Origin of the sequence: Aminobacter sp. MET-1 (assembly GCF_026521175.1) — a bacterium.
Lineage (GTDB): Bacteria > Pseudomonadota > Alphaproteobacteria > Rhizobiales > Rhizobiaceae > Aminobacter.
In genome coordinates, this window is sequence record NZ_JAMSHL010000005.1 from 168042 (window position 1) to 277587 (window position 109546).

Annotated in this window: 112 protein-coding genes and 1 tRNA gene (2 of these 113 only partly in view); 62 read left to right on the forward strand and 51 right to left on the reverse strand. The window is 63.5% G+C overall.

Features of this window, described 5'->3' with window-relative positions; all coding sequences use genetic code 11:
- The 4 genes from NDO48_RS09470 to NDO48_RS09485 all read right to left on the reverse strand — a co-directional run.
- Nucleotides 1-1206, reverse strand: partial view of a beta-ketoacyl-ACP synthase gene (locus NDO48_RS09470; RefSeq protein ID WP_018428326.1) — the 5' portion only. Its footprint begins 66 nt before the window's first position; the window shows 1206 of its 1272 coding nt (coding positions 1-1206); the start codon lies at nucleotides 1204-1206; the stop codon falls past the left edge of the window.
- An 18-nt stretch (nucleotides 1207-1224) separates the two neighbouring features.
- Nucleotides 1225-2412: a beta-ketoacyl-ACP synthase gene (locus NDO48_RS09475; protein WP_018428325.1), complete on the reverse strand. Its 1188-nt coding sequence runs from the start codon at nucleotides 2410-2412 to the stop codon at nucleotides 1225-1227.
- A 17-nt stretch (nucleotides 2413-2429) separates the two neighbouring features.
- The gene (locus NDO48_RS09480) at nucleotides 2430-2738 is read right to left on the reverse strand and encodes an acyl carrier protein (protein ID WP_018428324.1); all 309 of its coding nucleotides are present in this window, start codon (nucleotides 2736-2738) and stop codon (nucleotides 2430-2432) included.
- Between the two features lie 136 nt (nucleotides 2739-2874).
- Entirely contained in the window at nucleotides 2875-3420 is a 546-nt protein-coding gene (locus NDO48_RS09485; RefSeq protein ID WP_018428323.1) for a histidine phosphatase family protein, read from the reverse strand.
- A 161-nt stretch (nucleotides 3421-3581) separates the two neighbouring features.
- Between NDO48_RS09485 and NDO48_RS09490 the strand changes: the two genes are divergently transcribed.
- The 4 genes from NDO48_RS09490 to NDO48_RS09505 all read left to right on the forward strand — a co-directional run bounded on the left by NDO48_RS09490 (nucleotide 3582) and on the right by NDO48_RS09505 (nucleotide 8096).
- Nucleotides 3582-4532, forward strand: a complete 951-nt coding sequence (locus NDO48_RS09490; protein ID WP_026227268.1) for an AEC family transporter — start codon at nucleotides 3582-3584, stop codon at nucleotides 4530-4532.
- A gap of 181 nt (nucleotides 4533-4713) precedes the next feature.
- Nucleotides 4714-6171 carry an NAD-dependent succinate-semialdehyde dehydrogenase gene (locus NDO48_RS09495; protein ID WP_018428321.1) on the forward strand — a complete coding sequence of 486 codons (1458 nt, stop codon included), beginning with the start codon at nucleotides 4714-4716 and terminating at the stop codon, nucleotides 6169-6171.
- A 271-nt stretch (nucleotides 6172-6442) separates the two neighbouring features.
- Entirely contained in the window at nucleotides 6443-6883 is a 441-nt protein-coding gene (locus NDO48_RS09500; protein WP_026227267.1) for a FixH family protein, read from the forward strand.
- 4 nt (nucleotides 6884-6887) lie between these two features.
- Nucleotides 6888-8096 (forward strand): cytochrome-c peroxidase, encoded by a 1209-nt coding sequence (locus NDO48_RS09505; RefSeq protein WP_267321386.1) that lies wholly within the window; start codon nucleotides 6888-6890, stop codon nucleotides 8094-8096.
- On the opposite strand, the gene NDO48_RS09510 is transcribed toward NDO48_RS09505, so the two are convergent.
- On the reverse strand, nucleotides 8097-8549 hold the full coding sequence (locus NDO48_RS09510; protein ID WP_026227265.1) for an Lrp/AsnC ligand binding domain-containing protein: 453 nt from the start codon (nucleotides 8547-8549) through the stop codon (nucleotides 8097-8099).
- A gap of 168 nt (nucleotides 8550-8717) precedes the next feature.
- On the opposite strand from NDO48_RS09510, the gene putA reads away from it, so the two are divergent.
- Nucleotides 8718-12323, forward strand: coding sequence for a bifunctional proline dehydrogenase/L-glutamate gamma-semialdehyde dehydrogenase PutA (putA, locus tag NDO48_RS09515; RefSeq protein ID WP_018428317.1), 3606 nt, complete (start codon nucleotides 8718-8720; stop codon nucleotides 12321-12323).
- Between the two features lie 21 nt (nucleotides 12324-12344).
- Here the strand turns inward: putA and NDO48_RS09520 are convergent, their stop codons facing one another.
- Genes NDO48_RS09520 through NDO48_RS09545 form a run of 6 tightly spaced genes read right to left on the reverse strand, consistent with a single transcriptional unit; the run spans nucleotide 12345 to nucleotide 17200 of the window.
- A complete protein-coding gene (locus NDO48_RS09520) occupies nucleotides 12345-12716 on the reverse strand; it encodes a bleomycin resistance protein (protein ID WP_018428316.1) in 372 nt (123 codons plus the stop codon).
- A gap of 2 nt (nucleotides 12717-12718) precedes the next feature.
- Nucleotides 12719-13033 carry an antibiotic biosynthesis monooxygenase family protein gene (locus NDO48_RS09525; RefSeq protein ID WP_018428315.1) on the reverse strand — a complete coding sequence of 105 codons (315 nt, stop codon included), beginning with the start codon at nucleotides 13031-13033 and terminating at the stop codon, nucleotides 12719-12721.
- An 11-nt stretch (nucleotides 13034-13044) separates the two neighbouring features.
- Nucleotides 13045-13293, reverse strand: a complete 249-nt coding sequence (locus tag NDO48_RS09530) for a hypothetical protein (protein ID WP_267321387.1) — start codon at nucleotides 13291-13293, stop codon at nucleotides 13045-13047.
- A gap of 25 nt (nucleotides 13294-13318) precedes the next feature.
- On the reverse strand, nucleotides 13319-14599 hold the full coding sequence (locus NDO48_RS09535) for a TonB family protein (protein ID WP_157632738.1): 1281 nt from the start codon (nucleotides 14597-14599) through the stop codon (nucleotides 13319-13321).
- A gap of 10 nt (nucleotides 14600-14609) precedes the next feature.
- Entirely contained in the window at nucleotides 14610-15038 is a 429-nt protein-coding gene (locus NDO48_RS09540; RefSeq protein WP_018428312.1) for a hypothetical protein, read from the reverse strand.
- 2 nt (nucleotides 15039-15040) lie between these two features.
- Nucleotides 15041-17200, reverse strand: coding sequence for a TonB-dependent hemoglobin/transferrin/lactoferrin family receptor (locus NDO48_RS09545; RefSeq protein WP_267321388.1), 2160 nt, complete (start codon nucleotides 17198-17200; stop codon nucleotides 15041-15043).
- Nucleotides 17201-17406: 206 nt separating this feature from the next.
- Here NDO48_RS09545 and hemP point away from each other — a divergent pair, with 206 nt between their 5' ends.
- From hemP to NDO48_RS09570, 5 genes are read left to right on the forward strand one after another with little or no spacing between them, the layout of a single operon-like run.
- Entirely contained in the window at nucleotides 17407-17631 is a 225-nt protein-coding gene (gene hemP / locus NDO48_RS09550) for a hemin uptake protein HemP (RefSeq protein ID WP_026227262.1), read from the forward strand.
- Nucleotides 17632-17641: 10 nt separating this feature from the next.
- Nucleotides 17642-18697, forward strand: coding sequence for a hemin-degrading factor (locus tag NDO48_RS09555; protein ID WP_026227261.1), 1056 nt, complete (start codon nucleotides 17642-17644; stop codon nucleotides 18695-18697).
- A gap of 5 nt (nucleotides 18698-18702) precedes the next feature.
- Nucleotides 18703-19605, forward strand: coding sequence for an ABC transporter substrate-binding protein (locus tag NDO48_RS09560; RefSeq protein ID WP_018428308.1), 903 nt, complete (start codon nucleotides 18703-18705; stop codon nucleotides 19603-19605).
- Between the two features lie 10 nt (nucleotides 19606-19615).
- Nucleotides 19616-20725: a FecCD family ABC transporter permease gene (locus tag NDO48_RS09565; RefSeq protein WP_018428307.1), complete on the forward strand. Its 1110-nt coding sequence runs from the start codon at nucleotides 19616-19618 to the stop codon at nucleotides 20723-20725.
- 17 nt (nucleotides 20726-20742) lie between these two features.
- Nucleotides 20743-21534, forward strand: coding sequence for a heme ABC transporter ATP-binding protein (locus tag NDO48_RS09570; protein ID WP_018428306.1), 792 nt, complete (start codon nucleotides 20743-20745; stop codon nucleotides 21532-21534).
- Between the two features lie 34 nt (nucleotides 21535-21568).
- Here the strand turns inward: NDO48_RS09570 and rirA are convergent, their stop codons facing one another.
- Nucleotides 21569-22027, reverse strand: a complete 459-nt coding sequence (gene rirA / locus NDO48_RS09575) for an iron-responsive transcriptional regulator RirA (RefSeq protein ID WP_018428305.1) — start codon at nucleotides 22025-22027, stop codon at nucleotides 21569-21571.
- A 221-nt stretch (nucleotides 22028-22248) separates the two neighbouring features.
- On the opposite strand from rirA, the gene NDO48_RS09580 reads away from it, so the two are divergent.
- The 5 genes from NDO48_RS09580 (at nucleotide 22249) to NDO48_RS09600 (ending at nucleotide 27000) form a co-directional block, all read left to right on the forward strand.
- Nucleotides 22249-22815, forward strand: a complete 567-nt coding sequence (locus NDO48_RS09580) for a GNAT family N-acetyltransferase (RefSeq protein WP_018428304.1) — start codon at nucleotides 22249-22251, stop codon at nucleotides 22813-22815.
- 69 nt (nucleotides 22816-22884) lie between these two features.
- A complete protein-coding gene (locus tag NDO48_RS09585) occupies nucleotides 22885-24192 on the forward strand; it encodes a DUF445 domain-containing protein (protein WP_267321389.1) in 1308 nt (435 codons plus the stop codon).
- A 71-nt stretch (nucleotides 24193-24263) separates the two neighbouring features.
- Nucleotides 24264-24698, forward strand: coding sequence for a phasin family protein (locus NDO48_RS09590; RefSeq protein WP_018428302.1), 435 nt, complete (start codon nucleotides 24264-24266; stop codon nucleotides 24696-24698).
- Nucleotides 24699-24921: 223 nt separating this feature from the next.
- Nucleotides 24922-26430 carry an ATP-binding protein gene (locus NDO48_RS09595; protein ID WP_026227259.1) on the forward strand — a complete coding sequence of 503 codons (1509 nt, stop codon included), beginning with the start codon at nucleotides 24922-24924 and terminating at the stop codon, nucleotides 26428-26430.
- A gap of 78 nt (nucleotides 26431-26508) precedes the next feature.
- Nucleotides 26509-27000 carry a MaoC family dehydratase gene (locus tag NDO48_RS09600; protein WP_018428300.1) on the forward strand — a complete coding sequence of 164 codons (492 nt, stop codon included), beginning with the start codon at nucleotides 26509-26511 and terminating at the stop codon, nucleotides 26998-27000.
- Between the two features lie 20 nt (nucleotides 27001-27020).
- On the opposite strand, the gene NDO48_RS09605 is transcribed toward NDO48_RS09600, so the two are convergent.
- Entirely contained in the window at nucleotides 27021-27719 is a 699-nt protein-coding gene (locus tag NDO48_RS09605) for a fumarylacetoacetate hydrolase family protein (RefSeq protein WP_026227258.1), read from the reverse strand.
- Nucleotides 27720-27987: 268 nt separating this feature from the next.
- Here NDO48_RS09605 and NDO48_RS09610 point away from each other — a divergent pair, with 268 nt between their 5' ends.
- From NDO48_RS09610 to dusA, 7 genes are all read left to right on the forward strand, one after another.
- Complete coding sequence (locus NDO48_RS09610) at nucleotides 27988-28488, forward strand: (2Fe-2S)-binding protein (protein WP_026227257.1); 501 nt, start codon at nucleotides 27988-27990, stop codon at nucleotides 28486-28488.
- 122 nt (nucleotides 28489-28610) lie between these two features.
- A complete protein-coding gene (locus NDO48_RS09615) occupies nucleotides 28611-30962 on the forward strand; it encodes a xanthine dehydrogenase family protein molybdopterin-binding subunit (RefSeq protein WP_026227256.1) in 2352 nt (783 codons plus the stop codon).
- A gap of 124 nt (nucleotides 30963-31086) precedes the next feature.
- A complete protein-coding gene (locus NDO48_RS09620) occupies nucleotides 31087-31884 on the forward strand; it encodes an FAD binding domain-containing protein (RefSeq protein WP_018428296.1) in 798 nt (265 codons plus the stop codon).
- A 73-nt stretch (nucleotides 31885-31957) separates the two neighbouring features.
- Nucleotides 31958-32305, forward strand: a complete 348-nt coding sequence (locus NDO48_RS09625) for a VOC family protein (RefSeq protein ID WP_267321390.1) — start codon at nucleotides 31958-31960, stop codon at nucleotides 32303-32305.
- A 124-nt stretch (nucleotides 32306-32429) separates the two neighbouring features.
- A complete protein-coding gene (locus tag NDO48_RS09630) occupies nucleotides 32430-33572 on the forward strand; it encodes an alpha-hydroxy acid oxidase (protein ID WP_018428294.1) in 1143 nt (380 codons plus the stop codon).
- Between the two features lie 24 nt (nucleotides 33573-33596).
- Nucleotides 33597-34016, forward strand: coding sequence for a YbaN family protein (locus NDO48_RS09635; protein WP_018428293.1), 420 nt, complete (start codon nucleotides 33597-33599; stop codon nucleotides 34014-34016).
- Between the two features lie 121 nt (nucleotides 34017-34137).
- Nucleotides 34138-35142, forward strand: coding sequence for a tRNA dihydrouridine(20/20a) synthase DusA (gene dusA / locus NDO48_RS09640; protein ID WP_267321391.1), 1005 nt, complete (start codon nucleotides 34138-34140; stop codon nucleotides 35140-35142).
- Here the strand turns inward: dusA and NDO48_RS09645 are convergent.
- Complete coding sequence (locus NDO48_RS09645) at nucleotides 35139-35840, reverse strand: TIGR02281 family clan AA aspartic protease (RefSeq protein ID WP_267321392.1); 702 nt, start codon at nucleotides 35838-35840, stop codon at nucleotides 35139-35141. The genes dusA and NDO48_RS09645 overlap by 4 nt on opposite strands.
- Nucleotides 35841-35855: 15 nt before the next feature.
- Complete coding sequence (locus NDO48_RS09650; protein WP_018428290.1) at nucleotides 35856-36086, reverse strand: DUF1289 domain-containing protein; 231 nt, start codon at nucleotides 36084-36086, stop codon at nucleotides 35856-35858.
- A 199-nt stretch (nucleotides 36087-36285) separates the two neighbouring features.
- On the opposite strand from NDO48_RS09650, the gene NDO48_RS09655 reads away from it, so the two are divergent.
- The gene (locus tag NDO48_RS09655; RefSeq protein WP_018428289.1) at nucleotides 36286-37281 is read left to right on the forward strand and encodes a nicotinate-nucleotide--dimethylbenzimidazole phosphoribosyltransferase; all 996 of its coding nucleotides are present in this window, start codon (nucleotides 36286-36288) and stop codon (nucleotides 37279-37281) included.
- Here the strand turns inward: NDO48_RS09655 and NDO48_RS09660 are convergent.
- Complete coding sequence (locus tag NDO48_RS09660) at nucleotides 37278-38789, reverse strand: sensor histidine kinase (RefSeq protein ID WP_018428288.1); 1512 nt, start codon at nucleotides 38787-38789, stop codon at nucleotides 37278-37280. The two genes, NDO48_RS09655 and NDO48_RS09660, sit on opposite strands and share 4 nt — an antisense overlap.
- A gap of 76 nt (nucleotides 38790-38865) precedes the next feature.
- Between NDO48_RS09660 and NDO48_RS09665 the strand changes: the two genes are divergently transcribed.
- From NDO48_RS09665 to NDO48_RS09680, 4 genes are all read left to right on the forward strand, one after another.
- Complete coding sequence (locus NDO48_RS09665; protein WP_018428287.1) at nucleotides 38866-39483, forward strand: thermonuclease family protein; 618 nt, start codon at nucleotides 38866-38868, stop codon at nucleotides 39481-39483.
- 39 nt (nucleotides 39484-39522) lie between these two features.
- A complete protein-coding gene (locus tag NDO48_RS09670) occupies nucleotides 39523-40134 on the forward strand; it encodes a glutathione S-transferase (RefSeq protein ID WP_018428286.1) in 612 nt (203 codons plus the stop codon).
- An 8-nt stretch (nucleotides 40135-40142) separates the two neighbouring features.
- Nucleotides 40143-40769 carry a uracil-DNA glycosylase family protein gene (locus tag NDO48_RS09675; protein ID WP_081623557.1) on the forward strand — a complete coding sequence of 209 codons (627 nt, stop codon included), beginning with the start codon at nucleotides 40143-40145 and terminating at the stop codon, nucleotides 40767-40769.
- 92 nt (nucleotides 40770-40861) lie between these two features.
- Nucleotides 40862-41353 (forward strand): Lrp/AsnC family transcriptional regulator, encoded by a 492-nt coding sequence (locus NDO48_RS09680; protein WP_018428284.1) that lies wholly within the window; start codon nucleotides 40862-40864, stop codon nucleotides 41351-41353.
- Here NDO48_RS09680 and NDO48_RS09685 read toward each other — a convergent pair whose 3' ends face one another.
- The 11 genes from NDO48_RS09685 to NDO48_RS09735 all read right to left on the reverse strand — a co-directional run bounded on the left by NDO48_RS09685 (nucleotide 41354) and on the right by NDO48_RS09735 (nucleotide 49976).
- A complete protein-coding gene (locus NDO48_RS09685) occupies nucleotides 41354-42052 on the reverse strand; it encodes a DNA alkylation repair protein (RefSeq protein WP_267321393.1) in 699 nt (232 codons plus the stop codon). It abuts the gene before it with no gap.
- Between the two features lie 9 nt (nucleotides 42053-42061).
- Nucleotides 42062-42931, reverse strand: a complete 870-nt coding sequence (locus NDO48_RS09690; protein ID WP_018428282.1) for an NAD(P)-dependent oxidoreductase — start codon at nucleotides 42929-42931, stop codon at nucleotides 42062-42064.
- A 148-nt stretch (nucleotides 42932-43079) separates the two neighbouring features.
- The gene (locus NDO48_RS09695) at nucleotides 43080-43910 is read right to left on the reverse strand and encodes an ABC transporter permease (RefSeq protein ID WP_018428281.1); all 831 of its coding nucleotides are present in this window, start codon (nucleotides 43908-43910) and stop codon (nucleotides 43080-43082) included.
- Nucleotides 43907-44620: an ABC transporter permease gene (locus NDO48_RS09700; RefSeq protein ID WP_018428280.1), complete on the reverse strand. Its 714-nt coding sequence runs from the start codon at nucleotides 44618-44620 to the stop codon at nucleotides 43907-43909. The genes NDO48_RS09695 and NDO48_RS09700 overlap by 4 nt, the downstream gene beginning before the upstream one ends.
- 133 nt (nucleotides 44621-44753) lie before the next feature.
- A complete protein-coding gene (locus NDO48_RS09705) occupies nucleotides 44754-45533 on the reverse strand; it encodes an ABC transporter substrate-binding protein (RefSeq protein ID WP_026227254.1) in 780 nt (259 codons plus the stop codon).
- A gap of 164 nt (nucleotides 45534-45697) precedes the next feature.
- Entirely contained in the window at nucleotides 45698-46210 is a 513-nt protein-coding gene (mobB, locus tag NDO48_RS09710) for a molybdopterin-guanine dinucleotide biosynthesis protein B (protein ID WP_085941121.1), read from the reverse strand.
- On the reverse strand, nucleotides 46210-46833 hold the full coding sequence (mobA, locus tag NDO48_RS09715; RefSeq protein WP_157632736.1) for a molybdenum cofactor guanylyltransferase MobA: 624 nt from the start codon (nucleotides 46831-46833) through the stop codon (nucleotides 46210-46212). The genes mobB and mobA overlap by 1 nt, the downstream gene beginning before the upstream one ends.
- On the reverse strand, nucleotides 46830-47750 hold the full coding sequence (locus NDO48_RS09720; protein ID WP_026227253.1) for a DMT family transporter: 921 nt from the start codon (nucleotides 47748-47750) through the stop codon (nucleotides 46830-46832). The genes mobA and NDO48_RS09720 overlap by 4 nt, the downstream gene beginning before the upstream one ends.
- Nucleotides 47751-47840: 90 nt before the next feature.
- Entirely contained in the window at nucleotides 47841-48311 is a 471-nt protein-coding gene (locus NDO48_RS09725; protein ID WP_267321394.1) for a hypothetical protein, read from the reverse strand.
- Between the two features lie 56 nt (nucleotides 48312-48367).
- On the reverse strand, nucleotides 48368-49372 hold the full coding sequence (gene moaA / locus NDO48_RS09730) for a GTP 3',8-cyclase MoaA (RefSeq protein WP_018428274.1): 1005 nt from the start codon (nucleotides 49370-49372) through the stop codon (nucleotides 48368-48370).
- A gap of 181 nt (nucleotides 49373-49553) precedes the next feature.
- A complete protein-coding gene (locus NDO48_RS09735; protein ID WP_018428273.1) occupies nucleotides 49554-49976 on the reverse strand; it encodes a lysozyme inhibitor LprI family protein in 423 nt (140 codons plus the stop codon).
- 120 nt (nucleotides 49977-50096) lie between these two features.
- Here NDO48_RS09735 and NDO48_RS09740 point away from each other — a divergent pair, with 120 nt between their 5' ends.
- The 3 genes from NDO48_RS09740 (at nucleotide 50097) to NDO48_RS09750 (ending at nucleotide 52106) form a co-directional block, all read left to right on the forward strand.
- Nucleotides 50097-50450: a gamma-butyrobetaine hydroxylase-like domain-containing protein gene (locus tag NDO48_RS09740; protein WP_018428272.1), complete on the forward strand. Its 354-nt coding sequence runs from the start codon at nucleotides 50097-50099 to the stop codon at nucleotides 50448-50450.
- 62 nt (nucleotides 50451-50512) lie between these two features.
- Nucleotides 50513-51124, forward strand: coding sequence for a pyridoxamine 5'-phosphate oxidase family protein (locus NDO48_RS09745; RefSeq protein ID WP_018428271.1), 612 nt, complete (start codon nucleotides 50513-50515; stop codon nucleotides 51122-51124).
- A gap of 97 nt (nucleotides 51125-51221) precedes the next feature.
- On the forward strand, nucleotides 51222-52106 hold the full coding sequence (locus NDO48_RS09750) for a sulfite oxidase heme-binding subunit YedZ (RefSeq protein ID WP_018428270.1): 885 nt from the start codon (nucleotides 51222-51224) through the stop codon (nucleotides 52104-52106).
- 257 nt (nucleotides 52107-52363) lie between these two features.
- Here the strand turns inward: NDO48_RS09750 and NDO48_RS09755 are convergent, their stop codons facing one another.
- On the reverse strand, nucleotides 52364-52813 hold the full coding sequence (locus tag NDO48_RS09755) for a MarR family winged helix-turn-helix transcriptional regulator (RefSeq protein ID WP_018428268.1): 450 nt from the start codon (nucleotides 52811-52813) through the stop codon (nucleotides 52364-52366).
- 50 nt (nucleotides 52814-52863) lie between these two features.
- Between NDO48_RS09755 and NDO48_RS09760 the strand changes: the two genes are divergently transcribed.
- Entirely contained in the window at nucleotides 52864-53772 is a 909-nt protein-coding gene (locus NDO48_RS09760) for an alpha/beta hydrolase (protein WP_018428267.1), read from the forward strand.
- A gap of 7 nt (nucleotides 53773-53779) precedes the next feature.
- On the opposite strand, the gene NDO48_RS09765 is transcribed toward NDO48_RS09760, so the two are convergent.
- Complete coding sequence (locus NDO48_RS09765; RefSeq protein ID WP_026227251.1) at nucleotides 53780-54175, reverse strand: rhodanese-like domain-containing protein; 396 nt, start codon at nucleotides 54173-54175, stop codon at nucleotides 53780-53782.
- A 266-nt stretch (nucleotides 54176-54441) separates the two neighbouring features.
- Between NDO48_RS09765 and NDO48_RS09770 the strand changes: the two genes are divergently transcribed.
- On the forward strand, nucleotides 54442-56307 hold the full coding sequence (locus tag NDO48_RS09770; RefSeq protein ID WP_018428265.1) for a L,D-transpeptidase family protein: 1866 nt from the start codon (nucleotides 54442-54444) through the stop codon (nucleotides 56305-56307).
- 61 nt (nucleotides 56308-56368) lie between these two features.
- Here the strand turns inward: NDO48_RS09770 and NDO48_RS09775 are convergent, their stop codons facing one another.
- From NDO48_RS09775 to NDO48_RS09785, 3 genes are all read right to left on the reverse strand, one after another.
- The gene (locus NDO48_RS09775) at nucleotides 56369-57439 is read right to left on the reverse strand and encodes a glycosyltransferase 61 family protein (protein ID WP_081623479.1); all 1071 of its coding nucleotides are present in this window, start codon (nucleotides 57437-57439) and stop codon (nucleotides 56369-56371) included.
- 525 nt (nucleotides 57440-57964) lie between these two features.
- Nucleotides 57965-58039: transfer RNA gene (locus NDO48_RS09780), tRNA-Val, on the reverse strand.
- Nucleotides 58040-58106: 67 nt separating this feature from the next.
- The gene (locus NDO48_RS09785; RefSeq protein ID WP_018428194.1) at nucleotides 58107-58790 is read right to left on the reverse strand and encodes a phosphoglycolate phosphatase; all 684 of its coding nucleotides are present in this window, start codon (nucleotides 58788-58790) and stop codon (nucleotides 58107-58109) included.
- Nucleotides 58791-58933: 143 nt separating this feature from the next.
- On the opposite strand from NDO48_RS09785, the gene rpiA reads away from it, so the two are divergent.
- From rpiA to NDO48_RS09805, 4 genes are all read left to right on the forward strand, one after another.
- Complete coding sequence (gene rpiA, locus NDO48_RS09790; RefSeq protein WP_018428193.1) at nucleotides 58934-59632, forward strand: ribose-5-phosphate isomerase RpiA; 699 nt, start codon at nucleotides 58934-58936, stop codon at nucleotides 59630-59632.
- A gap of 18 nt (nucleotides 59633-59650) precedes the next feature.
- Nucleotides 59651-60214 (forward strand): DUF2059 domain-containing protein, encoded by a 564-nt coding sequence (locus NDO48_RS09795; RefSeq protein ID WP_018428192.1) that lies wholly within the window; start codon nucleotides 59651-59653, stop codon nucleotides 60212-60214.
- A gap of 193 nt (nucleotides 60215-60407) precedes the next feature.
- Entirely contained in the window at nucleotides 60408-61802 is a 1395-nt protein-coding gene (gor, locus tag NDO48_RS09800) for a glutathione-disulfide reductase (protein ID WP_267321395.1), read from the forward strand.
- Between the two features lie 157 nt (nucleotides 61803-61959).
- Nucleotides 61960-63333 carry a class II 3-deoxy-7-phosphoheptulonate synthase gene (locus NDO48_RS09805; protein ID WP_026227236.1) on the forward strand — a complete coding sequence of 458 codons (1374 nt, stop codon included), beginning with the start codon at nucleotides 61960-61962 and terminating at the stop codon, nucleotides 63331-63333.
- A 51-nt stretch (nucleotides 63334-63384) separates the two neighbouring features.
- Here the strand turns inward: NDO48_RS09805 and NDO48_RS09810 are convergent, their stop codons facing one another.
- From NDO48_RS09810 to NDO48_RS09820, 3 genes are all read right to left on the reverse strand, one after another.
- Nucleotides 63385-64155 carry an RES family NAD+ phosphorylase gene (locus tag NDO48_RS09810; protein WP_267321396.1) on the reverse strand — a complete coding sequence of 257 codons (771 nt, stop codon included), beginning with the start codon at nucleotides 64153-64155 and terminating at the stop codon, nucleotides 63385-63387.
- A complete protein-coding gene (locus NDO48_RS09815) occupies nucleotides 64115-64495 on the reverse strand; it encodes an MbcA/ParS/Xre antitoxin family protein (protein WP_026227235.1) in 381 nt (126 codons plus the stop codon). The genes NDO48_RS09810 and NDO48_RS09815 overlap by 41 nt, the downstream gene beginning before the upstream one ends.
- A gap of 83 nt (nucleotides 64496-64578) precedes the next feature.
- Nucleotides 64579-65649, reverse strand: a complete 1071-nt coding sequence (locus NDO48_RS09820) for a GGDEF domain-containing protein (protein WP_018428187.1) — start codon at nucleotides 65647-65649, stop codon at nucleotides 64579-64581.
- A gap of 370 nt (nucleotides 65650-66019) precedes the next feature.
- On the opposite strand from NDO48_RS09820, the gene NDO48_RS09825 reads away from it, so the two are divergent.
- The 4 genes from NDO48_RS09825 to NDO48_RS09840 all read left to right on the forward strand — a co-directional run bounded on the left by NDO48_RS09825 (nucleotide 66020) and on the right by NDO48_RS09840 (nucleotide 68346).
- The gene (locus tag NDO48_RS09825; protein WP_416377191.1) at nucleotides 66020-66400 is read left to right on the forward strand and encodes a GFA family protein; all 381 of its coding nucleotides are present in this window, start codon (nucleotides 66020-66022) and stop codon (nucleotides 66398-66400) included.
- Nucleotides 66401-66504: 104 nt separating this feature from the next.
- Nucleotides 66505-67302, forward strand: a complete 798-nt coding sequence (locus NDO48_RS09830; RefSeq protein ID WP_267321397.1) for a DODA-type extradiol aromatic ring-opening family dioxygenase — start codon at nucleotides 66505-66507, stop codon at nucleotides 67300-67302.
- A 50-nt stretch (nucleotides 67303-67352) separates the two neighbouring features.
- Entirely contained in the window at nucleotides 67353-67712 is a 360-nt protein-coding gene (locus NDO48_RS09835; protein ID WP_018428184.1) for a diacylglycerol kinase, read from the forward strand.
- Nucleotides 67713-67752: 40 nt separating this feature from the next.
- Nucleotides 67753-68346: a hemerythrin domain-containing protein gene (locus tag NDO48_RS09840; RefSeq protein ID WP_267321398.1), complete on the forward strand. Its 594-nt coding sequence runs from the start codon at nucleotides 67753-67755 to the stop codon at nucleotides 68344-68346.
- Here the strand turns inward: NDO48_RS09840 and NDO48_RS09845 are convergent.
- Both NDO48_RS09845 and NDO48_RS09850 read right to left on the reverse strand, forming a co-directional pair.
- Complete coding sequence (locus NDO48_RS09845) at nucleotides 68343-68924, reverse strand: DedA family protein (RefSeq protein WP_267321399.1); 582 nt, start codon at nucleotides 68922-68924, stop codon at nucleotides 68343-68345. The two genes, NDO48_RS09840 and NDO48_RS09845, sit on opposite strands and share 4 nt — an antisense overlap.
- On the reverse strand, nucleotides 68921-69484 hold the full coding sequence (locus NDO48_RS09850; RefSeq protein WP_267321400.1) for a DUF1003 domain-containing protein: 564 nt from the start codon (nucleotides 69482-69484) through the stop codon (nucleotides 68921-68923). Before NDO48_RS09850 ends, NDO48_RS09845 begins: the two co-directional genes overlap by 4 nt.
- Before the next feature lie 120 nt (nucleotides 69485-69604).
- On the opposite strand from NDO48_RS09850, the gene NDO48_RS09855 reads away from it, so the two are divergent.
- The 4 genes from NDO48_RS09855 to NDO48_RS09870 are packed head-to-tail and all read left to right on the forward strand — an operon-like array spanning nucleotide 69605 to nucleotide 73764.
- On the forward strand, nucleotides 69605-70318 hold the full coding sequence (locus NDO48_RS09855; RefSeq protein ID WP_267321401.1) for a DNA-3-methyladenine glycosylase I: 714 nt from the start codon (nucleotides 69605-69607) through the stop codon (nucleotides 70316-70318).
- A 53-nt stretch (nucleotides 70319-70371) separates the two neighbouring features.
- Nucleotides 70372-72051: an NAD+ synthase gene (locus NDO48_RS09860; RefSeq protein ID WP_267321402.1), complete on the forward strand. Its 1680-nt coding sequence runs from the start codon at nucleotides 70372-70374 to the stop codon at nucleotides 72049-72051.
- Nucleotides 72052-72095: 44 nt separating this feature from the next.
- Complete coding sequence (locus NDO48_RS09865; RefSeq protein ID WP_267321403.1) at nucleotides 72096-72515, forward strand: GNAT family N-acetyltransferase; 420 nt, start codon at nucleotides 72096-72098, stop codon at nucleotides 72513-72515.
- Nucleotides 72516-72522: 7 nt separating this feature from the next.
- Nucleotides 72523-73764, forward strand: coding sequence for an MFS transporter (locus tag NDO48_RS09870; RefSeq protein ID WP_267321404.1), 1242 nt, complete (start codon nucleotides 72523-72525; stop codon nucleotides 73762-73764).
- Nucleotides 73765-73767: 3 nt separating this feature from the next.
- Here the strand turns inward: NDO48_RS09870 and NDO48_RS09875 are convergent, their stop codons facing one another.
- From NDO48_RS09875 to NDO48_RS09885, 3 genes are read right to left on the reverse strand one after another with little or no spacing between them, the layout of a single operon-like run.
- The gene (locus tag NDO48_RS09875; RefSeq protein ID WP_018428176.1) at nucleotides 73768-74388 is read right to left on the reverse strand and encodes an ATP-dependent Clp protease proteolytic subunit; all 621 of its coding nucleotides are present in this window, start codon (nucleotides 74386-74388) and stop codon (nucleotides 73768-73770) included.
- A gap of 35 nt (nucleotides 74389-74423) precedes the next feature.
- Complete coding sequence (locus NDO48_RS09880; protein ID WP_267321405.1) at nucleotides 74424-74804, reverse strand: SRPBCC family protein; 381 nt, start codon at nucleotides 74802-74804, stop codon at nucleotides 74424-74426.
- Nucleotides 74801-75115, reverse strand: a complete 315-nt coding sequence (locus NDO48_RS09885; RefSeq protein WP_018428174.1) for an ArsR/SmtB family transcription factor — start codon at nucleotides 75113-75115, stop codon at nucleotides 74801-74803. Before NDO48_RS09885 ends, NDO48_RS09880 begins: the two co-directional genes overlap by 4 nt.
- A gap of 338 nt (nucleotides 75116-75453) precedes the next feature.
- On the opposite strand from NDO48_RS09885, the gene NDO48_RS09890 reads away from it, so the two are divergent.
- Nucleotides 75454-77256: an ABC transporter ATP-binding protein gene (locus NDO48_RS09890; protein ID WP_267321406.1), complete on the forward strand. Its 1803-nt coding sequence runs from the start codon at nucleotides 75454-75456 to the stop codon at nucleotides 77254-77256.
- 178 nt (nucleotides 77257-77434) lie between these two features.
- Nucleotides 77435-78808 carry a glutamate--tRNA ligase gene (gltX, locus tag NDO48_RS09895; RefSeq protein WP_267321407.1) on the forward strand — a complete coding sequence of 458 codons (1374 nt, stop codon included), beginning with the start codon at nucleotides 77435-77437 and terminating at the stop codon, nucleotides 78806-78808.
- Here the strand turns inward: gltX and NDO48_RS09900 are convergent.
- From NDO48_RS09900 to NDO48_RS09910, 3 genes are all read right to left on the reverse strand, one after another.
- Nucleotides 78726-79793 (reverse strand): DUF2865 domain-containing protein, encoded by a 1068-nt coding sequence (locus NDO48_RS09900; RefSeq protein WP_267321408.1) that lies wholly within the window; start codon nucleotides 79791-79793, stop codon nucleotides 78726-78728. The two genes, gltX and NDO48_RS09900, sit on opposite strands and share 83 nt — an antisense overlap.
- Before the next feature lie 65 nt (nucleotides 79794-79858).
- Entirely contained in the window at nucleotides 79859-82192 is a 2334-nt protein-coding gene (locus NDO48_RS09905; protein WP_018428170.1) for an NADP-dependent malic enzyme, read from the reverse strand.
- 239 nt (nucleotides 82193-82431) lie between these two features.
- Nucleotides 82432-83211, reverse strand: a complete 780-nt coding sequence (locus NDO48_RS09910; protein ID WP_267321409.1) for an SDR family oxidoreductase — start codon at nucleotides 83209-83211, stop codon at nucleotides 82432-82434.
- A gap of 118 nt (nucleotides 83212-83329) precedes the next feature.
- Between NDO48_RS09910 and NDO48_RS09915 the strand changes: the two genes are divergently transcribed.
- Both NDO48_RS09915 and NDO48_RS09920 read left to right on the forward strand, forming a co-directional pair.
- The gene (locus NDO48_RS09915; RefSeq protein WP_267321410.1) at nucleotides 83330-84151 is read left to right on the forward strand and encodes a UDP-2,3-diacylglucosamine diphosphatase; all 822 of its coding nucleotides are present in this window, start codon (nucleotides 83330-83332) and stop codon (nucleotides 84149-84151) included.
- 304 nt (nucleotides 84152-84455) lie between these two features.
- Complete coding sequence (locus NDO48_RS09920; protein WP_040456714.1) at nucleotides 84456-85679, forward strand: MFS transporter; 1224 nt, start codon at nucleotides 84456-84458, stop codon at nucleotides 85677-85679.
- Here NDO48_RS09920 and dgcA read toward each other — a convergent pair.
- The gene (gene dgcA, locus NDO48_RS09925; RefSeq protein ID WP_018428166.1) at nucleotides 85641-86624 is read right to left on the reverse strand and encodes an N-acetyl-D-Glu racemase DgcA; all 984 of its coding nucleotides are present in this window, start codon (nucleotides 86622-86624) and stop codon (nucleotides 85641-85643) included. The genes NDO48_RS09920 and dgcA overlap by 39 nt on opposite strands.
- 77 nt (nucleotides 86625-86701) lie before the next feature.
- Here dgcA and NDO48_RS09930 point away from each other — a divergent pair, with 77 nt between their 5' ends.
- From NDO48_RS09930 to NDO48_RS09945, 4 genes are all read left to right on the forward strand, one after another.
- Nucleotides 86702-87889 carry an ABC transporter permease gene (locus tag NDO48_RS09930; protein ID WP_018428165.1) on the forward strand — a complete coding sequence of 396 codons (1188 nt, stop codon included), beginning with the start codon at nucleotides 86702-86704 and terminating at the stop codon, nucleotides 87887-87889.
- A 1-nt stretch (nucleotide 87890) separates the two neighbouring features.
- The gene (locus NDO48_RS09935) at nucleotides 87891-88712 is read left to right on the forward strand and encodes an ABC transporter ATP-binding protein (RefSeq protein WP_018428164.1); all 822 of its coding nucleotides are present in this window, start codon (nucleotides 87891-87893) and stop codon (nucleotides 88710-88712) included.
- A gap of 14 nt (nucleotides 88713-88726) precedes the next feature.
- On the forward strand, nucleotides 88727-90100 hold the full coding sequence (locus NDO48_RS09940; RefSeq protein WP_018428163.1) for an MlaD family protein: 1374 nt from the start codon (nucleotides 88727-88729) through the stop codon (nucleotides 90098-90100).
- An 80-nt stretch (nucleotides 90101-90180) separates the two neighbouring features.
- The gene (locus NDO48_RS09945; protein WP_245262168.1) at nucleotides 90181-90777 is read left to right on the forward strand and encodes an ABC-type transport auxiliary lipoprotein family protein; all 597 of its coding nucleotides are present in this window, start codon (nucleotides 90181-90183) and stop codon (nucleotides 90775-90777) included.
- Nucleotides 90778-91152: 375 nt separating this feature from the next.
- Here NDO48_RS09945 and NDO48_RS09950 read toward each other — a convergent pair whose 3' ends face one another.
- Entirely contained in the window at nucleotides 91153-97695 is a 6543-nt protein-coding gene (locus tag NDO48_RS09950; protein ID WP_267321411.1) for a kinesin, read from the reverse strand.
- 279 nt (nucleotides 97696-97974) lie between these two features.
- Here NDO48_RS09950 and NDO48_RS09955 point away from each other — a divergent pair, with 279 nt between their 5' ends.
- The 3 genes from NDO48_RS09955 (at nucleotide 97975) to NDO48_RS09965 (ending at nucleotide 99867) form a co-directional block, all read left to right on the forward strand.
- Entirely contained in the window at nucleotides 97975-98349 is a 375-nt protein-coding gene (locus NDO48_RS09955) for an Hpt domain-containing protein (protein ID WP_018428160.1), read from the forward strand.
- A gap of 97 nt (nucleotides 98350-98446) precedes the next feature.
- On the forward strand, nucleotides 98447-98767 hold the full coding sequence (locus NDO48_RS09960; protein WP_018428159.1) for a 2Fe-2S iron-sulfur cluster-binding protein: 321 nt from the start codon (nucleotides 98447-98449) through the stop codon (nucleotides 98765-98767).
- Between the two features lie 71 nt (nucleotides 98768-98838).
- Entirely contained in the window at nucleotides 98839-99867 is a 1029-nt protein-coding gene (locus tag NDO48_RS09965) for an NAD(P)/FAD-dependent oxidoreductase (RefSeq protein WP_267321412.1), read from the forward strand.
- Nucleotides 99868-99885: 18 nt separating this feature from the next.
- On the opposite strand, the gene NDO48_RS09970 is transcribed toward NDO48_RS09965, so the two are convergent.
- On the reverse strand, nucleotides 99886-100500 hold the full coding sequence (locus NDO48_RS09970; RefSeq protein ID WP_018428157.1) for a DUF922 domain-containing Zn-dependent protease: 615 nt from the start codon (nucleotides 100498-100500) through the stop codon (nucleotides 99886-99888).
- A gap of 154 nt (nucleotides 100501-100654) precedes the next feature.
- Here NDO48_RS09970 and folP point away from each other — a divergent pair, with 154 nt between their 5' ends.
- The 3 genes from folP to folK are packed head-to-tail and all read left to right on the forward strand — an operon-like array spanning nucleotide 100655 to nucleotide 102377.
- Nucleotides 100655-101503, forward strand: a complete 849-nt coding sequence (folP, locus tag NDO48_RS09975; RefSeq protein ID WP_267321413.1) for a dihydropteroate synthase — start codon at nucleotides 100655-100657, stop codon at nucleotides 101501-101503.
- Between the two features lie 6 nt (nucleotides 101504-101509).
- A complete protein-coding gene (gene folB / locus NDO48_RS09980; protein WP_267321414.1) occupies nucleotides 101510-101869 on the forward strand; it encodes a dihydroneopterin aldolase in 360 nt (119 codons plus the stop codon).
- The gene (gene folK / locus NDO48_RS09985) at nucleotides 101853-102377 is read left to right on the forward strand and encodes a 2-amino-4-hydroxy-6-hydroxymethyldihydropteridine diphosphokinase (RefSeq protein ID WP_026227227.1); all 525 of its coding nucleotides are present in this window, start codon (nucleotides 101853-101855) and stop codon (nucleotides 102375-102377) included. The genes folB and folK overlap by 17 nt, the downstream gene beginning before the upstream one ends.
- Nucleotides 102378-102383: 6 nt before the next feature.
- Here folK and NDO48_RS09990 read toward each other — a convergent pair whose 3' ends face one another.
- Together NDO48_RS09990 and NDO48_RS09995 are read right to left on the reverse strand one after the other, a co-directional pair.
- A complete protein-coding gene (locus NDO48_RS09990) occupies nucleotides 102384-103037 on the reverse strand; it encodes a hypothetical protein (RefSeq protein WP_018428153.1) in 654 nt (217 codons plus the stop codon).
- Nucleotides 103034-103336 carry a DUF3572 family protein gene (locus NDO48_RS09995; protein WP_018428152.1) on the reverse strand — a complete coding sequence of 101 codons (303 nt, stop codon included), beginning with the start codon at nucleotides 103334-103336 and terminating at the stop codon, nucleotides 103034-103036. The genes NDO48_RS09990 and NDO48_RS09995 overlap by 4 nt, the downstream gene beginning before the upstream one ends.
- A 209-nt stretch (nucleotides 103337-103545) precedes the next feature.
- Between NDO48_RS09995 and NDO48_RS10000 the strand changes: the two genes are divergently transcribed.
- From NDO48_RS10000 to NDO48_RS10015, 4 genes are all read left to right on the forward strand, one after another.
- Nucleotides 103546-103917 (forward strand): response regulator, encoded by a 372-nt coding sequence (locus NDO48_RS10000; RefSeq protein WP_026227225.1) that lies wholly within the window; start codon nucleotides 103546-103548, stop codon nucleotides 103915-103917.
- Nucleotides 103918-103947: 30 nt separating this feature from the next.
- Nucleotides 103948-105321: a PleD family two-component system response regulator gene (locus NDO48_RS10005; RefSeq protein WP_018428150.1), complete on the forward strand. Its 1374-nt coding sequence runs from the start codon at nucleotides 103948-103950 to the stop codon at nucleotides 105319-105321.
- 365 nt (nucleotides 105322-105686) lie between these two features.
- Entirely contained in the window at nucleotides 105687-106415 is a 729-nt protein-coding gene (locus tag NDO48_RS10010) for an alpha/beta fold hydrolase (RefSeq protein WP_267321415.1), read from the forward strand.
- Between the two features lie 31 nt (nucleotides 106416-106446).
- Nucleotides 106447-107718: an alpha/beta hydrolase gene (locus tag NDO48_RS10015; RefSeq protein WP_018428148.1), complete on the forward strand. Its 1272-nt coding sequence runs from the start codon at nucleotides 106447-106449 to the stop codon at nucleotides 107716-107718.
- 63 nt (nucleotides 107719-107781) lie between these two features.
- Here the strand turns inward: NDO48_RS10015 and rpmG are convergent, their stop codons facing one another.
- From rpmG to NDO48_RS10030, 3 genes are all read right to left on the reverse strand, one after another.
- Complete coding sequence (rpmG, locus tag NDO48_RS10020; protein ID WP_018428147.1) at nucleotides 107782-107949, reverse strand: 50S ribosomal protein L33; 168 nt, start codon at nucleotides 107947-107949, stop codon at nucleotides 107782-107784.
- A 103-nt stretch (nucleotides 107950-108052) separates the two neighbouring features.
- Nucleotides 108053-109210, reverse strand: coding sequence for an MFS transporter (locus tag NDO48_RS10025; protein ID WP_198292899.1), 1158 nt, complete (start codon nucleotides 109208-109210; stop codon nucleotides 108053-108055).
- Between the two features lie 46 nt (nucleotides 109211-109256).
- Nucleotides 109257-109546, reverse strand: partial view of an NUDIX hydrolase gene (locus tag NDO48_RS10030; RefSeq protein ID WP_018428145.1) — the 3' end only. 451 nt of this gene lie beyond the right edge of the window; only the last 290 of its 741 coding nucleotides appear in the window; the start codon falls outside the window, past its right edge; its stop codon occupies nucleotides 109257-109259.

Below are 109546 nucleotides of genomic sequence, written 5' to 3' on the forward strand. Positions count from 1 at the left end.
CACGGTGCGAACCTCGGCCTTCCGCTTCACATTCGGCACCACGTCGAGCTCGATCGAGGGATCGGGATTGTCGTAGTTGATGGTCGGCGGAATGACGCCTTCGCGCATGGTCATGAGCGAGAAGGCGGCCTCGATGGCGCCAGCTGCCGACAGGGTGTGGCCGATCATCGACTTGTTCGACGACACCGGAATCTTGCGGATACGCTCGCCGAACACGGTCGAAAGCGACAGATGCTCCATCTTGTCGTTTTCGGGCGTCGAGGTGCCGTGGGCATTGACGTAGTCGATCTCGTCTTCGCTGAGGCCCGCATCGGCAAGCGCTGCCTTGACCGCACCGATGGCCGGCGAGCCGTCGGGCTTGGAGCGGGTGCGGTGGAAATCGTCGGCCTTTTCGCCGCAGCCCCTGAGGATGCCCAGCACTTCGGCACCGCGGGCAAGCGCGCTTTCGAGCGATTCCAGCACCAGCGCCGCAGAGCCTTCCGCCAGCACAAAGCCGTCGCGGTCCTTGGAGAAGGGCTTCGATGCCTTTTCGGGCACGTCATTGTTGGTCGAAAGGGCCGACAGCAGCGAGAAGCGGATCAACGCCTCGGCGGTTGCCGAGCCGTCGGCGCCGACCGACAGTGCGCGGTCGCATTCGCCGCGACGGATCGCCTCGACGCCGAGCTGGATGGCGGTGGCGCCCGAGGCGCAGGCCGTCGAGGTGGTGATCGGCAGGCCGCGCGTGCCGAAGCGGTCGGCGAGGCGATCGGCGATCGAGCCGAACTGCGACGTCTCGAACATATCGAGCGAGTTCTGGTTGCCCGCTACCTTGAGCAGGCGCTCCGAGGCCGAGCCTTCGTCGTCGCCGGCATAAAGCGCAAAGCGGTCGCGCCAGTCGAGCTCGACCGGCGGGGAGGCAAGGAACAGCGGGCCGTCGAAATCGCCGCCGGCAAAACCGGCTTCCTCGACGGCTTCGCGTGCTGCCGTCTCGGCCAGCTCGTAGGTCAGGGCGCTGGCGCCTTTGGTGCTCGACGGCAGGAAATCGACCATGCCGGAGATGCGGGTGTTGAGCAGCTCGGTGGGGAAGCGGGTGATCGGGTGGATGCCCGACTTGCCCGCGGTCAGCGCTGCCCAGTTGTCGGCCTTGCCGACACCAAGCGAGGTGACGACGCCGATACCGGTGACGGCGACCACTGGTCTGCCGAGATGATCCTTCAGATTGGCCATGTTCTGTCCTGACACCCTTCAGCGCGGCGCGGAGACGAGCGCCAAGCCTTCGAATTGGTGATAGCCGACGGCAGTTGCGAGAACATTGCGCGGCTTTCCGGCAAATTCCTTCTCGCCAGCCTCGAAAGCCGGGTAGCCCGCGCCGCGATCGACGGCGAGCGCGGCAAGGGCCACGGCAAAGGGAAACTGAGCTTCTTTCATGTGGCCGGTGAGCGACGAGAGCGCGCGTGCGGCAATGGGCTTGGCGCCGAGCACTGCTTTTTCGGTCGCGGTGGCGGCATGGGCGCCTGATGCACCCGAGATCGCCAGCAACTCACCGTCGGGCAGCTGCGCCCTGGTCAGCAGTTCGGCAAACCCGGCCTCCAGGCCACCGTCGCGGCGACGACGGGCGCGTCCCGAAACGACGGGACCGAGCTGCGCATAGATCTTCTGGCCGCGGGCTTCGGCATGCTCGCGCGATTCAAGCACCAGGAATGCGCCGCCGGAGCCGGAAACCACGCCGCCGCCTTCGGAGCCCTGGCGCTGCCACACGGGCTTCCATGGGCCACGATGAAGGTAGCCGGCCAGTTCGTAGCCGAGCAGCATGTCGGAGTGTTCGGTCTGGAAGGCACCACCAACCAGCACATGGGTCGACTGGCCGGAGCGGATGCGCGCTGCAGCCGTCTCGATGGCCGAGACGCCTGCGCCTTCCTCGCCCATGAAGGTGCGCGAGGAGCCGGTGACCTTGTGGACGATCGAGATGTTGCCGGCCAACAGGTTCGAAAGCTGGGCCAGGAACAGTGTGGGGCGCAGTTCGGTGGTCAGCTTCTCGTTCAGCAGGACGTCGCGGTCGCCGCGCGTCTCCGACGCGGCAAGCACGCCGGCGTCGACCGTTTCATCGCGTTCGCCGCCACCGGCAGCCACGACCATGTCCATGGTCGTGCTGAGCTCGTCATTGCCCTTGATGCCCGCGTCATCGAGCGCCATGCCGGCAGTGTAGGTGCCCAGCCGCTGCCAGGTCTCCATCTGCCGCTGGTCGCCGCGCTTGGCGATCTGCAGGCCCCAGTCGATTTCCGGGAGGGGATGGATCGAGTAGGGCGAGAAACGCTCCACGTCGATGACGGGCGCAGCGTCAGGGGCGCTGAGCTTCTGCCAGTGAGCCTCGCCGCCTTCGCCGAGCGAAGAGACGAGGCCGATGCCGGTGATGACGACGTCGCGATTGGCCATGGGCGGCTTCAGTGTTCTCAGGCGCTCTTGGCGGCGACGAGTGCGTCGATCTTGGCGCACAGGTTCTTCATGACGAAATATTCGTCGGTCGAAGCCTTGCCGTCATTGACTTCCTGCGTCCACTTCTCGAGCGGCACCTTGATGCCGAACTCCTTGTCGATCGCAAAGACGATGTCGAGGAAGTCGAGGCTATCGATGCCGAGGTCGTCGATGGTGTGGCTCTCGGGCGTGATGGTGTCGATGTCGATCTCACTCGTCTCGGCAATGATCTTGGCGACTTTCTCGAAGGTCGTGGACACGGCTTTTCCTTTGATGAGTGCGGTCATGAACCTGAAACAGATTCTGCGCGCATAGTGTTGAGGGGCTGTCTAATCGGTTTTTCCGGACAGGAAAAGGCCAAATTCTGCGCCTTGGTTGACGCATCCGGGCCCGTCCGCCGGGGAAGGTGCGGGGTTCGGAGCGTCAAAAGACGATGCGGCCAAGCACATGCAGCTTGTCTCCCTGAAGGCCGACGATCAGCGCCTCACCCTCGCGCGCGGCTGCGCCAGTCAGCGCCTGGATGTTCTCCAGATGAGTGACGAGCACGATGTTGTCGGAGCCCGAGAAGTTCTTGATGATGTCCATGACAGCAGCGACGTCGGCATGCTGGGTGGCGTCGGTGGGCTTGTCCAGTGCCGCCATCGGCTCGACGGACTGGTCATCGAAGGCGAGGCGGGCTGTCTCCAGCGTCCGGCAATAGCGGCTCGCCAGCACCTTTTCGACCGGTGCGGCGCGGGCGGCAAACAGCGCACCGATCTTGCGCGCCTGCTGGCGTCCACGGTCGGAAAGGTTGAGCTGGGTCGAGCATTTCTCGATGTCGAAGTTGGGAGGCTCGACGGTGCCCGTCGTCATGGCGTTGCGCAGGAGCACGACGTGGCCGCCATTGCGCAGCAGGGCCCAGCCGGCCTCGGTGGCTTGGGCAGGCACTGCAAAAGACAAAAGCAAAAGCGCAAAGGCAATTCTGAGCATGAAAGATCCTGGCCGGCGTTGCGGATATAGGGATGCCAAAGCCGATTGAAAGGCAAGGCGCGCAGAAAGTGCTTTCGCTATACTGGCTTAACCATCCAAGCTTGATCGGCGCGGCGACGGCGGCGATGCTCGTCCCGTTCGATTCCCGAGAAAAAGCGCAGATGTCCCCACTCGTTGAAACCGTGCTCTTCGTCTTCGGCCTGGTGGCACTGGGATATCTTGCCGGCGTCACCGGCTATCTCAGGGTTGAGGCCGGCGATGCGCTCTCGGAATTCGCCATCGGGGTGGCGCTGCCGCTGCTTCTGTTCCGCACCATGATCGGGGCGGATTTTCACGGTTCCGCGCCCTGGGCGCTGTGGGCCACTTATTTCGCTGCCGTCATCGTCACCTGGACGGCTGGCCATCTGGTGACGACGCGATTGTTCGGGCGCGACGGGCAGGCCGGGGTCGTCGGCGGCGTGTCGTCGGCGTTTTCCAATCTGGTCCTGCTCGGCATCCCCTTCATGCTCGGCGTTTTCGGCCAGCAGGGTTTCGAAGTGCTGTCGCTGATCATCTCGGTGCACCTGCCGACCATGATGATGGCCTCCATCATCCTGTTCCAGCTGTTCGGGCCGCGCCGCGACGAGCCGCTGCATCCCCTCGAAATCATCAGGGACTTCCTGCGCAAGGTGTTCACCAACCCGCTGATCCTCGGCATCCTGGCCGGACTGGCGTGGCGCGCGACCGGATTTCCGCTGCCGGGACTTGCCAGCAGATTCGTCGATGCACTGGCCAACATCGCCGGCCCGCTGGCCCTGTTTGCCATGGGGGTAGGGCTCAGGAAATTCGGCATCTCGGGCAACATCAAGCCGGCGCTGGCCCTGTCGGTGCTCAAGCTGATGCTGATGCCGGCAGTCGCATTGGGGTTTGCCTGGCTGTTCGGCCTGCCGCCCTTGCCGGCCAAAGTGGCCGTGGCCGCCGCCAGCCTGCCGTCGGGCGTCAATTCCTACCTGATCGCCATCCAGTTCGGCACCGGGCAGGCGCTGGCCTCGAACCAGATGACGATTGCAACCGGCTGCGCTGTGTTGACCACGGCTTTCTGGCTGACGGTCGCCACCATGGTGTTCGGCTGACGGCATTTGGTTGCGGCTGGACCAACGTATCTATGCCATAATCCGGTTGCTCGGCGGGCTCGCGGCACGCTACTAGTCTCTGACATGGCGTGCCGGACATCGACCGATCCGCGCGGACGCCGCTTCGACGAATTCCAAGATCAGTTCGCGTCCGTTAGACGCCACACAAGGAGGCCAATCCATGCTCCAGAAAGCCAGCCAGTTCATGAGGCAGGCCAATCTCATCAACGGCGAATGGGTGCAGGCTGATTCCGGCAAGACCGTCGACGTCATCAACCCCGCCACCGGCCTGAAGATCGGCACCGTACCGCGGTCCGGAGCCGCCGAGACCCGCCGCGCCATCGAAGCCGCGAGCGAAGCCTTCAAGACCTTCCGCAAGACCTCGGCGCTCGAACGCTCGAAGCTTCTGCGCAAGCTTCACGACGCCATCATGGACAATCAGGACTCGCTCGCCGAGCTTTTGACCATCGAGCAGGGCAAGTCGCTGACGGAAGCCAAGGGCGAGATCGGCTCGTCGGCAGCCTATGTGCTGTGGTTCGCCGAGGAAGCGCGCCGTACTTATGGCGACGTGGTTCCGTCGCCATGGGCCGATCGCCGTGTGCTTGTCACCAAGGAGCCGGTGGGCGTCATCGCGGCCATCACGCCGTGGAACTTTCCGTCTTCCATGCTGTCACGCAAGCTCGGACCGGCACTGGCGGCGGGTTGCACCGCCGTGGTCAAGCCTGCTTCGCAGACGCCTTATTCGGGCCTTGCCTGGGGCGCGCTGTGCGAGGAGGTCGGCTTCCCCAAGGGTGTGGTCAACGTCGTGACCGGTTCAGCCGGCGAAATCGGCGACGAGATCTGCGCCAACCCGCTGGTCAAGAAAATCACCTTCACCGGCTCTACCGAGGTCGGCAAGATGCTGATCGCCAAGTCGGCTTCGACCGTGAAGAAGGTGTCGATGGAACTCGGCGGCAATGCGCCGTTCCTGGTTTTCGACGACGCCGATATCGATCGCGCCGTTGAAGGCGCCATTACTGCGAAGTTCCGCAACTCCGGCCAGACCTGCGTCTGCACCAACCGCTTCTTCGCCCAGGCCGGCATCTACGACAAGTTCGTGGCCAAGCTGGCCGAGGCCTCGAACAAGCTCAAGGTCGGTTCCGGCCTGGATGCCGGGGTGCAGCAGGGCCCGCTGATCGACGAAAAGGCTGTCGAGAAGGTCGAGGAGTTCATCGCCGACGCAACCGCCAAGGGCGGCAAGGTGGTTGCCGGCGGCAAGCGCCACGCGCTTGGCGGTTCGTTCTTCGAGCCGACGGTCATTTCCGACGCCACGCCTGCCATGATGTTCATGAAGGAAGAGATCTTCGGCCCGGTCGCTCCGGTGTTCAAGTTCGAGACCGAAGAGGAGGCGATTGCGCTCGCCAACGACACGGAATTCGGCCTCGCGAGCTACTTCTACACCGGCAATCTCGGCCGCGCCTTCCGCGTGATGGAAGGACTGAAATACGGCATGGTCGGTGTCAACGAAGGCCTGATCACCACGCCTGAAGCGCCGTTCGGCGGCGTCAAGGAGTCGGGTCTTGGCCGCGAGGGCGGTCATCAGGGCATCGAGGACTATCTCGACACCAAATATGTCTGCATCGGCGGACTGGGGCTCTAGGGCGCGCCATCGCTGTGCCAAGGGCAGCGCGCGGTCCAAGCCGGACCGCGCGTTTTCTTTTGTCGTTGAATCCGAAAACTCGCGTAAGTTGCTGTAGTTGTTTGTTTTCGGCCGATCCAGTGAGGCGGCCTGGCTCATGGGCGTCGGTCACGTGTCACTGATCGAATAGCCAAGCTGGTGAGATCGGGCCATCTTGCGGATGCCGCGAATCCGATGCGGTCGGGAAGGCGTGCCGTCGGCAATACGTTGTCGGCAGGCGGGAGGAAGTGGAATGACTTCAGCGTGGCGCATGGTCGTCGGGGCGTTCGGGCTGGTTGCCCTCGCGGTTGGCTTTCTCGCTGTCGTCTACCTGACGGCGCCGGAGAAGCCGGGGCCTGACCTCGCGCGCGCCAAGAATTCGGCCAAGGGCCTATACGCCCTGTCTATTGCGCCCGAGGCCGGCGAGCCCAGGCAGGGCGACCTGCACAATTGGGTGCTGACGGTGAAAACACGGCAGGGCGCGCCGGTTGAAGGGGCAGCAATCACCATCGGCGGCGGCATGCCCGAGCATGCGCATGGTCTGCCGACCAGCCCCGAGGCGACGGCCTATCTGGGAGACGGGCGCTATCGCATCGAGGGCATGAAATTCTCGATGACTGGCTGGTGGCAGCTCAAGTTCGGTATCACGGCTCCGGCTGGCGCCGATGACGCCACCTTTAACCTGGTGTTATGAGGCCATGGCACGCGGCCCGCTTTCCAAACTGACAGCGGCCGCGGCGCTCGTGGCAATGCTGGCAGGCTGCAGCGATGCCGACTTCACAGATACCGAAAAACGCACGATCGCCTCGATGTCCTTGTCGGCGCTGGCACCGCTGCCGCCCGATCCGACCAACCGTTTCGCCGACGATCCGGGGGCTGCAGCGCTTGGAGCGACGCTGTTCTTCGACACCGGCATGAGCCGCGACGGCAATGTTGCCTGCGGCACCTGCCACAAGATCGACCGCCAGTTCCAGGACGATCTGCCGCGCGGCAAGGGCGTGGGCGAGACCAACAGGCGCACCATGCCGTTGGCGGGCGTGGCGCGCGATCCGTTCTTCTTCTGGGACGGCAGGCGCGACAGCCTGTGGTCGCAGGCGCTGACGCCGCTCGAGAATCCGCTCGAACATGCCGGCACACGCACGGCCTATGCGCACTACATCAAGCGCCGCTTCGGCGAGCGCTATGAGCGGATCTTCCGGCCGCTGCCCGACCTTTCAAACCTGCCGGCAAGTGCCGGACCGTTCGGGACGCCCGCCGAACAGGCGGCCTGGGCCGGGATGACCGACGCCCAGCGCGACGGCATCGATCGCCTCTATTCCGACATCGGCAAGGCAATCGCTGCCTTCGAACGTTCGCTCGTCCATGGCAAGACCCGTTTCGACCGCTTCACCGATGCTTTGGCGCAAGGCCGGCAACCATCGGCCGGAGACGATCTGACTTCAGAGGAACGGCAGGGGCTCCGGCTGTTCATCGGCAAGGCCAATTGCTCGACCTGCCATACCGGCCCGCGCTTCACCGACAACCATTTTCATAACACCGGCGTTCCGCCGGTGTCCGGTCTGTTTGAGGACCGCGGCCGGGTCGCCGTTCTCGCGGAGGTGCAGGCCGATCCGTTCAACTGCCTCGGCAAATTCCGTGATGGCGGCGAGGAGGCCTGCGGAGAGTTGCGTTTCATGCAGAAGAGTTCACCGGAACTGGTGAGGGCCTACAAGACGCCGTCCTTGCGCGGGGTGGCCGAGCGCCCGCCTTACATGCATGCCGGCCAGTTCGTGTCGCTGGAGCAGGTCGTCAGCCACTATGCCACGGCCCCGAAGGCTATCGAGGGCGAAACGGAGATACATCCGGTGGCACTTTCCGATCGTGAAAAGGCGGCGCTGGTGGCCTTCCTCAAGACGCTCAGCGAGTAGTCAGCGGTCCTTTACCGTTTCCATCGCCACGAAAGTCGATGTCTGGGCGACGTGGGGCAGGGCGGAAATGCGTTCGCCCAGAACCCGACGGTAGGTGGCTATGTCCCTGGTGCGGACCTTCAGCAGGTAATCGAAGCTCGCCGCCATCATGTGGCATTGCTCGATCTCGCGCACCGCATGGACCGCACGGTTGAAATCGTCGAGGGCTGCCGAGCGGGTGTCGGAAAGCTTGACCTGGACAAAGGCGACGTGGCCTTCGCCCATGCGCTCGCTGTCGATGACCGCCTGATAGCCCCTGATGAAGCCCTCTTTCTCCAGTCGCTTGACCCGCGCCTGCACCGGGGTCTTGGAAAGTCCCACTTTTGTGGCAAGCTCAGCCATCGACAAGCGTCCGTCGCGCGAAAGGGCGAACATGATGTTGCGGTCGATACGGTCCAATTGATCTTCAGACATGGATATTGCGGCTCATTTGGAAGATAATTGCCTTCGATCCTAGGTCAGTTAGTCTGCAAAGTCGAATTATTTGGACCGGCCGGAATCCGGGCGACGTGCTAGTTTTCGTCAAAATGCTCGGGCGTGGGTTCGCGCCGGGCGTAGCCTCAACCGCTCCACAGGATCGCCATGTCAGCGCTCGACGCCATCCGCCAGGAAATTCGCGCCAACTACCTTCCAGACGAAGCCGCCGCCGTGAAGCGGCTGGCTGATCTGGCCAACCTTTCCGCCGACGACCGCAAGGCGATTTCCGCCCGTGCGGCCGATCTCGTGCGCGCCGTTCGCGGCTCGACCGATCCGCGGCTGATGGAAGTGTTCCTGTCCGCCTACGGCCTGTCGACCAAGGAAGGCGTGGCGCTAATGTGCCTGGCCGAGGCGCTGCTGCGCGTGCCCGACACCGAGACCATGGACGATCTCATCGCCGACAAGATCGCGCCACATGACTGGTCGTCGCATTCGGGCGGTTCGAGCTCGATCTTCGTCAATGCCTCGACCTGGGCGCTGATGCTGACCGGCCGCGTGCTGGACGAAGGCGAGGGCTCGATCGAACGCACGCTGCGTTCCATGGTGCGCCGTCTCGGCGAGCCGGTGATCCGCACCGCGGTTGCCGCTGCCATGCGCGAAATGGGCGAGCAGTTCGTGCTCGGCCGCACCATCACCGAAGCGGTCAAGCGTGGCCGCTCGATGATCCAGAAGGGCTATCTCTACTCCTTCGACATGCTGGGCGAGGCCGCCCGCACCGAAGCCGACGCACTGCGTTATCACCGCGCCTATGCCGAGGCGATCTCGTCGCTCGACAATGGCACCAACGGCCCTGACATCCGCTACAACCACGGCATTTCGGTGAAGCTGTCGGCGCTGCATCCGCGCTATGAAGTCTCCCACAAGGACGACATGCTGCCTGTCATGGCCGAGCGGCTGCTGTCGCTGTGCCTGGCCGCCAAGCGCGCCCGCATGGGCCTCAACATCGACGCCGAGGAGGCCGACCGCCTCGACCTGTCGCTCGACGTCATCGAGCGCGTGCTCGCTCATCCCGACCTCGCCGACTGGCACGGCTTCGGCGTCGTCGTACAGGCCTATGGCCCGCGCACGGCGTTTGCCATCGACTGGCTCTATGCTCTCGCCAACAAGCTCGACCGCAAGATCATGGTGCGCCTGGTCAAGGGTGCTTATTGGGACACCGAGATCAAGCGCGCCCAGACGCTGGGCCTGCCTGGCTATCCGGTGTTCACCCGCAAGGCCAATACCGACGTCTCCTACATGGCCTGCGCCCGCAAGCTCTTGTCGATGACGGATCGTATCTACCCGCAGTTCGCCACGCACAATGCGCACACGGTCGCCGCCATCCTGTCGATGGCCTCGGATCGCACCTCGTTCGAATTCCAGCGCCTGCATGGTATGGGCGAGGCCCTGCATGAGACGGTGCGCAAGGCCGAGGGCACGCGTTGCCGCATCTATGCGCCTGTCGGCGCGCATTCCGACCTGCTTGCCTATCTGGTTCGCCGCCTGCTCGAGAACGGCGCCAACTCGTCCTTCGTCCATCAACTGACCGACGAGGACGTGGCCCCGGAGGACATCGCCCGCGATCCGCTCGAAACGGTGGAGACGCAAGGGCCGGCCTCCAATCCGTCGATCCCGACCCCTTCGGCGATCTTCGGCGCTGGCCGTCCCAATGCCAAGGGCTGGGACATCACCGACATCACGACGCTGGCAGCGATCGATCATGCCAAGTCGGCATTCAAGGGCCCGGACCGCTGGACGGCCAAACCGATCACGCGTGCTGCTGGCTATGGCGCCTCGCGCAAGGTGATCAACCCAGCCAAGCCGTCCGACGTCGTCGGCACCGTGACAGAGGCTGCCGCCAAGCAGGTGGACACGGCCGTTCGCATCGCCGTCGAGGCGCAGCCGGCCTGGGCGAAGAAGCCTGTCGCCGAGCGTGCGGCCATCCTGCGCCGCACCGCCGACCTCTATGAGGCCAATGCGGTCGAGTTCTTCGCGCTTGCCACCCGCGAGGCCGGCAAGTCGCTGTCCGACGGCGTGGCCGAGGTGCGTGAGGCGGTCGACTTCCTGCGCTACTACGCCGCCGAAGCCGAGAAGGCTGAGGCCGGCACCGAGGCGCGCGGCGCCATCGTCTGCATCTCGCCATGGAACTTCCCGCTGGCCATCTTCACCGGCCAGATTGCAGCGGCACTTGTGACCGGCAACACCGTCATCGCCAAGCCGGCCGAGCAGACGCCGTTGATCGCGGCGCGTGCCGTCGAGATGATGCGCGAGGCCGGCGTGCCCGAGGACGTGATCCAGCTTTTGCCGGGTGATGGCCCCAATGTCGGCGGACCGCTGACGGCCGACCCGCGCATTGCCGGCGTCTGTTTCACCGGTTCGACCGAGGTCGCCAAGATCATCGAGCGGCAGCTTGCCGAGACCGCCCGGCCCGACGCCATGCTGATCGCCGAGACAGGCGGCCTCAACGCCATGATCGTCGATTCCACGGCACTTCCCGAGCAGGCGATCCGCGACGTGCTGGCCTCGTCGTTCCAGAGTGCCGGCCAGCGCTGTTCGGCGCTGCGCGTGCTCTACGTCCAGAAGGACGTCGAGAAGAAGATGGTCGAGATGCTGAAGGGCGCCATGGATGCGCTTACCGTCGGCGATCCTTGGCATCTGTCCACCGATGTCGGCCCCGTCATCGATGAGGAAGCGCAGAGCGGCATTCGCGATTACTGCGCCAAGATGGAAGCTGGCGGCAAGCTGATCGCCAAGCTCGACGCGCCTGCCGACGGCCGTTTCGTTGCCCCGCATGTCTTCAGGGTCAAGGGCATCGAGGACATGGAGCGCGAGGTCTTCGGCCCGGTGCTGCATGTCGCGACCTTCGATGCCGATCAGATCGACGAGGTGGTCGCGGCCATCAACCGCAAGGGCTACGGCCTGACCTTCGGCCTGCACACCCGCATCGAGGGACGCGTGCAGCACATCGTCGACAGCATTCATGCCGGCAATATCTACGTCAACCGCAACCAGATCGGCGCGGTGGTCGGCTCGCAGCCCTTCGGCGGCGAAGGCCTTTCCGGCACCGGTCCCAAGGCGGGCGGCCCGCACTATCTGCGCCGGTTCCGCAAGTCGGCCGAAAGCGGCCAGGTCACGGCTGACGGCCGCAAGGTGACGGCAACCGAGCTGGTCGACAATCTGGTCGATGCCGGCGAATGGGCGACGCGCGGCGACCGTATCGCCATCCTGCGCAAGCATTTGCGCGGTAAGGGTGCGCAGGCAATCGCCGCTGCTGCCGGAATCGATTTCGGCCAGGTCGACCTGCCCGGACCGACCGGCGAGGCCAACACGCTGTCGCTCAACCCGCGCGGACGCGTGCTCGTGCTCGGGCCCGATACCGAGACGCTGCTCGCCCAGGCGATCCAGGCGCTCGCCGCTGGGTGCTCGGTGCTGGCGGTTGCCCCCGGTGCCCCGGCGGCCCTGCAGGCGCTGCTTGGCAAGGGCCTGCCTGTGGCTGCTCTCGACGCTCGTGCCGACCCGGTCGAGGCGCGGGCGCTGGCAGTCGATGCGGTTGCCTATTCAGGCACGCAGGAAGGCATGAAGACCATTCGCAAGGTGCTGGCCGAGCGCAAGGGGCCGATCGTTCCGCTGATCAGTGAAACGATCTACCCGGCAGCCTATGCCCACGAGCGGGCGGTCTGCGTCGACACGACAGCCGCCGGCGGCAACGCCAGCCTGCTGGCATCTGTCTGATCAAAAACGAAAGGGGCAGGCTCAGGCCTGCCCCTCGATCTCTTCCGGCGCGCATCCGAACCGCAGCAGATTGCCGTGCGGATCGTGGATGTAGAATTCCTTCATGTTCCACGGTCGCACCGTAAAGGGGCTCAGCCGTTCCACCGCTCGCGCCGAGAATTCGGCGTGCAGGGCAGGGACCTCGCCGCCCCTGATGTAGCAGGACGTGACCTCGGGCAGCTTGCGGTCGTCCGTCTTCCAGAAATGGATCTCGACCTCGCCACGCCGGACGATCAGGTAGGCGTCCATGTCAGGCCCGATGACCTCGAAGCCTAGCCGGTCGCGGTAGAAGTCACGGCTCTCGCCAATGTCTGGCGAGGGCATGACGGGAATGCTGCGGGCCAGATCTGTCATTCTCAGGCGCCTTCGACGACCGAAAAGCCCTCGAACTGCGGATGGCCGACATAGGACGCCTTGGACGAACCGGCATTCTTGTGCGCGGCGCGGAAATTCTCCGACTTCGTCCAGGCGATAAAATCGTCCTGGCTCGCCCATACCGTGTGCGAGGCGTAGAGCGTGTAGCCCTCGGCCTCGTTCACCGGCCCACGCAGCAGGTGGAACTCGCGAAAGCCCTTCATTTCGCTGAGGGTCGAATCGCGGTTCTTCCAGACGTCCTCGAACGCCGTCTCTGAGCCGTTCTGAACCTTGAAGCGGTTCATGGCGATATACATGCTTTTTCCTCTCAGGTGTTCGTGCCGGCATCGGCTGGCCGGATCGGGTGGAATGTCACAATCTTTTCGTCGGCGAGGCGCGCCGCGTTTACCGGATTCGGGCCGGCCTGACGGATGCCTGCGTCGCGATAATGAGCGAGTTCGGTGACCTTGTCGCTCAAGGACGTCGCTGCCATCCGGTCGATCAATTCGCGCAGTTCTGGCCGCAGGCCGTCACCGCGCACAGCCGAAATGGCATCCAGAGTGTTCAACAAAGACATTGTCGTCATCCTCTTTCGAAGCTGATCATCGCGTTTCCAGAGGGATTTCGAAGTGCCAGGTCGAGCGTCCAGCTTCGGGTGGAATGGGAGGGAAAGGAGCCGCGCGGCGCACGGCGTCGAGGCCAGCCTTGTCGATCGCCGGCACGCCGGAACTGCTTGTCACACTGATTGAACTCACGCTGCCATTTGCCGTGACGACGAACGAAACGACCACCACGCCCTTGCCTCTCGACATTCTGAACGATCTTGACAGCTTTGAGCGGACCTTGCCGGAATAGTTGGAGACTGCGGCATTGCCTGCCGATGCGCTGCTGCCGTTCTTGCCTTTGGTGGTGGTGGTGCCGTTGTCCGCGCCGTCGGCCGCGCCCCTGCGCGCGTCGGCCTGGCCCTTGCCGCCGGATCCTGCCTTGACGGGGGCAGGCTGCCTGGCAGGGGCCTTTTCCAGCTTCTTCGGCTGCTCGGCCTTTTTCTCGGGCTTCTTGACCGGTCTCGGCTCGGCCTTCTTCACCGGTTCTGGCTTCACGGGCTCAGGCTTTGGTTCTGGCTTCACGACTTCCGGTACAGCCTCGGCGACGATCTCTTCAGCAACCGGCACCGTCTCGGTTTCGGTCTCGACCGGTTCGACCTTTGCCATTTCGACCGGCTTCTGGACGATGTTGTCGTCCTCGACGGGCTCGATCTTGTCGGTGGCAAGGATTTCCGGCAGCGGATCGGTGGTCGTCGGCTGCACCGGCTGGTCGGTGACCGGCTGGATGGTTTCAGCGACAGGCGTTTCCTGGGCCGCGGTTTCAACTGCCTCTGCAGGTGTGAATTCCGGCACGGCCTGGGCTTCGACCGTCTCGACGGGCTTGGCGTCCAGCATCGTGACCATCGTCACATTGGTGATGGTATTCGGATCGATCTCCGACTGATCGCCTGCAGCCGACTGGTCCTCGGAGGCATTGCCGAGCAAGGTGATGCCGGCATTGGCGCTGCCTTCGATCAGAACCTGATCTTCGTCGCCCCGCGTCATGAAGAACATGGCGACCGCGGCGTGGAAAACACAAGAAGCCAGGATCGCGGCCAGCCACTTGCGGCTGCGAAGCCTGACCGTGGATTGCCTCGGCGACAGCGGCTCGCTTGCCGGGACCTGAAGCAGCGGGCTGGCGTCGGCCAGAACGCTTCCGTGCGCGGTGTCGCGGGCGCAGATGCGCAGTGCGCCGCGCGGGATTGCGAATTCGGGGTCGTCGGGCTCGGCCGGCCAGGCACCGATGCCAGCCAGAGGCCAGGCGACTGTGCTTTTGGCGAAGGCCGGTTCCAATCCCACGTCTGCCCCCTCAGATGCCGAACGCGATGCCGGATTTGGATGCGGTGCGCAGCGACTTCACACAGGCGCCGGGCTCGATGCCCGGGCCGGTGCAATCGGTGGCATGGTTGATCAACACGCGGCTGACCTTGGTGCAGTCGGTTCCCGGCAGGTCGAAACGCGTCACCTTGGTCTTGCCCGCGGGCAGGTCCTTGAAGTCGAGCACGGTCAGCCGGTCGACCACGCCGGCGTCGTTGAACAGCGCGATCTCGAAGGCGGCCTTGGACAGCTCGGTGCCGAGATTGTTGCTGACCACAAAGGTGAAGCGGCAGCCCTTGTCTGAGGGCTGCGCTGCGTTGAGCTCGAGCACAAGCTCGGGAGAGGGGCTCTGGGCGACGGCGGTTGCCGCCGTCGCGAGAAGAGCCGCCGCCCCGACGAACGATGTCGCGAGGTGGCGCATCGTTACCAGCCGAACTGCTTGGACAGGGAAACCTTGAACGTACGGCCCTTGGCGTCGTCGTTCACGAGGAATTCCTTGTACTGCTTTTTGAACACGTTATCGATGCCGAAGTTTGCTTCCCAGCCGGACAGCTGACCGTCCTGCGGCTTCCACGTGAAGAAGATGTCGTGGACATCGAAGGCCTTGGAGTAGCGCGTCTCGTTGACCGGCGGTGTGCTGGTGTCGCGGCTCTTGTCTTGCGGTCCTGCAACAAAGCGGGCCTTCCAGCCAAACCTGATGTCGTAGTCCGGCACCTTGCCGCCAAGCGTGAGGGCAAGTTCATGCGGCGCGATCGTCGTCAGATAGGCATTGGTTTTCTTGTTCTTGCCGACGACGTACGAGTACCCCGCATTGGCGAAAACATAGTCAGAATCATATGCCGCCTCGACTTCGAAGCCATAGAGTTCGGCCTTGTCGATGTTTTCGAAGCCGGGCTTGTTGTTGAAACCGGCGGCGAAAGGCCTGTTCAGTGCGATCAGATTCGTCACATCGTTATAAAAACTTGTAACCTTCAACTGTCCCGCGTCGCCGTCCTGCACCAGATCGTTGCCGGAGAGCGCAAACCCAGCTTCGAAATTGTTTGACTGTTCCTTCTTCAGGCCAAGGCTTGGCAGGAATGTCGACGACGAACTCGCAGTCGAGAACACCTCGTCGATGGTCGGGAAGCGTTCAGTGTGTGCGATGGACCCAAAGACCGCGACAGCGTCGTTTATCTTGTAGTGGGCGGCAATCTTCGGCGAGAAGGCGGTGTCGTCGCTGTCGGCTGCGGTCGTACCTGTTCCAGGATTGATAACAGCGGAATCTGGTGACAAGCGGTGCCAGTCAAGCCGCATGCCGGAAATCAGCGTCAACCGCTCGTCCCAGACGAACTCGTTCTGAGCGAAGACGCCGGTTTTTACGTCGGTACCCTCTGGATGGAAGGTAACCGGAAACTGGGTGCCGTCGTTGCGGAATGCCTCGGCCTCGCGCGTCTGATAGCTGGACTGTGAACCTACGGTCAGATGGTTGACCCAGTTGTCGCCAGTCCAATCCATCGTGTTCTGGGCATTGAACTGCCAGGTCTGGTAGCCGTAGTTCGAATCGCAGACGACCGCGAACGACCCGGCGCTGCAGGATGACCGCAGGTCGGCATTGCGCTGTTCATTGGTCGTGTTGGAGTACGACGCCGACACCTTCACATCGAGCATGTCGTTGTCGGAGAACGGGTTCTCGTAGGAAACGACCGCGGTGCGATCGATGACGTGCCGGTCGATCAGGCCAAAGAACGCGGCTGCGCTGGTCTGCGACAACTGCTGGTCATCGAGATTGGAGTCCCACTGCTGGTAGGACATCCGCAGCTTGCCTTCGTCGCCAACGTTGAAGGTGCCCTTGGCGAGACCCGACCAGGCTTTGAAGTTCGAGCCGATGACCTCCTTGCCATTGCCGGACTCGTAAGGATCGGACGCGCGGTAGTTGCCGGTCAGCAGGAACTCGGCGTTCTCGCCCCAACGCTGGGCCAGCACTGACGAGAGCAGGTAGCCATTGCCATTGCTGTTCCAGGAGCTCTTGAGCCGCAGCGCGCCTGTCTGTCCCTCGGCGATGAAGTCGGAAGCGTCCTTGGTCTCGAAATTGATGACGCCGCCAAGCGCGCCCGAGCCATAAAGGGTGGACGAAGCCGGGCCGCGCAGCACTTCGACGCGCTTGTACAGTTCCGGATCGGAGAAGAACGAGCCGAGACGATACTGTTCGTAGAATTTCTGGGCGCCGTCGACATTGACGATGATGCGGCCGCCGTCGCCCGTGTTCTCAGGCGCCCCGATGCCACGGATGTTGAAGCTCTGGCCAAGCAACCTGTCCGAGCCGGTAACATTGACGCCGGGCGTGGCGCGAATGATTTCACCGATGGTCTCGGGCTGAAGCCGGTCAATGTCCTCCTGGTCGACGACGGTAACGGCCTGAGGTGTGTCGATCGCCACCTTTTCCTTGCCAGCGCCGATGACGAGGCGCTGCAGCAGCGTCACGCGGCCTTTCTTTTCCTGTTCATTCGTCTGCGCTTCCTGCGCTTGTGCGGCCTGCAATCCGACCAGCACCATCATCGCCGCTCCGCCCAGCAGAGCAGCCTTGTTCCGAGCAACCAGCCCCATGTCCCAACTCCAAATGTCCCATGCTGGCTCGCTCGGCGCTTGCTTGCATTTTTTTCGTCTGCCGGTCGCGTCTTAAATCTTGACTCGTTCACTCCGGTATTGCACTGACTAATAAACATGATTGTTCGAGTCAACTAATTGATTTGAACCTGATGGACCACGACCGGCTGGGCCGGCGGGGCGAACGGACAAAGGAGTGCAATGAGATGAATTCGCACGACCCGAACCACTTCCGTTCCGGCCAATATCGGCACGGATACCGCAGGCCCGAAGGGCAGGGTGGGCCTCGTCCGATGGCGGGAACGCTGGCCGTCAGGACGCTGACCAGCGAGTCGCTGTTCCTTGGCGATTTCGAGATCGGCATCGACCATGGCGGCGCACTCTACCGCCTCAAGATTACCCGTCAGGGCAAGCTCATTCTCAACAAGTAGGTATTCGAAAATGGACCAGCGCGTTAAGCCCAACCCACAGGAAATCAGGCGGGCCCGGGCCGAGAGCCCGAAAATGCGCGAGCGCGATCTCGCCAGCCAGCTAGCCATTTCCGAGGCCGATCTGGTCGCCGCCCATTGCGGCGACGGGGTCTTCCGCATCGAGCCGCGTGTCAACGACATGCTGGCCGGTCTGGAGGCAGTCGGCGAGGTCATGGCACTGACCCGCAACGAAAGTGCCGTGCACGAGAAGATCGGTATCTACGACAAGGTCGTACCGGGCAAGCATGCCGCCATGGTTCTTGGCGAGCAGATCGACCTCAGGATATTCCCGAGCGCCTGGGCGCATGGTTTTGCTGTCGAAAAGCGCGACGGCGACGATATCCGCCGCAGCCTGCAGTTCTTCGATGCCGCGGGCACTGCCGTGCACAAGGTGCATCTGCGGCCGGCGTCCAATCTCTATGCCTACCAGAAGCTGGTTGAGACGCTTGCATCGGACAATCAGGACCCGTCCGTCGCGACGGTTCAGGCGACTGTCGCCGAGCCCGCCGGCCAAGGCGCGGCAAGCATCGACGAATTGCGCGAGCGCTGGAGCAAGCTGACCGACACCCACGAGTTCTTCGGCATGTTGAAGTCGCTGAAGCTCGGCCGCCAGCAGGCGATGCGCATGGTTGGCCGCGATTATGCCTGGACGCTGGACAAGGACGCGCTTCCGGCCATGTTCGACCAGTCGGCCCAGAGCAGCCTGCCGATCATGTGCTTCGTCGGCAACCATGGCTGCATCCAGATCCACTCCGGGCCGGTGAAGAACATCAAACCGATGGGGCCGTGGATCAATGTGATGGATGAGACCTTCCATCTCCATCTGCGGGCCGACCATGTCCAGGAACTCTGGGCTGTGCGTAAGCCGACCAAGGATGGTCATGTGACCTCGGTGGAAGCTTATGACGCCAATGGCGACATGATCATCCAGTTCTTCGGCAAGCGGAAGGAAGGCCAGGACGAGCGTACCGAATGGCGCGGCCTTGTCGAGAACCTAGCTGTTTCCGCGCAGCAGAACGCGGCGTGAGGACTATGAACATGTCGATTTCCAAGGGGCTTCTGCGCTCGGCCGCGCTGGGGCTTGCCCTTCTTTCTGCCACCGCCGCCAGCCAGGCGGCAGAAGGGCTGAGCGTTCTGCCGGACCGCTCGCGCGTTGCATCCGTCGGCGGCTCGATCACCGAGATCGTTTATGCGCTGGGTGAGGAAAAGTCGCTTGTCGCCCGCGACTCGACCAGCGTCTATCCCGAGGCAGCTTTCAAGCTGCCCGACGTCGGCTATATGCGGGCGCTGTCGCCGGAAGGCGTGCTGTCGGTCAATCCATCGGGCATCCTGGCGCTCGAGGGCAGCGGCCCGAAGGAAGCGGTCGACGTTCTGAAGAAAGCGAGCATTCCCTTCATCAACGTGCCCGAAGGCTTTAGCCACAAGGGCATCATCGACAAGATCCGTGTCGTCGGAAAGGCGCTCGACGTCGAAGCCAAGGCGGAGGCCCTGGCCAAGGAGGTCGACGGGCAGCTGAGCGAGGCCGAGGCGCTGACCAAGGACATTCCCGCCGACCAGCGCAAGCGCGTGCTGTTCATCCTGAGCATGCAGGGCGGCAAGATCCTGGCCTCCGGCAGCAACACTGCGGCCGACGGCATCATCGCCATGGCCGGAGGCGTCAACGCGGTCGAGGGCTACTCCGGCTACAAGCAGCTTACCGACGAAGCGGCGATCACCGCAAAACCGGACATGATCCTGATGATGGATCGCGAGGGCCAACTCGCCATCGATGACAGCCAGATCTACGGCCATCCGGCAATCGCCTCGACCCCTGCAGGCCAGGCCAGGAAGGTGATCCGCATGGATGGTGCCTATCTTCTGGGCTTCGGGCCGCGCACTGCCGGTGCGGTCAAGGATCTTGCCGCAGCGCTCTATGGCGACGCGGTCAAGAAATAGGACCGGTAAAGTGACGGATGAAACTATTGCCGGCGTTGCCGCCACCGGCGCGGACGGACGCCATGCGAGTGGCGACCGTTCGGCCAGGGCAGTGATCGTCATTTGCCTGCTCGCCTTTGTGCTTGCCTTCACGGCGCTGACCAGCCTGACCTGGGGCGCCTCCGATGCCTCGGCACTCGGTCTGGTCAGCGAATGGCTGTTCGGCTCGACGCCGGGCAACGAGGCACTGTCGGCGCGAGACGCCATCATCGTCTACGACATTCGCCTGCCGCGCGTGATCCTGGGCATCCTGATTGGAGCGGCGCTCGCCGTATCGGGTGCCGTGATGCAGGGCCTGTTCCGCAATCCGCTGGCCGATCCTGGCCTTGTCGGCGTTTCCTCCGGTGCAGGCCTGGGCGCCGTCTTGATCATCGTGCTCGGAGCCAGCGTGTTGATGCCCGTCACGGCCCTGTTGGGCACCTATGCTCTGCCGCTGGCTGCCTTCTTTGGCGGACTGCTCACGACCATCATTCTCTACAACGTCGCAACCCGTCAGGGGCGAACCTCCATGGCCACCATGCTGCTCGCCGGCATCGCACTGGGGGCGATGGCAATGGCGCTGACCGGGGTGATGGTCTACATGGCCGATGACCGGCAGCTGCGCGACCTGACCTTCTGGCAGCTCGGCTCGCTGGCGGGCGCAACCTGGATCAAGATCGCCGCCGCCGGTCCGATCATCGTCCTGGCGCTGGCGGTGACTCCGTTCCTGGCAAAGGGGCTGAACGCCCTTTCGCTCGGCGAGGCGACCGCCGCCCATCTCGGCGTCCCCGTGCAGCGGCTGAAATATATCGCCATCGTCTCGGTCTCGGCGGCAATCGGCGCGTCGGTTGCCGTCAGCGGCGGCATCGGCTTCATCGGCATCGTCGTGCCGCATTTGCTGAGATTGGCCATCGGCCCCGACAACCGCTACCTGCTGCCGGCTTCGGCGCTGCTTGGCGCCAGCCTGCTGCTGCTCGCCGATGCCGTCAGCCGCACCATCGTTGCACCGGCGGAGCTTCCGATCGGCATCATCACAGCCGCGGTGGGCGGGCCGTTTTTCCTGTGGATCCTGCTGCGCAACCGCAGCGTGATCGATCTCTGAGCCTTGGGGACGTGAACATGCTCGAAGCACGCCAGGTTTCCGTCTCGATCGGCGCCAAGCGGATCGTCAACGACATCGACTTCACCGTCCGCCCAGGCGAGCTCGCCGCCATTGTCGGTCCCAATGGATCGGGCAAGACCACGTTCCTTAAGGCGCTGACCGGCGAGCTGTCCTATTCCGGCAGCATCTCGCTCAACGGCAAGGACATTTCGGCGCTGAAACCCTGGCAGGCCGCCTCCATGCGGGCGGTACTGCCACAGTCGACGGCGCTGTCGTTTCCATTCACCGTTCGCGAGATCGTCAAGCTCGGGGTGACCGGCGGCCGTTCGGGCGCGCTGGCGGGAGAGGATGATCGACTGCCCGACCGGGCGCTGGCGCGCGTCGATCTCGAGGGATTTGCCGGGCGCTTCTATCAGGAACTGTCGGGCGGCGAGCAGCAGCGGGTGCAGCTGGCGCGCGTGCTCTGCCAGGTGTGGGCGCCGGTGCTGGACGGCAAGCCGCGTTACCTGTTCCTCGACGAGCCGGTGTCGAGCCTCGACATCAAGCACCAGCTTATCATCATGAACATTGCCCGCGACTTTGCGCGGCGCGGCGGGGCGGTGGTCGCCATCCTGCACGACCTCAACCTGACGGCCATGTATGCCGACAGCATAGCCGTCATGCATCGTGGCTGCCTGGCCGCGATGGGCGCGCCCCAAAACGTTCTGAGCGACGAGCTGATCGAGAGGGTGTTCGGTTGCCGGCTACGTGTCGGCGCCTTGCCAGCGGCCAACGTGCCGTTCGTGTTGCCGCAATCGGCAGTCGCCTGATACCGGCTTGCCCGGTATCAGCTGGCTGCCGCCATCAGCTTGCCAGCGATTGCGGCTCGGGGAAGTTGATCCCCAGCGTTTCGCGCATGTTCGGGCGGGCAGCGACGAGATCGGCGATGGTGTAGCGTCCAAGCACTTCGAAGAAGGCGTTCAGCGCTTCGCGCAGCGCCGAGTTCAGGCCGCAGCTGTCCATCAACGGGCATTCGGCATCGGCCTCAAAGCACTCGGCCATGGCAAAGCTCTCTTCCGTCACGCGCACCACGTCGAACAGCGAAATCTTGTCGGCAGCCTTGCCGAGGCGCACACCGCCGTTGCGGCCGCGAACGGTCTCGACGAGGCCAGCCTCGACCAGTGGCTGAAGAATCTTGAACAGGAACAGCTCCGACACCGTGTAAGCGGTTGCGATTTCCGGAACGCGGCTCAGCCGGCCCTGATTGGCCGCGCAATACATGAGAATGCGCATGGCGTAGTTGGTCTGGCGGGTAAGACGCATTGGTGATTCCTCGCTGTGGCGCGGACAGGCCTCTTATATGGCCTACACCTTAGAACAATTCCAGACAAGCGATGTCAACAATTTGCGTCGCGATGCGCCTCCAGTGCAAGCCAGCCTTGCGTAACTGGCCGAGCTCGCGGGTTGAAGTTTTTGTTGCATTGCACAATATTGCGCATGTCGGGAGTCAGAGACTCTGGGGAGGAACCCATGAGGACTACGACATGGAACAGATCAAGTTTGCCCAACGCCCGCTGGTCGGCACGATCCGCCAGTTGCGGCCGTCCGATCTGCCCCGCTTTGCCGAACATCTCCTGAGACTGGATGGGCAGAGCCGGCGCGACCGGTTCAACGGGCTCATGGACGACGGCTTTCTCCAGGCCTATGCAGAGCGCTGCTTCCACCAGGGCGTGACCGTCATCGGCTATGTCGAGGGCGACAAGGTCCTGGGTGCGGCGGAGTTGCATGAGCGCCCCGAAGAGCAGGAGCCGACGGCCGAGATCGCCTTCAGCGTCGAGCGCCAGCTTCAGCACCGTGGCATCGGCGGACGCCTATTCAGGCGCCTTGTTGCCCAGGCGAGGGGGCTCGCCTACAGCCGCCTTCAGGTTTCGACCCATTCCAGCAACAATGCCATGAAGGCGCTGGCGCGCCGTTTCAACGCCAAACTCAGCTTCGAGAACGGCGAGACCAACGGCGTCATCGAACTGGACGCCATAACTGATGCCGACGTCGAATGGCAGGTTCCGGCCGACCTCGGCAGGCGCAGCACCGGCAAGGCAATTGCTGCCTGACGCATTTCGAATTGAAGCGCTGGCTGCGCGTGCCGATATTGTCCCTGTGACCAACAGGGAAGGCATCTGATGTCCTCATCGCAAAGCCAGGCTGTTCAGGCCGGCATCAATGCCTCGACCGGCGGCCCGGACACAGAGAAGCTTGCAGTTCTCAGGCGAACGAAGTTCCTGGCAACCGCTGCACTTGCCCTCTGTGTCATCGTCTTCGCGACGGCCAAGTCGCTGCAGGGGCGCTGGCCTTGGCTCGGCTTCGTTGCCGCGTTTGCCGAAGCAGCCACCATTGGCGGGCTGGCCGATTGGTACGCCGTTGTCGCTCTGTTCAAGCGGCCGCTCGGGCTGCCCATTCCGCACACAGCGATCATCCCCTCCAACCAGGAGCGCATCGCCGACAATCTGGGCCGGTTCATCGAAGCCAACTTCCTGGCGCCCGAACCTGTGCGGCGCAAGCTCGGCGAGGTGGATTTCGCGGCGCTGGTGGCCGAATGGCTGTCGGATCGCGGCAAGGCCGAGGGACTGGCCCGTTTTGTCGCCCGGCTGGTGCCGAAGATGCTCCAGGCCATCGAGGACACCGGCCTGCGCGACTTCGCCACAAGGCGCATGCTCGAACGCATCGGCAAGGTGGAGGTGGCTCCGCTGGCGGCAGAGCTGTTGTCGGCCTTCACCGACGACCGCAGGCACCAGCGCCTGCTCGACGAATTCACCGTGATCATCGGCAATTTCCTCAAAGACGAGCAGGCGCTGGCCGTGCTGCGCGAGAAAATCCGCGAGGAGTTGCCGTCCGTCTTCAACCTGTTCCGGGCCGATGCCTATCTGCTCAAGCGCATCGTCGCCTCGGCCGCAACGCTTCTCGAAGAGGTGCGCGCCGATCCCGGTCATCCGCTTCGCGGCGAATTCGACAGCTTCGTCCATGGTTTCGTCGAAAAGCTGCGACATTCCCCCGAATATGCCCGGCGAGCCGAGCAGGTGAAGCGCAATTTCCTCGCCCGGCCCGAACTCAGGGGGCTGGCCAACGACATGTGGCGCAGCATGCGCCGCTTCATCGAGCAGGATGCGGCGGCGGACCAGTCGATGACGCGCAGGCACCTCGCCAGCCTGTTTGTCGAGATCGGCCAAAATCTCGCCCGCGACCCGCAGATACGTTCCGACATGAACGAAGGCTTCGTGGTCGCACTCGCTTCCTTCGTGGAAAGCCAGAAAAGCGGCGTTTCCGGCTTCATCGCCGAGCAGGTGAAGAGCTGGGACCTTGGCCAGATGACCCGTATCATCGAGCTCAATGTCGGCCGCGACCTGCAATATATCCGCTTTAACGGCATGCTGATCGGCGGGTTGGCTGGCCTCGCGCTTTATTCGGCCGAGTTGCTGCTGCTTGCGAATTGACCGGGAGCGTTGCTGGTCTATTCTCACCTTGCGACCTCCGGGGGACGCCCGGAGCCAAACGGGAGCGAGCCATGGCGAAGAAGCCGGAACCGGAATCCTTCATGGATATGTTTTCGAAATTCGGGCGTGACCTGAAGATGCCCGGCGTCGATGTCGATGCGATCATCGGCCATCACCGCAAGAATCTCGAGGCGCTGGAAAAATCGGTCAAGGCTACGGCGTCAGGCGCTGCTTCGCTGATGTCAAAGCAACGCGAAGTGCTGCAGGACGCGCTGCGTGAGATCACCGAAAATGCCCAGGAACTCCGCGCGCACGGCAACCCGCAGGAGCTGATCTCCAGGCAGGCCGATTTTGCCAAGCGCTCTTTCGAGGCAGCGGTCAAGAATGCCGGCGAGGTGGCAGAGATCGTACGCAAGTCGGGCACGGAATCTGTCGACATCCTGCGCAGCCGCATCCATGAGTCGATCGAGGAAATCCGCGAGAGCTTCGACAAGAAAAAGCCGTAGCCGCCTGTTCGCCAGATCCTGGACCTTTGTCGCTCTCCTGTGGGTTTCGCCAGACGGACCGAGCATTGGCGGCCGGCGGGTGCTAAGAAACGCCTCTCACATTTGCAGCGCTGCCGTCTTTAAGGCTGGCAAAAGACGCTGCAGCACTTAGAACCTGTGCGTGAAAATCCGGCAGCCGATTCCCGCCGCCGGAGACAGGCGCTGACATGCACCGAGGAAGAGGATGAAAGTAGGTATCGAGATGGGAGCGGCGTCCGGAGGGACGAAGGCTCAGCTTGATCTCGAGGAGCTTCTGGCGACCCGCCTGCTCGTGCAGGGCAATTCGGGTTCCGGCAAGTCGCACCTGCTTCGCCGCCTGTTGGAGCAGAGTGCGCCCTGGGTCCAGCAATGCATCATCGACCCAGAGGGTGATTTCGTCACGCTGGCCGATCGCTTCGGCCATGTCGTGGTCGATGCCCAGCGCACCGAGGCCGAACTGACCCGCATCGCCGGCCGCATCCGCCAGCACCGCGTTTCGGTCGTTCTCAATCTCGAAGGCCTCGATGTCGAGCAGCAGATGCGCGGTGCGGCCGCCTTCCTCAATGGCATGTTCGATGCCGAGCGCGACTTCTGGTATCCGGTGCTGGTGGTCGTTGACGAGGCGCAGCTGTTTGCCCCTGCGGTGGCCGGCGAAGTGTCCGACGAGGCACGCAAGATTTCGCTCGGGGCCATGACCAATCTGATGTGCCGTGGCCGCAAGCGCGGCCTGGCCGGTGTGATCGCTACCCAACGCCTTGCCAAGCTTGCCAAGAACGTGGCTGCGGAAGCATCGAACTTCCTGATGGGCCGCACCTTCCTCGACATCGACATGGCGCGCGCTGCCGACCTGCTCGGCATGGAACGTCGTCAGGCGGAAATGTTCCGCGACCTGGCGCGCGGCAATTTTGTCGCGCTCGGGCCGGCGATGTCGCGCCGGCCGCTGCCGATCGCCATCGGCCCGGTCGAAACGTCGGCGCGTTCGGTCAGCCCCAAGCTGATGCCGCTGCCGGACGCCAACGACGACACCCGCGATCTGATCTTCGCGCCGGCGCCGCTCGAAGCGCGCCAGCCCGTGCGGCGGCCGCCGCCGCCAACCCCGACACCGACCGCCGACATCATCGCTCAGCTCACGCAGGCACGCGCCGAAGCCTCGGCACCGGTGGCCGAGCCGATCTTCCCGCTGTTCGACGAGGCGGAGCGCGAGGCGCTGATCGACACGATCGTGCGCGAGATGGTCGAGGATCCCGACGCCGCGTTCCGCACGGACGCCGTGCTGTTCCAGGATTTTCTCGTGCGTTGCCGCATCAAGCGCATGCAGGGCGAGCCGCCGACGCTGGCAATGTTCCGCCGCCGCTACGCCGTGGCGCGCTCGGGCATCGACGAGGAGACCGCATCGAGCGACACCTGGCAGCAGGCGCTCGGCATGTCGGCTGCCCTGCCGGAGGACCTGCAGGCGGTGTTCCTGATCGTCGCCCAGGCGGCGGTAAAGGGCGCGCCGTGCCCGTCCGACGCGGCAATCGCCCATGCCTATGGCAGCCACTCGGCACGGCGGGCGCGGCGCTTGCTCACCTATTTCGAGGAGCAAGGGCTGGTCGTGGTGCGCACCGATTTCCACGGCAAGCGCTCGGTGGCATTCCCCGATCTCGGTTGCGAGACCGCACCCGGTGACCCCGAGCGGACGGACGACCTGGTTGAACGGCAGGCGGCGGAATAGGTTTCTGACCGCTTCCGAGGTTGACAGCAGGCAAGGCTTCATGGTCCGCAGTTTGCGCCAAGCTTTCGGAGGTGGGACATGAGCCTGGAAAAACCGATCGGGACCTTTGAGGAACTGCGCGCCAAGGTCGGCGAGGAACTCGGCGTGTCCGATTGGGTCGAGGTCGATCAATCGCGCATCGATGGCTTTGCCGATTGCACCGGAGACCGCCAGTGGATCCATGTCGACCCTGAAAGGGCGCGGCGCCAGAGCCCGTTCCGCACCACAATTGCCCATGGCTTCCTGACGCTTTCGCTGATCGGCGCCTTGATCCAGGAAATTGGCGTCATCCCCGAGAACACACAGGCTGCCTTCAACTACGGCCTCGACAAGGTGCGCTTCATTGCACCCGTCAAGGTCGGGGCGCGCGTGCGCATGCGCACGGTGCTGGTGTCGATGGAGGACAAGGGCCCTGGGCAGTATCTGCTCAAGTCCGAAAACACCATCGAGATCGAGGGGGCAACCAAGCCTGCGCTGGTCGCCGAAACGCTCGTCATGCTCTACGAGCGCCGAAAGAAGGCGACGGCGTAGAGTTCCTTTCCCTCAGGGCGCTAGCGGCGCGCCCCGATGGTGATCTCGATCTCGCCAATACCTTCGACGCCACCGGTGACCTTGTCGCCGGCATTGACCGCGCCGACGCCTGCCGGCGTGCCGGTGTAGATCAGGTCGCCCGCCTTCAATTCCATCGCCTGGCTGCAAATGGAAATGACTTCTGGGATCGTCCAGATCAGTTCATTGAGATTGCCTTCCTGCATGACCGTACCATTGACCGCCAGCCAGACACGGCCATGCGATGGGTGACCGCTCCGTGCGACGGGCACGATCGGGCCGCATGGCGCCGACTGGTCGAATCCCTTCGACCAGTCCCAGGGGCGCCCCATCTTCTTGGCCGTGTCCTGCAGGTCGCGGCGGGTGAAGTCGATGCCGACACCATAACCCCATACGTGCTCGAGCGCCTTGGCTTCGGGGATGTTGGAGCCGCCGCGGCCGATGGCGACGACGAGCTCGATCTCGTGGTGGAGGTCTTCGGTCAGCGTCGGGTAAGGGATGGTGATGCCGCTGTCGACGACGGCATCAGCCGGCTTGCCGAAAAAGAACGGCGGCTCGCGGTCGGGATCCTTGCCCATCTCGCGGGCGTGGGCGGCATAGTTGCGGCCGACACAGAAGATGCGCCGCACGGGAAAGCGCTCCGAAGAGCCTGATACGGCGACCGATGCAGGTGTGGGAGGGGCGAAGACGAATTCCGACAAGGCTGGTCACTCCGTGAGAGCACTGGCCAAGAAAGCGTTGGCCAAGAAAGCGCTGGCGACTTCTCGCACGATCCGCCGTCTGCTGTCACGCCAGCCCCGTCTGCTTCCAACTTTTCGGCCTTCAGGCGAAAGAATTTGCGCTGGACTGCACGCAATGCGTGTCTGGTCTCCAAATTGTGGCTTGCAGCCGCAATTTGCAGGGATAGGATTTGATCACCTGACGGGTGCGGGGTCTGCCTGGCCGGTCGCGGCAACAGTGGGAGGTTTCATGTCAGAGGTTACTTTGGTCGTGAATGGCCGAAAGGTCAGCGCTGCGGTGGAGGACCGCACGCTTCTTGTACATTTCCTGCGCGAGAATCTGGGTCTTACCGGCACGCATGTCGGCTGCGACACGTCGCAGTGCGGCGCCTGCGTCGTCCATGTCGACGGCAAGGCCGTGAAGTCCTGTTCCATGCTCGCGGCCCAGGCTTCGGGCTCGACCGTGACCACTATCGAAGGCCTCGCCAACGGCGCCGACCTTCACCCTGTACAGGCGGCATTCAAGGAACATCACGGCCTGCAGTGCGGCTTCTGCACGCCGGGCATGATCATGACGGCGACCGACATGATCCGGCGCCATCCCGACGGCCTCGACGAGGCAACCGTGCGCGCGGAGCTGGAAGGCAACATCTGCCGCTGCACCGGCTACCACAACATCGTCAAGTCGATCCTCGCGGCATCGAAGACCATGGCCAAGGCATCGAGGAGCAAGGCGAAGAAGGCAGCGTAGGAGCAAACAGGGAGTGGCCGGTCGCGAGTAGGGAAATCTCCCGAAAGCCGGCATGGACTCCCTTTATCGCCACTCACTATTCGCTATTCGCTATTCGCTCTTTGGGTTCGGGAGGAACTGAAATGGGAATGGAAGGCATCGGCGCGCGCGTGACGCGCAAGGAAGACAAGAGGTTCATCACCGGCGGCGGCCGTTATGTTGACGACATGGTCGTGCCCGGCATGAAACACGCGGCATTCGTACGCAGCCCGCATGCGCATGCCGACATCAAGAAGATCGACATCAAGGCGGCCGAAGGCATGCCAGGCGTCATTGCGGTGCTGACAGGCAAGCAGCTCAAGGCCGACGGCATCGGCAACCTTATCTGCGGCTGGATGATCCATTCCAAGGACGGCTCGCCAATGAAGATGGGCGCCTGGTCGCCTCTGGCGGTCGACCGGGTCCGTTATGTCGGCGACGCTGTCGTCATCGTTGTCGCCGAGACCAAGGGACAGGCGCGTGACGCGGCCGAGGCAGTCGACATCACCTACAAGGAGCGCAAGGCAGTCATAGACGCTGGCGAGGCACTGAAGAAGGGCGCACCGCAGCTGCATCCCGAAGCCGAGGGCAATCTGATCTTCGATTGGGAGATCGGCGACGGCAAGGCGACCGACGCCGCGCTCAAGGCGGCAGCTCACGTGACCAGAGTAACCATCCACAACAACCGGCTGGTGCCCAACGCGATGGAGCCGCGCGCGGCACTCGGCCATTATGACAAGGCCGAAGACCACTATACCTGCTGGACCACCTCGCAGAACCCGCATGTCGCACGCCTTGTCATGAGCGCCTTCTACAATGTGGCGCCCGAAAACAAGCTGCGCGTCATCGCACCCGATGTCGGCGGTGGCTTCGGCTCGAAGATCTACATCTACCCGGAAGAGATCGTCTGCCTGTGGGCCTCCAAGCGCGCCGGTGTGCCGGTAAAATGGGTGGCCGACCGAACCGAAAGCTTCCTCACCGACGCGCATGGCCGCGACCATGTCTCAGAGGTCGAGATGGCCTTCGACAAGAACAACCGGATCATCGGGCTTAAGGTCGACACCATCGCCAATCTCGGCGCCTACATGTCGCTGTTCTCGTCCTGCGTGCCGACCTATCTCTACGCTACGCTGCTGTCGGGCCAGTACGACATCCCGGCGATCCACGCCAATGTCCGGACGGTCTACACAAACACCGCTCCCGTCGACGCCTATCGCGGGGCAGGGCGTCCGGAGGCGACCTATCTGCTCGAGCGGACGATGGAAATCGCCGCGCGTGAACTTGGTGTTTCGCCTGCTGACCTCAGGCGGACCAACTTCATCACCCAGTTCCCGCACCAGACGCCTGTGATCATGAACTATGACGCTGGCGACTACGCCGCCTCTCTCGATGCGGCAATGAAGCAGGCCGACTATGCCGGCTTCGCCAAGCGCAAGGCTGCAGCCGCCAAGAAGGGCAAGCTGCGCGGCATCGGCATGAGCTGCTACATCGAGGCCTGCGGCATCGCGCCGTCGGCGGCGGTGGGTTCGCTCGGCGCCGGTGTCGGCCTGTGGGAATCCGCCGAGGTCCGGGTCAACGCCGTCGGCACCATCGAAGTGCTGACCGGCTCGCACAGCCACGGCCAGGGCCACGAGACGACCTTCGCCCAGTTGGTCAACTCACGCTTCGGCGTGCCGCTCGACAGCGTCTCCATCGTCCATGGCGATACCGACAAGGTGCAGATGGGCATGGGCACCTACGGCTCGCGGTCGGGTGCGGTCGGCATGTCGGCCGTCGTCAAGGCGCTCGACAAGGTAGAAGCCAAGGCCAAGAAGATCGCGGCTCATCTGCTCGAGGCCGACGAGGGCGACATCGTCATCGAGAACGGCGCGCTGAAGGTGGCCGGCACCGACAAGAGCGTGCCGTGGTTCCAGATGGCGCTTGCCGCCTACACGGCGCACAATCTGCCGTCGGGCATGGAGCCGGGGCTGAAGGAGACGGCGTTCTACGACCCGTCGAATTTCACCTTCCCGGCCGGCTGCTACATCTGCGAGGTCGAGGTCGATCCGGAAACGGGCATGACCGATATCGTGCAGTTCGTCGCCGCCGACGATTTCGGCAACATCATCAACCCGATGATCGTCGAAGGCCAGGTGCATGGCGGCATCGCCCAGGGGGTCGGCCAGGCGCTGCTGGAAGGCGCGGTCTACGACGCCGGCGGACAGCTTTTGACGGCAAGCTACATGGATTACACCATGCCGCGCGCCGACGATCTGCCGTCGTTCCAGGTGTCGACCACCAACACGCCATGCCCGGGCAATCCGCTCGGCATCAAGGGCTGCGGTGAGGCAGGTGCGATCGGCTCGCCGCCTGCCGTCATGAACGCCATCACCGACGCGCTCGGCCACGACAACCTGAACATGCCGGCAACGCCGGGCAGGGTGTGGGCAGCACTTCGCGCCGGCACGAAGCACTGAGAGAAGCGAACAGGGAATAGGGAGCAGCGAAATGGTGGAAGAGGTGAAGGCGGGCGCAGAGACGAAATCTCCACTCGCTATCAGCTACTCCCCATTCGCTCTTTCCCCGAAGGGAGAAAGATAAATGTATTCCGTCAATTACCATCGCGCTGCCTCGGTCGCGGACGCCGTCAAGAAGGTCAAATCCGGCGACGGCAAGTTCCTGTCCGGCGGTATGACGCTGATCCCGGCGATGAAGACGCGGCTTGCAGCACCCTCAGATGTCGTCGACCTTACCCACATTGCCGATCTCAAGGGCATCAAGGTCTCGGGCAAGAACGTGACCATCGGTGCTGCGGTGACGCATTTCGACGTCGCCAATGATGAGAAGCTCATGAAGGTCTGCCCGGCTTTGTGCGGACTGGCCAGCCACATCGGCGATCCCGCAGTCAGGCATCGCGGCACGATCGGCGGTTCGGTCGCCAACAACGATCCGGCGGCCGACTATCCGTCAGCGCTGCTGGCGCTGGGCGCAACAATCGTCACCAACAAGCGCGAGATCGCGGCCGATAAGTTCTTCAAGGGGCTGTTCGAAACGGCGCTCAAGGACGACGAGGTGGTCACCGCGATCAGCTTCGTTGCACCCGCCAAGGCCGGCTATGCCAAGTTTCCCAACCCCGCGTCGCGTTACGCCATGACCGGTGTCTTCGTGACCAAGGGCAAGGACGGCGTGCGTGCGGCCGTGACCGGGGCCGGCGACGACGGCGTGTTCCGCTCCAAGGAGATCGAGGCGGCCCTCACCAAGAAGTTCGAAGCTGCCGCACTCGAGGGTGTGACGGTGCCATCAGGCAGTCTGATGACCGACATCCACGCGTCGGCCGAATACCGCGCCAATCTCGTGGTGGTGATGGCCAAGCGCGCCGTGGCCGCCGCGAACGCCTGACCTTCGGACCACATGGAATACACAAAGGGGCCTTCGGGCCCCTTTTCGTCTCGGAAAAGACAGGGGACCCAAAATGGCCGTTCGCCGTATCGTCGCCAATCTGTATGCAGCCGATCCGGCGGCCGCCCGCGCTTTCTATGGCGAGTTTCTGGGTCTCGACGTCGTCATGGATCATGGCTGGATACTGACCTTTGCGTCCGGTGGGACGATGACGCCGCAGCTCGGTGTCGCGAGCGAAGGCGGCTCCGGCACCCCGGTGCCGGTGCTGTCGATCGAGGTCGACGATGTCGACGACATCTATCGACGCGCCAGGGCGGCGGGCTATGAGATCGTCTACGACCTTTCGGACGAACCCTGGGGTGTCAGGCGTTTCTTCCTGCGCGATCCCTTCGGCAACGTGGTCAACATTCTCCGGCACTGAGCAGAACCAAAGTCTGGTGTTCCCCGGCAAACATCTTGCCGGGTGGCCCTTGGCATCGATCGCCAAGGCGGCTTACATGCCGCGCACGGTTTCATCGCAGTCCCAAGACGTGGAGCATAACGGAATGGCGCGTCCGATAACCTCGATCGCCGACCTTCGCGCAATCGCCAAGCGCCGCGTGCCGCGCATGTTCTACGACTATTGCGATTCCGGCTCCTGGACCGAAAGCACCTATCGCGAAAACGAGAGCGATTTCGTACCGATCAAGCTGCGCCAGCGCGTGGCCGTCGACATGCGCAACCGCACGCTCGAAACGACGATGGTCGGCGAAAAGGTGTCGATGCCGGTAGCGATCGCGCCGACGGGCCTGACCGGAATGCAGCATGCCGACGGCGAAATCCATGCCGCGCGCGCAGCCGAGAAGGCGGGCATTCCGTTCACGCTGTCGACCATGAGCATCTGCTCGATCGAGGACATCGCAGAGAACACCTCGAAGCCGTTCTGGTTCCAGCTCTATGTGATGCGGGACCGCGAATTCGTCATGAATCTCATCCGGCGCGCCAAGGCTGCCAACTGTTCGGCCCTGGTGCTGACGCTCGACCTCCAGATCCTCGGACAGCGCCACAAGGACGTCGTCAACGGTCTGTCGACGCCACCGCGCATGACCATCCCCAACATCATCAATCTCGCCACCAAGCCGCGCTGGTGTTTCAACATGTTGCGCACCAACAGGCGCACCTTCCGCAACATCGCCGGCCACGCCAAGGGCGTCACCGATTTGCGCTCGCTGTCGTCGTGGACGGCCGAGCAGTTCGATCCCGCGCTGAGCTGGGACGACGTGAAGTGGATCAAGGACCAGTGGGGCGGAAAGCTGATCTTGAAGGGCATCCTCGATCCGGAGGATGCCGAGAAGGCGGCGGCGAGCGGTGCCGACGCCTTGATCGTTTCCAACCATGGCGGCCGCCAACTCGACGGCGCGGTGTCGTCGATCTCGGCGCTGCCAGAGATCGTCGCGCGCGTCGGCGACCGCATCGAGGTCTTCATGGACGGCGGCATCCGCTCGGGCCAGGACGTCATCAAGGCCATCGCCTACGGCGCCAAAGGCGTGTTCATCGGCCGCGCCTTCCTCTACGGCCTTGGCGCTGGCGGTGAGGCCGGCGTGACCGCCTGCCTCGACATCATCCGCAAGGAACTCGACGTCACCATGGCCTTCTGCGGCCTGCGCGACATCAAGGACGTCGACATCAGCATCATCGCCCGGCGCTGACCGGGCGGCTGGGCCGAAAAGACCATGAAACGGTTCGTGCGAGGTGCCGGCGCGGTGACGTCGAATGCGAAGCGCGGGGTCTATTTCGCGCTCGGCCTGCTGATGCTTCTGCTTGGCATCATCGGCGCTTTCCTGCCGGTCATGCCAACAACGATCTTCGTCATCCTGGCTGCCTGGTGCTTCGGCCGTTCGTCGCCGCGTTTCGAGGCATGGCTGCTCGGCCATCCCACCTTTGGTCCGCCCTTGCGTGCCTGGCGCGAGGAAGGCGCCATTCCGCGCCGCGGCAAGCTGATGGCCTGGACCGGCATGGCCATCGGCTACGGCCTGTTCTGGCTCAGCCAGCCGGGCGCGATCGTGGCGTTTGTCGTGACGTTGTTCTTTGCCGCCGGTGCCCTCTATGTGGGAACCCGGCCCGATCCCGGGTCTCCTGACGCGGATGGCTGATAGCAAGCGTATCGATCAGCCTCGACAGGGTTGAAGGACTGATTTGGTCTCCAGCGCCTTGTTGTGCTACGGAGCGGCCTTATCTGAAGGCGGTTGCCGCCCCACGCACATTCGAGAAACCATGACCAAGCTTTATGCCGACGGCGCCAAGATCGTCGCTGTCGCACCCATGATGGACTGGACCGATCGCTGCTGCCGCAACTTTCACCGGCAGATATCAAGCGATGCGCTGCTCTACACGGAGATGGTGGTGGCAGATGCGGTGATCCATGGCCCGCGCGAGCGCCTGTTGGGTTTCGATGCCGTCGAACACTCGATCGCGCTCCAGCTCGGTGGTTCGGATCCGGCCAAGCTGGCCGAGGCCGCGCGCATCGGCGAGGGCTTTGGCTATGACGAGATCAACCTCAATGTCGGCTGTCCTTCCGACCGGGTGCAGTCGGGTACGTTCGGCGCTTGTCTGATGAAGACGCCGGAGCTGGTCGCCGAATGCGTTTCGGCGATGAAGGATGTGGTGAGCGTGCCTGTGACGGTGAAGTGCCGCATCGGCGTCGACCACCAGGACCCCGAGCCGGCGCTCGACGCGCTGGCCGACATGGTCTTTGCCGCCGGCACCGACGCGCTGTGGGTGCATGCCCGCAAGGCCTGGCTCGAGGGGCTGAGCCCCAAGGAAAACCGCGAGATCCCGCCGCTGGACTATGATCGGGTCTATCGCCTCAAGGCGCGATACCAGGACAAGTTCATCGGCATAAACGGCGGCATCCAGACACTGGACGAGAGCCGGGCGCATCTCCACAAGGTCGATGGCGTCATGCTCGGGCGTGCCGCTTATCACACGCCGAGCGTGCTCGGCGGCGTCGATGCATTGTTGAATGGCGATGTGGCCGAGGACATCGACTACGCCGCGCTGATCGACGCCATGGCCGACTATGCCGAGCGGCATATCGCTTCAGGCGGTCGCCTCGGTCATGTCACACGCCATATGGTCGGGCTGTTCCATGGTCTTTCGGGCGCGCGGCGCTATCGCCAGATCCTGTCGACCGATGCGACGAAGCCGGGCGCAGGCGTCGATGTGCTGAGGCGGGCGTTCGAAGCGGTCGACCTGACCCGCGCCAGCGAAGCTGCTTAGTCCCTCAGGATCATCCGGTCGCCGCGGACATCGAAGCCCGACAGCGAGCCGATGAAGTTCATACCGAGCAGGCTCTGGAAGAGCCCTTCGTCGGCGACCAGCATGGGCAGGTTCTTGCGCTCGATGGCACCGAGCTGGACGGTTCCTGCCGTCACGCGCGCCGCATGCGCCACGCCGTTGGCTGTCGAAACGGGGATGGTGAAGCTCAACTGGCCAGGGTCGAAGCCGGCCTTGATGGCGTCAGCCTTGGTCAGCACCGTGGTGGTGGCGCCGGTGTCTACCATGGCGTCGATGGTCGCACCATTGATGGACAGCCGGGCGCCGAAATGGCCGTTGGACAGCTTGTCGAGCGTCACCGTGGCACGGCCGTCGCCGTCGAAAGCGGACATCGGGCTGCCGGGAATGAGGCCGGCCGTCACGCGGCTGCCGATGTCCTGCAGCTCGTAGCGGTACTGGTAACCGGCGACGAACACGAGCACGATCAGCAACCACATGGCGATGTTGCGCAGGCTGTCGCTCCACCGCACGCGGCGGCCGACCATGCCTGCGCCTATGACCAGAATCAGCGCTCCGAGATAGACCAGGCGGCCAAAGCTGTCATTGTCGAGGCCGAAAGTCTGGCCCGCCTTGTCGTTGAACATGAGCAGCAGCAGTCCGCCGCCGAGTATCGCGATGACGATCCAGTAGAGGCGGCTCATGTCAGGTGATGATCCTCAGGCAATGCCGCGTTCGCGGGCCATACGGGTGCGCCGTGTCTCGCGACGAGGGCGGCGTTCGACCGTTTCCAGGCGTGCGGGAAGAGTGGCCATGACCTCGCGGCGCTCTTCGGGCGTCATTTTAGTCCAGGCCCACACCTCGTCGCGGGTCCGTCCGCAGCCGTAGCAATAGCCGGTCTTGTCGTCGATCTGGCAGACCAGAATGCAAGGCGTTTCAATCGCGGTCATGAAGTCTTCCGGAGGCGGGTCATGCCAACATGCATACAATGTCAGCCAAAGAGATGATGTAGCCTTTGCGTCATTGCAAGCGCTTTCCGGCGGTTGCCTCGTCTGAAATGCCATGCGAGGGCATGATGCCGCGATTGTCTTCGGACAGCTGGAGAGCTATGCCGCAGGCATTGATTTGTGAACGGCAGGCCCCGATCCCATGAGCAGCGCTTCTCCCTTCGACGATTTCCGCAACCTCTTTGCCCATTTGCCCGAAGGCGACGTGGCGCAGGCGGGAAAGGTGTGGTCGCTGTTTGCCAAGGCCGACAAGCCCAGGGGCTCGCTCGGACGCATCGAGGATATTGCTGCCTGGCTGGCGCGCTGGACCGGGCGGGCGCCGCCGTCGGTGCTGAAGCCGACGGTTGCGATCTTCGCCGGCAATCACGGCGTCGCGGTCCATGGCGTTTCGCCACGGCCGATGGAAGCCACTGCCCAGCGCGTCGAACTCTGCGCGGCGGGTGGGGCTGCGATCAACCAGATCTGTGTCGCCAACGACCTCGGCCTCAAGGTCTTCGACCTCGCGCTGCATCTGCCCACCGCTGACATGACGGTCGAGCCGGCGCTCGACGAGCGTGGTTGTGCTGCGACCATGGCCTTCGGCATGGAGGCCACCGCCGGCGGCTTCGACCTGTTCTGTATCGGCGATCTCGGTGTCGCCAATACGACCGTTGCGGCAGCGCTTTCGGCCGCCCTGTTTGGCGGCAAGGGGGCCGATTGGATCGGTCCGGGTTCTGGTGCCGACGTGGCCATGCAGGCGCGCAAGGCCGCAATCGTCGACCGGGCGCTGGCACTCCATGGCGAACATCTGAGAGATCCGTTCGAGGCGCTGCGCCGTGTCGGCGGCCGTGAGTTCGCGGCAATCGCCGGTGCGATCCTTGCTGCCCGCATGGAAAAGATCCCGGTGCTCATTGACGGCTTTGCGACGACAGCCGCTGCTGCCGTGCTCTATGCCCAGCATCCGAACGCGCTCGACCATTGCATGTTCTCGCATGTCTCGACCGAGCCGGGGCACGCACGACTGCTGGCCAAGCTCGGCGTACGTCCTCTGCTCGGCCTCGGCATCGATCATGGCGAAGGTGTCGGCGCAGGCCTTGCTGCCGGCCTGGTCAAGACCTCGGCGCAGATCAGCTCGGGCATGGCAGCCGCGGTCGCCTAGCGTCCGCCGGCTGCGCTGCGCGGCTGGATCGCCGGCAATCGGTCGATCACCCGCACGGCCGGGAATATGGCAATTGCCTCGGTGCCCTCGCGCAGCTTCGAATGAAGCTCGAACTCGCCGCCGTGCAGGGCAAGCAGGCCCTGCACGATCGGCAGGCCGAGGCCGGTGCCCTGTTCGGCGCTCTTGATGGCGATGGCGCCCTGGCCGAAGGCGGAGAGCACGATGGGGATTTCTTCCGGCGGAATGCCGGGGCCGTTGTCCTTGACCGAAATGTACTGGCCACCGCCGGCGGTCCAGCCGACGCGGACGCGGATTTCGCCGCCGGTCGGCGAGAACTTGATGGCGTTCGACAGGAGATTGAGCGTGATCTGGCGAATGGCGCGCTCGTCGCCCAGAAGGCGCGGCAAGGCCGGTTCGAAGTCCTGGATGATGCGCAGGTCCTTGTTGCGGGCCTTCAGCTCCATCATGTGGCAGCAGTCCTCGACGATCGAAAGCACCATCTGCGGCTCTTCGTTGAGCTGGTAGCGGCCGGCTTCGATGCGGGACAGGTCGAGAATCTCGTTGATGAGGTCGAGCAGGTGCTGGCCCGAGTCGTGGATATCGCGGGCATATTCGCGGTAGGTCGGACTGTTAATCGGGCCCAGCACTTCGCCGGCCATGACCTCGGAAAAGCCGAGGATAGCGTTGAGCGGCGTGCGCAGCTCATGGCTCATTGTGGCGAGGAAGCGCGATTTGGCGAGATTGGCGTCCTCGGCGCGGCGGCGCGCCTCGTCCGACATCGACTTGGCGGTCTCGAGTTCGGCAATCAGCGCGTCCATCTCTGAGCGGAACGACATCAGCATCAGCGCTGAGCGGTTCATGACCTTCGCCACATAGGAGAAGAAGGGTAGGGCCGTGATCAGCAGCGCCACCATGATGATGCCGATCGGCTCTGTGAGCCTGACTGCGAAGGCCGCATAGGCTGCCACGGGAGCGGCGAATGTGAGCAGCAGCGCGCCGCGCAACGACGACGCCACGATTGCTGTCGCAGCCATGGCACCGAGCAGGAAGGCGCCCTTGACGATCGCCAGCTGTTCGGGATCGCATGCCTCGCACGACATTGCTGCGAGATAGGCCCAGGCGAGGCCGGTGACGAAATGGCCGACGAGGAAATTGCGTCGTGCAGATGCCGGTGCCAACTCGGTGGAGGCGTCGATGCGCCGGGCCAGGATCGCCAGCCCCACATAGGCCATGACCCCGACCAGCGCCCACATCAGCATGTCGCCATCGGCGCCGAGCGCGAGGCCGGCGGCGGCAAAGGCCACGACCATCAGCGGCATGGTGGCCGAATTGGCGACGATGGATTGGGCGTGGAGCTTCAGCAGTTCGCGGTCGAAGGCAAAGCCGCCCGGCTGCTGCGACAGACGATCGCGCGTCTTGCGCACCGCACGCGCGACATCGCTGTTGCGATGGCGTTTCCTGCGGTCCACAATGATCTTGTCCGCCGTGTTCGAGCGTTGCAACGGCATTTGAAGTTTCGATATTCGCGCGCGCTTTCTTTGCTTCCATAAGCTACCCCGGAATGATTAAGGGATTGTTTGCCATATGAGCCGTTCGTGGTCCGGCAGGCCGCGGCAGCGCCGTTTCCAGCGTCCGCACAGCCGATGGCGCAAGCTTGCCGATTACGCGTTGACGGCTGCGATCCTTGGCCTTCTGGTGCTGGTGTCGGCACGCCTCGACCGCTTGGGCACACGCACCGCCGAGGGCGTTGCCGTGATCAACGACGGCGATTCGATCACGCTGCAGGGCGAACGCATCCGCCTGCGCGGCATCGATGCGCCTGAGTACGCGCAGATCTGCCGCAAGGACGGCGAGGACTATCCCTGTGGTCGGCGTTCGCGCGAGGCGTTGTCGAAGATGGTGGCTGGCAAGACTGTCAGCTGCACCGGCTGGGAGCGCGACAAATACGGCCGGCTGCTCGGCGAATGCACCGCCGGTGGCGTCAATCTCAACCGCGCGCAAATTGTTGCGGGTTGGGCAGTCGCATACGGCGACTACGATGCCGAGGAGGACATTGCGCGCCGTGGCCGCCTGGGCGTCTGGGCCGGCGATTTCGAGCGTCCGCGCGACTGGCGCCGCATGCACGACGACATGGTCGAGATCGAGCACGGACCCTATGGTCGGATATGGAACTGGCTGCGGGAAATTTTTCGATTCTCGTAGCTTGCGGCCTATAGTTGGCATGGAGAGCAAGGAGGCATCATGAAGCTGTTCGATGGAGGCAAGGCGCCTAATCCGAGGCGCGTGCGCGTGTTCCTGGCCGAAAAGGGCATCGAGGTGCCTGTCGTGCGTGTCGACATGGGGGCGTTCGAACACAAGCAGCAGGATGTCACCAGCCGCAACCCGCTGCAGCGGCTGCCGGTTCTGGAACTCGACGACGGCACCGTGCTTACCGAATCCGTCGCCATCTGCCGCTATTTCGAGGAGCTTCATCCGGAGCCGGCACTGTTCGGGCGCGGTGCGCTGGGCAAGGCACTGGTGGAGATGTGGCAGCGCCGCATCGAGCTTAACCTGTTCTTGCCCGTCGGGTTCGCTTTCCGCCACATCCATCCCGCCATGAAGACGTGGGAGGTGCCCCAGGTGCCGGAGTGGGGCGAGGTCAACAAGCCCAAGGCTGTCGACTTCCTTGGCCTGCTCGACAAGGAGCTGGCGGGCCGCGAGTTCGCTGCCGGAGATGCGCTCTCGATTGCCGATATCACCGGACTGATTGCCATCGACTTCATGAAGCCCGCGCGCATTGCAGTGCCCGAGGAACTTTCGAACGTGCGGCGCTGGCATGCCGCGCTGTCCGCACGGCCGAGTGCCGCCGCGTGACGATCTCGATGGAACTCGGCGAACTTGTCGCTGAGATCAAGGCCTGCCGCATCTGCGTGGAACAGCCTGTCGGCAAGCCATTGCCGCACGAGCCGCGACCGGTGGTGGTGCCCTCGGCCTCGGCTCGCATCCTGATCGCCGGACAGGCGCCGGGCACCAAGGTGCATCTCAGCGGCGCGCCGTTCACCGATGCGTCGGGTGACCGGCTGCGCGATTGGCTGGGAGTCAGTTCTGATGAGTTCTACGACCCAGACAAGTTCGCGATCGTGCCGATGGGCTTCTGCTTTCCCGGGCAGGACGAAAAGGGTGGCGACCTGCCGCCACGGCGCGAATGTGCCCCTGCCTGGCGCGCGCGGCTGATGGCGGGCATGAAGCAGGTCGATGTCGTGCTGGCGATCGGGCAGTATGCGCAACGCTGGCACATGGAGGCGGCGAGGGCGCGGTCTCTGACCGATACCGTGGCCGACTGGCGGGCTGCCTGGGCGCGCTCGTCTTCGCCGCACGTCCTGCCTTTGCCTCATCCTTCCTGGCGCAACACAGGTTGGATCAAACGGAATCCGTGGTTCGAAATGGAATTGCTGCCTTTCCTTAGGACAGAAATCCGGCGTCGTCTGCATGCCGGCGCGCGCAAATAATAACCGCGAATGCGGGGTGCGTGGAGAATTCCTTTCTTGTATGATGGTCTGATTATCACGATTATGGCGAACCTTTTCTAACGGAGCCAAAAATGGACCGCCTCGACAGAAAAATTCTCCGCCTCCTCCAGGAGGACGCTACGCTGGCCGTGGCCGACGTTGCCAAGAAAGTCGGACTGTCCACCACGCCTTGCTGGCGCCGCATCCAAAAGCTGGAGGAAGAGGGCGTCATCAAGCGTCGCGTAGCGCTGCTCGATCCCGAGAAGATCAATGCGCGCGTCACCGTCTTCGTGGCGATCCGTACCAATTCTCACAGCCATGAGTGGCTTCGTCGGTTCTCCGAAGTGATTCAGGAGTTTCCCGAGGTCATCGAGTTCTACCGCATGAGCGGTGACGTTGATTATTTGCTGCGTGTGGTCGTGCCCGATATCGGCGCTTACGACGCCTTTTACAAGCGGCTGATCGCCAAGATCGAGATCCGCGACGTGTCGTCGTCCTTCGCCATGGAGCAGATCAAGTACACGACCGAAATGCCGCTCGACTACATGCTGCTCGACAAGGAAAGCGGCGCAAGCGCCGCCTGATCAGCGCTTTGCGTCGATGCGCGCAAGCGTCTTCGGATCGGTGAGTTCGCGTACGGCGTCCTTGCCGATCCAGCGCGCCGCCTTGTTGTCCAGGGCGGCCAGCTTCTCCGACAGCCGAAGTGCCGGAGCGTGAAGGGCAAGCGAGCGCTTGCCGACCTGTCTCAGCGCCCAGTTCACTGCCTTCTTGACGAAGTTCCTGTCATCGCCTGCGCGAGCCTCAATGAGGTCGAGCCAGGCGACGAACGTGTCGTCTGGTTCCTTCTTCAGATGAACGGCCGCAGTTGCGATGGTCGAGAAGGCCGTGCGGCACACGAACTCGCGTTCGTCCGCCGCGTAGGCCGGGATGATCTCGTGTGCGAGCTTTGCCTCGCAGATGAGATAAGCCGCGTGGTCGACGATTTCCCAGCTGCCGAACCCGGCGGCCATTGCATCGACTTGCGCTCGCGTGACCTTCGATGGCTCGTCGGTCAGGATCGCCAAGAGGCGCGCCTCGCGGACGTCGCTAGTCCATAGGACCCGGGCGCGGACGTGATCGCGCTTCAGTTGACGCGCGATCGGGTTGAGCACGGCGTTGGAGATGCCGAGGGCAAAGTCGGTGACGATGCCGAGGCGGGCCATGCTTGCACGGCTTTCGTTCGAGGCGAGCGTGTGCAGATGCGCCACGATCTCGTCTGCGGTCGATGCCGGCGCCAGCGCCATGTGGCGGCTCTATTTCTCAAGGCGGGCGAGCAGAGACGAGGTGTCCCAGCGGCCGCCGCCCATCGCCTGCACATCCTTGTAGAACTGGTCGACCAGCGCGGTCACCGGCAGCTTGGCGCCGTTGCGGTCGGCTTCGGCCAGGCAGATGCCGAGATCCTTGCGCATCCAGTCGATGGCAAAGCCGAAATCATACTTGCCGGCATTCATGGTCTTGTGACGGTTCTCCATCTGCCAGGAACCGGCCGCGCCCTTGGAAATGACGTCGACCACCTTTTCGATATCGAGCCCGGCCTGCTTGCCGAAATGGATGCCTTCGGCCAGGCCCTGGACGAGGCCGGCGATACAGATCTGGTTGATCATCTTGGTCAATTGGCCGGAGCCCACCGGGCCCATCAGGCCGACCATGCGGGCAAAGGCGTCGATCACTGGTCTGGCGCGATCGAAGCTTGCCTGGTCGCCGCCGACCATGACCGTCAGCACGCCGTTTTCGGCGCCGGCCTGGCCGCCAGAGACGGGGGCGTCGAGGAAGTGGAAGCCACGCGCTTCGGCCTCCGCGGCGAGCTCACGCGCGACCTCGGCCGATGCGGTGGTGTTGTCGATGAACACCGAGCCCTTCTTCATCGCGTCGAACGCGCCGTTCGCGCCGATCGTTACCGAGCGCAGGTCGTCGTCGTTGCCGACGCAGGCGAAGACGAAATCTTTGTCCCGGGCCGCTTCAGCTGGGGTCGGGGCATGGCGGCCGCCGTGCTGGGCTGCCCATTTTTCGGCTTTGGCCGCGGTGCGGTTGTAGACGGTGACGTCGTGCCCGCCTTTGTTCTTGAGATGACCGGCCATGGGATAGCCCATGACCCCGAGACCCAGGAACGCGACCGATGCCATGCCAGACCCTTTCAAAACGCTGTTCGTTGCCCCGTGGTCTAGCGCATCGGCACGAAAATCGGAATCGATTTTCGGAAGGCACGATGCGTCGTTTCAAACACATAGAGCGACTTGGGCAGATTCGTCAGGACTATGACGCCAGAGCCGGCTAGCGATGCAGATGGCGAGTAATCCGGCGCTCGATCCAGTCCACTCCGTGACGCAACGCCTCAACCATCGACAGGTAGAGCAGGGCGGCCCACAGATAGGTCTGAAAATCGAAGGTGCGCGAGAATGCGCGCCTGGTCTCGCCCATCAGGTCATAGACCGTGATGATGGCGACGATGGCCGAGCCCTTGACCATGAGGATGATCTCGTTGCCGTAGGGACGCAGAGCCACGACCAGCGCCTGCGGTAGGATCACCTTGTACATCGTCTGCAGCTTGGACAGGCCGAGCGCGGAGGCTGCTTCCCACTGCCCCTTGCCGACGCTCTCGATGGCGCCGCGCAGGATTTCCGCCTGGTAGGCAGCCGTGTTCAGCGCAAATGCAAGCACCGCGCAATACCAGGCTTCGCGGAAAAATCCCCAAAGGCCGATGGCCTCGAGCTGCGGGCGGAAGGAGCCAAAGCCGTAATAGATCAGGAATGTCTGGGCGAGCAGCGGCGTGCCGCGGAAGAAATAGACGTAGCCGTAGGAGATCGCATTCAGCACGCGGTTGCTGGACATGCGCGCATAGCAGATCGGCAGCGACAGGATCGAGCCGAGCACGATGGAGATCGCAACCAGCGTCAACGTCACGCGGACGCCGGACAGGTAGCTCGGCGCATATTTGTTGAAGAGCTCGGGGTTCCAGGCGCTGATCAGATAGGCGACCAGGGCGATACCAAGGGCGATCCAGAGACTGACGAAGACCCAGCCGAGAATGCGCTCCCGTGGCCATCCGCGCGGCGGTGCGGGCGGACGCTGAACTTTCTCCACCGTTTCGGTCGAAGCGTTCATCGTGCGGCCTCCCGCTTGCCGACTTTGCGCTCGATGGCGCGGATGCCGAAAGACGAGATGATGGCGAGGGCCAGGTAGATGAGGCAAGCGACGCTGTAGAACAGGAAGGCCTCCTTGGTGACCCGCGAGGCGATGCTCGCCTGGCGCAGGATGTCGGTCAGGCCGATGGCCGACACCAGCGCGGTGTCCTTGAGCAGGATCAGCCAGAGATTCGTCAGGCCGGGCAGGGCGATGCGCACGAGCTGCGGCAGGACCACCAGACGCATCGTCTGCCGTGGCGAAAGCCCGACCGAATAGCCGCCCTCATATTGCCCGCGCGGAATGGCGCGGAAGGCGGACAGGAACACTTCGCTGGCGTAGGACGAGAAGACGACGCCGAGCGCGACCATGCCGGCGATGAAGCTGTTGATTTCCACCGTGGTGTCCGGGCTGATGAGCCGGACAACCTGCTGAATGCCGATCTGCGCGCCGTAAAATACAAGGAACAGCGTCAGCAGTTCGGGCAGGCCACGGAAAATGGTGGTGTAGATGTTGCCGGCCAGCCGCATGGACGGTTCGCTCGACTGCTTGGCGAGCGCGACCAGGAAACCGATCAACAGGCCCAGCGGCAATGTGACGAGAGCGAGCGAGACGGTGGTGAAGACACCGTAGGCAAGGGCGCTGCCCCAGCCTTCTGGCCCGAAACTTAGAAGCGCCCAGATGCTCTGCATCGGTCGACTGTCCCCTTTTGCCTCACCTTGCGGGAGGCGGTCCGCCTTTGGCGGCGGCTTGTTGTTATGTCCATGTTAGCCGAACGGCGGGAGCTTGTCCCGCCGCCCGTCAATCCTTCAGGCCGCTATGGGCTTAGTCGCCATAGACGTCGAACTTGAAGTACTTGTCGTTGATTTCCTTGTACTTGCCGTTGGCGCGGATCGCGGCGATGGCCGCCGTGAACTGATCGGCCAGGGCGGTGTCGCCCTTGCGGACGCCGACGCCGGCGCCTTCGCCGTGGATCTCAGGCATGTTCGGAATGGTGCCGACGATCTTGCAGCAAGCGCCATCCGCGGTTTCAAGCCACTGCGAGATCGAGACGAGATCGTCGCTGACGGCGTCGAGACGGCCATTGGCCATGTCGAGCTTGTATTCTTCCGCGCTCGGATAGGACTTGATGGTGCTGTCGGTGAACACCTTCTCGGCGTAGTTGTAGTGGATGGTCGAGCCCTGCACGCCGATCGTCTTGCCGGCCAGGTCTTCCTTGGTCACACCCTTGATGTCGCTGTCCTTGGCGGCGGCGATCACGGCGGGCGTGTTGATGTACTTCTTCGAGAAGTCGATCTTTTCCTTGCGCTCGGGCGTGATCGACATCTGGGCGATGATGGCATCGAACTTGCCGGCCTGAAGCGCCGGGATCATGCCGTCCCATTCCTGGGCGACGATCTCGCACTTGACCTTCATCTCGTCGCAAAGCGCGTTGGCGATGTCGACGTCGAAGCCGACCAGCTTGCCGTCGGAGGTCAGGTTGTTGAAGGGAGGGTAGGCGCCCTCGGTGGCGATCGTGATCTTCTTGTCTTGCGCCTGCGCAGCTCCAAGGGTGAGCGCGAGTGCCGCAGTGGCGGCCAAGGCGATACGCGTGGAAATCCTCATAATGCTCCTCTCTGTACGCTTCCGGTCGTTACCTGTCCCAATCGCCGGATGCCGGAAGCGTTCCTTCCGTTGATGGCGGGGATACTCCCACTGTTTTCAGTTAGAAATCAATCGTGAATCGGGCTTTTGTTACACTGGTTGCAAGCATTCGGGCTGACGTAGCGTCAGTGTTTTGCAAGGCCCAGGCGTTGCTCGATGAAGTCGGCGATGGCCCTGATATCGTCGATGCCGAAGACGGGAACATTCTCTCCTTCGACCTGATGATCGGCTGCAACCGCCACGATGGACGGATCGTTCGGCGCCAGCGGCGCGCGGTCCTTGGCCTCGATCCGGCGGGCCTCGATCTTGAGGTGGCCCTCGCGCTTGTAGCCTTCCACCAGCACCATGTCGCATGGAGCGATGCGGCCGAGCACTTCGTCCAGTGTCGGCTCGTCTTCGCCGCGCAGTTCATGCATCAGCGCCCAGCGGCGTCCCGAGACGATGGCGACTTCGCTTGCGCCGGCCTCGCGGTGGCGGAAGCTGTCGGTGCCCGGCTTGTCGATGTCGAAGTCGTGGTGGGCGTGCTTTATGGTTGAGACCTTCCAGCCACGCCCGGTCAATTCGGTGACCAGGCGCTCGGTCAGGGTCGTCTTGCCCGAGTTTTTCCACCCGGTGATGCCGAAGACACGATGGGTCATCATTCAACTCCGGCGAGCAGGCGTTCCGCCTCGGCGAGATCGTCGGGCGTGTTGATGTTGAAGAACGGATCGACCCTGGCATTGCCGAAACGCATCTCGGGGAAGTCGACTGCGGCCATGCCCGCCTGTTCCATGAAGGTCATGACGCGACGGCTGTCGGCGCCTTGGAGAAAGCCGGCAAGGGCGACGCGCAGCGACACCGGCCACAGTGCAAAGGTCGGGTGCACGCGGCCATTGGAAGCCGCTACAGCGATGCGGTCCTCGACTGCATGATGGGCGAGCTTCTGGGCCAGGTCGGCTGGGAAAAACGGCGTGTCGCCGGCGACGCTCAGCACATGGGTAACGCCGGCGAGCTCCTTTGCCCATTCGAGCCCGGTCAGAACCCCGGCCAGCGGTCCCTGGTAACCTGCAATCGTATCGGCAATCACCTCGGCGCCGAAATGCGCGAAATGCGCCGGATCGCCATTGGTGTTGATAACGACAGGCGACGCTTGCGGCGCGAGCCGGTCGAGCACATGGCGGATCATCGGTCGCCCGCCGAGCGCAAGCAGGGTCTTGTCGGTGCCGCCCATGCGGCTGGAGCGTCCGCCCGCAAGGATGAGGCCTGCGATAGCAGTCATCACACGCCGTCCGGAGCCATTGTCGGGCTCGTGCTTTCGGCCGCGGGACGACCTTTGCCCACGAGGCGCTCGCGATAGAGCGAATAGAGGCCCGACGCGACGATCATTGCGGCACCCGTGATCATGGCGGTATCGGGAATGTCGCCGAAGACGAAGATGCTGAGCGAGATCGCCCAGATGAGCGCCGTGTAGCGGAAGGGCGCGATGAACGAGACCTCGCCTTCACGCATCGCCATGATGACGAACTGGTAGCCGAACAGCACCAGCACTGCCGCGCCGCCGAGGTACATCACGAGTTCCAGCGGCATCGGCGTCCAGCCGCCGAAGGGCACGATGGTGAATGCGCCGGTCAGCGTGATGACGATGGTGGTGACGGTCGAAACGAACAGCGAGGGCACATGCCCGGGAATCTGGCGGGTCGCCAGGTCGCGCACGGCGCAGAAAGCAACCGAAAGCAGCGCCAGCAGCGAAAAGGCGTTGAAGCCGTCAAAGCCGGGCCGGACGATGATCAGCACGCCGCCGAAGCCGACCACGATGGCCAGCCATCGGCGCCAGCCGACGCCTTCGCCGAGGAACAGCGCCGCCCCCATGGTAACTGCAAGCGGCAGGGCCTGAAGCACGGACGAAATGTTGGCGAGCGGCAGATGGGGCAGGGCCGCGAGGAAGCAGACAGTGCCGCCGACCTCGCCGATCAGGCGCAGCAGCACCATGGGGTGCCAGTAGTCGCGGGCGCCCTTGAGCGCTCCCCGGTGCCAGGCCAACAGGCTGATGAGAACAGTGGCAAAGACGCCGCGCACCAGCATCAGCTGGCCGGGATTGATCGTCTGGGCAGCAAGCTTGCTCAGCGTATCGTTGAAGGTGAAGGCGGCCATCGCGACAACCATGAAGCTGGCGCCGCGAACATTCGAGGAAAGTGGCAATTGAGCCTTCCATTGCTGCTGTTGCCTACGGCTTAAGCAGAGCCGCGCCAAACAGCAATGCCAAACACATGGACCAGCCCGGCAATTGCGTCACGGACCGTTGAGACTGTCGGCGATACGACCGATGAGCGGGTCGTATTTCGCCTTGGCCGTGGCAGGATATTTGAGCAGGAAAGCGTGAATGACACCGCTGCGACCGAATTCGAGGCGCTGGTAGAAAATGGAATTGCCGTCATGCCCTGACAGCACGACCCAGTCCTTGCCCACCTTGCGATAGGTGACATTCATGCCTTCGGAACTGAAATCGGCGAGTTGGGCCGGTGTCTGCTCGAGCGCATTGTAGGAGCCATAGACTGCGAGACTTGCCCCATCCGCGGCAGTGAATGTCATGCCGTCGCCATTGGCGGGCGGTGGCAACCGATCGATGAAGATGTCGCGCGGAAACGTCACCGAGGTGCCAAAGCGGGCGTTGGTGTAGATGAAGGGCTTTGCCACAGCAGGTGCTGCAACCGCCAATGACAAGGAAATTGCGGGCAGCATCGTTGCCAGCCGGTAAGCCATACCACCCACTCCTTCTATGGAAGTCCAATGCTTGCGCGGTTAGTGGCGCCGTGCCGTCAGCCGCCGGTGACGCTCATGTGGCGCGATACGGACGGGCGGTTGGTGTGGCGGTCTATGATGAAATCATGCCCCTTGGGCTTGCGGCCGATCGCTTCATCGATTGCCCGTGAAACCAGCTCGTTGCCCTCTGAAGCGCGCAGCGGTGCGCGCAGATCGGCGTCGTCTTCCTGGCCGAGGCACATATAGAGCGTGCCGGTGCAGGTCAGGCGGACACGGTTGCAACTTTCGCAGAAATTATGCGTCATCGGCGTGATGAAGCCGAGCTTGCCGCCGGTCTCGGCGACCTCGACATAGCGGGCGGGACCACCGGTCTTGAACGGGATGTCCTTCAGCGTGAACTGGCGTTCGAGGCTTGCCCTGAGCAGCGACAGCGGCAGGTACTGGTCGGTGCGGTCGGCGTCGATCTCGCCCATCGGCATGGTTTCGATGACCGTCAGGTCCATACCGCGGCCATGGGCCCAGCGCATCATCTCAGGGATTTCCAGGTCGTTGAAGCCCTTAAGGGCAACGGCGTTCAGCTTGACATGGATTCCGGCGGCAAGTGCCGCATCGATGCCTTCCATTACCTTGGCAAGGTGACCCCAGCGCGTGATGGCGTGGAACTTAGTGGGGTCGAGCGTGTCGAGCGACACGTTGATGCGGCGCACGCCGCGATCGGCTAGTTCGCTGGCGAAACGCGACAGCTGCGAGCCGTTGGTCGTCAGAGTCAGCTCTTCAAGCGCGCCGCTTTCGAGATGGCGCGACAGCTGGCGCACCAGATGCATGATGTTCTTGCGCACGAGCGGCTCTCCGCCGGTGAGACGCAGCTTCTTCACGCCTTTTTCGATGAAGACGGTGCAGAGCCGATCGAGTTCTTCCAGTGACAGCAGGTCCTTCTTGGGCAGGAAGGCCATGTCCTCGGCCATGCAATAGGTGCAACGGAAATCGCAGCGGTCGGTCACCGACACGCGCAGATAGGAAATCGCACGCCCGAACGGGTCGATCATGCTGGTGTCGTGCATTCCCATGTCGCCTCTGCTCACTCCCTGCAAGCGGTTTCCCAGACCGCTCTCTTTCATGTCGTTCAAAAAACATTACCCTTCAAGTGCCAAGGGCCCTGTTCAGGTAACATTTAGCTGGCTGGCAGGGCAATCTTTGCCGGCCACGCCGCCATTATTGCATTTTTCGAAGCCGGATCGCCTATCAATTTGCTGATGGAACCGGGCAGCTCGTGTCGCCTTCATCGCATTTGAGGTAGTTCCGGAAGTCCTTGATCCGTTGTTCGGTCATGCCGTCCCTGCATTGCAGCACCGTCATTGGGTAGATGGAGCCCTGGGCAACACCCGAGCTGGAGAATTCGCATTCGGCGTCTCGGAAGGCGACCCAGGACCTCTGGGCACTGACCAGCAGCTTGGACGCCGCCCGGTCGTCCTTCAGCCGGCCCTGTATCTGCTTGTAGAGCGCATTCAACTCGGCGTCCGACGCGATCAGCGCCTTGTCGGCACACTCGGTCATGGCCGCCTGGTTGCTGGCGCTCGAGCAGTCGTCGACCGCATATGCGGCTGGCGCTGCCGCAAGGGCGAGGAGGCCGGCGACCACAGGCATTTTGAAGGCCAGGTTCCGCATTTCAAACTCCTTCCAGCCAGTCTCGCTGCCAGGTTTCCAGCAACACGCTAGCAAGGGCAGGGCATGCTTGCCAATCGGTGCGGTTTGGGCGTAACCGGAAGTGTCATTCAGGGAGCAGAAATGTCAGCGCCAAAGGAACTCAGGGTCTCCAAGGACCGCAAGCTGTTGACGGTGACTTTCCCAGATCACCATCCCTTCGAGCTGCCGGCAGAGCTGTTGCGCGTGCTTTCGCCTTCGGCCGAGGTCCAGGGCCATTCGCCGGAGCAGCGCGTGACCGTGCCGGGCAAACGCGATGTTGCGATCCTGAAGATCGAGCCGGTGGGCAACTACGCCGTGCGCATCACCTTCGACGATTTCCACGACACCGGCATCTTCACCTGGAACTACTTGCACACGCTCGGCCACGAGAAGCAGACGCGCTGGCAGGCCTATCTCGACGAGCTGGCCGAGAAGGGGCTTTCCCGCGACAGATAGGGCTGTCGTCGCCAGTTCACACTTGTCGGCTAAGGACCACGCGCACAGCGAAAGGCAGGACGATGTCGGTGATCTCGACGGTTGAAGAACTCGAAGCGCTCTACGGCCTTCCCGGTGAAACCTCGCTGGTGAAGGAACTCGACCATGTCATCCCTGAGTATGCGGCCTTCATCGAGGCCTCGCCCTTCGTTTCGCTGGCAACCACCGGGCCCGAGGGACTGGACTGCTCGCCGCGCGGCGATCTTCCGGGCTTTGTCCGCATCCATGATCCGCGCACGCTGATGATGCCCGACAGGCGCGGCAACAACCGTGCCGATTCGCTGAAGAACATCATCAGGGATCCCAAAGTGGCGCTGCTGTTTCTTGTGCCGGGCTCTGGCACGACGCTGCGCGTCAACGGCCGCGCTCACGTTACCATCGACGCCGAGCTGTGTGCGTCGTTCACCGTCGAGGGCAAGCCAGCGCGCTCGGTTACGGTCGTCCAGGTCGATTCGGTCTATTTCCAGTGCGCCCGCGCCATCGTGCGTTCTGAATTGTGGAATCCGGAGCGCCATGTCGATCCGAAGTCGCTTCCGACGCCCGGGCAGATTCTTGCCGTGACGAGCCGGGCAAACATCGACGGCGAGGCCTATGATCGCGAATGGCCGGAGCGGGCCAAGAAGTCGATGTGGTGACGACGGTCACCGGCGATTCAAGACAAAGTGATCCGGCGACTGTAACTTCGGCGGAGCCTAGGACGTATACCGGCCATCAAGCTGGGAGATGTTCCGTATGAAGCCCTGGACCGACCGTGCCGGCAAATTGTCGCCGGTGAAGGCAATCGTATTCGCCGGCACGTTCGTACCGGCCGCACTGCTTGCCTACTACGCGACGGCAGGTTTCCCTCAAGGGGGCTCGACCAGCAGCTTGCTCGGCCCGCGTCCCTATGCGGCGGCCATCCATTTCACCGGCGACTGGGCGATCCGCTTCCTGATGATTTCGCTCGCCATCACGCCGCTCCGGCGCATCGGGCAGTGGCCCAAGCTCATCATGGTGCGCAGGATGCTCGGCATAGCAGCGCTCTGCTATGCGCTCGGCCACCTCGTGCTCTATTTCTTCGACATGAACTGGGACGTGCTCAGAGTTGCCAGCGAGATCGCGCTGCGTATCTACCTGACGATCGGTTTCGTCGCCTTGCTTGGGCTGGCGGCATTGGGTGCGACGTCCACGGACGCCGCCATCAAGCGTCTCGGAGGCAACTGGAACCGGCTGCACAAGATCGTCTACGGCATAGGCATCCTGGCTGCGCTGCACTACTTCATGCAGTCCAAGGCCGACGTCTATCAGCCGACCCTGCTGGCGGGCTTCTTCATGCTGCTGACGCTGTATCGGCTGGCACATTGGCGCGGCTTGAGCCTGAACTCGGCATGGGTGCTCCTGGGCATCGCGGTGACGGCTGCGCTTGCGACCGTCGTCGTCGAAGCCGCCTGGTACGGGCTGGCGACTGGCGTTCCGGTCAACCGCGTGCTCGCTGCCAACCTGCAGTTTTCCTACACCATCCGCCCGGCATGGTGGGTGTTGGCTGTAGGCATGGCCGTGACCGCGCTTGGCGTCGTCAGGTCATTCGGCAAGGCGCCGGCATCGCGAGGGCGGCGGATGGCAAAGGCGGCTGCCTAGGGGTAATCTCAGGACCTCTGCGGCATCTCCGACATTTTCTGGATCACCCGCCCGAATAGGAATGCATAGGTATCCTCGATGTTCGCGACCGCGTGACGATGCAACTCTTCGTCTGCGGGGCATTGCGAGATGATCGCAGCATCATGGCGCAAGCCTGTCACGACCTGGGTGGCCATGGTCGACCAGACCAACCACAAGAGATCGTCATCAGGCCGACTGCGCGTTTATGAGTCTCGTCCTGGTCTGCGAACGGCCCGCTAGTCCCTCAGCGCTTCGGCAACGCGCAGCATATGCGCGCCGATCATGTCGCATTGCTCGGGCGTCGAAGCGCTCATCGCCTTTTCGATCAGGGCGCCATAGGCCTTCAGTGCCTGCAGGAGCAGCGCCTCGCCATCGGGCGTGAGCCTGAGGCGCATGATTCGCCTGTCCTTGGCGTCGGCCTCGCGGTGGACGAGGGCGCGCTTTTCCAGCTGCGGCAGAAGCATGGTGATGTTGGAGCGGCCGACCAGGAGCTTGCGGGCGAGGTCGTGCTGCGACATGTCGGGATGACGGTAGAGGTTCATCAGAACGTCGAGCTGGGCCGGCTTGAGGTCGTGCGGCTGCAACGCGTTGGCCAGCGCACGCTCCATGGAATGGCAGGCCTTGGCCACCGCGACCCAGTTGCGGAAACGCGGATTGTCCCAGGGCAGGTCTTGTCTATTGTTCATAGTTGAACTAATAATATGTTCATGATTGAACTGATGGATGGGCGTTCAATATGGCATCAATCGGGCTGAAGGTCATCCGCCAGCTGATGGGCGTCGGCGAGGTCGTGGCACCTGCGTGGACAGGCCGCGCGGCGTTCGAGCTTTTTCGGCGCGTGCCCAGCGTGCGGAAGATGAGCGATGGCGAAAGACGCGCCGTCGCGCGGGCACAGGACTTCATGTCCGAGGCGCGTCATCACCGAATCAAGACGAGCGGCGACTGCGTTGCCGCCCACGAGTTCCGTCCGCTACAGAGACGGTCCCTGGGCACCGTTCTGGTCATCCATGGCTGGCGATCGCGCACCGAATACATGCGCTCGCTGATCGAAGGGTATCGCGACGCCGGCTACAAGGTCGTGTCGCTCGATCTGCCGGGCCATGGCGGCTCGCTTGGCCGTGCACTCGACATGGCCAAGGCAGTCGAGGCCGCGAGTCTCGCCGCCCAGTGGTTCGGCCCGTTCGCCGCCGTCGTCGGCCATTCCTTCGGTGGAGCGGTTGCCGTCAATGCCGCGGCCGGGACCGTCAGGGGCTTTGCCCCGCTTGCGACGGAGCGGCTGGTGCTGATCTCCGCGCCGAACTCGATGCCGCGACTGTTCCAGGAATTCGCCGGCTACCTCAAGCTGGGACAGCGTTCTCATCGCGCCCTGGAGACACAGGTCGAGCGCGTGACGGGTACGCCGCTGGAGCGCTTCGTCGGTTCGGCGTTGCTGGCCCGACTGCCGGTGCCGACACTGGTGATGCATGCGCCGGACGACCGGGAGGTGTCCGCTGCCGATGCCCGTGCCATGGCCAGCGCTGGCGACCATGTCCGGCTGTTCTGGGCCGAGGGGCAGGGCCACCGCCGTATTCTGTCGAACCGCGAGGTTGTTCGCGAGGCCGTTGGCTTCGTTGCCGACCAGCCGCAGCCGGCCCTGGTTCACTGAACCCTTTTCAGCCTTTCTTGTCGCCAGGTTCGACCGGCAGTCCGGCTGCGCGCCAGGCGGTGAAGCCGCCGAGGATGTGGCGGACCGGTTCCAGTCCCATGTCCTTGGCGGTCTTGGCAGCCAGCGCCGAACGCCAGCCGCCGGCGCAGAAGAACACGAAGCTCTTGCCGCTCGAAAAGAACGCCTTGTGATAGGGGCTATCTGGGTCGATCCAGAATTCGAGCATGCCGCGCGGGCAATGCTGGGCGCCGGGAAGCTTGCCGTCACGCTGCAATTCGCGCGGATCGCGCAGGTCGACGAAGATGGTGCCTGGGTCGTCGAGCAGGGTCGCGGCCTCTTCCGGCGACACCACCTCGACCACGGCATTGGCCTCGTCGAGCAGTTCCTTGTAGCCCTTCTTCACTTTCGACCTCGTCCTGAAATCCATCGGCCTGCAATTTGATCGCATGGCGGGGCGGCATCTGTCATCCCGGCCGGATTGTGCCAGGGGCGGCGGCGGTCACGATGATGTGAAACTGTTCGGCAACAGCTACCCGGAAATTTATGGAAGCTTAACGTTATCGGTATGAATCGATACGTCTGCGCCTTACATCCGCCATTAGGCGACAGGAATGCCCCGAGCGGCGCATGGGGGTTCCAATGAAATTCCCGGGCGGGGGTGGGTGTCCTATGAAGATTGCTTTCCTGAAGAAGCCGATTTCCCTTCCGCTGGTGGCGCTGGCTGCCAGCGTCGCCATGGGGGCACCGCACGCGGGCGCGCAGACATTGCTTGATGTGCTGTTCGGCGGCGGCGGCCGGAGCCCGCGCCAGCAGCACGGCGAGTTTCCGCCGCCGCCCGAGCCGGTGAAGAAGAAGCCGGTGCAGGCAGCCAAGATCAGCGCGCCGACCTATTACAATTACAAGGCCGATGCGATGGTGTCGGTCGACTTCGCCAAGCTGAGCGCCGGCACGCAGTCGGTGTCGCTGGAGCCGTCGCTGGCCGGCACCAGCTTCCGCGAAGCGATCGCCGGCCTCGATGGCTACGATCTCAGCGCTGAAAAGGAAATCGCCAAGGCGCTGCTTGACTACTATTCGGCCAACCCCGAATTCATCTGGGTGACCGGCTATACAGCCAACAGCCGCGCCGAAGATGCCATTCGTGTTCTGGGCGACGCGGCCGGCCATGGGCTCAACCCGGTCGACTATTCCGTTTCCGCGCCGCCGGCCGCCTATGCCCTCGACGACACCAGCGGCAGGCTGAAGACGCTTATCCGCTTCGAGATGGCGCTGTCGGCGCGCGCGTTGCGCTATGTCCACGACGCACTCGGCGGCAGGATCGATCCGAACCGGATCTCCGGCTACTATGATTTCGCAGCCAAACCGCTCGACATGGTCGACGTGCTGAAGAAGCTCAGCCAGGCGCAGGATATCAGGGGCTTGATGGAGTCGTTCCATCCGCAAAACCCGGAATACAAGGCGCTGCGCGTCGAGCTCGAAATGCTTCGCGCCAGCGAGGAAAACACCATCGTTGTCGACCCCAAGCTTTTGCTGAAGCCAGGCGAAACGAGCCCCGAGCTGCCCAAGCTGCTGCACCTGATCAGCCGAAATCTCGATGACGAGATGGGCGGCGAGTTCGGCGAGCTGCTGGCGCGTGCGGTCAACAGCGAGATCTACACGCCGGACCTGGTTCCCGTATTCGAGGCGGTGCAGAAGCGGGCAGGGCTCAAGGCCGACGGCGTCGTCGGTCCGCGTACCGTCGCAACCCTTGCCGGGACGTCGAAGGCCGATCGTCTCGACAAGGTGCTGGTGGCGCTCGAGCAGATGCGCTGGCTACCATCAGACCTCGGCAGTCCCCGCGTGTTCATCAACCAGCCGGCTTTCACCGCGAGCTACATCGACGGTGGCACAGAGAAGCTGAAGATGAAGACGGTGATCGGCAAGACCACCAACCAGACCAGCTTCTTCCAGGACGAGATCGAGCAGGTCGACTACAACCCCTATTGGGGCGTGCCGCAGTCGATCATCGTCAACGAGATGCTGCCGCGCCTGCGCAGCGATCCGAGCTATCTCGACCGCGCCGGCTATGAGGTCACCGATTCGCGTGGCCAGCGTGTTCCTTCGTCGGCGATCGACTGGAGCCAGTACGGCGCCAAGGTGCCTTACAGCGTGCGCCAGGCGCCGAGCGAAGCCAATGCGCTTGGCGAGCTCAAGATCCTGTTCCCCAACAAGCACGCCATCTACATGCACGACACGCCGCAGAAGGCGCTGTTCAATCGCGACAACCGGGCCTTCAGCCATGGCTGCATCCGCTTGTCCGACCCGCGCGGCATGGCTGCGGCCGTGCTTGGCACCGATGTCGATCACGTCGCCGCCAAGCTCAAGCAGGGCCATTCCTTCGAGAAGGTGAACCGCAAGATCCCTGTTTATGTCGCCTATTTCACGGCCTGGCCGGATCTCAACGGCAAGGTCGCATATTTCGGCGACGTCTACGATCGTGATGCCAGGCTGATGGAAGCGGTAGCCAAGACCGAAACGGTACGCGCGCCGAGCATGTAAGGCCCAGTCCGGCTGCATTTCCTGAACAAGAATGGCTTCTGTCAGGTGATGCGGCCGCTCGTTATGACAGCCTCGATGTGCGGACCATGTCGTCCTGCGCCCGATCGATCAGCGCCACGAGCCGCTGGACATCGACATGATAGCCGTCTTCCGCCTTGTCGGCGACGATGGTCGCCATCCGCTGGTCGAGCGCCGGCACCATGTCGGCGATCAACGCATTGAACGTGTCGCAAGGATTGATGACGACGATCAGCGCTCCAAGTGCTGCGCCAAAATGAGCATGCACCCACTGGCTGCCTTCGACGGTGACGACCACTGGCACCTGCGCCAGCGTCGCCAGCAGTTCGGGAAGAGGGGATGTCACATCGCAGATAGCGTAACCTCGGGCAGCCAGAACCTCGGCCACGGCATTCTCATTGATCAGGTCGCGTTTTGCACCGGTCGTCCCCCGGCGCAGGAAGGCGCCCGAGTGTCTTGATGGTTCCAAACCCGAATGCAGCTTCGCATGCAGGGCCCGTGTGCGGGCGTGGCGATGGGTGTTCATTCCACGATCGTCGGTCAACCACATCTCTCGCGCATGAATCATCGGTGCGGGCGAGGGCGACAGGCCGAACAGTTCGCAGTAGGCGCGGCCATGATGCCATGACGGGTTGTAGGGCAGGCAGAGGGTCTCACCCGGTTGAATCAGAAGCGATGCCGGCAAGGAGTCGTTTATCAGGTGGCCAAAGTAGGCCATCGCCACTGGTGTCATCGGGAAAAAGGCTCTGTCTGTGCGCTGGATGGGGTTTGCCAGGGCAGGCTGCAGTGGCGCAGGACCATGGCGCTGCAGGCTGCGGGAAAAGCTGAAAACGCCGCGCGGCGTCGCCAATGCATCGCCGAGCCGGTAGCGAATGGTTCCCCCATGTTGTCGCAACCCGCCCGCAATCCGCATTCGTTCATTGTCGAGATTCGTCGACGGCTGCACGCCAATGACACGATCCCAGTCAGATGGCTCCATGTAGGCCGGCGCCTGCACCAAGCTCTCCGCTTTGGCAATTTGCTCGGATTGAACATCTTCGAGCGCGCCCCGCGACTTTCGCAGTCGTTCGAAGAGCGAGCCTAAAAGAGGATAGAGCCTTGAAGCAACGGACATGCCCCTCATTCCCCCACAGAACTTCGGTATTATAGACTGTTGCTTTATCTATTTCTATTGCTGTTAACCGAGGGGCATTTCCATCGATATTGAGGGAAATAAGTTCGCGAATGCCGCGTTTGGTGCAGTAGATGAACCGGCTGGTGACGTGCAGAAGGCGGATCTGCACCCGCTGGTCGAGCCTGTCGCGGTCGAGCGGACTTTTATGTCCGCCGCATCGGCTTTTCAAACCCGCTCGCCCGGCACGATCTTCGAGTTTGATCTCGCAGCCGCCCTTCCCACGGGGCGTGCACTCCGTTGTCATCGCGCTCTTATTGGCTGCTGAAGGTCACGGTGGGGGAGGTGTCGTGTCGAGGGCAATCAGGCGAATACACGGAGCAACCTGAGCAGTAGTCCACGGATGTTCCGCGGATTAAGCTGCCATTGTCTGCCTGTGCTCGCCGGTCTGTGCTGAATAGCACTTATGGCCCGTTTCCGGCCCAAGCAAAAAGTTCATCAATAACAAGAGGATATAAGATAGAAGAATGGTGGGCGATATAGGGATTGAACCTATGACCCCACCCGTGTGAAGGGTGTGCTCTCCCGCTGAGCTAATCGCCCGTCCGAGGCCCTTAGGCCGAACGTGACGGCGATATAGGGGAGGGGCGGGAGCTGTGTCAAGGCGGCTTTAGCGACTTCCCGCAGCTATCAGCTTTTCAGCCAGGCCAAGCGTCAGTTCGTCATAGTGCGAGATGATTGCCGAGGGCTCGAATTCACTGACGTGGCGATCCGTGTAACCGAAGTCGACGGCGACAACGGGGATGCCGGCGGCCTTGGCCGTGTCGATGTCGGTGACCGAATCGCCGACCATGACAGCACGCGAGGCATCGCCGCCGGCCATGGCGATGGTCTTGGTCAGGTGCCTCGGGTCGGGTTTGCGGATGCCGAATGTTTCTGGGCCGGTGATGGCGGCGAAGCGGTCGGCAAGGCCGAGCCCGCCGATCAGGTTGCGGGCAAGCGTCTCGTATTTGTTGGTGCAGACGGCAAGCAAGTAACCGGCATCGGCGAAGCGCTCCATGGCAGCCACCACACCCGGATAGGGCTGCGAACGGCCGGGGATGTTGAGCGTGTAGTGATCGAGGAAAATGTCGTGCATGCGCTCGTGCTCTTCGCCCGCAAGCGCCTTGCGCTGCGCGGCATAAGCCCGTTCGATCATGATCTTGCCGCCCATGCCGACGAACCGGCGGAAGGCATTGTCGTCCACCTGGGCGAGGCCGCCGGCCACCAGCGTGTGGTTCAGGCTGTCGAGCAGGTCGGGAGCAGTGTCGACAAGGGTTCCGTCGAGGTCGAATACGATGATCGGTCTGGACATGGCTTGCTTTCACGGGTTCATATTTCGCCAAAGGCGATAGCCTTCGCGCCCAGGCGGCGCAACCCGCGGTCCATAAAGCCTTTGACCCAATCGGCAAAAATGCTAGGAGCCAAGCCTGTAATCTGGGAATTTGCGAACAAGTCATGGATGCCAAGGCTTTGAAGATCGAGGCGGCACGGGCCGCACTCGGTTATGTCGAGAGCGGTATGCGCCTGGGCATCGGTACAGGTTCCACCGCCGAGGAATTCGTCCGCCTGCTGGCCGAAAAGGTTGCGGCCGGCATGCAGGTCATCGGCGTGCCGACGTCTGAACGGACCGCCACGCTTTGCCGCGAGCTGGCGGTTCCGCTGTCGACGCTGGAAGAGACACCCGAGCTCGACCTTACCATCGACGGTGCCGACGAGATCGATCCAGCACTTACGCTGGTCAAGGGCGGCGGCGGTGCGTTGCTGCGCGAGAAGATCGTCGCGGCGGCCTCGGCGCGCATGATCGTGATCGCCGACCAGTCCAAGCTGGTCGAGACGCTCGGCCGCTTCCCACTGCCGATCGAGGTCAATCCGTTTGGTCTCAGAGCCACCGAAATCGCCATCGCAAAGGCAGCGGAAAAGCTCGGCCTTTCCGGTTCGCTGGTGCTGCGCAAGACCGGCGGCGAGACCTTCGTAACCGACGGTGGACATTTCATTATCGATGCATCTTTTGGCCGCATTCCCGATACAAGAGCGCTTTCGGATGCCCTTCACGCCATTCCTGGCGTCGTCGAGCATGGTCTCTTTCTCGGCTTGGCCACCGTTGCCGTCATTGCCGGCTCCGACGGTGTCAGAACCGTTCATCCGGCTCTCTAAACAGGAGTTCTATTCATCATGATTTCGACAAACCGGCTTCGCGGCTTCTCCGTCATGGTGGCGGCTTCGGCTTTTGCAGCCATTGCGTTCTCGGCCCAGGCCCAGGAGATCGGTGAAGCCCATCTCAAGGCGGCCCATGCGGCCATCGCTGCGATTCACGCAACCGATTCGTTCGACGGCATCCTGCCGCAGGCGGCATTTGCGCTGAAGCAGCAGCTGATCCAGCAGAACCCCGACATGCAGGAAATCATCACCCAGACGGTCGATGAGAAGACGCTTGCCATGGCCGCCCGTCGCGCCGATCTCGAGAAGGAAGCGGCGATTGCCTACGCCAAGTCCTTCAACGAGAAGGAACTGACCGAGATCGCGGCCTTCTACAATTCGGAAGCCGGCAAGAAGCTGATCGAGAACGGCCCGATCGCCTCGCGCGAACTGGTGAAAGCTGCAGACATCTGGCAGAACGGCATTGCCCGCGACCTTGCCCAGCAGGTCGGCGAGAAGCTGACGGCGGTCGCCGGCGCCAAGGCTCCGGCCGTCACCGAGGGTGCTGCGCCCGTGACCCCTGAGGCGCCGAAGAAGTAATCGGCCGCGACCAACAGTCACGATGAGACGGGCCCGGCTTATGCCGGGCTTTTCTTTTTGTGCTTGCACCACTACCTGTGGCGCACCGCGGCACGCCAAGTATCGGCGTTGCAGCATCCTTGAATTCACATGCGTCCGGGCAATGCTCCCTATGGCCTGAGGCGCGCACCGATTGCCTGCAGGAAGGAACACCATGGCCCAGTACGACTACGACCTCTTTGTCATCGGCGGTGGCTCGGGCGGGGTTCGTGCGGCGCGTGTGGCGGCAGCCATGGGCAAGCGCGTGGCGCTGGCCGAGGAGTTCCGCTTCGGCGGCACCTGCGTCATCCGCGGTTGCGTGCCCAAGAAGCTCTATGTCTATGCCTCGCAGTTCCCCGAGCATTTCGAGGATGCCGCCGGCTATGGCTGGACGGTCGGTGAAAGCACGTTCGACTGGAAGACGCTTGTCGCCAACAAGGAGCGCGAGATTTCGCGGCTTGAAGGCATCTACAAGCGCAATGTCGAGAATTCCGGCGGCGAGACCATCCATTCGCGCGCCACGCTTGTCGACAGGCACACGATCCGCCTCGAAGCGGATGGACGTACTGTCACGGCAGACCAGATCCTGATCGCGACCGGCGGCCGGCCGAGCACGCATCCGGCGCTTCCTGGCCACGAGTACTGCATCTACTCCAACGAGGTCTTCGATCTGCCGGAACTGCCCAAGGCGATCATGATCGAGGGTGGCGGCTATATCGCCGTCGAGTTTGCCAACATTTTCCACGGCCTAGGCGTCGACACCACGCTGGTCTATCGCGGGAAGGAGATCCTCAGCCGCTTCGACATGGACCTGAGGCGTACCCTGCATGAGACGATGGAGCAGAAGGGCATCAAGATCCTGCTGCACTCGGTCTCGCAGGAAGTCGCCAAGCGCGGCGACGGCCGCCTTGATGTCAGGCTGAACACCGGCCAGCAGCTGACCGTCGACCAGGTGCTTCTCGCCATCGGGCGCACGCCGAACACCGAAGGCCTCGGGCTTTCGGACGCGGGCGTCGAGCTCGACAAGTCGGGCGCTGTGGTCGTCGACAGCTATTCTCGGACCAGCGCCGACAACATCTGGGCGGTGGGCGACGTCACCAATCGCGTGCAGCTGACGCCGGTGGCGATCCACGAGGCCATGTGCTTCATCGAGACCGCCTTCAAGGGCAACCCGACCACGCCCGACCATGACACCATTCCAACGGCTGTGTTCTCGCAGCCGGAGATCGGCACCGTCGGGCTTTCTGAGGACGATGCGGCCAAGCGCTACAAGAACCTCGAGGTCTATCGCGCCAGCTTCCGGCCGATGCGCCACACGCTGTCGGGACGCCAGGAAAAAATGCTGATGAAGCTGGTGGTCGACGCCGATACGCGCATCGTCGTCGGCGCCCATGTGCTTGGGCCGGATGCCGGCGAGATGGCGCAGCTGCTCGGCATCGCGCTCAAGGCGCGTCTTACCAAGGACGCCTTCGATCAGACCATGGCGGTGCATCCGACCGCGGCCGAAGAGCTGGTGACGATGTATAAGCCGACCTATCTGGTAAGGGATGGCTCGCGCGTCGAAAACTGACGTTGCGGCGGCTTCCGGACCTTCCGCAGTGAAACCTTGGTCCCTAGGGGATTCCGGGGTGGAATAGAGGCTCGTCATCGTGTAAACAGCCGCGTTCCCGTAATGGCGGGTCACAGCGCGGGTGAGGTGCCCGCTGACAAAACTTTTGGGTGCTAACATGACGAAATGGTCACCGAATTCCTGGAGAAGCATGCCGATTCAGCAGGTTCCGGCTTATCCGGACGCTGCGGCTCTCGCAGAAACGGAAGCCCGTCTCGCCACGTTTCCCCCCTTGGTTTTTGCAGGTGAAGCGAGAAAGCTGAAGAAGCAACTGGCAGCCGTCGCCAATGGCGAGGCCTTCCTGCTCCAGGGCGGCGACTGCGCCGAAAGCTTCGCCGAGCACGGCGCCGACAATATCCGCGACTTCTTCCGCGTCTTCCTGCAGATGTCGGTCGTGCTGACTTTCGCCGGCGCGCAGCCGGTGGTGAAGGTCGGCCGCATTGCCGGCCAGTTCGCCAAGCCGCGTTCGGCCGACAACGAGACCAAGGGCGACGTCACGCTGCCGAGCTATCGCGGCGACATCATCAATGGCCCGGCCTTCGACGAGAAGTCTCGCGTGCCCGATCCGGCACGCCAGGAAATGGCGTACCGCCAGTCGGCTGCGACGCTGAACCTTTTGCGCGCCTTCGCCCAGGGTGGCTATGCCAGCCTCGAGAACGTGCACAAGTGGATGCTCGGCTTCGTTTCCAACAGCCCGCAGGGCGAGCGCTATGAGGCACTGGCCAACCGCATCACCGAGACGATGGACTTCATGAAGGCCGTCGGCATCACCTCGGAGACGAACTACGCGCTGCGCGAGACCGACTTCTACACCAGCCACGAGGCGCTGCTGCTCGGCTACGAGCAGGCGCTGACCCGCGTCGACTCGACCTCGGGCGACTGGTACGCGACCTCGGGCCACATGATCTGGATCGGCGACCGTACGCGCCAGGTCGATCACGCGCATGTCGAGTACTGCCGTGGCGTGAAGAACCCGCTTGGTCTCAAGTGTGGTCCCTCGCTGACGCCCGACAGCTTGTTGAAGCTGATCGACCTGCTCAACCCGGAGAACGAGGCAGGCCGTCTGACCCTGATCGCGCGCTTCGGCCACGACAAGGTCGGTGAGCATCTGCCGAAGCTGATCCGCGCCGTCGAGAAGGAGGGCCGCAAGGTCGTCTGGTCGTGCGATCCGATGCACGGCAACACGATCACGGCTGCCGGCTACAAGACGCGCCCGTTCGACCGCATCCTGAGCGAAGTGCAGAGCTTCTTCGACATCCATCGTTCGGAAGGTACGCACCCGGGCGGCATCCATGTCGAGATGACCGGCAACAATGTCACCGAATGCACGGGTGGCGCGCGCGCCATCACCGCCGAGGAGCTGCAGGACCGCTATCACACGCATTGCGACCCGCGCCTCAACGCCGATCAGGCGATCGAACTGGCCTTCCTGGTTTCGGAACTGCTGCGCAAGGGGGCTGTGACCGAGCAGAAGAAGGCCGTCAACGCCTGATCCGCAGGTCGGATATTCAATCGAAGGCGCCGGTTTCGACTGGCGCCTTTTTCATTTGCGGGTCCAGCGCATATCCTTGAGGCGAGGATCGCCGGCAAAGCTCTGGCGGTCGAAGCCGATGCGCTTTTCGGGGAATTCGCAGATTGCCTGCACGCCTGTCGGCCCTAGCCGGATGCGCCAGGTCTGGCGCTCGACAGGTGCTGCCTTGGCGAAGATCGTGCAGGTCAAAAGCGCCAGGTTGGCGCCACCCTGGGGATCGCGCACCGAGCGATAGCGTATCGCCTGCATGGCTGCTTCGCGTGCGTCGTCAGTCAGTTGCTGGCAGGCAGTGTAGTCCGTCGGGTGCGTCCAGGTTTCGGCGTCTTCCGACAATGGCGGCAATGTCAGGTCGACCGCGCGCGCAACTTTGAACGATGCTGCGAAGGCCGTGTATTCGGCCGCGTCGCTCGGCCATGGCGTGTCGGGCGATTCCGCGAAGAACAGCAGGCGATAGAAAGCCATTTCGGCGACCGCCGTCTGCACCTTCTCGGCGGCGTAGTAGATACCAAGCGATTTTCCGGCGCGACGGAAGCGCGAGCCGGTGGGATAGTTGGAGCCGTAGCGGAACGGCGTCGCCAGCAGGTAATGCAGCTTGCGGCACTCGATGGGAACAACGGGCTTGGTCGCCTCGATCAGTTCCTCGAGCACTGCCTGTTCGTCGAGATCGTCGACGAGCTTCAAAGTCGAGACGCGGTGCTGCGCCTCCACCAGTCGCCAGCACCGGCCTTCGAGGGCGCGGGCCTCAGACGAGAGCGCGGCGGGCGTCCAGGTAGGCGATGACATCGACGAGCCCGGTGATGGTGGCGATCTTTTCAAGGGGGGCAGCGCCTAGTGCTGCGTTGTCGTTTTTCAGCCAGGCGCGGGCGACAGGCTCTTCGCCGCCGACGATGGCGTCGAGCGAGCGGAACAGCCGCACGAACAGGACCGCGAGTTCGAACGGCTTGCTGCCTGTTTCGAGCGCAAATTCCTGCCGGCGCATACGGGAAATCGTCGCCTCGGAGACGCCGATGATCGCAGACAATGCCTTGGCGGTGACACCGAGCATGTCGGCGGCGCGCAAGGTTGCCTTGGTGATGACTGCGCCGGGAGCAGCGGAAGGTCCCGGACTTGTCTGGCTACGCATGGGGTGCTCCATTTCTCTGGAAAATATAGGTCAGAAAAATGCCCATGGAAAGGGTCAGGTCGAAGCAGGGGCAAAAAACCCCGTCAGTCCTTCTTGTACAGCATCCAGCTCTTGCCCTGGCGCTCGGCGATCGTCGAATAGCGGGTGACGCGATTGCGGCCGACCAGCTTCGAGCGATAAAGCGCCCGATCGGCCTTGGCATAGAGGTCGTCGGGGCTTTCGGCCTCTGACGCCATGCAGATGCCCATCGAAACCGTGACCTGGCCGCAGTTGAGGCCCGGCTCGATGTCCTTCAGCTGGGTCTGGGCGACAAGCAGGCGGATACGGTCGGCGATCTCGTAGGTGGCGTCTTCGGTCGTGCCTTCGATGATCAGGGCGAACTCCTCGCCGCCGGTGCGCGCCACGAACATGTCCTGGTGGACGCTGGACTGGAAGATGTCGGCGATGATGCGCAGGATCTTGTCGCCGACAGGGTGGCCGTGGCGGTCGTTGATGTCCTTGAAACGGTCGATGTCGGCCAGGATCAGGGCGCTGAACAGGATGCCCTTGTTGTTGTTGTAGATACTTGCGATGCGCTTGTCGAAGGCGCGGCGGTTCCACACATGGGTGAGGGGGTCCGTGTCGGCCAGGCGCTTGTATTCCTCGAGCTTCGACTTGACGGTCTCGAGCTCTGCCGACTTGTCGCCCAGCTGGGTCGCGAACTGTTTGCCGTGGTCGATCGTGGATGCTGTCGCCACCGACATCACGCTGACGATCTTCTGCAGCAGGTCCTGCGACATGGCGGTGCGGCTGTTGAGCCCGCTCGACGTCTCGTCCAGAACCTTGCCGTAGCGTTCGATGTGGCTGCGCTCGTTGCGCAGCAGGCCGGCCACGCCTTCGAGCTCGCGCGCCAGCACTTCACGCGCGTGCTCGACGATGCCCTGGCCATGGCTCTGGGCGAAGAATTTCTGGCCGATCTGGTCGAGCTGCTCCTGGGTCGGGCGGTTGCCGAGTGCGATCACCTCGAGGCTCAACGCCGTATTGGAACCGGTCAGGGCTTCGTAGAAGATTTCGTAGTTGCGCGGCAGGCCGACGACACCCATCTGGCTCATCGTCGCCACGACGGTGCTCGCAAGGTCGTTGCCTCGATCGGTCGGGGCTGCGGCAGGTTGCATTTAGTTCCCATTTCAGTTGGCCGGCCAACAGCCAAAACGCCTGCGATGCACGGGCGAGTGGCCGGTCGGGGGCGTGAACGGCATGAAAGAGAGTGCTGGCAACGACGCAGGTCCCCTCTGCTTTCGTCGCTTGTATGAGCCTTAATTCGGGCGGGCTAAAGTTTCCTTAATTTGCATGGTCACTTCGCCTGTTTTTCTACCACAGGGTGTATATTCCAATGTGCCAGAAGCGATCTCTGTGCTGGCCGCAACATCCGATGTCGCGAATCCCTGTGCATATTACCTTTAGGGAAGCTAACCTGCGACCTACAGCCAGCAGAAGAGGACGGCAATGGAGAATCTACACAAGGGGTCATGTTTGTGTGGAGCAGTGCGCTACACAGCAGAGGGCGCGCTTCGCGACGTCATTTATTGCCATTGCACCATGTGCCGCAAGCAGAGCGGCCATTATTACGCCGCGACCAATGTCGGCGACGACATGATCGACATCGAGGGCAGCGAGAATGTCACCTGGTATGCGGCATCCGACTTTGCCCGCCGCGGGTTCTGCAGCCGCTGTGGGTCGGTGATGTTCTGGAAGCCCAACGACGACAACTACGTCTCGATCATGGCTGGCTCGTTTGATGAGCCGTCGTCGCTGTCGGGCGGCTATCACATCTTCGTAGCCGACAAGGGCTCCTATTACGAACTCGACGACGACCTGCCGAAATACGATCGCTCTTCGCCATCGCTCAAGGTTCTGGAGGATTGATCGGCGAGACGATGACCGTTCTCATTTGTTGAACGCTTCGTCGTGTTTCGACGCTCTGCCGGAAACAGTGGCAAGGACGTATATCTCTGGCAAGGAGAAAGAATATGACCTCGTTGCCTACCCTTTTCATCTCGCATGGCGGCCCCGACATCGTGCTGGCCGACACGTCGGCGCGCCATTATCTCGAAGGTGTTTCCGGCCTGATTTCGAAGCCGAAGGCCATCGTCATCGTTTCCGCGCATTTTGAGACCGACGGCGTTGCTGTCGTGACCGATCCCAAACCGGGCATGATCTACGACTTTGGCGGTTTCGCGCCTGAACTCTACAGGATGGTCTATCCGGCCGCCGGGGAGCCGGCCCTGGCCGAGAAGGTGTATGGCATGCTCGAGGCTGCCGGACTCAAGCCGCACACTTTCGAGAAGCGCGGCTACGACCATGGCACGTGGACGCCGCTCATGCTGGCCTTCCCCGATGCGGACATTCCGGTCGTGCAGGTGTCGATCGATCCGCGCCGCGATGCGGCTTGGCACTATGCCATCGGCAAGGCGCTGGCACCGTTGCGCGAGGAGGGCATCCTTTTGATCGGGTCCGGGCATATCACCCATAATCTGCGCGCCTATTTCACCACGCTCAGGCATGGCGCCGAGCCAGATCCGGCGCTGGCCGGCAAGGTCACCGCGTTCACCGAATGGTTCGCCGACAAGCTTGGCTCCGGTGACACCGATGCGCTGCTGCAGTGGAAGGAGCGTGCCCCGTATCCGTCGGAAAACCACCCGACGGACGAGCATTTGATGCCGATCTTCTTTGCCTATGGCGCTGCCGGCAGCGGGGCAAAAGGTCGCCGTGTCCACGATTCGGTCGATCACGGCTTCTTTGCCAACGATTCCTATCTGTTCGAGTGACCGCCAAGCCGCTACATGATGCCCTTTCGACAGACTTGAAAGGGCATTTCATGGAGCGGCTGGTAAAGGCTTTCCAGAACTCGGTGCGTGCGTTCTCGCGGCTCATCCGCACCGAGGCGGCGTTCCAGCAGGAAGTGATGCTGCTGATCGTGGCACTTCCCATCGGCTGGTTCGTTGCCGGCACCTGGAGCGGCTACGCGTTGCTGATCGGCGCCATCCTGTTCCTGATCACGGTGGAAGTGCTCAACACCGGCATCGAGGCCGCGTGCGATGCCGTCAGCCGCGAGTTCAACATCGACATCCAGCTTGCCAAGGATTGCGGTTCGCTCGCCGTGCTGATCTCGATCTTCATCGTTCTGGGCATCTGGGGCTTCGCCATCGCCGAGCGTCTGTTCGGCCTTCCGATCTGAAGGACGCGTACCTACATGTCGGTTACCAAAGGAGACCGACATGGCTGACCAAGCCGATATCCATCATCTCGAATCCAGGGCGGGGTTGCCCGAGGACCTGCGCTGGCTCGTCGCCAAGTATCCGCGCGAGAACTGGCTAGACCATGACAACGTCCATGGCATGGCGTCGATGTGGCTGCAGCGGCACGACATGTTCCGCGAATTGGGCGGCATGCTGACCTCTGGCATTGGCGACTATCGCGAGGGCCGCATGGACGCCGCGCAGTTCGCCCGCTGGTTCGCACCACGTCTCAACCATTTCCTAGGCAACCTCGACGGCCACCACAATGTCGAGGACCATCACTATTTTCCTGTTTTTGCCAAGGTGGAGAGCAGGCTGAAGCGCGGGTTCGATATTCTCGACGCCGACCATCATCTCATCCATGAGGCACTGGAGCGCAACGCACACTCGGCCAATGCGTTCATCAGCGCGCTCCAGGAAAGCCAGGACAAACAGCGTTTCGCTGCGGACGCCTACGCCGACGAGAATGCACGGCTGGTGGCGATGCTGACCCGGCACCTCGATGACGAGGAAGACCTGATCATTCCGCTGATCCTCGATCGCGGCGACCGCGAGCTCCTTGGGTCGGACTAGTCCTTGGGCTGCTTGCGGGCGATGTGGTGGGCCAGGAACCATGTTGCCAGTGCAACCGCGACACCGATGCCAAGCCCCAGGAACAGCCGGTGATGTGCCTTCAGCGTATCGCCGAGGATGTGCTCGGCGCCGAGGCCGAAGACATAACCCAGGCTGACGAAGATGCCGGCCCAGGCCAACGCCGACAGGCCATTCAATAGTAGGAACAGCGGCACCGGGATACGTGACAAGCCGGCGGCGATGCCACCGGCGAGCCGCATGCCGTAGACATAGCGGTTGCCGAGCACGAACAGGTAGGGATGCGCCTGTACCATCCGGAAGGCATGGCTGAAGCCGGGCCTGCGGCGTAAGAGCCTGACCCATTTGTGGTTGGAGAAGCGGCGGCCAAGCACGAAAAAGAGCGTGTCGCCGAGGAAGGCACCGACGGCTGCCACCGCGAATGCATTCCATGGCTCGAAGAACCCCTGGTGGGCGAAGAAGCCACCCAGGATGGCGAAGCTTTCGCCCTCGGCCATGCAGCCTATGAAGACAGCCAGCAGGCCGTAATGGGCGACGAGATGGTGGAGCGTTCCGATCATTGAATAGGCGACTGGACTGCGGAGGCGTCGGCGATGCGCTTGATCTGGGCGGTGAGGTCGCTCACCTGCTCGCGCAGCAGGATGATTTCCTGGAAGCGAATCTCGTCGAGCTTCTCGTGCAGCGCCATGATCTCGATCTCGGCCTTGAGATTGACCGCATAATCGTGGGCAGCGTCGACGCGATCGCGTTGGGCCTGGCGGTTTTGCGACATCATGATGATCGGGGCCTGGATGGCAGCCAGCATCGACAGCACCAGGTTGAGGAAGATGAACGGGTAGGGGTCGAAGGCGTCGCGGCCCAAGAGCCAGGCATTGAGTAGCGTCCAGAGCACCAGGAAGGCAAGGAAGGCGAGGATGAAACTCCAAGAGCCGCCAACGCGCGCGAGGCCGTCGGCCAGCCGGTCACCCCTGCGTTCACAATGAGCAATGCTTTCGTTGACGTTGCGGGAAACCGGCTTGCGCTCGATTGCGCTCTGCAGAACCTTGTGCTCAAGCTCGCTTAAATGCTCCGGCGTCCGCGTCAGCCAACGCCCCGCCAGATCCGCCACGGTCTTGTTCATCGTCGTCTCCGAGTGATGGCGCCAGCTTGGCAGCCGCGTATCCTTATACGAAGATAATGGCACGCGGCGCCACAATGCGGTTGGCAAGCGCTGTTGCCCAATGTGGATGAAGGAAACGTCATGCCGGACTTTGCCAAGATCAGGGCTCGGGCCGCCGAGCGTAAAGGCGGCGAGGCGGTGCTCAAGTCGCTGCTCGGGCCGGTGCCCGACAATGTGGCGCTCGCCAGGATTTCGGACGACCGGATCCTTTCCACTATGGCGGAGCGCGTTTTCGCCGCCGGCTTCGTCTGGCGTGTCATCGAGCAGAAATGGCCGGGTTTCGAGGAAGCTTTCCTTGGGTTCGAGCCGAAACGGCTGCTGTTCCAGCCCGACGACTTCTGGCACGAGCTTGCCTCCGACAAGCGCATCGTGCGCAATCCCCAGAAGATCAGGTCGGTTCACGAAAACGCTGCCTTCGTCGAGCGCGTGTCGAAGGAACATGACGGCTTCGGCAGGTTCCTGGCTGATTGGCCGGCCGACGACCAGATCGGGCTGACGGCCTATCTCGGCAAGCATGGCAGCCGGCTCGGTGGCAATACCGGCCAGTATCTTCTCCGCTGGCTTGGCTGGGATACTTTCATTCTGTCACAGGACATGATCCTGGCATTGCGCGATGCCGGGCTCGATATCGGCGATGCCGCATCGTCGAAGAAGGATCTCGCCAAGGTGCAGGCGCAGATCAACGCGTGGGCGCAAGATACCAAGCTGCCGCGGGCCCATATTTCGCGCATCCTGTCGATGTCGATCGGGACCAATCGTCCGGCCGACGAATTGCGCGCTTATATGGACGAATGATGGCCCAATCGAACTGCATTGCCCGACTTCACAACGCAGGCTAAACCGCTGACATGACGAAAAAAACTCCCGATATCCTGCGCATTGCAGTTGCCCAGCTCAACCCGACGGTCGGCGATGTCGCCGGCAACATCGCCAAGGCGCGCGAAGCACGAGCGGATGCGGCGCGGCAGGGTGCCGACCTCGTGCTGTTCACCGAACTGTTCATCGCCGGCTATCCGCCGGAGGATCTGGTGCTGAAGCCGGCCTTCGTTACCGCCTGCGAGCGCGCGGCCGAGGAGTTCGCCAAGGAAACCGGCGACGGCGGGCCTGGTGTCATCATTGGCGTGCCGCTCAGGCGCAAGAGCGGGCTGCACAACTCGGTCATCATCGCCGACGGGGGCAAGATCATTGCCGAGCGCTTCAAGGTCGACCTGCCCAACTACGGCGAGTTTGACGAGAAGCGGGTCTTCCAGGCCGGTCCCGATATGCCCGGTCCGGTCAATTTCCGTGGCGTGCGCCTGGGCATCCCGATCTGCGAGGACATCTGGGGCGAGCTCGGCGTCTGCGAGACACTGGCCGAGAGCGGCGCCGAAATCCTGCTGGTGCCCAACGGCTCGCCCTACTACCGCGCCAAGATGGACGTGCGCCATCAGGTGGCGATCCGCCAGGTGATCGAGAGCGGCCTGCCGCTGCTCTATGCCAACCAGCTTGGCGGCCAGGACGAGCTCGTTTTCGACGGCGCATCCTTTGCCATCAACACCGATCATTCGCTGGCCTTCCAGATGAGCCAGTTCGAGGAAACGGTGGCGATCACGACGTGGAAGCGAAATGGCGAGGGCTGGGCCTGTGTCGAAGGCCCGATGTCGAAGATTCCCGAGCGCGAGGAGGCCGATTATCGCGCCTGCATGCTAGGCCTGCGCGACTACGTCAACAAGAACGGTTTCAAGAACGTCGTGCTCGGCCTGTCCGGCGGCATCGATTCGGCGATCTGCGCAGCGCTTGCCGTCGACGCGCTTGGCGAGGAGCGTCTGAGGGCGATCATGATGCCCTATCGCTATACGTCGAAGGATTCGCTCAAGGACGCCGAGGATTGTGCCCGTGCTCTCGGCTGCCGCTATGACATCGTGCCGATCCACGAGCCCGTCGACGGTTTTTCGCATGCGCTCACCCAGCTGTTCGAGGGTACCAAGGAAGGTATCACCGAGGAAAACCTGCAGAGCCGCGCCCGCGGCACGATCCTGATGGCGGTGTCCAACAAATTCGGTTCGATGGTGGTCACGACAGGCAACAAGAGCGAGATGTCAGTCGGCTACGCCACGCTTTACGGCGACATGAATGGCGGCTTCAATCCGATCAAGGACCTCTACAAGATGCAGGTCTACGCGCTGTCGCGCTGGCGCAACACGCATGTGCCGCCGGGCGCGCTCGGGCCTTCGGGCGAGGTCATTCCGAAAAACATCATCGACAAGGCGCCGTCGGCGGAACTGCGGGAAAACCAGACCGACCAGGATTCGCTGCCGCCTTATCCGGTGCTGGACGACATCCTTGAGTGCCTGGTCGAGAACGAGATGGGCGTCGACGAAATCGTTGCACGCGGCCACGACCGCGACACCGTGCACCGCATCGAGCACCTGCTCTACATTGCCGAATACAAGCGTCGGCAGGCGGCGCCTGGGGTGAAGATCACCAAGAAAAATTTTGGCCGCGATCGGCGCTATCCGATCACGAACAGATTCAGGGATCGCGGCTAACCAGCTGAAACGATACGAGATCAGGCATTCACTAGAGGACGGCCATGGCTGTGATCGAGATCAGCTTCGACCTTTCACGGATCGACTTCGACAGGACCTCGGACGAGATCAGGCAGAGCTACTGGGGGGGCGCGCGCAATGACGATCTCAATCGCCGCGCGCTTGATAACTCGCTCTGTGTCGGCGCCTATCTCGACGGAAAGCAGGTGGGTTTCGCGCGCGTTGTCACCGACTATGCCTGCTTTGCCTATGTCTGCGACGTCATCGTCTGGGCCGAACATCGCGGGCTGGGCATCGGCAAGACGCTGATACAGGCGTTGCTCGACCATCCGGAGCTGCAAAGCGTGACCGGCTGGAGCTTGCGCACCAGCGACGCGCACAGCCTCTACGAAAGGTTCGGCTTCGTGACGTCGGCTGACGGCATGTACATGCGCTTCGCGCGGCAGCCGGTCGCGCAAGCATAGCCGCGGCGTGGGCTATCTTTCCTTCCTTCGCGACAACAGCCGCTGGCTTACAGGCGGTTTTCTGCTCACCTTCTTCTCGACCTTCGGCATGACGTCGTTCATCGCGCTGTCGGCCGGCGATATCCGCCGCGACTATGGCCTGTCGCATGGCGAATTTGGCACGCTCTACATGTTTGCCACATTGGCCAGCGCCTTGAGCCTGCCGCGGCTTGGCCAGATCGTCGACCGCTACAGTGTGCGGAAAGTGGTGCTGTTCGTCGTGCCGATGCTGGCGCTTGCGAGCGCCTCGATGGCGCTGTCACGGCACCTCGTCCTGCTGTTTGTGACAATCTATCTGCTGCGCCTGTTTGGCCAGGGCATGATGGTGCATGCCGCCTACACGGCGACGGCGCGCTGGTTTTCCGCTCAAAGGGGGCGGGCGCTTTCAGCTGTTATTCTCGGCCACAATGCAGGTGACGCCGTCATTCCGATGGGCTTCGTGCTGATCGCCGCCTCGGTTGGCTGGCGCAACGGCTGGCTGCTGGCGACCGCAGCGCTGGCGTTGATCGCCGTGCCGGCAATCGCGTTGCTGGTTGCTGAGGACAGAAAACCGCGCTCGTCCGATCCAGAGGTGCCACGGATAGATGCGCGCGACTGGACGCGGGTTGAGGTGGTCCGCGATCCTGTGTTCTATCTGCTGCTTCTCGGCGTCATGGCGCCGGGGCTGATCGTGACGACCCTGTTCTTCCACCAGGTCTATCTGGTGGAATTGCGCGGCTGGTCGCTGGAGGTGTTCGCCTCGTCCTTTCTGGTGGCGGCGGTGGTCAATGCCGTCTTCACGCTGGTTGTCGGCCAGCTCATCGACCGCTTTTCCGGGGTGGCGCTGCTGCCTTTCGTGTTGCTGCCTCTGGGGCTCGCCTGTCTGTTGCTGGGCCTCGTCGACGCGCAATGGGGCGCGTTCGGCTTCATGGCGCTGCTCGGCATTTCCAACGGTCTGTCGACGACGCTGTTCGGCGCCGTCTGGCCCGAAGTCTATGGCCTGAAGCACCTGGGCTCGATCAGGGCCCTTATCGTTTCCGCCGGCGTGTTCGCGTCGGCAATCGGGCCCGGCTTGACCGGCTTCCTGATCGATGGCGGCGTCAGCTACCCGGCCCAGATCGTGGCGATGGCGATCTACTGCTTCGCCATCTCGTTCGTCCTGCTCCTGGCTTCGCGGCGGATCCGCGCGCGAAGCCAGGAGCTGGCAATCCCTGTTGCGGTTGGCGTGTAGCCGCTATTTCGCGGAAAAGCCTTCGACGGTTTCGCGGCGATCATAGACGTGGTCGACGATGCCCCAGTCCCTGGCTTCTTCCGCCGTGAAGAAGAAATCGCGGTCAAGCACCCGCGCCACTTCCTCCTCGGTGCGCCCGCAATGCTCGGCGTAGAGCCTCGTCATGCGCCGCTTGAGCTTGAGGATGTCTTCGGCATGGCGCTCGATGTCGGAGGCCTGGCCGCGGAAGCCGCCGGAGGGCTGGTGCAGGATCACGCTCGCATTGGGCAAGGCGATGCGCCGGCCGCGAGCGCCGGCCATCAGCAGGAACGAGCCCATCGACCCCGCTGTGCCCATGCACAGCGTCGACACAGGGCAGCGGATGAACTGCATCGTGTCGTAGATCGCAAAGCCGCTGCTCACCACGCCGCCGGGCGAATTGATGTAGAACGAGATTTCGCGGGTCGGATTTTCCGACTCTAGGAATAGCAGTTGCGCGCAGATGAGCGAGGCCGAGTTGTCGTCGACCTCGCCGTTGAGGAAGACGATCCGCTCGCGCAGGAGCCGGGAAAAGATATCGAAGGAGCGTTCGCCACGCGGCGATTGTTCCACGACCATAGGGACGAGCTGCATCGTGTCGCGCATGCGCGAGTTCCTTTCAGTGATTGAGTTGCTTGAGCTTAAGCGGCGCGCATCAGCGGCGGGCTGTTCGAATTCGCCGGCGCGGCAATGGTTCTTATCGGCTCGGCGCTGTGGGTCAGCCGGAACCATGTGCCGCCGCCCGGCTGGGCCTCCAGGTCGAAGGTCACGAAGGTTTCGGGCTCGCTCGCACTGGCGTCGTTCCAGGCGTAGCGAACCCGCGAGAAGGGCAGCGCCTCGATGATCCGGTAGGCAGGGCCAGTCGTATCTGCAGTCACTTTGTCCGCAACGGGCACGTCGAGCCAGGCCGACACCAGCTCCGGCACCGTCAGCGCGCGCCAGACCTTTTCCGGCTCGGCCTCCAGCTCGCATTCGACGACGATCGCATCGCTCCGGTCTTCAGCCTCGAGAAAGTCCGTCATTGGTCCATCTCCTTGAGCAGGGTCTTCAGCCGTTCGACGCGATCCGGCCAGAACGCGCGGTAGCGGGTCAGCCAGTCGAACAGCGGCTTCAGCCCGTCCGGGTTGACGCTGTAGTTGGTGTGGCGGCCGGCCCGTTCTTCATTGATCAATCCGGCGCCGCGCAGCACCGCAATGTGCTGCGACACGGCAGGCTGCGAGATTTCGAGGCCTTCGCGCAGTTCGGTCGCGTTCTTTTCGCCGGCGAGCAGGCGATCGAGCACGGCACGGCGCGTCGGATCGGAGAGGGCACGAAAGACGTCGGATTCGTTCATGGATTTGAGATAAGCATAGACTTATCTGTTGCGCAAGTGCCACCCCGACCGGCCGCTGAACTGGCACAACAGGCTTCGGTCCAGAGCGGGGCTTGGCTAAGCAAAAATGCTCGGTTATAAGCAAACTCTTCGCGGCCACTAGCAGGGAGGTCTGAATGCCAGAGTATGACATGTCCTCCCGAGGTTCACGCCGAGGTCGTTGACCTCGCGAACCGCCTCCGGCGCTTGTTTTTCCTGACGCCGCCGCACCGCGACTTCCTGATTTCGCAAGAATTATTCGTCGCGCCTTTGAACATATTTTCCCAGGGATGGCGTCGGCTTTCGACGTCTCATGCATCATGGCTCGTATTCGTATCGACCTGCGCGGCGGAGCGTTCCGCAGCGTTCTCGGATTCACTTTCAGGCACTGGCAGCGCCAGCCGGTGCGTCTCGTGCTGATTTCGGCGGCCGTGCTCATCTCGACCATGGCCGACGTCCTGACGCCGCTCTATTCGGGCCGGCTGATCGACGCCGTGGCCAGCGGTGCTGCCACCGACGAGGTGGCATGGAATGCGGCGTTGACGGCATTCTTCACGCTGCTCGCGCTGGCGACAGGCTCGCTCGTGTTCCGTCACTTTGCCTTTGCCGGCATCATCGAGCTGACGCTCAAAATGATGTCCGACATCGCCCAGGATGCGTTTCATCGCGTCCAGCGCTTCTCGACCGACTGGCACGCCAACAGCTTCGCCGGCTCGACCGTGCGCAAGGTGACGCGCGGCATGTGGGCGCTCGACCTGCTCAACGACACGCTGCTGGTGGCGCTGCTGCCGTCCTTCGTGATGCTGCTCGGCTCGACCATCCTGCTCGGCTGGCACTGGCCGATGATGGGCCTGATCATTGCTGCGGGCTCGCTCGTCTTCATCGCGCAGACGGTGCTGATGTCGCTTGGCTTTGTTGCGCCGGCGGCAAGCCTGGCCAACAGCTGGGACACGCGGCTCGGCGGTTCGCTTGCCGATGCCGTCAGCTGCAACTCCGTGGTCAAGGCGTTCGGCGCGGAGGAGCGCGAGGAAAACCGGCTCGCCAAGGTGATCGGCAAGTGGCGTCACCGCACGGGGCGCACCTGGATGCGCGGCACCATCAACGGCACGTCGCAGAACATCACGCTTGTCCTGCTGCGTGCCGCGATCATCGGCTTTGCGCTGATGCTGTGGGCTGGCGGGCAGGCGAGCGCGGGCGACATCGCCTTCGTGCTGACCTCGTTCTTCCTGCTGCAGGGCTACCTGCGCGATGTCGGCATGCACATCCGCAACCTGCAGCGTTCGGTCAACGACATGGAGGAACTGGTCGACATCCAGGGCCAACCGCTCGGTGTTGCCGATCGCCCCGGCGCCAAGCCGATCCAGATCCGGGATGGCGGCATCGAGTTCAAGCATGTGACGTTCCACTACGGAACGCATGCGAACCCGCTCTACCGGGACTTCTCGGTGTCGATCAAGCCGGGCGAACGTGTCGGCCTTGTCGGCCACTCCGGCTCGGGCAAGACGACCTTCGTCAAGCTGATCCAGCGGCTCTACGACGTCGGCGACGGCCGGATCGTGATCGACGGGCAGGACATCGCCAAGGCGACGCAGTCCTCGCTGCGTTCGCAAATCGCGATCGTGCAGCAGGAGCCGATCCTGTTCCACCGCTCGCTGGCCGAGAACATCGCCTATGCCAGGCCGGGTGCGACACAGGCCGAGATCGAGCACGCTGCGAAACTCGCCAGCGCGCACGACTTCATCCAGCGGCTGCCCAAGGGCTATGGCACGCTGGTCGGCGAGCGTGGCGTCAAGCTGTCGGGCGGCGAACGCCAGCGCGTGGCGATTGCCCGCGCCTTCCTGGCCGATGCACCGATCCTGATTCTCGACGAGGCGACTTCGAGCCTCGATTCGGAATCGGAGGTGCTGATCCAGCAGGCGATGGAACGCCTGATGGTCGGGCGCACGACGCTGATCATCGCGCACCGGCTGTCCACCGTCCGGGCGCTCGACCGGCTACTCGTCTTCGATCGTGGTGAGATCGTCGAGGAGGGCCGGCACGAGACACTGGTTCGGCGCGACGGCGGCATCTACCGCCGCCTGTTCGAGCGGCAGGCACTGGAACTCACCAAGGGGCTGGTCTGAGCCCGGGTGCATGCCGCTCCGCTGAAGTCCTGACAATGCAGCGGGCCACGAAATGCGGCCCGTTCGCGTTCCTGGCCATCCTATGGCCGGCTTCCAATCGCCGAAGGCATGTTCTATGTCTTGGGCGAGGAGCGGGGGCTGCCTTGTCAACGCCAGAGCCATCCGCTACGCCCCAAACATGACAGTTACCGTTCGTTTCGCCCCTTCGCCCACCGGCCGCATCCATATCGGCAATGCGCGCACGGCCTTGTTCAACTGGCTCTTCGCCGTGAAGAACAGGGGCCGCTTCATCCAGCGCTTCGACGACACCGATGTCGAACGTTCGCGTCAGGAGTTTGCGGACTCGATCCTCTACGACCTGCACTGGCTCGGCATCTTCCCCGACCAGACCGAATATCAGTCGCGCCGTTTCGAAAGCTACGATGCCGCCGTCGAAAAGCTGAAGGCCGCCGGCGTGCTCTACGCCTGCTACGAGACGCCTGAGGAACTCGACCTGCGCCGCAAGGTGCGCCGTACCCGTGGCTTGCCGCCGGTCTACGGCCGGGAGGCGCTGAAGCTCTCCGCCGCTGACCGAGCCGAATACGAGCATGACGGCCGCCGGCCGCACTGGCGCTTCCTGCTGCCCAACTTCAAGTCCGATCCGTTCGAGACGGAGCGCACCGAAATCCACTGGAACGACGTGGTTCGCGGCGAGGAGACGGTCGACCTGGCGTCGCTTTCCGATCCCGTTCTGGTGCGCGAGGACGGTACCTATCTCTACACGCTGCCATCTGTCGTCGATGACATAGAGATGGGCGTCACCCACATCATCCGCGGCGATGACCATGTCACCAACACAGGCGTGCAGATCGCCCTGTTCCATGCGCTCGGCGCAGAGGCTCCTGCCTTCGGCCACCACAATCTCCTGACCACCAGTTCGGGCGAGGGGCTGTCGAAGCGCACCGGGGCTCTGTCCATCGAAAGCCTGCGCGAAAGCGGCATCGAGCCGATGGCGGTGGCGTCACTGGCGGTGCTGGTCGGTACCTCCGAGAACGTGGTGGCGACGCCGAGCCTCGCTGAGCTTGCCGAAAAATTCGATCCGGAGGCGACCTCCAAATCGGCTTCCAAGTTCGATCCCGACGAACTCGTGGTGCTCAACCGCGCGCTTTTGCATCACATGTCGTTTGCCGAGGTGCGTGACCGTCTCATGCTGCTTGGCATCAGCGGCGATCACGCGGAGCCGTTCTGGTTGGCGGTGCGTGGCAATCTCGACAAGCTCTCGGATGCCACCACCTGGTGGCGCATCCTGCGCGAAGGACCGCAGCCCGCTGCCGAATTCGGTGACGAGGATCGCGAGTTTGTCGGCCAGGCGCTCGACCTGCTGCCCGATGAGCCGTGGGACGGCAATGTCTGGAAGGACTGGACGGGAGCCGTGAAGAAGGCCACCGGCCGCAAGGGCAAGGCGCTGTTCATGCCGCTCAGGCTGGCCCTTACCGGGCTGGAGTCTGGCCCGGAGCTCGCAGATCTATTGCCCCTTGTGGGTCGGGAAGGAACTCTGGCCCGACGGCCCTGACCTTGCGGTTGGGATCCGGCGGCTGGCTCGGGCTGGCCGCTGGAGGTGCCGGTTCGGCCACTGCCGCCGGCTTCGGCTTGGCCGTCACCGCACGGCCTTCGCCTGCCAGGATGGAAAAATCCTTGTTCTGGCTGATGTTGCAGCCGCATGAGGGCACGCGTGGCAGGTCGACGCGCTTGTAGCGATAGGCTGTCGGCAGGTTGCGATAGGGCTGGCCGGAGCGTGCCGACACCATGCTTTCCTGCGGCTGGCCGTCCCTTAGATGGTAGAACAGCTCGATCTCGGTTCCCGGGCAACTGGCTTCACAGTTCTGCTGGTCGCGCTGGAAATCCTGCAGGTCGGCCCCATTCGACATCGGGAACGAATAGCCGTCGCAGGTCCGCACGCACAGCGTCCGGTATTCGCCCGTGGCCGGCTCATTGCTGCGACCGATCACGATGTGCTGCGGATAGCTTTCGTTGGAGCTCAGGCTTTCCGCCGCGCCGCCACGGATGATCGTCACATCCGATGGCTCGTCGAGCGGATCCTCTTCGCCGCTGGCCGCCGCGGCCTCTTCCGGTGTCTGTGCATTGCAGCCGGCAAGCTCCAGCGCATCGAGGATGCGGATGCGCTCGCGCCTGTCGGTTTTGCTCGGCGCGGTCGCGCCGTTCTGCTCGAGCCTGCCGAGATTGTCCTGCATCGCCGAAATCCTGGCGTTGAGCTCGGCGCAGGCCGCGACGGTTTCGCCCGATACAGCGCGGTCGCAACCGAGGTCGGCTGCCCTGATCCGGGCAAGGTCGATCTGGTCGCGCTGCGTGTCGGCGGCGTTGCCATATTCATCGAGCTGCACGACGCTGCCGGACAATTGCGCCAGTTGTCGTTTCAGCAACGCGCATTCGGGCGGTGCTGCGAGCGCTTGGGCCGTGGCAAGCAGCGACAGGGCCAATGCCATCGGCCAGGCCGCCGCCCGTTTGCTTGTCGTCTTGCCTGTCTTGCGTCCGAACATGCAGCTCCCCGCAAGGATCGACTCAATCCCTGCGTTCGGCAGCTTAGTCATTTTCGTCGCAACGATCAGCCCGCCGGCGACTGCACCGTCGCCTGGGCACGCTGCGAAGCTTCCACGACCGCGAGTGCAGTCATGTTGACGACGCCGCGCGAGGTGACCGAAGGTGTCAGGATGTGTGCAGGCTGTGCTGTGCCGAGCAGGATCGGCCCGACATGCAGCGCATCCATCATCGTCTTGACCGTGGTCAGGGCGATGTTGGCCGCATCGAGATTGGGGAAGACCAGGAGATTGGCTTCGCCCTTCAGCGTCGAATGCGGATAAACGCGCTGGCGCAACGCCTCCGACAATGCCGAGTCGCCATGCATTTCGCCGTCGGCCTGCAGCTTCGGCGCGATGCGCTTCAGGATCTCGGCGGCTTCGCGCATCTTGCGGGCGCTCGGCGTGTCGCGCGAGCCGAAATTCGAATGCGACACAAGCGCGGCCTTGGGCTCGATGCCGAAGCGGCGGATTTCCTCGGCGGCGAGGATCGTCATCTCGGCGATCTCTTCGGCCGAGGGGTCGACGGTCACATAGGTGTCGGTGAAGAACAGCACGCCGCGCTGCGAAATCAGCATCGAGAGCGTCGACAGATCGCGATCCTGGATGCCATCGCGGACGCCTACGATCTGCTGGACGTTGCGCAAATGGCGCTCGAAACGGCCTTCGAGGCCGCAGATCATCGCGTCGGCATCGCCGCGCCGGACGGCGATGGCGGCGATCACCGTATTGTTGGTGCGCACCATGGTGCGGGCTGCTTCGGGTGTGATGCCGCGGCGGCCGCCTAGCTCGATCAGCACCTCCACATAGTGGCGGTATCGCGGATCGTCCTCGGGGTTGATGATGTCGAAGTCGACGCCCGGCCGGATGCGCAGGCCATAGCGCTTGAGACGCACCTCGATGACATGCGGACGGCCGATGAGGATCGGCCTTGCCAGGTCTTCCTCGAGCACGACCTGAGCGGCGCGCAACACACGCTCATCCTCGCCGTCGGCATAGATGACGCGCTTGGCCGTCGCCTGCTTGGCATTGGAGAAGATCGGCTTCATCACCAGGCCGGAGCGGAAGACGAAGCGGCTGAGCTTGTCGACATAGGCGGCGAAATCGGCGATCGGACGGCTCGCCACGCCGGTCTCGCAGGCAGCCTTGGCGACCGCTGGCGCAATGCGCAGGATCAGGCGCGGATCGAAGGGCGAGGGGATCAGGAAGTCGGGGCCGAAGGTCGGCGTCTCGCCGGAATAGGCGCGGGCGGCGACATCCGACGGCTCCTCGCGCGCGAGCGCCGCGATGGCGCGCACAGCAGCCATCTTCATCTCCTCGTTGATGGCGCGTGCGCCGCAGTCGAGCGCGCCACGGAAGATATAGGGGAAGCAAAGGACGTTGTTGACCTGGTTGGGGAAGTCCGACCGGCCGGTGCAGATCATGGCGTCGGGGCGGGCGGCGCGCGCCTCCTCGGGCATGATCTCTGGCTTGGGGTTGGCGAGCGCCAGGATCAGCGGCTTCTCGGCCATCTCCTTCAACAGTTCGGGCTTCAGTACGCCGGCTGCCGAAAGGCCCAGGAACACGTCGGCGCCGCCGATGACGTCGGCCAGCACGCGGGCGTTGGTGTCCTTGACGTAAGGATCCTTCCAGCGGTCCATTTCGTCGACGCGGCCCTTATAGGCGACGCCGAAGCGGTCGGTGACCCAGATGTTCTCGACCTTGGCGCCGAGCGAGACCAAGAGGTTGAGGCAGGCAAGGGCTGCGGCACCCGCGCCCGACGTCACGATCTTGACGTCCTCGATCTTCTTCCCGGCGAGTTCCAGGCCGTTGAGCACGGCGGCGGCGACGATGATCGCGGTGCCATGCTGGTCGTCGTGGAAGACCGGAATGGCCATCTTGGCCTTCAGTTGCGCCTCGACCTCGAAGCACTCGGGCGCCTTGATGTCTTCGAGATTGATGCCGCCGAAGGTGGGCTCGAGCGCAGCGATGGTGTTGACCATCTGGTCGATCTCGGGTGCGTCGATCTCGATGTCGAAGACGTCGATGCCGGCGAACTTCTTGAACAGCACCGCCTTGCCTTCCATCACCGGCTTGGACGCCAGCGGGCCGATATTGCCGAGGCCGAGAACGGCGGTGCCGTTGGAGATCACCGCGACGAGATTGGCCCGGCCGGTGTAGTCGGCGGCGGTCTCGGGGTCGTCCTTGATGGCGAGGCAGGGCGCGGCGACGCCAGGCGAATAGGCGAGCGCCAGGTCGCGCTGGTTGCCGAGCGGCTTGGTCGCCTGGATCTCGAGCTTACCGGGGACAGGGTGCTTGTGGAAGAAAAGGGCGGCGTGATCCAGATCGGACAGCGCGTCCTTCTTCTTGTCTTCCCCAGCCATGTCCCGCTCCTTCAGATTCCAATAGCAAAGGTCGTTATTAGCACGGCCTGCACGATTTTCGAGGCGTCAACGGCCAAATGGACGTTGAATCACTTTCAAGCGGCAGAACTGCAATCATTCCAGCGGCTTGCAGGTGGCGGTTGAGAGCTCGATTCGGTCTTTTGTGAGGCTCGGCGAAACAGCGCGTCCTTAAGACGCGCTGCCGGATGCCTTTGGGGCAGTTTCGGGTCGCAGCGAGCCTAGAACGAGCTCACATAGAGCCCGCCGTCAACAGGGATGTTCTGCCCGGTCATGTAACCAGCATGTGTCGAGCACAGGAAGGCGCAGATCTGGCCGAATTCTTCAGGCGTGCCGAGGCGACCGGCTGGAATGCCGGCGCTGAGCCGCGCGCGGCGGGCTGCACCTTCCGCCGGATCCTCGATGCTTCCGGGCTCATGCGGGCCGCGCAGGCGGTCGGTGTCGAGCTTGCCGGGCAGCATGTTGTTGATGGTGACGTTGCGGTCGGCAACCGTGCGCGCAACGCCTGCCAGGAATGCTGTCAGGCCGGCGCGGGCACCGGAGGACAGGTCGAGGCCGGGGATCGGCGTGTAGACCGACAGTGAGGTGATGTTGACGATGCGGCCGAAGCCGCGCGCCGCCATGCCGTCGATGACCGCTTTGATGAGCTCGATCGGGGTGACCATGTTGTTGGTGACGCCGGCGAGAATCTTCTCCCGGTCGAGTTCGCGGAAGTCCCGGTAGGGCGGCCCGCCATTGTTGTTGACCAGGATGTCGGGATCGGGGCAGGCCGAAAGCAGCGCCTTCTGCACGGCCGGATCGGAGATGTCGCCGACGATCTCGGTGACCGGCACGCCGTAGCGCTGGCGGATTTCCGTTGCCGTGCGGCTGAGGATGCCGGCGTCGCGACCGTTGAGGAACAGCTCGCAGCCGGCTTCGGCCAGCGCTATCGCGCAGCCCTTGCCGAGGCCCTTGCTCGAGGCGCAGACGATTGCCTTCTTCCCGCTGATGCCGAGATCCATGATGCGTTCTCCTGTCGGTGATGACCCAGCCTAGAACCGCCCGGCCCAAGCCGCAACCGTCATACGCCTGTTGCATGAATCTGGGCATAGCCACGGCAAAAGCAACGGGTCGAATGCCATGTCCGGCACGAACACACGCAATTTCCGCACGCTGTTCATCTCCGACGTGCATCTGGGGTCGAAGGCCGCCAAGGCCGACTTCCTCATCGACTTCCTGCGACACCACGAGGCCGAGAAGATCTTTCTGGTCGGCGATATCGTCGATGGCTGGCGTCTGCGCCGGCAGTGGCATTGGCCGCAGTTGCACAATGACGTGGTGCAGAAGCTGCTTCGCCAGGCGCGCAAGGGCACCGAGATTACCTACATCGCCGGCAACCACGACGAATTCGCCCGCAATTTCCAGGGCGTGCATTTCGGTGGCATCGTCGTTGCCGACCGCGCGATCCACGAGGCCGCCGACGGCAAGCGCTTCCTCGTCATCCATGGCGACCAGTTCGACGCAGTCGTGCAGAACGTGCGCTGGCTCGCTTACCTCGGCGATTTCGCCTATGACGCGGCGATGGCCACCAACCGCGTGGTGGCGCGCTTTCGCCGCACCTTCGGCATGCCCTACTGGTCGTTCTCGTCCTGGGCCAAGGTCAAGGTCAAGAAGGCAGTCAATTTCATCGGCGCCTTCCAGCAGGTGCTGACCGAGGAGGCGCGCCGCTCCGAGGTGGATGGCGTCATCTGCGGCCATATCCACCATGCAGTCATCGAGGATTTCGACGGCATCCAGTACATCAATACCGGCGACTGGGTCGAAAGCTGCACCGCTGTCGCGGAGGATTTCGACGGCAGCTTCGTTCTCCTGCACTGGCCGCATGTGATGGCCGGCCAGTTGGCTTCCGAGCCTCTCGTGCCGATGGTTCTCGACCAACGGCGCGTCGAAAAAGCCGCCTGAACGGAAAGCTTCCCATGTGCGCTCCTGCTTCCATTCCATGCCGCTGGCGGGAAGGTCCCGGCCACGCCTCGATCGCCAGCCGTGGCGAGGGCCCCTCGCTGCGCCGCGCCGCGCGCGATGCCAGTATCGTTGCGTCGCTTGAGGCGTTGCCGAACGAGACGGCCCGGCGATCTCCGAGGCTGGCCCAACCGCTTCGCTCAACGGTGGGCGCAGCGGCTTTCGTGCCCGGCAGGCTCGTGATAATGGAGCAGGCAAATCGGTGAGGCTTGGTTGGTTCGGGTCTGCACCCGGACAAATGCCCGCCATGACGCTTCCGCCTCTGACACCAGAACAGCAGATCAAGCCGCGCCGCTTCGAACTGCGAATCTCGCTGCTTTTTGCAGCACTCTTCGTGCCGATGGGCGTGCATCTGCCGTACTTCCCGCTGTGGCTGGAAGCCAAGGGTTTCGACCCCGAGCAGATCGCCATCATCCTGTCGGCGCCGATGTTCCTGCGCGTCGTCACCACGCCGCTGATTGCGGCCATGGCCGACAAAGCCAAGGACCGCGCCAGCGTCTTCATCTTCCTCGCCGCCTCGTCGCTGGCGATCTCCCTCGGCTACTTCCTCGAACCGGCCTATCTGACGGTGCTGGTCGTGTCGCTGGCGCTTTCCGTAGTCTGGACCCCGCATTCGCCGATCGCAGATTCGCTGGCGCTGTCGGGCGTGCGCCGCTTCGGCTCGGATTATGCGGCGATGCGCATCTGGGGGTCGATCGCGTTTCTTGGCGGCAGCCTTGCCGCAGGCTTCATCCTGTCGTGGACGGGCGCCGAGGCCGTGCCTGCGATCATTTCGCTCGGACTGCTCGGCTGCTTCCTGATGTCGTTCATCACGCCGAGGCTCGGCCGGCCACGCCGGGCATCGCCACTGTCGGCCACCGACATGCAGCAGCAGGCGCCCAAGCTGTTCAACCGCTATTTCCTGATCATGGCCGGCGGCACAGGCGTCATCATCGCCAGCCACGGGTTCCTCTATGGCTTCGTGTCGATCTACTGGAAATCCTTGGGCATCAGTGAAACCGTCGTCGGCTTGCTGTGGAGCTGGGGCGTCGCCGCCGAGATAGCCATGTTCATGGTGTTCACGCGCGTCTTCGGCCGGCGCTCCACTGCCTTCGTGCTGTTGCTTGCAGGTGCCGGCGCCATCGTGCGCTGGATTGCCTATCCGCTGATCTGGCCGCTCGGGCTCGGCGTGCCTGGCTTCTTCGCGGTCCAGAGCCTGCATGCATTTTCGACCGCGCTGGTGCTCATCGGTGTGCAGAAGCTGATCGCCGAATCGGTGCCCGAGGAACGTACCGGCGCTGCCCAGGGCGTCGCCTATTTCACCAACGGCATGTCGATGGCTGTGGTGACGCTGGCGTCCGGGCCGCTTTACCAGAACTTTGGCGCCAACGGCTTCTACTTCATGGCCGGCGTTGCCGCCGTCGCCATCATGCTGGTGCTTGTCGGCGCCCGTTCAGCCCCAAAGCTCGGGCAGGGGCGGCGACACCATTGAGCCCTCATAGATAAGGCCGGGCGTGCGGTCGCGGGCCAAAAGCAGCGGTCCGTCCAGGTCGACGAAATCGGCGCCCTGCGCCAAAAGCACGGCTGGCGCCATGGCCAGCGACGTGCCCACCATGCAGCCGACCATGATCTGGAAGCCGAGCGCGCGGGCCTGGTCGCGCAGCTCGATTGCCGCGGTCATCCCGCCTGACTTGTCGAGCTTGATGTTGACCGCATCATAGCGGCCTTTGAGCTCCGCCAGGTTGGCCGCGACATGCACGCTTTCGTCGGCGCAGATCGGCACCGGGTGCGGAATTCTGGCGAGGATCGCGTCGGCGCCAGCCGGCAGCGGCTGCTCGATCAGGGCGATGCCAAGTTCGGCTGCCGTTGCCAGATTCTCGGCGATGTTGGCGTCGGTCCAGCCTTCGTTGGCATCGAGGATCAGGCGGCTGCTGGGGGCGGCCTCGACCACCGCGCGGATGCGCGCGATGTCGTTGTCGCCGCCGATCTTGACCTTGAGCAGCGGACGCGCGGCATTGGCGCGCGCCTGGGCCGCCATCGCCTCGGGCTCGCCCAAGGACAGGGTGTAGGCGGTTTCCAGCGCGTGGGGAGCGCCGAGGCCGAGGGTGCGGCTGACCGGAACGCCGCTCAGCTTGGCCTCAAGGTCCCACAGCGCGCAGTCGACGGCGTTGCGCGCAGCACCCGGCTGCATCAATCCAAGCAATTCGTCGCGCGAGGCGCCGTCTTCGACCGCTCGGCGGACCTGCTCGATCGCCTCGGCAACGCTCTCCATAGTCTCGCCATAGCGCTTGTAGGGCACGCACTCGCCGCGCCCGATTGCACCTGATTCGGCGATCGTGACCGAGATCACCTCCGCTTCGGTCTTGGAACCGCGCGAAATGGTGAAGGTTCCGGCGATGGGAAAGCGCTCGGAAATGGCCGAAAGGACACGCGACATGGAAAACTGCTCCGATCAACTGCTTGGCACGGCTACGAAAATCGACAGGTCGCGGCCGACGCGGTAAACAGTCTGCCATGTTGACCATCGGCAAACGGGAAGCAAGCGGCGGGGCGGCCGGCGAAAGCGACCACCGACCGCAGGTTGCGGTGGCGGAGCGCGGCGACGCGCTGGCTTGCGTGTTTTCGGGGATATGGACGACCCGCACCGTCGCCTTCGTCGATGCCGAAATGCGCGGGATCGAAGCGCGCAAGGGCTACAGCACCATCGTTCTCGACCTGTCGGCCATCGAAAAGATGGACACGGCCGGGGCCTGGGTCATCGACCGGTTGGTGAGCGCCAACGAAAAGAAGGGTGTCGCGATCAGGATGGAGGGGCGCAGTGAGGCGGCCGACATCCTGCTGGGCGCCGTCGGCGAAGCGGTCCGGCGCGATACGGGCTCGGGCGAACAGGGCCAGCCGAACATCGTTATCCGCGCGCTGGAGGCCGTCGGCCGCCGCGTCTACGAGATGCGCGACGACTTCCTCTCGGCCATGAACATCCTCGGAGCCACCATCCGGGGCGCCCAGATGAAGCTCGGCCGTGGCCATGCCGTCAATCCGGCCGCTATCTTCAACCAGATCGACCGCATGGGCGTGGGCGCCATCCCGGTCGTGCTCTTGATGTCGACCATCGTCGGCGCCATCGTCGCCCAGCAGGGCGCTTTCCAGCTCAGCTATTTCGGCGCCGACATCTTCGTCGTCGACCTGATCGGCGTGCTGGTCCTGCGCGAACTCGGCGTGCTGATGACGGCGATCATGATCGCCGGCCGTTCCGGCAGCGCCATCACCGCCGAAATCGGCTCGATGAAGATGCGCGAGGAGGTCGATGCGCTCACCGTCATCGGTCTCAATCCCATCGGCGTCTTGGTGTTTCCGCGACTTGTGGCGCTGGTGGTGGCGCTGCCGTGCCTCACCATCATCGCCAATTTCGCAGCCCTTGGCGGCGGCATGGCAACGGCCTGGTTCTACTCCGGCATCCCGCCTGCGGCTTTCATCGACCGCCTGCGCGTGGCGATCGATCTCGGAACTATCTTCGCCGGTCTCATCAAAGCGCCGTTCATGGCCCTGATCATCGGCACGATCGCTTCGGTCGAAGGCATGAAAGTTGGCGGCAGCGCCGAATCGCTTGGCCAGCACGTCACCGCATCGGTGGTGAAGGCGATCTTCATCGTCATCATCCTCGATGGTTTGTTTGCCATGTTCTACGCAGCGATCGGGTTCTGACATGGGCAGCCGCGCCAAGGCCATCGCTGTCGATCACAACATCCAGCCCGCCAATGGCGATGTCGTGCTGTCGGTGCGCGACCTCACCGTCGCATTCGGCACGAGGGTGATTCTCGACAAGCTGTCGCTCGACATCAGACGCGGCGAGATCCTCGGCTTCGTCGGTGCTTCGGGTGCCGGCAAGTCGGTGCTGCTGCGCACCATTCTCGGCCTTACACGCAAGCAGTCGGGCACGATCAAGCTGTTCGATGTCGACCTGGAAAAGGCCAGCGACGAAGAACGGCTTCGCATCGACATGCGGCTCGGCGTGCTGTTCCAGCACGGGGCGCTATTTTCGGCACTGACGGTGCTCGAAAACGTCCAGGTGCCGATGCGCGAATATCTGGATCTGCCGCGCAAGCTTATGGACGAGCTTGCGATGCTCAAGATCGAGCTGGTCGGCCTGCCGTCGGACGCTGCCTACAAATATCCCTCGGAGCTGTCGGGCGGCATGATCAAGCGCGCGGCGCTGGCGCGTGCGTTGGCGCTGGACCCCGACATCGTGTTCCTCGACGAGCCGACATCGGGTCTCGACCCGATCGGCGCCGCCGAGTTCGACGAACTTGTCGCCAAGATGCGCGACACGATGGGGCTGACCGTCTACATGGTCACTCACGACCTCGACAGCCTGTTTTCCGTCTGCGACAGGGTCGCGGTTCTCGGCAACAAGAAGGTGCTGATCGAGGGCACGATAGACGACATGCTGCAGAGCGAGGAGCCGTGGGTTAAGTCCTACTTCCGGGGCAAGCGTGCCCGGCAGCTCGATCTCGCGGCGCGGATCTAGGATGGGATGAGTTGATGGAGACAAGGGCCAATTACGTCATCGTCGGCATCTTCACGCTGGTCTCGATCCTGGCTGCCTTCGCCTTCGTCTACTGGACGGCGGCGATCGGTGAGCGTGGCGCCACAACGACGCTGCGCGTGCGCATCCCAGGCTCTGCTTCTGGCCTCAGCCGCGGCAGCTTCGTCCTGTTCAACGGCGTCAAGGTCGGCGACGTGCGTCGCGTCTATCTCGATGTCAGCAATCCAACCGTCGCCATCGCCGACACCGAGATCGACGAGCTCACCCCCATCACCAAGTCGACCCAGGCCGACATCGGCCTTGCCGGTCTGACGGGGCAGGCGAATATCGAGCTGAAAGGCGCGAGCGTCAGCGAGCCCAATCTGCTGGCGGAAGCCAACAAACAGGGAACCATCGCCGAGATCGTCGCCAATCCGTCTGCGGTGACCAACCTCCTGCAGACGGCCCAGGACATCTTCAAGCGCGCCGACACGGTGCTTTCCAATCTCGAAGGTTTCACCAATGACGTGCGCGGTCCGCTGACCGAGACCGTGACCAATGCGCAGAAATTTTCCGAATCGCTCGCCCGCAATGCTGACGGCGTCGACAAGTTCCTGGCGAGCGTGAGCGCGCTTTCGGAGGAACTGCAGGGCGTTTCGGGCAAGCTGGATGGCACTATCACGGCAGCTGAAGGCCTGCTCAAGTCGGTCGACAAGGAGCAGGTGAAGAACATCGTCGCCAACATCGACACCTTCACCGCCAGCCTCGCCAAGCAGAGCGACCAGCTCGACGGCATCGTCAAGGGCGTGGAGAGCGCAGTTGCCTCGATCAATGGTTTTGCCAAGCAGACGCAACAGACATTGTCCAAGGTCGACGGTGCGCTGGAGGGCGTCGATGCCGAGACCGTGCGCAAGACGCTGGCTGACATCAGCAAGGCCAGCGAGAATGCCAGCAAGGTAGCGGCCGACATCGCCAAGGTGACCGACAAGTTCGGCAACCGCTCCGGCGATATCGACCAGATGGTCACCGACGCCAAGGAGATGATGGGCCGGCTGAACCAGGCCTCGGTTCGCGTCGACGGCGTCCTGGCCAAGGTCGACAAGCTGCTCGGCTCCGGCGACGCCCAGGGCGTTATGGCCGATGCGAGCGCCACCCTGAAATCCTTCAAGCAGGTGGCCGATACGCTGAACTCGAAGCTCGGCACGATCATGGACGGGCTGTCGCGCTTCTCCGGCCAGGGGCTGCGCGATGTCGATTCGCTGGTCCAGGATTCCAGGCGCTCGATTACCCGCATCGAACAGGCGATCTCGGATCTTGAGCGCAATCCGCAACGCATCATCACCGGTGGCGAAGGCTCGGTGCGCGAGTTCGACGGAAGGGTGCGTCGTTGACATCGCCGGCATGCCGCAGCATGACAGCGGGTGAGGGTGGTGCGCGCGAGGCGCGGGTGAGTCTTGGCCGGGGACAGCACGTGAAGGCTGCTAGATCTATATGGCTGCTTGCAGCAGCGTTGGCGCTGTCCGGTTGCACCTCGCTGTTCGTCAGCACGCCGCCGCCGCTCGATACCTATGAACTGACCGCGCCTTCAGTTGCGGGCCGCAGCGGGTCCAGCCATCGCCAGATACTGATTGCTGAGCCTTCCGCGCTCAAGTCGCTTGACGGCCAGAGCATGGTCATCAACCCGACGCCGGGCTCGATCCAGTTCCTCAAGGGCGCGCAGTGGTCCGACCGGCTGCCGCGCATCGTCCAGGCGCGGCTCGCCGAGACATTCCAGCGCGCCGGCGGCTACATCGGCGTCGGCAAGCCCGGCGAGGGGCTGGCGATCGATTATCAGGTGATCGTCGAGATCCGCAATTTCGGCATCAAGCTCGATGGCACCGACCGTGCCGAGGTCGAGCTTTTCGTCAGGCTGCTCAACGACCGCAATGGCCAGGTTCGCGCATCGCGCGTCTTCACGGCAAGCGCGCCTGTTTCGGGCGCAGGCAACGGTGCCTATGCCGCGGCCCTCGATGCCGCCTTCGGCACGTCCGCCACCGACATCGTCAAGTGGACGGAATCACTCATCTGACCTGAACGACCGGGCTGTGGGGAGCAGGGCGGCAAGTGTCCGCTCCTGCGATCTGCACTCGTCCCGACGTAATCGGCGCCTGGCACCTTGCCTTGCGATCCTTGCTTGCCTGGAAGACATGCCGGCGGCGCCTATCGCGAGATGCGGGGCACATCGGCGATCCAAAATCCAGTACGATCCAGGCACAGTTCGAGGTTAGAGCGCTGCGCGTCCGAATGGGCGCTTGCCGAGTGTTTTGACAGTGTCTGACCCCTACGCCCATGCTGTCCGCAGATCGGCACCGGTTTCGAGCCGATACGCCAGATAGCAAAAAGGGCAGCAGGTACGAACCTGCTGCCCTCTTTTTGGTTGGCTCAGTGCCCTGTGGGCGACGCCCTACTTCAGGCGCCCTGCCGCGTGGGCGAGCATCGTGTATACCTTGCCCGTGTCTGACGTCAGGTAGGTCTTGGTCATGATCGAGTCGCGGTCGTTGCGCGAGACGTCCTTCAGCAGCTTCTCGAAGTCGTCGCAGTAGCGGTCAACGGCCGAGCGGAACTCTCCGTCAGACTGATACTTGCGGCGGATCTCGTCGAAGGTCTGCTGGCCCTTCAGCGTGTAGAGTCGGCGGGTGAAGACGTCGCGCTCGCCGCGGCGATAACGATCCCAGAGCTCGATCGAGGCGTCATGGTCGATGGCGCGGGCGATGTCGACCGACAGCGAGTTGAGCGATTCGACCACATGCAGCGGCGAACGCTGTGCAGGGACCGCACGCGGCTCGGGCTGGGCTGCCGGACGTGCCGGCTGCTGTTCGCGCGATGCGCCGGTCAACAGGTCGCGGACCCAGCCGCCCTGCTGGCCGCCACGGGCTGCCGGCTGCGGCTCGGCCGTCGGGCGCTCGATGTCGAGCGTGCCGCGCAGGCCTGCACCACCGAGCGGCACCTGAGGCGCAGCAGGTGGTTCGTTGCGATGCTCGGGCTGCGGGGCAGGACGACGCGGTGCCGGCTGCTGCGTGTTGCGCAGCGAGGCATCCGAAACGTCGACCGTGCGGCCCGACTTGGCGACGATGGCCGACAGCTCCTTGAGCGCGTTGATCTGCTCGGAAACGGCGCGGCGGATCGCGGTTGTCGATTCCTTGGCCTCCTCCGGCATGTCGAGCACGCCCTTCTTGAGTTCGGCGCGGGTGCTTTCGAGCTCGGTCTTGATGGAGCCGGCGGTGCGGCGCATGTCCTCGGTGGCGTCGGCGAAGCGCTTGGTCGCGGTTTCGACGACGTCGGAGATAGCGGCGCGGATCTTCTCGGCCGATTCCATCGTCTTGCCTTCAGCACTTTCCAGCGTCTGGCCGACGAGGCGCTCGAACGACTGCATGACGCGCTCGAGGTCCTCCGACTTCTTCACCAGGCCGACAGCGAGGTCTTCCAGCGACGACTGGCGCTCAAGGGTGTGCTCGAGGTTGCTCTGCGCCGAGGCGAGAAGGTTGGAGGCGCTCGACAGCAGACGGCTATGCTCGTCGAACTTGGTGGCGATGGAGGCCACTTCGCGCAGCGTGCTGGACGACAGGTCCGTCAGGCGGTTGGTGTTCGAATCGACCAGGCGAGCGGCGCTGGAGAAGGTCTGTGCGGCCTTTTCCGTCGTTGCTGCGAAGGTCGAGGTGCTGCCGGTCAGGCGATCGTCGACGCTGGCCAGGTTCTGCGCCGCGCGTTCGATCAGGTCGCCGAGCTGCGAGCTCGAAGCCGACATGCGGCCGATGAGATCGGCCACGCTTTCTGCCAGCGTCGAGCGTGCGCCTTCAACAGCAGACAGCGTTTCGCTGGTGCGGCTGGCGAGTGCGTCGACAAGGGCTGCGTTTTCGGCGCGCAGCTTTTCGGTCGCACGAGCGGTCGCCAACTCCATGCTCCGCTGCAGCTCGGTGCCGCCTTCGGCGAACCTGTCGACCAGCGGGCGGGCGGTCTCGTCGAGGATCTTGGCGATCTCGCCCGAGCGCTCGGACAGCATGGCGTTCAGTTCACGCGTGTTGGCGCCGATGGTGCGTGCGGCTTCGTTGGTGCTCTGGCCGATGTGCTGGCCGACGGCCGTGAAGGTCTCGGCAATCACATTGGCACGGGCAACGAGTTGCGCTTCGGCCTGGGTGACCTGCTCGTTGAGCTTCTGGCCCATCGTTTCGGCGCCGTAGGCGAGGCGATTCTCGGCGCTCGACAGGTGTTCGCCGATGCGGGCCGCAACGCCCTGTGCGCCGGCAGCCAAGCGCTCGTCGACATTGGCGAGCGTTTCCTCGATCGCTTTGGCGCGGGCGTCGAGATCGGCCGATGTGCGGTGGGCGCGGGCAACCACGCGCTGTTCGGTTTCGGCGAACGCGTTGGCGATCTGGGCTGCATGGTCGCCGATGCCGGAGGTGCTCTCCGAAATGCGGGCAGCGAGCTGCTGGCCAGCCTCGTCGAATGCCTGGCCGATCTCGCTGGCGCGGCCGAGCAGGGACTGGGAGGTCTGGTCGACGCGTGCGGCGAGCTGGCGGCCTGCTTCGTCGAAGGCAGCGCCGATTTCCGACGTGCGGCCGATCAGCGACTGCGACGTCTCGTCGATGCGTGCAGCCATGCGGCCGTCTGCTTCCTCGAAGGTACGGCCGATTTCGGCGGCCCGGCCGGCAAGCAGGTCGGCAGTCTGGGTGACACGAGCCGCAAGGCGCTCGTCCGCCTCCTCGAAGTTGCGGACGATCTCGCCGGCGCGGCTGCCGAGTGTTGCCGAACTGTCGGCGACGCGGGCGGCAATGCGCTCGTCGGCGGCGTCGAAGATACGGCTCAGTTCGCCGGCACGGTTGCCGAGCGAATCCGCGCCCTCAGCGATGCGGGTGGCGAGCTTCTCGTCGGCGGTGTCGAAGATGCGGCCGAGTTCGGCCGCACGGGCGGCCAGCGCATCGGCCGACTCGCCAATGCGCATGCCAAGACGTTCATCAGCGTTGTCGAAGTTGCGCAGGATGTCGCCGGCACGTGCCGACAGCGATTCCGCCGTCTCGATGGCGCGGGCGATGAGCGAGCGGTCGGCCGCGTCGAAGGTGCGGGCGATCTCGCCGGCCTTGGCCGACAGCATATCCGCGGTTTCCTCGGCGCGTGCCAGCAGCGAGCTTGACGTCTCCTGGGCGCGGGCGGCGAGCCTGACGTCGGCGTCGTCGAAGGCGCGGGCGATGTCCTCGGCGCGGGCGAGCAGGGCCTGCGAGGTCTGATCGGCGCGTTCGGCGATGCGGCGGTCGGCGTCGGTGAAGGCCTGGCCGGCCTGCTCGTGCAGGGCAGCCGTCACTTCCATGACCTTTTCGCGCAGGGCGCCGGCGACGAAGACAGCGCTCTTCTCGAGCACGCCACGGACATTGTCGACGCCGAGCGAGAGCGCGCGTTCCATGGTGCCGGTACGCTCTTCGATGACGCCGGTCTGGCGCCGGAAGGCTTCTTCGATCTTTTCGATGTCACCGGCGATGGCGTCGGAGATGTCGACGCGGCGGGCGGCGATCTGGTCGATGTGGCCGGAAATCGCAAGATCGATCTCGCGGCGCGTGTCGCCGAGCTTGCCGAGGTCTTCGTCAAGCGCACGGGCCAGCGTGGCGCGGCCTTCGGCGAGCTTGCCGACATGGCCGGCGACGATGTCGTCGATGCCGGAACGGCTCTCGTTGAGCATGGCGAGATCGGCTTCCAGCGCCTTGGTCAGCGCATCGCGGCCGGCGGCCAGCTTGTCGACCTGGCCGAGCATCATGCCGTCGATCCGGGCGAGATCGGCTTCAAGCGCGCGCCTGAGGATGTCGCGGCCCTCGGCCAGCTTCTCGACCTGGCCGGCAACGAGCCCGTCGATGCCCGAGCGGCTTTCGGACAGCTTGGCGAGGTCGTCTTCCAGGGCGCGCGACAGCGTCATGCGCTCGGAAACCAGTCGCTCGGCGTGGCTGGAAACCAGGCCCTTGACGCTGTCGAGGTCGGCTTCGAGCGAACGTGCCAGCATGGCGCGGTCTTCGGCCAGCTTGTCCGACTGCGACGAGATGGTGTTGCGGATCGTGTTGAGGTCGGTTTCCAGCGCACGCTTGAGGATGTCGCGGCCTTCGGCCAGCTTCTCGACCTGACCGGCCACCAGGCCGTCAATGCCCGAACGGCTCTCGGCCAGCTTGGCGAGGTCGTCTTCCAGCGCCTTGGAAAGCGCGCCGCGTTCGACGACGAGGCGCTCGGCATGGGCCGAAACGAGGCCCTTGACGTTGTCGACGTCGGCCTCCAGGGCACGCGACAGCATCGCACGGTCGCCGGCGAGCTTCTCCGACTGGCTGGAAATCGTGTTCTGGATGGCGTTGAGGTCGGCTTCGAGGGCGCGCCTGAGGATGTCGCGGCCTTCGGCCAGCTTCTCGACCTGGCCGGCGACGAGGCCGTCGATGCCGGCGCGGCTTTCCGCAAGCTTGGCAAGGTCGGATTCCAGCGTCTTCGACAGCAGCACCCGCTGGTCGGTGAGCTTGGCGGCGTGATCCTCGATCAGGCCATGGACGGCGGAGATGTCGGTCTCGAGATTGCGCGACAGGTTGGCGCGATCCGAGGCCATCTTGGTGGAGTGGCCGTCGACGAGGGCCTGGATACCTGCCAGGTCGGACTCGAGCACCTTGGCGAGGCCGGCACGATCCGAGGCCATCTTGGTGGCGTGACCGTCGACGAGGGCCTGAATGCCTTCGAGGTCTGATTCAAGCGCCTTGGCGAGGCCGGCACGGTCGGTTGCGATCTTCGAGGAGTGGCCTTCGACCAGCGCCTTGATGCCGTCGAGATCCTTTTCCAGCGCGGACGCCAGGATGGCGCGGCCTTCGGCGATCTTCTCGACCTGGCCTGCGACCAGACCGTCGATGCTGCTGCGGCTGTCGGCCAGCTTGTTGAGGTCGGCTTCCAGAGCGCGCGTCAGGATCGAGCGGCCCTCGGCCAGCTTGCCGACATGCCCGGCGACCATTTCGTCAATGTTCGTACGGGCCTGGACAAGTTTCTCGGAGTCTTCGACGAGGGCCTGGGCGAGCTGTTCGCGGCCCTGGGCCAGCTGGCGGAACTGGCCGCCGAGCGTTTCGTCGATTGCCTGGCGCGACTGCTCGAGCTTGCGCATGTCCTCGTCGAGGGCACGGCTGATAAGGCTGCGGCCTTCGGCGAGCTTCTGCACCTGGAAGCCGACGGCGGCCTCGATGCTGGCGCGGCCTTCGGCGAACTTGCTGAGGTCGTCCTTGAGCGCTGCAGCCATGCGGTCGCGGGCTTCAGACAGCTTGCGGGTGTGGTCGTCGACTGCCTGTTCGATGCCGACACGAGCGTCCGACAGGCGCTGGATGTCGCCGTCGAAGGCGCGCGACACCTGATGACGTGCCGCCTCCATGCGGCCGGCGAAATCGCTGGCGCGGGCCTCGAGCATCGTCGAGGTCGAGGTGATGATGTCGGCGAGGTCGGTGCCGATCTGGGTCTTGCCCTGGTCGATCATGGCCGACAGCGAGTCGCGGCCCTCGACGAAGGTGGTGGCGATTTCGCGAGCGCGCTCGACCAGCGTCTCGTTGATCTGGCGGGCACGGGCCTCAAGTGCCGCATTGAGCTTGGCGGTGCCGGTATCAAGTGCCTCGGCGCGGGTCTGGAACTCGCCGATAAGCGCCTGGCCGCGCTCGGCCAGGGTGCGCTCGATGCCGTGAAGGCTGGCCTCGAACTCGGAATTGATCGTCCTGGCTGCGCCGCCGAGCAGCGACACCATGCCGGACGTGCGGTCGTCGAGCAGGTCGGTCAGCGAGCGGGTGACGTCGTCGGTGCTCTGGGTCAGCTTGGCGATGCGGGTGTCGAGCAGGCTGGCGAAGGCTTCGCCTGAAGTCGACAGACGGTCGCTGATCGAATCCATGCGGTTGTCGATAGCCTCGAACAGGCCCATGCCGCCTTCATTGATGCGGTCGATCAGCGTGTCGCCGGAGCTGGTGATTGTCATCGACAGCTTGGTCGATGCGTTCAGGATGCTGTCGCGGATGATGTCGCTGGCGGAGCCCAGCTCGTCGCGCAGCGTCTCGTGGGCGCCGGCAATCGAGGAGCGAACGCGCTCGGCGTGGCTGACCACCGCCTCGCGCTCGCTGCCGAGGCCGTCGACCAGCGAACGGATGCGGGCGGCGTTTTCCGAATAGGAGCGCTCGATCTGGTTGACTTCGGTGTGGACGAGCGTTTCCAGCTCGACGGCACGCGCCAGCGTGCGCTCGATGCCTTCGCCCATGGCGGCGACTTCGCGGCGCACCGCCTGACCGACCATCATGACGCGGTCCTGGGCCATGTTTTCCGGCTCGGCGAGACGGAAGGCGACTTCAGTCATCGACTGGGCGGCTATGCGCATTTCCTGGGCGCGGCGTATCATCGCGGCAAAAGCCCAGAACAAGGCGATCGGAATGACTGTTGCGAGAACGAGCATCAGCAGGCCCGGGCGGGCGAGGGCGTCGTCAAGCGAACGGATGGCCCAGATGCTGGGCGTGACGAGGCGATCGGCCAGGGCTGCTGCGCCTGCGACCCACGCGAGCGATACGAGGCCGACCATCCAGTAGATGGTGCTCGAGGCGCGGCGGTTGAGGCTGTGCAGGAGCGACTTGTAGTCCTTCTGGCGCTCGTCATTTGCGGGCTTCAGGCCTTCGGGCTGAAGCGGGCGCGGCGGATCGATCGGGCGAAGCGAGGTCGGCGGCTCGGCAATGGCCTGCTTGACCGGAGCCTGCTTGACGGGCGCTGGCGCGGGCTTGGGAGCAGCTGCAACGACAGGCTTCTGCTTGTTGCTCTCTTGAGCCAGTTCGGCGGCAGCCTGGGAAATCTGCGCCTCGAAGTCGTCGATCGATGCCGTCATGTCCAGGCCACCGTCATCGGCGCCCGTCAGATCGAGATCGAGGGCTGCCTCGAGCTCCTTTGCCACATCCATGTCGATTTTTGTGGGAGTGGATTTTTTCGCCATGCCTTCGCTACCCTGTACTAAAGACGCGGAATTACTGGACTTTTTGTCCTATTTTTGACCGCGTCCGAGGCTCAATATGGACCGCCCGTATCGTAGTGACACAATCGGGTAAAGAAAACATGCATTCTCCCCGATACGTAAAAGTTTAAATATAAGGTTAACATTGGAGTGATTAATCGGCCCGGTTCCGCGGGATTGCTGGGGTTGGCGGGTTAACGGGTTATCCACATGGTGGGCCTAGGCTACCAACCCTTGGGCGAGTAGCGGAGGCGGGGTTCAATGGGTGCGCGTGAGACAGAGTCCGTAGCCTTCAACATGCCCGGCGGCGAATCTTCGGGCACCGCCCACAGCCGTCCGGTCGACCTCGAGCACCTGGCTCGGCAGACCATGGACGACCGCGATGTCGAGCGCGAGGTGCTCGACATGTTCGTTCATCAGGCGCTTTCGGTTCGCGACGCGATCGGACCGGCCGACATCGCCGAGCGGCTGCGTTTGTGCCACGCGCTCAAAGGCGCGGCGCGCGGGGTCGGCGCGTTCCCGATCGCGTCCTGCCTCGCTCAGATCGAGGCCGAACCCGACGACGCCAGGCTGATCGGCCGCCTCAGCCGGCTGATCGAAGAGGTGCGCGACTTCATCGCCGCCATCAACCGATAGCCTCGATCGCGATCCCGACAGGAAGCGGCGCATTTGCGCGACAGTTGACTTGCTGGGTGGAGTGATTATCTGCCGGGTGACCCATTCAGGAACGAGCATGACCAAGCTTACTTATATCGCCCATGACGGCACGCGCTTCGACGTCGAGGCCGAGAACGGTTCGACCGTGATGGAAAACGCGATCCGCAACGCGGTGCCCGGCATCGAAGCGGAATGCGGCGGCGCCTGCGCCTGCGCCACCTGCCATGTCTATGTCGACGAGGCGTGGATGCCTGCTGTCGGCGAGCCAGAGGCCATGGAAGAGGACATGCTCGACTTCGCCTACGAGGTGCGCCCCAATTCGCGCCTGTCGTGCCAGATCAAGGTGCGTGACGAGCTTGACGGGCTGGTTGTAACTGTTCCCGAGCGGCAGGGCTGATCGCTTCGTCCGCTTGGCATGACCTCCGGGGTCATGCACAGTCGACAATGTAGTGAGCGGCGAGGCAAGCCTTGAGCAACATCACCAGGACCGACGTCGTCATTGTCGGGGCAGGGCCGGTGGCCCTGTTTGCGGTGTTCGAGCTCGGCCTGTTCGACATGCGCTGCCACCTGATCGACATTCTCGACCGCCCCGGCGGGCAATGCGCCGAGCTTTATCCCGACAAGCCGATCTATGACATTCCCGGTTATCCGGTCATCGGCGCGCAGGAGCTGATCGACAAGTTGCTCGAGCAGATCGCGCCGTTCAAGCCGGGCTTCACCTTCAATCGCATGGTCACCTCACTGGAGAGGCTGGGCGATGGCAGCTTCCGGCTGACCACCGACGAGAAAGAAGTGTTTGAAGCAAAGGTGGTGGTGATCGCCGCTGGGGCCGGCTCGTTCCAGCCCAAGCGCCCGCCCATCCCCGGCATCGAGGCCTATGAGGCTCAAAGCGTCCGCTATGCCGTCAGGCGCATTGAAGAGCTGCGCGGCCATGACGTGGTCATCGTCGGTGGCGGTGACTCGGCGCTCGACTGGGCGCTCAACCTGCAGCCAGTGGCGCGCCGCGTGACGCTGGTCCATCGCCGGCCGGATTTCCGAGCTGCACCGGACAACGTCAACAAGATGCTCGCTTTGCGCGACGCCGGTGCGCTCGATCTGGTCATCGGCCAGGTTTCGATGCTGGAAGGCGAGGGTGGCGGCCTGAGCACAATCGTCGTCAATGGGCCGGATGGCGCGACAAAGATCTCCTGCTCGCGCCTGCTGCCGTTCTTCGGTCTGACGATGAAGCTCGGCCCGGTGGCCGAATGGGGGCTCGACCTGCACGAGAACCAGATCCCCGTCGACACCGAGAAATTCCAGACGTCGGAGCCCGGCATCTTCGCCATCGGCGACATCAACTGGTATCCGGGCAAGCTGAAGCTGATCCTGTCGGGCTTCCATGAGGCGGCGCTGATGACGCAAGCCGCCAAGCATGTCGTCAGTCCCAAGGAGCGGATCGTGTTCCAGTACACGACCTCGTCGACGAGCCTGCACAAGAAGCTCGGCGTTCCCGACTAGCTTCTTGTGAACTGCTGCTCAGCCCTTGAGCTTGGCGGCGTCCATGCGCTCCAGGCGATACTGCAGCAGCCGCATCATCCGGCTTTCGAAATTGATGCCCTCGATGCGGTCGAATTCTTCCTGCGCGCGGTCGTGCGCCGTCAGTATCTTGTCGCTGGTGGCCTTGGCCTTGGCGGCAGCGATCTCGCAGCTTTTCTGCTTGCCGATCGCCTTCAGCGCCTGCTCCAGTTCGTGGGCGTGGTTCTTGGCGATGACCACATGGCTCTCTTCGTGGCGCTTGATGTCGGAAGACAGCGTGTTCCAGATCAGCCTGACGTCCTGCGGCGCCTTGCTGTTCTTGCGCCAGCGCGGAAGGATGATCTTCGCCTTGACGGTCACCTGCGCCGAGACGATGGAGCAGCCGCCCTTGACCGGGGCGTAACCGATACGGCTGGTGAACTCCATCTGGGTGGCGCCCGGATGGCGGCCGCCGGAGCTCTTGACCTCGGGCCCGCGCGTCATCAACTGCTGCTCGAGTTCGTCGAGGGTTTTGCCGGTTACGGTGAAATAGCTGTAGGTCTTGGCAACGTTCGCCGCCTGAACGGGTAGGCAGAATCCTGCCGCAAGGAAGGTGGCGAGAAAGAGTTGCTTCATTTAGTTGCCTCTTGGCCTACCTTGCGTTAGGGGCGATGGCGGCGCAATGGAAATAGGATCGTGCCGCAGAAAGTGACCGCACGGGCGAGTTGATGCTGCAAGCGTTGATATTTCGTGTCGCGTCAGTCCTCTGGAGTTCTTTTGTGGCGACGGCATGACCGGCAGGCGATGGAAGTTGGCGCATGGGCGTCATCTGGACTTTGGTGACAAGGCGCTCGTCATGGGCATCCTCAATGTCACGCCGGACAGCTTTTCCGACGGCGGCGCCTTCGATGCGCCCGGGCGCGCGCTCGAGCAGGCGCGGCTCATGATCGGCGAAGGTGCGGTAATCGTCGATGTCGGCGGTGAATCCACCCGCCCTGGCGCCGCACCGGTTTCAGCCGCCGAAGAGCAGGGCCGCGTTCTCCCCGTCATCGCCGAGCTCGCCAAGGCGGGCGATGCGCTGATTTCGGTCGACACCTATCGCGAGGAGACGGCGCGGCTCGCCGTGGAAGCCGGTGCCCATATCGTCAACGACGTCTGGGGCCTGCAACGCGAGCCTGGCATCGCCAAGGTCGCAGCCGAGACGGGCGCCGGGCTCGTCATCATGCACACCGGTCGCGAGCGCCAGAAGCTGCCCGATGTCATCGACGACCAGTTCCTGTTCCTGCGCCGTTCGCTGGAGATCGCGCATGCCGCGGGCGTCGGCGAAGATCAGATCATGCTCGATCCGGGCTTTGGTTTTGCCAAGGAAGCCGAGGAGAATCTGGAGCTTATGGCCCGTTTCTCCGAGCTTGCCGCACTCGGCTATCCGCTGCTTGCCGGCACGTCGCGCAAGCGTTTCGTCGGCCATGTCACCGGTCGCGACGCCACTGACCGCGATGCCGGCACGGCGGCTACGAGCGTCATACTTCGCATGCAGGGCGCGGCTATATTTCGCGTCCACAATGTCGCAATCAACGTGGATGCGCTGGCATTTGCCGATGCTATGCTTGCGCGCAACGCCAACCCGTCGGGGCACTGACCGCACATGTATTTGATCCGTATGAAGAACTGCGCCTTCTTTGCGCGGCATGGCGTGCTCGACGAGGAAGAGACGCTCGGCCAGCGCTTTTACGTGGATGCCGAACTGACCGTCGATCCCGACCGTCCGCTGCACGAGGATTCGATGCAGAGCACGGTCGACTATGGCGTCGCCTTCGAAGTGATCGAAAGGATCGTCACCGGGCAGCGGCGCTTCCTGATCGAAGCGCTGGCGCTCGAAGTCGGCAAGGCGCTCAGCGCTCGCTTTCCGCAGATCAAGAAGGCGGAAATCACTGTCCGCAAGCCCAATGCGCCAGTGCGCGGCGTGCTTGATCATGTCGAGGTGACCGTTGTCTGGCCGCAGTGAAGAGCGGGCTTTCCTGAGCCTCGGCGGCAATCTCGGCGATCCTGCAAAGACTATGGCCACGGCGTTGCACATGCTCGATGCCGAAGGCGGCACGCGCGTCGTCGCCGTGTCGTCGCTCCACCGCACGCCGCCATGGGGCAAGGTCGACCAGCCCGATTTCCTGAACGTCACTGCCGAAGTCGCGACGTCACTTTCGCCGCTCGAGCTGCTGGAACTCTGCCTGGAGGTCGAGCGCAAGCTCAAGCGCGTGCGCGTCGAGCGCTGGGGCCCACGCCTCATCGACATCGACGTCCTGCTGCATGGCGAAAGCAATGTCAGCGATGTCGGGCTGGAAATCCCGCATCCGCGCATGCTCGCCCGCGCCTTCGTGATGGTGCCTTTGGCGGAGATTGCGCCCGACCTGAAGCTGGCCGGCAAGTCGGCGGCGGATTGGGCGACCGAACTGGACCGCACCGGCATCGAAAGGCTCGATTCCGGGCGCGACTGGTGGCGCCGCCAGCCCGACTGAACAGCTTCAGATGCCCAGTGCGGCGGCGATCTTCGGCGCTGCTTGCGACCAGTCGTCGGCAACGATGATGTCGTCCGGCAACGGCGGCAGCAGCGGGCGCATGTCGCGATAGGCCATCAGATTGAACAGATGGGCGTCGGCGACCGCTTCGCGCACCGAAATCAGGTTGTGCGGGATGTCGTCGACAAAGGCGACCGGACGGCGGCTGTCGCCCCTGAGCTGCTTCAGCGCAGGCCCTTTTGCCGCTTCGGTGGTGAGCAGCGGATAGGGGAAGCCCAGCGCGTCGAGATGGATGCGCCTGACGTCGCGGTGGCGATGCGGCATGGCGGTCAGCATCACCACCTCTGCCTGGGAGGCGAGACCCGCTACGGCCTCGGCTGCACCCGTGGCGGCGGCCTGCCAGTCGCGCTGGGCCGCGAAGAAGCCGTCGAGCAGGCCGCGCACCGCTTCCGCGTCGAGCGGGGCCTTGGTGCGCTTGTCCAGAATATTGCCTGTCAGCCGGAACGACAGCAGCAGGAACTCGAGGTCCTGGGCGTCGAGAAAGCGAATGAACGGCGCCATGAATTCGAGCAGCACCTCGTCGACGTCGAGCACCAGCAGCGGGCGGGTGTCGCGAGCGAGTTCCGCGATCTGGCGCGCGGTTTCGGGATCTTCACTCATATGGAACGCTCATGGTCTTCGCCGCCGAGCGGCAAGGCGCGTGCGGCGATGCCAACTTCCGACGGCGCAATGCCTACGGCCTCGGAAAAGCGCAGCAGCGTCGGCTCGTGGGCAAGGATGAATTGCAGCACGCCGGCAAGGAAACCCGGCTCCATGGCAGCGCGGCGGATCTGATGCGCCTCGATGCCGGTAACTGCCAGAAAGCGCGGCAGGAGTTCGGGATCGGACGCGACGAAGCCGAGCGCCTGGATCGCAAGCGCCTCAGCGCTCTCACTGTTTTGTTGGCTCTTCAGCATCATATCTCGTCCATCGGTCCTGATCCCGGAGTAGCGTCATGCGGATAATCCGGCAACCCGCAAAGCAGGCCGCTCGCCGATCCGTGATTTGGGCCGGCGTTTTACGTTTCGTAATGTTCTTGAGTTAACGTCGGATTCGGGCTTGGTGTGCGCAGTCGGTGCGCACGATGATTGCCGCCGAATCGTGGCGTGCAATCCGGACGGAAATTTCGATGGCTAAGAAGGTGATGATCGTCGAGGACAATGAGCTCAACATGAAGCTCTTTCGCGACCTCATCGAAGCGAGCGGCTACGAGACCGTGCGCACGCGCAACGGCCTGGAGGCGCTCGACCTTGCGCGCACGCATCGGCCCGATCTCATCTTGATGGATATCCAGCTGCCGGAGGTTTCGGGCCTGGAGGTCACCAAGTGGCTGAAGGAGGATGACGACCTGCATTCCATTCCCGTCATCGCCGTCACCGCATTTGCGATGAAGGGCGACGAGGAGCGGATCAGGCAGGGCGGCTGCGAAGCCTACATCTCCAAGCCGATCTCGGTGCCGCGCTTCATCGAGACCATAAAATCCTATCTTGGCGATGCCTGACATGCTCGCCGGCTGCCACAGGGTACCAGCATGACCGCTCGCATCCTCGTCGTGGACGACATACCGGCGAATGTGAAACTGCTCGAAGTCCGGCTGCTGGCCGAATATTTCGAGGTCCTGACGGCCTTCAACGGACCGGACGCGATCGCCGCCTGCGAAGGCGGCAAGATCGACGTGGTGCTGCTCGACGTGATGATGCCGGGCATGGACGGCTTCGAGGTCTGCCGGCGGCTGAAGGCTGATCCGGCGACGGCCCACATCCCCATCGTTATGGTGACGGCGCTCGACCATGTCAGCGACCGCGTGCGCGGCCTCGAGGTCGGCGCCGACGATTTCCTCACCAAGCCGGTCAACGACCTGCAACTGGTCACCCGCGTCAAAAGCCTCGTCCGGCTCAAGGTGCTGACCGACGAACTGCGCCTGCGTGCCGTGACCACCCACGACATCGGCATGGACGACCTTGTCGCCCGGACCGATCTGTTGCAAGGGCCCTTACCCAAGGTGCTTCTGGTCGACGAGCAGGGCTCTTCGGCTGCCCATATCTGCGCGTTGCTCGACGAAGCCGCGGAGGTGCAGATCGCGCCCGATCCGCAAAGTGGGTTGTTCCATGCCGCCGAGGGCGGTTTCGAATGCGTGATCGTCTCGACCGGCTTTGTCGATTTCGATCCGCTGAGGTTGTGCTCACAGCTGCGCTCGCTCGACCGGACGCGTTCGCTGCCGATCGTCCTGCTTGTCGGAAAGGAAGAGGACGACCGCATCATCCGCGGCCTCGAACTCGGCATCAACGACTATCTGGTGCGGCCGCTCGATCGCCAGGAACTGATTGCACGGCTGCGCACGCAGGTGCGGCGCAAGCGCTACAATGACGAACTGAGGCAGAGTGTCAGCCAGACCATCGAGATGGCAGTGACCGATGGGCTGACCGGGCTGCACAATCGCCGCTACCTCGACAGGCACCTTCCCAGGCTCGTCGAACGTGCGGCTGCACGGCGGCGGCCGCTGTCGTTGATGATCACCGATCTCGACCGTTTCAAGCGCATCAACGACACGTTTGGGCATGATGGCGGCGACGAGGTGCTGCGCGAGTTCGCCCGCCGCCTCAAGAAGAGCGTGCGCGGCATTGATCTGGCTTGCCGATTTGGCGGCGAGGAATTCGTCATCGTGATGCCGGATACCGACGGCGTTCTGGCCGAAAAGGTCGCCGAGCGCATCCGGGCCGAGGTCGAGCAGACGCCATTTACGGTTGCCGGCGGCACACAGAGCGTGTCGGTGACGGTGAGCGTCGGTGTATCGGCGCTGGCTCCAGCCGGCGATACGGTCGCCGGTTTGATGAAGCGCGCAGACCTCGCTCTCTACGACGCAAAGACCCATGGAAGGAACCGCGTGGTCGCGCGTGCGGCCTAAGCCGAAAGGGCGCATTCAATGGCAGTCGCGTTAAGCTCAATTGTTTACCTTAACCCAATCGATTCGCGAGCCGTGGTTAAGAAAGTGTTGATTTTCAAGTAATCTTGCGCGACTGTGTAGAGGAGAAGAAGGACGGGCGTCGGCACGAGGAGCACAGGCCGAATTGCCCAGATTGATACCCCATGATGCTCAGGTCCGCCGCATCTCCTGGGTCCGTGGGGTCGGCCGGCCGGCACTGGCACATAGTGGCCTCCTCGTACCGCTGCCAGACGCCGACCGGCCCCCTTTCTCGCCGAAATCAAGATGATCTTGCCGTGTAATCCCGCAGGCTTGCAACCTGCGGTGAATCGACGATAGTCGAGACCATGCGTTTCCTTGCGGTCCTCCTGTTCTTCCTGTTTTCGCCGGCAGCCTTTGCGCAGGAATGCGTGGTGATGCTGCATGGCCTGTCGCGCACCGATGCGTCGCTCATGCTGATGGAAGAGACGCTGAAGGCGTTCGACTACAAGGTCGTCAACGACAGCTACCCGTCCACGGATGCGCCGGTCGACCAGCTCATGGCCTATGTCGATGCGTCGGTGGCGCAATGCGGCGACGCCGGCAAGATCCATTTCGTAACGCATTCGATGGGCGGCATCCTCGTGCGCGCCTGGCTGATGAGCAACCGGCCGAAGAACCTGGGCCGCGTCGTCATGCTCGGGCCGCCCAATCACGGATCGGAAGTGGTCGACGTCTTCGGCTCGATGAGGCTTTTCGAATTCGTCAACGGGCCCGCCGGTGTCCAGCTCGGCACCGGGCCGAACAGCGTTCCCAACCAGCTGGGCGCGGCCGATTTCGAGGTCGGCATCATTGCCGGCGACCGCTCGCTCAATCCGTTCCTGTCGAGCATGTTCAAGGGTCCGAACGACGGCAAGGTGTCGGTCGAGAGCACCAAGCTCGAGGGTATGAAGGACCACATCGTCCTGCCGACCACCCACACCTTCATGATGAACAATCCGCTTGTTATCGCCCAGACGCTGAATTTCCTGCGCAAGGGCGAGTTCGACCACAAATTGACCCTCGGCGAACTGCTGCGCCGCGGGCTCGGCAACTGAAAAGGCCTCGTCGCGGGCAAGGGGGAGAGAAATGCTTCGCTACGTTGGTATCTTTGCCCTTGTCGCAGCCGCCGCGACCGTGGCCATGTCGTTCTACCAGCCGCCGATGCGGTTGATGCCGGCGCCGATGGTGTTTGCCGAGGGGCAGGCCAACGCGTTTTCGGCAAATCCTGAAGCCCTGGCCGATCCGGAGATTTCGCTTTTCTACGCAACCAACCGGCTGCCGGTGGGCCCGCGCGACAGCAGGCTCTACGCGGTGGTTCCTGGGTTAGACATGCGGGCAGGGGTGTCCACCGTCCGCATCGGCGAGCAAGGCACGACCTGGGACAAGATTTATGCATGGTCCACAGGCGCCAGCGAAGATCGGAGGCCGTTCCTTCATCTCGAGCGCATGAACGAGCAGGCGACCCTGGACGCCGAAGGCGGGCTGCCGCCGGAAGCCAAGGCCTGGTTCGCGTCCATCAACGCCGCACTCGCCCAAAGCCGAGACAAGGACATCATTGTCTATGTCCATGGCGCCAACACCACCGTCGAGCGGGCAGCGGGGCAGGCGGCCCAACTGCACCATTTCACCGGGCGAAATTCGGTCGTCGTGCTGTTCGTCTGGCCGACGGCGGAAAATTTCCTGCGCTATTCCAGGGACATGGTGACCGCCTTTGGGGCTGCGCCCCATCTGGCCAAGCTGGTCGAACTGCTTTCGGCAAACACCGACGCAAGGAACGTCAATGTCTTCACCTACAGCGCCGGCGCCACCGTCGGCAGCGATGCGCTGGCGATGGTCGGGCGCGATGCCGCCCAGCCCGGAGCGATGGGGCCGCGGTTGGGCGAGGTCTATCACGCGGCACCTGACGCGGATTTCCGTGGCTTCGTCGACGACATGCGCGACTATGCCGACAAGTCCGAGCGGGTGACGGTTGCCGTCAACATGAGCGACAGCGCGCTTCGGCTGTCGCAGGTCGTCAATCGCGCTTCCAGGGCAGGGCGGCCGGACATGCGCGAGCTCGAGCCGGAAGCGACGAACTGGCTGCTCGATGCCAGCAAATCATACGGCACGGAACTTCTGCGGGTGAGGCCGGAGAACATCCCTGGCCTTTCCAGCGGCTCGCACACCTTCTGGTATGATGACCCGTGGGTCAGCAGCGACGTGCTGATCACGCTGCTCTACCACCTGCCGGCTGGCGAGCGTGGCCTGGCCGGCGGCGAAGCGGCGACAGGCGCGCATTATTGGACCTTCGCGCCGGATTATCCCGAACAGCTCGCCAAGGTGATGGCGCGACTGCGCGAGCAGGGGAAGACGAAGTAGCAGGCCCCAAACGCAAAAACGCCGCCCGGTGGGCGGCGTTTGGCATTCCTGAAGGCAACCAGATTACTTGATCTTGGTTTCCTTGAATTCGACGTGCTTCTTGGCAACCGGGTCGTACTTGCGGAACGACATCTTTTCCGTCTTCGTGCGGCTGTTCTTGCTCGTCACGTAGAAGAAACCGGTGTCGGCGGTCGACAGAAGCTTGATCTTGATATTTGCAGCCTTGGCCATGATTCTCGTCCGTTAAATGTCTAGAGTTGCACCCGCCTCATTGACGGGTATGCGACCCGGACGCGGAAAACCTGCGCGACACATAAAGATCGCGCCCGGAAAGTCAAGCCTCAGAGCGCGAGACGCCCGATTTCGCGGCAATCCGGCCCAGTCCGATCACTATGTAGCCGAAGAAGAAGATGGCCAGTGCCCAGCCGAATCCATTGGGGCCGAAGATATCCATGAAGATGCCGATGGCCTGCGGGCCGAGGATCATGCCGAGGCCGTAGCAGAAGATGAAGGCGGCATTGGCTGAGGCGAGGTCGCGGCCGGACAGCTGGGCGCCCAGGTGGGCCAAACCCACCGTATAGAGTGCTGCAACCACGCCGCCCCAGACAAACAGCATGCCCGCCATGACGTGCCAGTTGCCGGCAAGCCATGGCATTGCGAGGGTTCCGGCAAGGCCGGTTGCCGCGCAGATCAGGAGCAAGGTGCGGCGGTCGCGCACGCGGTCGCTGATCATGCCGATTGGTATCTGCAGGATGACGTTGCCGAGACCGATCATGGTCAGAAGCAGTGCTGCTTCGCCCTCGGAATAGCCGATACGCTGGCCATAGACCGGAAACAGCGCGAATCCGCCTGTCTCCACCGCCCCGAACACCAGAACGGCGGCGGTCGCCGTGGGAACGATCCAGATGTAGCGGAAAAAGCCGCTCTTGCCGCCCTCGGAGACGATCCTGGGGCTTTCCGAGCGCGCCAGAAGCACGGGAATCGCTGCGACCATCACCAGGCAGAATGTCAGGCCGAAGGGCAGGAAGCCGCTGCTGCCGATCTGCGAGAACAGCCAGGGGCCGGCGGCGAAGCCGAGCGACAGCACGGTGGCATAGACGCCGAGCACGAGGCCGCGGCGATGCGGCGGGGCGCAGGTGCTGATCCAGAATTCGGAGAGGATGAACAGCACGGTCAGCGCGAAATGGAGGATGGCACGGAGCGGGAACCACATCCAGAAAGATGGCGCGAAGTGAAATCCAACGAAAGCGACCGCGCCGGCGAGAATCATTACGAGCATTGTCCAGACGACGCCGAATCGCATGGCGATGGGCGTCGCCAGGGGCGCGGCGGCAATCGAGGCGATGCCGGCGATGGCCGTGTTCAGCCCGATCATCGAGGGCGAGTAGCCGCGCTGCTCGAGGATGACGCTGAGCAGCGGGATGCCGAGGCCGATCGCGATGCCGACGACGCTGATGGAGGCGATGGCTGCCGAGATCGACCGCCAATGCACCCGCTCGGTGACCGCTGTCCCCTGGATGGTCTCGTTCATGTAAACCCTAGAGGATGTCGCGGCGGAAGCGCTGGTTGATCATGCGGTAGAACGGCACCTCGGCGCCGGGCGTGAGGTCGGGGTCGACGGCCAGCCGCTGCTTGAGATCGCCAAGCACCGATTGCGTGATCGCCGGAATGTCCGCTGCCATGGCCTCGTCCAGCGGCAGCCAGACCAGTTCCTCGAGCTCGTTGGTCGGGCCGCCCTGGGGCAGTTCGACGGCGACGTCGCTGCGCCAGGCCGAGAGGAAGCGCGTGTCGAATCGCCTGACACGTCCGGGCGGCGTTACGGCGCGCG

Excerpts from the sequence above, each read along its gene's own strand:
- NDO48_RS09915 (WP_267321410.1), top strand. The coding sequence starts at position 83,330 with ATGTCCGGCACGAACACACGCAATTTCCGCACGCTGTTCATCTCCGAC.
- gor (WP_267321395.1), top strand. The coding sequence starts at position 60,408 with ATGGCCCAGTACGACTACGACCTCTTTGTCATCGGCGGTGGCTCGGGC.
- NDO48_RS09755 (WP_018428268.1), bottom strand. The coding sequence starts at position 52,813 with ATGAACAATAGACAAGACCTGCCCTGGGACAATCCGCGTTTCCGCAAC.
- NDO48_RS09625 (WP_267321390.1), top strand. The coding sequence starts at position 31,958 with ATGGCCGTTCGCCGTATCGTCGCCAATCTGTATGCAGCCGATCCGGCG.
- folP (WP_267321413.1), top strand. The coding sequence starts at position 100,655 with ATGACCGGCAGGCGATGGAAGTTGGCGCATGGGCGTCATCTGGACTTT.
- NDO48_RS09950 (WP_267321411.1), bottom strand. The coding sequence starts at position 97,695 with ATGGCGAAAAAATCCACTCCCACAAAAATCGACATGGATGTGGCAAAG.
- NDO48_RS09685 (WP_267321393.1), bottom strand. The coding sequence starts at position 42,052 with ATGGCGCTGGCGCCGGCATCGACCGCAGACGAGATCGTGGCGCATCTG.
- gltX (WP_267321407.1), top strand. The coding sequence starts at position 77,435 with ATGACAGTTACCGTTCGTTTCGCCCCTTCGCCCACCGGCCGCATCCAT.
- NDO48_RS09840 (WP_267321398.1), top strand. The coding sequence starts at position 67,753 with ATGGCTGACCAAGCCGATATCCATCATCTCGAATCCAGGGCGGGGTTG.
- dusA (WP_267321391.1), top strand. The coding sequence starts at position 34,138 with ATGACCAAGCTTTATGCCGACGGCGCCAAGATCGTCGCTGTCGCACCC.
- NDO48_RS10010 (WP_267321415.1), top strand. The coding sequence starts at position 105,687 with ATGCGTTTCCTTGCGGTCCTCCTGTTCTTCCTGTTTTCGCCGGCAGCC.
- NDO48_RS09890 (WP_267321406.1), top strand. The coding sequence starts at position 75,454 with ATGGCTCGTATTCGTATCGACCTGCGCGGCGGAGCGTTCCGCAGCGTT.
- NDO48_RS09660 (WP_018428288.1), bottom strand. The coding sequence starts at position 38,789 with ATGCCGTTGCAACGCTCGAACACGGCGGACAAGATCATTGTGGACCGC.
- moaA (WP_018428274.1), bottom strand. The coding sequence starts at position 49,372 with ATGCACGACACCAGCATGATCGACCCGTTCGGGCGTGCGATTTCCTAT.
- NDO48_RS09970 (WP_018428157.1), bottom strand. The coding sequence starts at position 100,500 with ATGAAGCAACTCTTTCTCGCCACCTTCCTTGCGGCAGGATTCTGCCTA.
- folB (WP_267321414.1), top strand. The coding sequence starts at position 101,510 with ATGTATTTGATCCGTATGAAGAACTGCGCCTTCTTTGCGCGGCATGGC.
- NDO48_RS09750 (WP_018428270.1), top strand. The coding sequence starts at position 51,222 with ATGAAGCCCTGGACCGACCGTGCCGGCAAATTGTCGCCGGTGAAGGCA.
- NDO48_RS09615 (WP_026227256.1), top strand. The coding sequence starts at position 28,611 with ATGGGAATGGAAGGCATCGGCGCGCGCGTGACGCGCAAGGAAGACAAG.
- NDO48_RS09990 (WP_018428153.1), bottom strand. The coding sequence starts at position 103,037 with ATGAGTGAAGATCCCGAAACCGCGCGCCAGATCGCGGAACTCGCTCGC.
- NDO48_RS09955 (WP_018428160.1), top strand. The coding sequence starts at position 97,975 with ATGGGTGCGCGTGAGACAGAGTCCGTAGCCTTCAACATGCCCGGCGGC.
- NDO48_RS09570 (WP_018428306.1), top strand. The coding sequence starts at position 20,743 with ATGCTCGAAGCACGCCAGGTTTCCGTCTCGATCGGCGCCAAGCGGATC.
- NDO48_RS09580 (WP_018428304.1), top strand. The coding sequence starts at position 22,249 with ATGGAACAGATCAAGTTTGCCCAACGCCCGCTGGTCGGCACGATCCGC.
- rpiA (WP_018428193.1), top strand. The coding sequence starts at position 58,934 with ATGGATGCCAAGGCTTTGAAGATCGAGGCGGCACGGGCCGCACTCGGT.
- rirA (WP_018428305.1), bottom strand. The coding sequence starts at position 22,027 with ATGCGTCTTACCCGCCAGACCAACTACGCCATGCGCATTCTCATGTAT.
- NDO48_RS09855 (WP_267321401.1), top strand. The coding sequence starts at position 69,605 with ATGCCGGACTTTGCCAAGATCAGGGCTCGGGCCGCCGAGCGTAAAGGC.
- NDO48_RS09475 (WP_018428325.1), bottom strand. The coding sequence starts at position 2,412 with ATGGCCAATCGCGACGTCGTCATCACCGGCATCGGCCTCGTCTCTTCG.
- NDO48_RS09905 (WP_018428170.1), bottom strand. The coding sequence starts at position 82,192 with ATGGCTGGGGAAGACAAGAAGAAGGACGCGCTGTCCGATCTGGATCAC.
- dgcA (WP_018428166.1), bottom strand. The coding sequence starts at position 86,624 with ATGTCGCGTGTCCTTTCGGCCATTTCCGAGCGCTTTCCCATCGCCGGA.
- NDO48_RS09510 (WP_026227265.1), bottom strand. The coding sequence starts at position 8,549 with ATGTCTGAAGATCAATTGGACCGTATCGACCGCAACATCATGTTCGCC.
- NDO48_RS09705 (WP_026227254.1), bottom strand. The coding sequence starts at position 45,533 with ATGAGGATTTCCACGCGTATCGCCTTGGCCGCCACTGCGGCACTCGCG.
- NDO48_RS09745 (WP_018428271.1), top strand. The coding sequence starts at position 50,513 with ATGTCGGTGATCTCGACGGTTGAAGAACTCGAAGCGCTCTACGGCCTT.
- NDO48_RS09805 (WP_026227236.1), top strand. The coding sequence starts at position 61,960 with ATGACGAAATGGTCACCGAATTCCTGGAGAAGCATGCCGATTCAGCAG.
- NDO48_RS09775 (WP_081623479.1), bottom strand. The coding sequence starts at position 57,439 with ATGTCCGTTGCTTCAAGGCTCTATCCTCTTTTAGGCTCGCTCTTCGAA.
- NDO48_RS09940 (WP_018428163.1), top strand. The coding sequence starts at position 88,727 with ATGGAGACAAGGGCCAATTACGTCATCGTCGGCATCTTCACGCTGGTC.
- NDO48_RS09545 (WP_267321388.1), bottom strand. The coding sequence starts at position 17,200 with ATGGGGCTGGTTGCTCGGAACAAGGCTGCTCTGCTGGGCGGAGCGGCG.
- NDO48_RS09500 (WP_026227267.1), top strand. The coding sequence starts at position 6,443 with ATGACTTCAGCGTGGCGCATGGTCGTCGGGGCGTTCGGGCTGGTTGCC.
- NDO48_RS09770 (WP_018428265.1), top strand. The coding sequence starts at position 54,442 with ATGAAGATTGCTTTCCTGAAGAAGCCGATTTCCCTTCCGCTGGTGGCG.
- NDO48_RS09650 (WP_018428290.1), bottom strand. The coding sequence starts at position 36,086 with ATGACCGCGATTGAAACGCCTTGCATTCTGGTCTGCCAGATCGACGAC.
- NDO48_RS09555 (WP_026227261.1), top strand. The coding sequence starts at position 17,642 with ATGGACCAGCGCGTTAAGCCCAACCCACAGGAAATCAGGCGGGCCCGG.
- NDO48_RS09670 (WP_018428286.1), top strand. The coding sequence starts at position 39,523 with ATGAAGCTGTTCGATGGAGGCAAGGCGCCTAATCCGAGGCGCGTGCGC.
- NDO48_RS09830 (WP_267321397.1), top strand. The coding sequence starts at position 66,505 with ATGACCTCGTTGCCTACCCTTTTCATCTCGCATGGCGGCCCCGACATC.
- NDO48_RS09785 (WP_018428194.1), bottom strand. The coding sequence starts at position 58,790 with ATGTCCAGACCGATCATCGTATTCGACCTCGACGGAACCCTTGTCGAC.
- NDO48_RS09525 (WP_018428315.1), bottom strand. The coding sequence starts at position 13,033 with ATGTATATCGCCATGAACCGCTTCAAGGTTCAGAACGGCTCAGAGACG.
- NDO48_RS09885 (WP_018428174.1), bottom strand. The coding sequence starts at position 75,115 with ATGAACGAATCCGACGTCTTTCGTGCCCTCTCCGATCCGACGCGCCGT.
- NDO48_RS09930 (WP_018428165.1), top strand. The coding sequence starts at position 86,702 with ATGTTGACCATCGGCAAACGGGAAGCAAGCGGCGGGGCGGCCGGCGAA.
- NDO48_RS09635 (WP_018428293.1), top strand. The coding sequence starts at position 33,597 with ATGAAACGGTTCGTGCGAGGTGCCGGCGCGGTGACGTCGAATGCGAAG.
- NDO48_RS09600 (WP_018428300.1), top strand. The coding sequence starts at position 26,509 with ATGAGCCTGGAAAAACCGATCGGGACCTTTGAGGAACTGCGCGCCAAG.
- NDO48_RS09850 (WP_267321400.1), bottom strand. The coding sequence starts at position 69,484 with ATGAACAAGACCGTGGCGGATCTGGCGGGGCGTTGGCTGACGCGGACG.
- NDO48_RS09505 (WP_267321386.1), top strand. The coding sequence starts at position 6,888 with ATGGCACGCGGCCCGCTTTCCAAACTGACAGCGGCCGCGGCGCTCGTG.
- NDO48_RS09820 (WP_018428187.1), bottom strand. The coding sequence starts at position 65,649 with ATGCAACCTGCCGCAGCCCCGACCGATCGAGGCAACGACCTTGCGAGC.
- NDO48_RS09960 (WP_018428159.1), top strand. The coding sequence starts at position 98,447 with ATGACCAAGCTTACTTATATCGCCCATGACGGCACGCGCTTCGACGTC.
- NDO48_RS09665 (WP_018428287.1), top strand. The coding sequence starts at position 38,866 with ATGAGCCGTTCGTGGTCCGGCAGGCCGCGGCAGCGCCGTTTCCAGCGT.
- NDO48_RS09810 (WP_267321396.1), bottom strand. The coding sequence starts at position 64,155 with ATGTCATCGCCTACCTGGACGCCCGCCGCGCTCTCGTCTGAGGCCCGC.
- NDO48_RS09480 (WP_018428324.1), bottom strand. The coding sequence starts at position 2,738 with ATGACCGCACTCATCAAAGGAAAAGCCGTGTCCACGACCTTCGAGAAA.
- NDO48_RS09735 (WP_018428273.1), bottom strand. The coding sequence starts at position 49,976 with ATGCGGAACCTGGCCTTCAAAATGCCTGTGGTCGCCGGCCTCCTCGCC.
- NDO48_RS09495 (WP_018428321.1), top strand. The coding sequence starts at position 4,714 with ATGCTCCAGAAAGCCAGCCAGTTCATGAGGCAGGCCAATCTCATCAAC.
- NDO48_RS09490 (WP_026227268.1), top strand. The coding sequence starts at position 3,582 with ATGTCCCCACTCGTTGAAACCGTGCTCTTCGTCTTCGGCCTGGTGGCA.
- NDO48_RS09725 (WP_267321394.1), bottom strand. The coding sequence starts at position 48,311 with ATGGCTTACCGGCTGGCAACGATGCTGCCCGCAATTTCCTTGTCATTG.
- NDO48_RS09880 (WP_267321405.1), bottom strand. The coding sequence starts at position 74,804 with ATGACGGACTTTCTCGAGGCTGAAGACCGGAGCGATGCGATCGTCGTC.
- NDO48_RS09590 (WP_018428302.1), top strand. The coding sequence starts at position 24,264 with ATGGCGAAGAAGCCGGAACCGGAATCCTTCATGGATATGTTTTCGAAA.
- mobB (WP_085941121.1), bottom strand. The coding sequence starts at position 46,210 with ATGACCCATCGTGTCTTCGGCATCACCGGGTGGAAAAACTCGGGCAAG.
- NDO48_RS09795 (WP_018428192.1), top strand. The coding sequence starts at position 59,651 with ATGATTTCGACAAACCGGCTTCGCGGCTTCTCCGTCATGGTGGCGGCT.
- NDO48_RS09520 (WP_018428316.1), bottom strand. The coding sequence starts at position 12,716 with ATGACAGATCTGGCCCGCAGCATTCCCGTCATGCCCTCGCCAGACATT.
- hemP (WP_026227262.1), top strand. The coding sequence starts at position 17,407 with ATGAATTCGCACGACCCGAACCACTTCCGTTCCGGCCAATATCGGCAC.
- NDO48_RS09760 (WP_018428267.1), top strand. The coding sequence starts at position 52,864 with ATGGCATCAATCGGGCTGAAGGTCATCCGCCAGCTGATGGGCGTCGGC.
- NDO48_RS09695 (WP_018428281.1), bottom strand. The coding sequence starts at position 43,910 with ATGAACGCTTCGACCGAAACGGTGGAGAAAGTTCAGCGTCCGCCCGCA.
- NDO48_RS09675 (WP_081623557.1), top strand. The coding sequence starts at position 40,143 with ATGGAACTCGGCGAACTTGTCGCTGAGATCAAGGCCTGCCGCATCTGC.
- NDO48_RS09920 (WP_040456714.1), top strand. The coding sequence starts at position 84,456 with ATGACGCTTCCGCCTCTGACACCAGAACAGCAGATCAAGCCGCGCCGC.
- NDO48_RS09835 (WP_018428184.1), top strand. The coding sequence starts at position 67,353 with ATGGAGCGGCTGGTAAAGGCTTTCCAGAACTCGGTGCGTGCGTTCTCG.
- NDO48_RS09700 (WP_018428280.1), bottom strand. The coding sequence starts at position 44,620 with ATGCAGAGCATCTGGGCGCTTCTAAGTTTCGGGCCAGAAGGCTGGGGC.
- NDO48_RS09620 (WP_018428296.1), top strand. The coding sequence starts at position 31,087 with ATGTATTCCGTCAATTACCATCGCGCTGCCTCGGTCGCGGACGCCGTC.
- NDO48_RS09875 (WP_018428176.1), bottom strand. The coding sequence starts at position 74,388 with ATGCGCGACACGATGCAGCTCGTCCCTATGGTCGTGGAACAATCGCCG.
- NDO48_RS09860 (WP_267321402.1), top strand. The coding sequence starts at position 70,372 with ATGACGAAAAAAACTCCCGATATCCTGCGCATTGCAGTTGCCCAGCTC.
- NDO48_RS09595 (WP_026227259.1), top strand. The coding sequence starts at position 24,922 with ATGAAAGTAGGTATCGAGATGGGAGCGGCGTCCGGAGGGACGAAGGCT.
- NDO48_RS10000 (WP_026227225.1), top strand. The coding sequence starts at position 103,546 with ATGGCTAAGAAGGTGATGATCGTCGAGGACAATGAGCTCAACATGAAG.
- NDO48_RS09910 (WP_267321409.1), bottom strand. The coding sequence starts at position 83,211 with ATGGATCTCGGCATCAGCGGGAAGAAGGCAATCGTCTGCGCCTCGAGC.
- NDO48_RS09585 (WP_267321389.1), top strand. The coding sequence starts at position 22,885 with ATGTCCTCATCGCAAAGCCAGGCTGTTCAGGCCGGCATCAATGCCTCG.
- putA (WP_018428317.1), top strand. The coding sequence starts at position 8,718 with ATGTCAGCGCTCGACGCCATCCGCCAGGAAATTCGCGCCAACTACCTT.
- NDO48_RS09540 (WP_018428312.1), bottom strand. The coding sequence starts at position 15,038 with ATGCGCCACCTCGCGACATCGTTCGTCGGGGCGGCGGCTCTTCTCGCG.
- NDO48_RS10005 (WP_018428150.1), top strand. The coding sequence starts at position 103,948 with ATGACCGCTCGCATCCTCGTCGTGGACGACATACCGGCGAATGTGAAA.
- NDO48_RS09690 (WP_018428282.1), bottom strand. The coding sequence starts at position 42,931 with ATGGCATCGGTCGCGTTCCTGGGTCTCGGGGTCATGGGCTATCCCATG.
- NDO48_RS09485 (WP_018428323.1), bottom strand. The coding sequence starts at position 3,420 with ATGCTCAGAATTGCCTTTGCGCTTTTGCTTTTGTCTTTTGCAGTGCCT.
- NDO48_RS09645 (WP_267321392.1), bottom strand. The coding sequence starts at position 35,840 with ATGAGCCGCCTCTACTGGATCGTCATCGCGATACTCGGCGGCGGACTG.
- NDO48_RS09995 (WP_018428152.1), bottom strand. The coding sequence starts at position 103,336 with ATGATGCTGAAGAGCCAACAAAACAGTGAGAGCGCTGAGGCGCTTGCG.
- NDO48_RS09530 (WP_267321387.1), bottom strand. The coding sequence starts at position 13,293 with ATGTCTTTGTTGAACACTCTGGATGCCATTTCGGCTGTGCGCGGTGAC.
- NDO48_RS09935 (WP_018428164.1), top strand. The coding sequence starts at position 87,891 with ATGGGCAGCCGCGCCAAGGCCATCGCTGTCGATCACAACATCCAGCCC.
- rpmG (WP_018428147.1), bottom strand. The coding sequence starts at position 107,949 with ATGGCCAAGGCTGCAAATATCAAGATCAAGCTTCTGTCGACCGCCGAC.
- NDO48_RS09815 (WP_026227235.1), bottom strand. The coding sequence starts at position 64,495 with ATGCGTAGCCAGACAAGTCCGGGACCTTCCGCTGCTCCCGGCGCAGTC.
- NDO48_RS09610 (WP_026227257.1), top strand. The coding sequence starts at position 27,988 with ATGTCAGAGGTTACTTTGGTCGTGAATGGCCGAAAGGTCAGCGCTGCG.
- NDO48_RS09865 (WP_267321403.1), top strand. The coding sequence starts at position 72,096 with ATGGCTGTGATCGAGATCAGCTTCGACCTTTCACGGATCGACTTCGAC.
- NDO48_RS09740 (WP_018428272.1), top strand. The coding sequence starts at position 50,097 with ATGTCAGCGCCAAAGGAACTCAGGGTCTCCAAGGACCGCAAGCTGTTG.
- NDO48_RS09655 (WP_018428289.1), top strand. The coding sequence starts at position 36,286 with ATGAGCAGCGCTTCTCCCTTCGACGATTTCCGCAACCTCTTTGCCCAT.
- NDO48_RS09845 (WP_267321399.1), bottom strand. The coding sequence starts at position 68,924 with ATGATCGGAACGCTCCACCATCTCGTCGCCCATTACGGCCTGCTGGCT.
- NDO48_RS09560 (WP_018428308.1), top strand. The coding sequence starts at position 18,703 with ATGAACATGTCGATTTCCAAGGGGCTTCTGCGCTCGGCCGCGCTGGGG.
- NDO48_RS09680 (WP_018428284.1), top strand. The coding sequence starts at position 40,862 with ATGGACCGCCTCGACAGAAAAATTCTCCGCCTCCTCCAGGAGGACGCT.
- NDO48_RS10015 (WP_018428148.1), top strand. The coding sequence starts at position 106,447 with ATGCTTCGCTACGTTGGTATCTTTGCCCTTGTCGCAGCCGCCGCGACC.
- NDO48_RS09900 (WP_267321408.1), bottom strand. The coding sequence starts at position 79,793 with ATGTTCGGACGCAAGACAGGCAAGACGACAAGCAAACGGGCGGCGGCC.
- NDO48_RS09630 (WP_018428294.1), top strand. The coding sequence starts at position 32,430 with ATGGCGCGTCCGATAACCTCGATCGCCGACCTTCGCGCAATCGCCAAG.